This is a genomic window from Mesorhizobium sp. M7A.F.Ca.CA.001.04.2.1, assembly GCF_003998485.1.
Lineage (GTDB): Bacteria > Pseudomonadota > Alphaproteobacteria > Rhizobiales > Rhizobiaceae > Mesorhizobium > Mesorhizobium ciceri.
In genome coordinates this window covers 1-111092 of sequence record NZ_RZQT01000005.1, presented here as the reverse complement: position 1 = coordinate 111092, position 111092 = coordinate 1, and the positions used below count along the sequence as shown (strand labels likewise).

Sequence of the window (111092 nt, the reverse complement as noted above, 5' to 3'; positions counted from 1 at the left end):
GGGCCTGATATGGCCGGTTTCATAGGCCTTGTCGGCGATCGCCTGCTCGACCGTCTTGATGGCGACGGGAATGTCCTCGAGGTTCAGCGTGCAGGCTTCCTCGCAAGGCGCCGGGCAGATGCGGCCGGTGAACTCCGGGAAATTGTTGGTCGAATGCAGGTTGCGGATCGCGTTGTCCCAGTCGCCATTGTAGACGAGGTCGTTCCAGTCTGGAATCTGGTTGTGGATCGGGCAGCCGGTCGGCCCGTGGCAGAACGGAATGCCGCAATCCATGCAGCGCGCGGCCTGTTTCTCGACCTCCTTGTCAGACATCGGCAGCGTGAACTCGCGGAAATGCCGGATGCGGTCGGAGGCCGGCTGGTACTTGTGCACCTGCCGGTCGATTTCGAGAAAGCCTGTTACCTTGCCCATAGTCCAGTTCCTGCTGTCCAGATGGTGCGGTTTTCGCCGCACCCGTTAACCCCTTGAGGCAGCCATGGCAACCTTGCGCCGGAGGTCAAACTGTCGATGAAGATGGGCCGGGAAGCCTGGGCTCCCCGGCCATTGCAAAGCCTATTCCGCCGCAACGCCCATGCGCATGCGTTCCATCTCGATCAGGGCGCGGCGGTATTCGACCGGCATGATCTTGCGGAACTTCGGCCGGAACGTCGCCCAGTCGTCGAGAATCTCGCGACCACGCACCGACCCGGTGTAGTGCACATGGTTGGATATCAGCTGGTAGAGCCGCTCCTCGTCATGGCTGGTCATGTCGCCGGAGACGTCGACGCGACCCTTGTGGTCGAGGTCGCCGCCATGGTGCAGCAGCCTTTCCATCAGATCGTCTTCTTCCGGAACGGGCTCCAGCTCGACCATCGCCATGTTGCAGCGCTCGGCGAAATCGCCCGCCTCGTCGAGCACGTAGGCGACGCCGCCAGACATGCCGGCGGCGAAGTTGCGGCCGGTCTTGCCGATGACGACGACGATGCCGCCAGTCATGTACTCGCAGCCATGATCGCCCACGCCTTCGACGACGGCGGCGACGCCCGAATTGCGCACGCCGAAACGCTCGCCGGCGACGCCGGCGAAATAGGCTTCGCCCTCGGTTGCGCCATAGAGCACCGTGTTGCCGACGATGATGGATTCAGCCGCGACGATCTTGGCCTCTTCCGGCGGCCGAATGACGATGCGTCCGCCCGACAGGCCCTTGCCGACATAGTCGTTGCCGGCGCCGACAAGCTCGAACGAGATGCCGCGCGCCAGGAAGGCGCCAAAGGACTGGCCGGCAGTGCCGGTCAGCTTCACCTGGATCGTATCCTCGCGCAGGCCCTTGTGCTTGAAGCGCTTGGCCACTTCGCCCGACAGCATGGCGCCCGCGGAGCGGTCGACATTGCGGATATCGACCTCGATCTTGACCGGCAGCTTGCTCTCGAGCGCCGGCTTGGCCAGTTCGATCAGCTTGCGGTCGAGCACGTCGTCGATCGGGTGCTTCTGCCGCTCGGTCCAGTGCACCGCTTCATGCGGCGCATCCGGCTTGAAGAACATCTTCGAGAAATCGAGCCCGCGCGCCTTCCAGTGCACGATCAGGTCGCGCTTTTCCAGAAGATCGGTGTCGCCGATGATCTGGTCGAGATGGGTGTAGCCCATCTCGGCGAGCAGCTCCCTCACCTCTTCCGCGACGTAGAAGAAGAAGTTGATGACATGCTCGGGCGTGCCCTTGAAGCGCTTGCGCAGCACCGGATCCTGCGTCGCGACGCCGACCGGACAGGTGTTGAGATGGCATTTGCGCATCATGATGCAGCCGGCCGCGATCAGCGGTGCGGTCGAGAAGCCGAACTCGTCGGCGCCGAGCAGCGCGCCGATGATGACGTCGCGCCCTGTGCGCAAGCCACCATCGACCTGCAGCGCAACGCGCGACCGCAAGCCGTTCAGCACCAGCGTCTGGTGTGTCTCGGCAAGGCCCATTTCCCACGGGCTGCCGGCATGCTTGAGGGAGGTCAGCGGCGAGGCACCGGTGCCGCCGTCATAGCCAGAGATGGTGATGTGGTCGGCGCGCGCCTTGGCGACGCCCGCCGCGACCGTGCCGACGCCGACTTCCGACACCAGCTTGACCGACACGTCGGCCGCCGGATTGACGTTCTTCAGGTCGTAGATCAGCTGTGCCAGATCCTCGATCGAATAGATGTCGTGATGCGGCGGCGGCGAGATCAGGCCGACGCCCGGCGTCGAATGCCGGACCTTGGCGATGGTGGCGTCGACCTTGTGGCCGGGCAGCTGACCGCCCTCGCCGGGCTTGGCACCCTGCGCCACCTTGATCTGCATCATGTCGGAGTTGACGAGGTATTCGGCCGTGACGCCGAAACGTCCCGAGGCGATCTGCTTGATCGCCGAGCGTTCCGGGTTCTTGCCGCCGCCCGGCAGCGGCAGATAGCGGTCGGCCTCTTCGCCGCCCTCGCCGGTGTTCGACTTGCCGCCGATCTGGTTCATCGCGCGCGCCAGCGTCGTGTGCGCTTCGCGCGAGATCGAACCGAACGACATCGCTCCGGTCGAGAACCGCTTGACGATGTCGGCCGCCGGCATGACGTCGTCGAGCGCCACCTTCTTGCGGCCGGTTTCCCCGGCCAGCTTGAGCTTGAACAGGCCGCGAATGGTCTGGGCGCGGGCCGTCTCGCTGTCGATCTGGGCGGAATAGTCCTTGAAGGTTTCCCACGATCCCTGGCGCACGGCGTGCTGCAAGGTGGCGACAGCATCTGGCGACCAGATATGCGCCTCGCCGCGCATGCGGAACATGTATTCGCCGCCGACCTCGAGGCTGTTGCGCAGCACGGGGTCGTTGCCGAAACCGTCATTGTGGCGGCTGAGCGTCTCGGCCGCGATCTCGTCCAGGCCGACGCCTTCGATCAGCGTCGCGGTGCCGGTGAAGTATTGCTGCACGAAATCGGTCTTCAGGCCGATGGCGTCGAAAATCTGCGCGCCGCAATAGGACTGGTAGGTCGAGATGCCCATCTTGGACATCACCTTGAGGATGCCCTTGCCGATCGACTTGATGTAGCGCGAGACGACTTCGTAGGCGTCCACTTCCTTCGGCAGTTCGCCGCGCTTGTGCATGTCGAGCAGCGTGTCGAAGGCGAGGTAGGGATTGATCGCCTCGGCGCCATAGCCGGCGAGGCAGCAGAAATGATGCACTTCGCGCGGCTCGCCGGATTCGACGACGAGGCCGACCGAGGTGCGCAGCCCCTTGCGGATCAGGTGATGATGGACCGCCGCTGTCGCCAGCAGCGCCGGGATGGCGATGCGGTCGGGCCCGACCTGGCGGTCGGACAGGATGATGATGTTGTAGCCGCCGGCAACCGCCGCCTCCGCCCGCTCGCACAACCGATCGATGGCGCCCTGCATGCCCGCGGCGCCTTCGGCGGAGCCATAGGTGATGTCGATCGTCTTGGTGTCGAAACGGTCCTCGGTGTGGCCGATGGAGCGGATCTTCTCGAGATCGCCATTGGTCAGGATCGGCTGACGAACTTCGAGCCGCTTGCGGCGCGAATTGCCGACAAGGTCGAAGATGTTGGGCCGCGGCCCGATGAAGGACACCAGGCTCATCACCAGCTCCTCGCGGATCGGGTCGATCGGCGGGTTGGTGACCTGGGCGAAGTTCTGCTTGAAATAGGTGTAGAGCAGCTTCGACTTGTCCGACATCGCCGAGATCGGCGTGTCGGTGCCCATCGAGCCCACCGCTTCCTGGCCTGTCGTCGCCATCGGCGACATCAACAGCTTGGTGTCCTCCTGGCTGTAGCCGAATGCCTGCTGACGATCGAGCAGGCTGACATCCTTGCGCAACGCGCGCGGTTCGACCGGCTTCAGATCTTCGAGGATCAGCTGCGTGTTGGCGAGCCAGGTCTTGTAGGGATGCTTGGTCGCGATCTCCGACTTGAGCTCCTCGTCGGAGACGATGCGCCCCTTCTCCAGGTCGATCAGCAGCATGCGGCCGGGCTGCAGCCGCCACTTCTTGACGATCTTCTCCTCCGGCACCGGCAGCACGCCGGCTTCCGAGGCCATGATGACGCGGTCATCGTCGGTGACGATGTAGCGTGCCGGGCGCAAGCCATTGCGGTCGAGCGTGGCGCCGATCTGGCGGCCATCGGTGAAGACCACCGCCGCCGGTCCGTCCCACGGCTCCATCAATGCCGCATGGTATTCGTAGAAGGCCTTGCGATCGGCATCCATGAGCTTGTTGCCGGCCCAGGCTTCCGGGATCAGCATCATCATGGCATGGCTGAGCCTGTACCCGCCCTGGAACAGGAACTCGAGCGCATTGTCGAAGCAGGCGGTGTCGGATTGGCCATCATAGGAAATCGGCCACAGCTTCGAGATGTTGTTGCCGAACAGTTCGGAATCGACCGACGCCTGGCGCGCAGCCATCCAGTTGTTGTTGCCGCGCACGGTGTTGATCTCGCCATTGTGGGCGACCATGCGGTAGGGATGCGCCAGCTTCCATGACGGGAACGTGTTGGTCGAGAAGCGCTGGTGGACGAGGATCAGCGCGGTTTCGAAGCGCGGGTCCTTGAGGTCCTTGTAGTAGGCCCCGACCTGATAAGCCAGGAACATGCCCTTGTAGACGATGGTGCGCGCCGACAGCGACACGCAATAGGCGCCGATGTCCATGTTGTCGTTCTCGGCATAGATGCGGCCCGAGATGACCTTGCGCAGCAGATAGAGCCTGGCCTCGTATTCCTCGTCATCGGTAATGTCTGGCGTGCGGCCGATGAAGATCTGCCGATGGAACGGCTCGGATGCCACGATGTCGGGCGCCTTCGACAGCGACGAATTGTCGACGGGCACGTCACGGAAACCGATGAGCGGAAGTCCCTCGGATTGCGCCGATTCGGCAATGATGTCCTCGATATGGGCGCGAAGGGCCGCGTCCTGCGGCATGAACCAGTGTCCGACGCCGTACTGGCCCGCCGGCGGCAGCTCGATGCCCTGGGCTGCCATCTCGTCACGGAAGAACTGGTCGGGAAGCTGCACCAGCACGCCGGCGCCATCGCCGACCAGCGGATCGGCGCCGACGGCGCCGCGATGCGTCAGGTTTTCGAGCACAGCCAGCCCGTCCTCGACGATCTGATGCGACTTCACGCCCTTCATGTTGACGATGAAACCGACGCCGCAGGCGTCATGCTCGTTGCGTGGATCGTAGAGGCCCTGGGCGGAAAATCCGTTGGCGCTTCGGCCAATATTGGATCGCAAGGTGGTTTTGACGGTTGCCGCTTTCGTCTGCGCGGCCTGGCCGTTCGTCGCAGAGTGCGTCATGTCCGTCATCTCCTGTCCTCCTTCCCAGCCATTCAGGCGCTGGTTTGCCTCGGCAAGCGCTTGGCTCACCCTGATCCTTGTGGCACGTCTTGCGAAATCCTGTCGAACCAGGCGGCTTTCCGCATGGATCGCATCTGGTAATCGTACAGGCCAGAGTCTGGCTGTCCACCTGTCGCTCGCGGCAACAGCCGGAGAGGCCCAAATGATACGCCAATCCAGCTCGTTTTGTGCGACAAAATAAGACAGCACTACTGTCCTAAATTTTTATGGCAGAAATCCCGGACGCACACAAGACCGATTTGAAAAAAACTTGGGGCATTCGCGACAGAAAATGTCGCGAAGCTGAGGAAAAACGTAAGCTTCAGTCGTCGGCCTGGGCTTTGCCCGTTGGCTGGCTTTACTGTTTTTCCGGCGCCTGGCCCTTGCGATCAGCACGCGAAACCGGTCAACTTCAGTCTGATTTCCCAACCCCCCGTTCTCCCAAGACATAGGCAGATGCATGTTCTTCGCTTCCGACAATTGGGCAGGCGCCCACCCCAACATTGCCGCCGGCCTGTCGGCCAATGCCGGCGGCTTTTCCACCGCCTATGGCGACGGAGCGCTCGACCAGGCAGTCTACCAGCGCTTCAGCGAGATTTTCGAACGCGAGGTCGCGGTGTTCTTCGTCGCCACCGGCACGGCCGCCAACTCGCTGGCGCTGACCGCTTACAACAAGCCGGGCGGCATTTCCTTTGCTCATCGCGAATCGCATGTCATCGAGGACGAATGCGGCGCGCCGGTGTATTTTTCCGGCGGCTCACGCCTGCATGAGATCGATGGCGCGCTGGGCAAGATCGATCCGCACAATCTGGAAAGGACCATCGGCCGTTTCGCACCGGAAATCGTCCATTGGGGACGGCCGATGGCCGTTTCGATCACCCAGTCGACCGAGGTCGGCACCATCTACGGCCTGGATGAGATCGAGACGATCGCGGCGATCGCCAAACGATATTCGGTGCCCTTGCACATGGACGGCGCCCGCTTTGCCAATGCGCTGGTCGCGCTCGACACGTCGCCAGCCGAAATGACCTGGAAACGCGGCGTCGACATCCTGTCCTTCGGCGGCACCAAGAATGGCTGCTGGTGCGCCGAAGCGATCGTGCTGTTCGATCTTGATCGTGCCAGGGAATTGGCGTTCCTGCGCAAGCGCGCCGCCCAGCTGTTTTCGAAATCGCGCTTCGTCGCGGCGCAGTTCGAGGCCTATTTCAAAGACGGATTGTGGCTGGACACCGCCCGCCACGCCAACGCCATGGCCGCACGCCTTGCCGCCGCGATCGAGGATTCGGCCACGGCAAAGCTGGCATGGCTGCCGCAGGCAAACGAGGTTTTCGCAGTGATCAAGAAAGCCGAAGCTGAAAAGCTGCAGGCAGCGGGTGCGGCGTTCTATGATTGGCACAAGCCGCACGGCTTTGACGGCCACATCAGCGAGGACGAGTTGCTGTATCGCTTCGTCACCAGCTTCGCGACGACGGCCGATGAGGTCGACCGTTTTGGCCAGCTGATCGCCTGATACCGAAATCCCCGATAACAAAAAAGCGGCGCCTTTCGGCGCCGCTTCCGTCTCGGGAGGAGACTTCAAAGCAATTCCAGGAAAAGTGTTAGGCGGTTTTCCGTCCGGAATTGCGTCAGAACAGAGTTTAGGCAGCGGTCTTGGCCTCGATCTGCTTGGCCTTGGCCGAAGACGCCGTAATGGCGATCTTGCGCGGCTTCAGCTCCTCGGGGATGTTGCGCTTGAGGTCGACGAACAGCAGGCCGTTCTTCAGCGAAGCACCGACAACTTCGACGTGGTCGGCAAGCTGGAAGCGGCGTTCGAAGGCTCTCGAGGCAATGCCGCGATAGAGCAGTTCAGAGCCTTCGCCGGTGCCCTCGTCCTTGCGCTCACCCTTGACGGTCAGCACGTTGCGATGGGCTTCGATCGAGATTTCCTCGTCAGAGAAGCCGGCAACCGCCATCGAGATCCGGTAGGAATCCTCACCGGTGCGCTCGATGTTGTAGGGCGGGTAGGTCTGCGCGCCATCCGGCTGCGCAAGCGAATCGAGCATCGTGAACAGACGATCGAAGCCGACGGTCGAGCGATAAAGCGGGGAAAAATCAACGTGACGCATGAGGTGTTCTCCTGTTGAGCAACATGGTTTGCGTGTGGCCGGTGCGAAACCCTTGAGCGGCGTTTCGGGTGGGCCAGCGGCCCCGACATTGGCGACCGCACGAGACATTTGGGGAGCGCTGGAAAGCATTTCAAGATTTCACCTGGCGGCAAAAGCCACGGCGGCCGGACCCTTGATGAACGGCAGATGAACCGGCACTTCGGCGCGCGTTCAGGCAGCCGGCGCTAAAGTCCATTCCAGGATCAAGGACTGGCGGCGCCGATTGCACAACAGGCACCGCAACGAGGCCGACCGGGTGTAACGTCCCTTCCTCCCGGATCGACAGAGGCCGGAAGCACGCTTTCAAGCGGCTTCCGGCCTTCCCTGTTGCAGCCCAGTCAGTCACCGGGAATTCCTTGGCTTTTGGCGCATGGGCGTCTATCACCTTAGCGGAGCCGGCCAGCGCAGGCGGGCATGCGAGACGCCGAGCACGAAGCGCCGAATGACGGATCTTTTCACCGAAAACTCCCTTTTTCACGAAATCGAGGGCAATCCGCGGCCGGAAAACGCCGCCGGCGGCTTCTTCACCACGCGTGACCACAAGAATATCCGCTACGGCCTGTTCGGCGCGGTCGCTCGCCCGATGAAGGGCACCGTGGTCCTGCTCACCGGCCGCAACGAGTGCATCGAGAAATATTTCGAAACCATCCGCAACCTTGCCGATCGTGGCTTTGGCGTCGCCACGCTCGACTGGCGCGGCCAGGGCGATTCAGACCGGCTGATCCGCGATCGCCAGCGCGGCTACGTCAGCAGCTTCCGCGACTACACCGCCGACCTCGAACAGTTCTTCGAGGAGATCGTGCTGCCCGATTGCCGCGGACCCTACTACATCCTGGCCCATTCGGCAGGCGCATTGATCACCCTGCTGGCCGCGCCGTCGATGGTGAACCGCGTCCGGCGCATGGTGCTGATCGCGCCTTTCATGACGCTGCCCGACCTGCCGGTCTCGATCTCGACGGTTCGCCGCGTCTGTTCCCTGTTCTGCGCTCTCGGCCTCGGCCGGCTCTATGCCGCCTGGGGTCCGCGGCCGAGGGTAACGGCCCCTTTCGAGACCAACAAGCTGACATCGGACCCGGAACGCTATCGGCGCAACACACGGATCTATGAAGAATACCCGCAACTGGCGCTTGGCGGGCCGACGATCCGTTGGCTGCGGGCAGCCGCGAAAGCTTCGGAAGCCGTCAACGACCCCGACTTCATGGCCCGGATCCAGGTCCCGCTGCTGATCATCGCCGCCGGCGCCGACCAGGTCGTCTCGACCAGGGCTGTCGAAGCCTACGCCAGGCGTCTGCGGCTCGGTTCATTGCTGATGATCGACGGCTCCCGCCACGAAATCCTGCAGGAAGCCGACATCTACCGCGAGCAATTGCTCGCCGCCTTCGACGCCTTCATTCCCGGCAGCGACGACCCCACGGCCTGACGGCCGCCGGTCGCTGGTCAGCCGCGCAAGGCGGCCATGGCAGCTGCGTGGAGTTCCGGCGTTGCAGCCGCCAGGACATCGCCGCCCTTTTCCGCAGGCCCGCCATCGAATGTGGTGACCACACCGCCTGCCTTCTCGATGATCGGGATCAGCGCCACGATGTCGTATGGCTTCAAACCGGGATCGGCGACGATATCGACGCTTCCCGAAGCGATCATGGCGAAGGCATAGCAATCGGCGCCATAGCGGGCGAGTTGGATCTGTCTTTCGAATGCATCGTAACGGTTGCGCGCTTCGCCTTTGAATAGCGCCGGCGTGGTGGTGAACAGCGTCGCCTGGTCCAACTTCGTCGTCTTGCGGGTCGTCAGTTTTCGCGGCCCGCCCGGCCCCTCATAGTGCGAACCTGAGGCGTTGGCGTAGAACAGCTCGCCGGTGAAGGGTTGCGCCATCATGCCGGCAACGGCGTCACCGTCGACCGTCAGCCCGACCAGCGTGCCCCACACCGGCAGGCCGGAAATAAAGGCGCGCGTGCCGTCGATCGGGTCGATCACCCAGACATGCCGGCTCGAAATGTTCTCGCTGCCATGCTCCTCGCCGAGAATGCCATGGTCGGGATACTCGGCAGAGATCAGCGCCCGGATGGCGCGCTCGGCCTCGCGATCGGCCTCGGTGACCGGATCGAAACTGCCCTGTTCCTTGTTGGCGACCGCGCCTTGGGCACGAAAGCGCGGCAAGGTCTCCGCCGCTGCCACCTGCGCAATGCGGCGCATGAAATCGACACTGATGTCCAACTGATTCTCCCGCACTGCAGCATGTCCGAGCCGTGCTCTGCCGCCAATTTCGTACCAAAACAAGTGTGTTCGACGACTTCTCCGCCACGGCATCTGTTGCCCGGATGTCACATAAGCGTCGTCGAAACGCAATTTCCACATCAGAGTGAATTAAAAAAGCCTGAAGGTCGCTTGACATTTGTGCAACGCACAATACCCTTGACCTCGGACAGGGTTTCCTGTCCATGCCCTCCTTGGGCGTTTCCTCCCTAGACTTCGACCGTATCGTGCAAACGATGCGGTCTTTTTTTACGCCGCGATTTCACTCCGCGGCCAGCGGCAGGTCGATGAAATGATGGTCGGGCATCGACATCAGGTCGGCTGAGAACCGCGTCAGATCGTCGGCCAGCGCATCGAAGCCGGCGGCCTTCTCGAATGTCCGTTCGTTCATGTAGAGCCCGCGATTGACCTCGATCTGCAGCGCATGCAGATGGCGCGCCGGGCGGCCGTAATGCTCGGTGATGAAGCCGCCGGCATAGGGTTTGTTGTGGGCAACCGAATAGCCCATGGCGCTGAGCAGGCCGATCGCGGTCTCGGTCAGGGCGGCGGTTGCCGAGATGCCGAAACGGTCGCCGATGATGAAGTCGGGCCGCAGCCCGCTGTCGCCGACACGGATGCTCGCCGGCATCGAATGACAGTCGATCAGCACGGCAAAACCGAACCGCGCATGGGTCCGGGTCAAAAGCCGCTTCAGCGTCTCGTGATAGGGCTTGTAGACGGTTTCGATCCGGGCAACGGCTTCCGACAGCGGCAGGCGGCCGGAATAGATGTCGAGCCCCTCGCCGACCAGCTTCGGCACCGTGCCAAGCCCACCCGCCACCCGCGCCGAGCGGATGTTGCAGAAGGACGGCACTGGCTCGGCGAACATGCGAGGATCGAGCTCCCACGGCTCGCGATTGACGTCGAGATAGGCCCTCGGAAAATTCGCCGCCAGCAGCGGCGCGCCGAGCGCCACGGCACCGCCGAACAGCTCATCGACGTAACAGTCTTCCGACCGGCGGATGGCGTTGCGGTCCAGCCTTGCCATGGCCAGGAACCGTTCGGGATAGTAGCGGCCGCTATGCGGCGAATTGAAGAGGAAGGGGACGCGCTGCTCGGCGCCCGACCGGATTTCGAAGGGTGGAAAGACCGAAAAATCCTCGGCTGCCGTCTTCAATTTGAACGAACCCGAAAACACCAGTGCATCATGATGTGAAAGTGCCACCTTGCAGGCCGCGTGTCCAGCATTTCAGCGGCGGCACACCCCCGGCAAATATGGATCATCGTCGTCTGCGTTCACTTGATGTTTACCCTCACCTCCTCATATACAGGATGGTTAACGGGCTTGCCCAACGGCAATCTCGGGCGGGTGATTCGGACAGGATATCATGGCACGCATTCTTCTGGCGGAAGACGACGACGATATGCGTCGGTTCCTCGTCAAGGCGCTGGAGCGCGCCGGTTACCAGGTCAGCGATTTCGACAATGGCGCCAGCGCCTATGAGCGGCTGCGCGAAGAGCCGTTCTCGCTGCTGCTGACCGACATCGTCATGCCGGAGATGGACGGCATCGAGCTGGCGCGCCGCGCCACCGAGATCGATCCCGATCTGAAAGTCATGTTCATCACCGGTTTCGCCGCTGTTGCGTTGAACCCGGATTCCAAGGCGCCGAAAGACGCCAAGGTCCTGTCGAAGCCATTCCATCTGCGCGACCTCGTCAACGAGGTGGAGAAGATGCTGCAGGCGGCCTGAGCCGTTTTCTAGGCGAGGCGCCGCACCTCTTCGCCACTGCGGCGAGACGACGCCTTCTTTCCTTTTTCCTGCTATTGACGCGCTGGATCAAAAATGGTGTATGCGCGGCTTCGGATGGGCGTGTAGCTCAGCGGGAGAGCACTGCATTGACATTGCAGGGGTCACAGGTTCAATCCCTGTCACGCCCACCATCCAACCAGACAAATCAGACTTGGATCGACATGCTGGCCGGCTCGCCAGACAAAGCGCGTGGGCATGGCGCGCGGGATGAGCAGCGTCGAGGTGGTGGCGGAAGAACGCCTCACTTGGGATAAGCAGGGCACAGCGTGGCACAGGGCCGTCCAGGGCGCGCGTTACACAGAGGTGGACGGTTTCGGTGCCTCAAGGGGAGGCTGGACGTTGGCGAGCTTTCGAGCGCAACGCGCCCGTCCCAGCGCTGACCGGAACGGGCGACACGCAATCAGATCATTGCGGCGCTGGATCAGGCGTATTTCCCGGCCTGTCGCCGCCGCCCTTGCCTTCGCGGCAAGGCTCGCCGATGCCGCAGCATTTGCCGTTATAGGTGACGCCAGGCTTCAGCTTGTCGCATTCCCTGGGAGCGGTTGTCTTGCAGCCGGCCAGCACCGAAACGGCGATGGCGGCCAAAAAGACGTTTCTCGAGACAGTAAACATAAGAGTTCTCCTTGATGAACCATGTTTGGACACATCACTTGGTCGCGCCTCGGGTGAATTGGTTCACAAAAATAGTGATGGCGGCGAAAACAACCCTCACGGTTGTTCGACAGAGGACACTCCTGGGCAGGCGCAGCAATCGCGTGGCGACGTGTCGGCGACGGCGAACACGCCCACGATGACGATGGCGGCCGATGCGGCGTCCTAGATGAATTGTGTGGTCATCTGGTCTGGAATCCAGCCAAAGCCCTGGTGATGCCGACAAGATGGCAACGAAGATCACGGCGGCAATAAGCTGAGCACGGTGTTCCTGGACATGGGGCGGGAACGCCGCGCTGATTTGGGTTGAAGGTAAGCGGGCCTTGCGGCATGCGTTCCGGGACAAGGTGAAGTGAGGATTTTATGCGGGGCGTTGCGATTCTTACAGAGGGAAGAAGCGGTTCGAACTGGCTGGGAAGCCTGACGAACGCAACTGGCCTGATGGGACGGTCGGAGGAATGGCTTGATCCGGCCTATCTACGCTTCGATCCCCGCACCTATGATGATCTTGAAAAAGCGGTCATCGAGAAAGCGTCGACCGACAACGGGCGGTTTGCGATCAAGTTGTTTCCGCGCCATCTGGCCTGGTGTAAGGAGAAATTCGGAAAGGATTTTCTATTCGAGATTCGAAGAAAACACGGCTTGGAATTCATTTTGTTGGAACGTCGCGACCGAATTCAGCAAGCTATTTCGTTCTACCGAGCTAGGATGTCTGGAATGTGGACGAGCCGGCACGAAGGGAAAGTCAATCCGCGCTCTGTTCCTTATAGCTTCGCCGACATCAGCCAAGCGTATTTCCAGATTGATCGAAGCTATGCGTTCTGGAGGTCCTACCTACAACTTGCGGGGCTGGATTGTCGTCAATTCGTCTACGAAGATTTGCAGCAAGACCCACGGCCCTATCTGGAAGCTGTGGCGGATTATATGGGCGTCCAGGTCCCGGAAGACACCGCCAATTCGAGATTCACTATTCAACGGGACAGCCTCACGGAAGAATGGATAGTGCGCTTTCGTGAGGACGCAGCGGCCAAGGGCGCCATTGAGGGCATCGGGGAGATGGCGGTGCCAAGAACGCTCGACAATATCGCCCGCTTTGCCCTGAAACGGCCCCTGATCCGAAAGCGCTTCTAGAGGCAGGTACTTTCTTCGGGGGAATTCGATGATCGTTGCAGCTGGCTCGGTTCCAGCGCTCAATGCCCCGGCTCTTCCTCCAGAACACCTGGAGGATAGAAATGCTCTCTTCCGGGATATCCTGGCCGCCGTGCAGCTTGCTGGGAACGGCGGGCCAGGGGGCAGATAGTTTCGTCATGTCGCTCGAACCTGCCATTGCGGCAAAAAGTTCCGGAACCATCCTTCAAGCTGATGGAATCGCGGATCGCGTGTGCAGGATCGGCATTTCCCGGCTGTGCGCCAGAGGTAGAGCGGTTCGCATTTGGGTTGACTTCTAGCCTGCACCTGGCGCAACGCCGCATGTAGTGCTTGAAGTTGGCGGAGGGTTTCTCGATTGGGTTGAGGTCCGAACTATAGGGGGCAGGAAGGAGAGCCTCGCGGAGCCAGCCTACTGGTCATCGTCATCGTTATTGTCTGGATTGTCGACCAAACATCCCGCGCCGTGACACCCTTGGTAATTGCCTTGAGTGTCGAAATTCGGATTGCCATCCTTGTCGTAACTCGGCCTTGGATCGATGTAGCTGTCGTCCTTTCGACGCGCTTCCTTGCGATCCTTGTCTCTCTGTTCTTGCGCGGCCATGCGATCCAATGAGCGCTGCTCATCTTCTGAACGTTGTGAGGTCTGTTGCATCATGCAGTCGGCAAACCTGTTGGTTCCTGGCCTGTAGCCGTAAGACGCGCACTGTTGCTGATCCATTGCGCGCTGATCCTCAGCGCTGACGCAACCGGCAACCGCCAACGGCACAAGCGCGATCAGCACATATCTCATCTTGAAATTCGGCATTTTGTCACTCCAGATTATTCTGATGGCACCGGGCAAGAGAGGTCACCCTCCTGGCAGTTCAGGTAGGCCTTCAACTGCCTGGTGCGGGCCTTGGTCAGGTCAGCCTGACAAGCAGCGGCAACCATCGGCGCCGCGGAGCCACCATCGTCACCGCTGGATTGAAACGTGCATTCGGCGTTGCGGAACGCAATCCACGCTCTCTGCGCTTTCACGAACCGTGCCTTGCCGTCGGAATCATCCGTAAGCCGCTTCTGGATTTGCTTGAAGGTCTGGTTCAATGCCTGATCGGCTCTTTTGAAGTCCGAAGCTGGATCGGCCAGAGCCGCGGTGGCGGCGAACGACAGCATGGCGACCGCAGCAAGTAGAAAACGCATGATTGTATCCCCCTCATGAAAACAACCACAAGTAAGCACGCATAGGAGCAGCCGGCAAGGCCTGGAAAACCGTATAGTAAGCAAAGGGTTGTCGGGTTCAACAATGCAGGACGGACGAGGCTAGGGCCGTGAGGTGATTGCGGGGAGTGGCAGATAACTCATGCATTCGATGCAATGGCGGTCGAATGCGGCCGCCACAAGCTGACCATGTTTGGACACATCGCTTGGTCGCGCGCCGGGAGGATTGGTTCCAAGAAAATTGCGATCACCGGCGCATCTTTTGCGAGCTTGCCTTTGCGTGAAGGCGAATCGCCGATGCCGGGGCATTTGCCATGCTATGTGGTTTTCGGATTTGATTTATCGCATTGTCCTGTCGGCGTTGCCTGGCAACCTGCCGTCACTTATGCAGCAGAACGTAACAGGACATTCGCAACGTTACATGCGAGAGACGTTTTCCATGATTGATCGTGTCGCACAATTCAGGGCTTGGTCGCCTCACGCTCAGAAATGGTCCAGAGTCGAAGTCGGAATGATTGGCGAAACCGCGCGCATCCCCGAGGCGGTGATCGGGATCCGGTCTCCCTGCGTGCCGTCATGAGCTCACAGCCCGGTAGGACAAAACTATCGTCCTGGCCGAAGATATATCGCGAACTGAACCGTGTGCGCACGCAATTGCGGTCGCCGTGGTCGACATTGGGCAACGCGCTCATTTCCGCAAAGCAGAACGCTGAATACCGGCGCGAACTCGGCAAGCGGATCGAGGCCGCCCGCGAGACTTACACGGCGTCGCCGATCTCGCAGATTGCCGACAGCTTCATGCTCGTCCGGATCATCGGCAATGATCTGGAACCGCGACACCGCAAGGGCCAGTCATTCGACAACGTGCTGTTCATTCTGGACAACGAACCGGTCTTCGACGCCTGCGAAAAATTCTGGATCGTCAATCGAATAGTCGACACCGACGAGGAAGCCCGGATCATCGGCCTGCTCGAAAGCCGCCGCCAGAATTTTCATACAATCCCCTTCGAACTCGATCAGTACCGGAAGATATCCTGGGACGTCGAGCAGCTTGTTGCCGGCGACCTCCGATTCTCAGAGAAGGGCCGGGCGAGCGGACAGTCCGCGCGTTACGAAACGCACATCCGCCGCAGCAAGAACCTCTATGTGATGAACAACAATGGGGCTCGCAACGCCGCGCTCGCGATTGCCCGCGACAGGGCAAAATGGCTGATGCCCTGGGACGGGAACTGCTACCTGACAGACTCTGCGTTCCAGCGGATACGGTCCGCGATCGAGAAAAACCCGCACCTTCCCTACGCTGTGGTGCCCATGGCGCGCATTGTCGACAATGCGCTTCTGCTGGACCAGAGCTTCCAGCCGCCGGCCGAGGAGGAGCCGCAGATCATATTTCGAGCCGATACCACGCAACTGTTCGACGAAAACTATGGTTACGGAAGGCGGCCAAAAATCGAGATGCTGTGGCGGTTGGCAGTTCCTGGCCCCTGGGACCGCTACCGCGACGACGCCTGGGATTTTCCACGCCCGGTCCGGGCGGCGGATGCCGGGCTGCTCCAGAAAGCGGGCTGGGTGGCGCGCCTGGATTCAGGGCGTTCGCATCTGGAGATCGGCAAGGCCGGCTTCGTCGCGCGTCTGGTCAGCCGCGATCAGGCGATCGTCGATATGGTCGATCAATGTGACGCCAAGGCAGTCGCCGCTCGGCTTGATACCTCCCGCCTGGCCTTTTATGACGAAGACGCCCTGGCCCACGCGGTGAAGGACGGGCCCATCCTGCACCATCTCGAAACCGCGGCCGGACAGGCACTCGCCCGCGGTCCGTTCAGCGTGCTCGACAAGACTGGCCTAGCCCCCAGCGGGGATCCCCAGGACTATTTTCACCCCGCGCCTTACTGGTGGCCCGCCCCCGACAGACCCGACGGCCTGCCCTATATCCGGCGCGATGGCGAACGCGTGCCCGGCACGGCATTGTATGCAGCAGGAAGCGAAACCTACGATCGCACACGCTTACAGCGCGTCTTCGACGACACAACCGTGCTTGCGCTCGCCGCAACCGTGCTTGATGGGCATCATTATGCCGTCCACGCCGCCAGGCTCATTCGCGCATGGTTTATCGATCCCAGGACAAGAATGAACCCGCATTTGCGCTATGCGCAGGTGCGGTCGGGCCACGACAACAATGAAGGGTCCGGCCACGGCATCATCGAGCTGAAGGATTTCTATTTCTTCCTGGATGCCGTACGCCTGCTCGAGCGAACAGGAGTACTGGGCGACGAGGATCGCGAGGCGTTCAGAGCCTGGCTCGGTTCCTACTGCGAATGGCTGGACACCGCGCCGGCAGCCGCGACGGCCTTCTGCAGCAGCAGCAACCAAGGAACATATTACGATTTGCAGCGGGCATCGATCGCCACGTTTCTTGGCGATAGCGCCACCCTGGCCAAGATCAGCCTCTATGCTCGGGAGAGACTAGCAACCCAGATCGCAGCCGATGGCTCCTTGCCCAGGGAACTGTCCCGCACGCGCCCCAGGCACTACGCCATGTTTACCTTGCAAGGCTGGACGTCGCTGGCTCGTGTCCTGTCTTCGGTCGGTGACAATCTCTGGCAACACAAGACAGCCGAGGGACTGGGACTGGTCCAGGCGCTGCACTGGCTTGTTGCGCACGAGAACAAGCCACACACCATGTCGGCCGAAACTGTCGATCCGGATCGGCTTGGGCCGCTGCTTCTCGACCTGACGCACCATGATCCCGCAGGAATGCCACCTGCCGATCTGGGAAGGGCGACCAAGCCCATTTTTCATCCAGACGAGGCAATCGCGCCTTTTTGGCTGTGGCGGAGACGTTAGCGACGCCCGGCATTCCTGGCCTGTCACGTCGATGATGAGAACCACTTTCCGCGCTTCAAACGCCCGCGACGGTGCAAAGGCTCTTCATCCTGGTGACCGCCAGTTCCGGATCGGCCAGCAATCCGGCCTGGTCGGCAAGGCGGAACACGTCGGCATAGTGACGGATGCCGCGCGCCGACTGCATGCCGCCGACCATCGCAAAATGATCCTGATGGCCATTCAGCCAGGCCATGAAGACGAGGCCGGCCTTGTAATACTCGGTCGGCGCCTCGAAGATCTTTCGCGACAGCGGCACGGTTGGTGCCATCAACGCGTCAAAGCCGGCGCGGTCGCCTTCCGCCAGTTTCGCCAGCGCCGCGTTGGCGACCGGCGCGATGGCGTCGAAAATACCGAGCAATGCGTGCGAGTGCCTTTTCTCGTCGCCGGCGATCAGTTCGGGATAATTGAAATCGTCGCCGGTGAACATGACGACGCCGTCCGGCAGACGGTTCCTCAGCGCGACCTCCTTGCCGGCATCGAGCAGTGAGATTTTTATCCCCTCCACCTTGCCGACGTGGCGTTCGATGATGGCAACGACTGTATCGAGAGCGACCTCGAAATTCTCGCTGCCCCAATAGCCCCTGAGCGCCGGATCGAACATGTCGCCCAGCCAGTGCAGGATGACCTTGCCGGAGGACTGCGACAGGATGCGGTCATAGACGCTGACATAGTCGTCCGACCCTTTGGCAACTGCCGCCAACGCCCGGCTGGCCATCATGATCGCCTTGCCGCCGAGCCCTTCGATAAAAGCGAACTGCTCTTCATAGGCCTTGATGACGTCATCGATTGTTTTGGCGGCGGCGGGCGCCAGATGGTCGGTGCCGGCGCCCGAGGCGAGATCGGCGCCATCGACCGTGCGCGCCTCGGCGATCGAGCGGCGGATCAATTCCTGCGCGTTTGCCCAGTCGAAACCCATGCCGCGCTGCGACGTGTCCATCGCTTCGGCGATGCGGAAGCCCAGCCGCCACAGATGGTGACGGAACGCCATCGTCCTCTCCCAGTCGACCACCGGTCTGGACCACGGATCGGTCATGGCGAGCGGATCGGCAACGACGTGCGCGGCGGCATAGGCGATACGCGAAAATCGCGCGCCGATGTCAGGCTGCACGGGCTCGCCGACCAGCGTGTACCGGGTGCTGCCGACACCCTCACCAGGCAAGGAAATGTCCATCCATCGCTCCCTTCGCAACGTACTAAATGGAACGTTCCAATAAATCAAGGGCCTTTAAAATTCGAACTCCCTGCAGGATGAAATGCTGCATTGCAACAAGAAAGCCTTATGGAGCATGCCATTTGAGTACACACAATCGACGTTCGAGGCGCGGGAAAAATCCCGATTGACTCACGAGCGGAGCAGAGATTAGAACGTTCCAATAGCTTTGGGCCTGCAGTCGGGAGGATGCATCTGGATGGCCAACCGGGCCAAGGCGACGATATTCGACATCGCCCGCGAAGCGGGCGTGTCCAAATCGACGGTATCGCTCGTGCTCCAGGGCAGCGGACTGATCCGGCCCGAAACAGCGAGCAAGGTGCGCAAGGCGATCGAGGATGTCGGTTACGTCTACAACCGCGGCGCCGCCAATCTGCGCAAGGCGCACTCCAACGTCATCGGCATGGTCATCAACGATCTCACCAATCCTTTCTTCGCAGAGCTGGCGGTCGGCATGGAGCGGGTCTTCCAGTCGGCCGGCATCGTGCCGTTCATCGCCAACACGGCGGAAAATCCGGTGCGCCAGGAAGAAGTGCTGAAGTCGCTGATGGAGCAAGGCGTCGCCGGCCTCATCGTGTCGCCGGCTCGCGGCACGACGCCGGGCGCCTTCAGGCGGATCGAGACGGCAGGTCTGCCGGTGGTCTTCGCCATGCGCCGGCTTCCCGAGAGCCGCATTCCGGTCATCGCGCCCGACAATCATCGCGGCGCCTATCTCGCCACCGCTCATCTGATCGGCAAGGGACATCGCCGGCTGGTCTTCTTCGGCGGCTCGTCCGATCTCGTCGTCTATCACGAGCGGCTTGGCGGATTTCGCGAAGCCTGCGAGACGCAGGGCATCTCTGACCGCGACGCATTGGTCGTCGAGGGAGAGACCAGCCGCAGAGGTGGTATCGCATGCCTCGAAACTGCTCTCGCAATGGCTGAACCGCCGACCGCGGCACTCTGCTTCAACGACGCCGTCGCCTTTGGCGCCATGCTGGCGCTGCGCAAGCGCGGGCTTGAGCCGGGAGTTGATTTCGCCATCGTCGGCTTCGACGATGTGGCCGAGGCCGAGCATTACATGCCGGCTCTGACCAGCGTCGCGGTGGACTCGGCGGGTCTTGGCGAACGCGCCGCCCATGTCATGTTGAAAATGATCCAGTCACGCACAACACGGGCCGAAGACCATATCGGCGCGGTCAATCTGGTGGTCAGGGAAAGCTGCGGCCCGGATCGCCGCATTCGAAACAGGGCGGCCGGTTCGGGAGGCGCTGCATGAGCGTCAAATGGAGCTTGATCGGTGCCAGCACGATCGTCAGGCAGTTCATGATCAACGCCATCCGCGCGCAAGGCGAGGACAGCATCTGGTCATCGGCGTCAGTTGAAGCAGCATTGCAAACCGCGAAATCAGGCAAGGCGGTCGCAATCGAGCCTAAGCTCGGGAGTGTGAATTGAGCAAGGTGGTCTCCGCGGCGCAGGCAGCCGGCCTGGTCAAGGACGGCATGGTCGTGTCGGTGTCCTCGTCGAGCGGCCTCGGCTGCCCCGATGCGGTGCTCGCCGCGATCGGCGAACGCTTCGACGCAGAAGGCCATCCGAAGAACATCACCACGCTGCACCCGATCGCAGCCGGCGACATGTATGGCATCAAAGGCATCGACCATCTGGCCAAGCCGGGACTGCTGAAGCGTACCTTGTGCGGCTCCTACCCGTCCGGCCCCTCCTCTTCCGAACCGCCGCAGATCTGGAAGATGATCGGCGACAATTCGGTCGCCGCCTACAACGTGCCGTCCGGCATCCTGTTCGATATGCACCGCGAAGCCGCGGCCAAGCGGCCGGGCGTGCTGACCAAAGTCGGTCTCGACACCTTCGCCGACCCGCGCCACCAGGGCTGCGCCATGAACGCCGCCGCCAGCGAGCCGATCGTTTCGGTGCAGCAGTTCGACGGCGAGGAATGGCTCTATTTCCGCTCTATCGTGCCGCAGGTGTCGATCATCCGCGCCACGTCGGCCGACGAGCGCGGCAACCTCACCTACGAGCATGAGGGCGCCTATCTCGGCGGCCTGGAACAGGCGCTCGCCGCCCGCAACAATGGCGGCATCGTCATCGCGCAGGTCAAGCGCGTCGTCGAGAACGGCACGCTGAAACCGCATGACGTGCGCGTCCCCGGCGTTCTGGTCGACCATATCGTCGTCGCGCCCGACCAATTGCAGACGACGCTGACACCCTACGACCCGGCGATCTCCGGAGAAATCTTCCGGCCGCTGTCGAGCTTCCGCACGCCGGAGATGAACGTGCAGAAGGTGATCGCGCGCCGCGTCGCCATGGAGTTGCGCGACGGCATGGCCGTCAACATCGGGTTCGGCATTTCCGCCAATGTGCCGCGCATCCTTCTCGAGGAAGGCCAGCACGGCAAAATTACCTGGGTGATCGAACAGGGCGCGGTCGGCGGCGTGCCGCTGCTCGACTTCAAATTCGGCTGCTCATCGAACGCCGACGCCTTCATGCCCTCGCCGCACCAGTTCATCTATTTCCAGGCCGGCGGCTTCGACGCCTCGCTGCTGTCCTTCCTGCAGATCGATCGACACGGCTCTGTGAATGTTTCGAAGCTTTCGGCGCGGCCGCATGTCACCGCCGGCGCCGGCGGCTTTGTCGACATCACCGCACGGGCGAAGAAGATCGTCTTCTCCGGCTTCTTCAATGCCGGCGCCAAGCTGTCTCTGGCCGATGGCGGCATCCGCATCGACCACGAGGGCAAGGTCAAGAAGGTGGTCAACGAAGTCGAGCACATCTCGTTTTCGGGCAAGCGCGCGGTGGCGCAGGGACAGGACATCACCTATGTCACCGAACGCTGCGTGATGAAGCTGACGCCGGAGGGCTTGGTCGTCACAGAACTCGCACCCGGCATCGATCTGCAGCGTGATGTGCTGGCCCAGTCGGAAATTCCGTTGGCCGTTGCCAGGGACCTCAAGACGACACCGGCAGCCCTCTATCAGGAGCAACCGATAGGCCTGTCGCTGAATGGCGGCGCCTCGCTCGGAGGCGCGCGTGGCTGAGCCTCTCGTCACCTTCGAGCAGGATGGCGCCATCGGTACCATCACGCTGCGCCGGCCGGAGAAATTCAACGCACTGGACATTCCGATGCTGCGGGCGCTAGAGACGGCGCTCGACGCGGCCGAGATGGCCGAGGGCGTCCGCGTCGTGCTGCTGCGCGGCGAAGGCAAGGGCTTTTGCGCCGGTGGCGATGTCGAAGCCTGGGCGCAGATGAGTGCCGCCGATTTCCAGGTGCAGTGGGTGCGCTACGGCCACCGCGTCTTCGACCGCTTGGCGCGGCTGCGGCAGCCGACAATCGCCGTCCTGTCCGGCCATGCGCTGGGCGGCGGCCTGGAACTGGCTGCGGCTTGCGACTTCCGCGTGGCGGAAACACAAATGAAATTAGGCTTCCCGGAAACCTCGATTGGCGTCGTGCCCGGCTGGTCCGGTACGCAGCGCGCCGTGCGCCGCTTCGGCGCGCAGACGGTGCGCCGCATGGCGCTGGGCGGCGAGATCCTTCTCGCCCCCGAGGCACTCGCCCTGGGCATCGTCGACCGGGTGGTCGCAACTGGCAACGCACACGAAGAAGCAAAGGCGTGGGCGGAAAAGATCGCCGAGCGCGGCCCGCTGGCGACGGAAGCCGCCAAGCTGATGATCGCGGTCGCCGAAGGCGAGGAAAGTGCCGCCGCCACCGAAGCGCTGGCCAGCGGCTTCATCGCCCTGACCGGCGATCTGAAGGCCGGCGTCGATGCCTTCAAGGCCAAGCAGAAGCCGGCCTTTTCGAGATCCTAGAGCAAACATATGAACGCACCCCTGAAGATCGCCATGCCGGCCGAGGCGGCCGAAGCCCCGAAAGGCTACAAGCTGCTGATCGACGGTAAGCATGTCGATGCCCGCGACGGCCGTACGATTGCTCGAAACAGCCCCGGCCACGGCTTCACCGTCTCGCACTATGCGCAGGCCGGTGAGGCCGAAGTGGAAGCCGCTGTGCTTGCCGCCCACAGGGCTTTCGAAACGGGTCCATGGCCGCGCATGAAGGCGGCCGAACGTGCCACGATCCTGCTCAAGGCAGCTGATCTGATCGAGGGCCGACTGGAAGACATCGCCCGGCTCGACGCACTGGAATCGGGCAAACCGATCGCCCAGGCACGCGGCGAGATCGGCGGCGCCGTCGACATCTGGCGCTATGCCGCCTCGCTTGCCCGCACCCTGCATGGTGAAACCTACGCCAATCTCGGCGACGCCATGCTGGGTGTCGTCCTGCGCGAACCGATCGGCGTCGTCTCGATCATCACCCCGTGGAATTTCCCGTTCCTGATCGTCAGCCAGAAACTGCCCTTCGCGCTCGCCGCCGGCTGCACGGCGGTGGTCAAGCCGAGCGAAATGACCTCGGCCTCGACCTTCGTGCTCGGCGACATCCTGATGCAGGCCGGCCTGCCCGCCGGCGTCGTCAATATCCTGGCCGGACTTGGCGCCGATGTCGGTGCGCCGATGGTCAGCCACCCGCTGGTCGAAATGGTCTCGTTCACCGGCTCCACCCGCGTCGGCAAAATGACGATGGCATCCGCCGCGCAGTCGCTGAAGAAAGTCTCGATGGAGCTCGGCGGCAAGAACGGCCAGATCGTCTTCCAGGACGCCGACCTCGAAGCGGCCGCCGATGCGGCGGTGTTCGGCGGCTTCTTCAATGCCGGCGAGTGCTGCAATGCCGGCAGCCGGCTGATCGTGCACGAGGCGATCGCCGACGATTTTCTCAGCGCCGTCAAGGCGCTTGCCGCCAGGGTCACGGTCGGCGATCCGCTCGATGACCAAACCAAGGTCGGCGCGATGATCTCGTCCGACCATTTGGCCAAGGTTGCCGGTTACGTTGCGGCAGCCGCGACCGAGGGCAGCAGCATCTACAGCGGAGGCAAGCAATTGGCCTCCAATATCGGTCAATACCTCGATCCCACCATCATCCGCGGCGTCACCGAGGACATGGCCATAGCGCGCGAGGAAGTGTTCGGCCCGGTGCTCTCGGTGCTGACTTTTGAATCGATTGAAAAGGCGTTGCACATCGCCAACAACACGCCCTATGGTTTGTCGGCGGGCGTGTGGAGCGCCAGCATCGACACTTGCATGTCGGTCGCGCGCGGCGTGCGTTCGGGAACCGTTTGGGTGAACACATTCATGGAAGGTTATCCCGAGCTGCCTTTCGGAGGCTATAAGCAGTCCGGTCTCGGACGCGAACTCGGCAAACGCGCCGTCGAGGACTATACCGAGGAAAAGACAATCCAGTTTCATCGCGGCCAGCGCACCGGGTGGTGGGTCGGCTGAGTTGAGAAGAACCCGGCGGCATCCGCCGGTCGTGTAATGCAACAAGGGAGGAAGTACATGTTGCGCAAACTGCTTATCGGAACGGCTCTCGCGTCGGGCCTGGCTTTCGCGGCCCACGCCGAGGACGTCAAGGAAGTCCAGATGCTGCATTGGTGGACCTCGGGCGGCGAAGCGGCTGCTCTCAACGTCCTCAAGGGTGATCTGGCCAAGGAAGGCTATGCCTGGAAGGACGTGCCGGTGGCCGGCGGCGGCGGCGATGCCGCCATGACCGCGCTGAAGGCGATGGTCGCGGCCGGCAATTATCCGACCGCCTCGCAGATGCTCGGCTACACCGTGCTCGACTATGCAGCCGCCGGCGTCATGGGCGACCTGACCGAAACGGCGAAGAAGGAAGGCTGGGACAAGTCCGTTCCGGCAGCCCTGCAGAAGTTTTCGGTCTATGACGGCAAGTGGGTCGCGGCGCCGGTCAACGTTCACTCGGTCAACTGGCTGTGGATCAACAAGGCCGTCCTGGACAAGATCGGCGGCACCGAGCCGAAGACCTTCGACGACTTCGTTGCCCTGCTCGACAAGGCCAAGGCGGCAGGCGTGATCCCGCTCGCTCTCGGCGGCCAGAACTGGCAGGAAGCCACCATGTTCGACTCCGTCGTGCTGTCGACCGGCGGACCCGAGTTCTACAAGAAGGCCTTCAACGACCTCGATGACGAGTCCCTGAAGTCCGACACGATGAAGAAGTCGTTCGACAATCTGGCCAAGCTCGTCACCTATGTCGACCCCAACTTCTCGGGCCGCGACTGGAACCTTGCCACCGCCATGGTCATCAAGGGCGATGCCCTGGTGCAGGTCATGGGCGACTGGGCGAAGGGCGAGTTCCACGCCGCCAACAAGACCCCGGGCACCGACTTCCTGTGCTATCGCTTCCCGGGCACCGACGGCTCGGTGATCTACAACTCCGACATGTTCGGCATGTTCAATGTTCCCGACGACCGCAAGGCCGCCCAGGTCGCACTGGCCACCGCCACCCTGTCGAAGAGCTTCCAGTCGGCCTTCAACGTCGTCAAGGGTTCGGTTCCGGCCCGTACCGACGTTCCGGACACCGACTTCGACGCTTGCGGCAAGAAGGGCATCGCCGACCTGAAGGCAGCCAATGAAGGCGGCACGCTGTTCGGCTCGCTGGCCCAGGGCTATGGCGCGCCTCCGGCGGTCGCCAATGCCTATAAGGATGTCGTCTCCAAATTCGTCCATGGTCAGATCAAGACCTCGGACGAAGCCGTGACCGAGCTGGTCAAGGCGATCGACGACGCCAAGTAAGCACGCGCCAAAAACGCCTTCCCCGCTCCGGCGGGGAAGGCCCAGATCCGCGAACATAGATCCGCGAAGCTGGTTGGCCGCGAGTCGACGGGAGGAGCCCCATGAGCACGGTAGCGACAAGCCAGATCAAGCTGACGCCGGAGCATGCGCGGCCACGCGCCTCGGTGCGCTCGCGCCTGCAGGACGCATTGCCCAAGATCGTGCTGGCGCCGAGCTTCGCCATCACCATCGTCTTCGTCTATGGCTTCATCCTGTGGACGATTTATCTGTCCTTCACCAATTCCAAGACCTTCCCATCCTATGTCCTAACCGGCTCGCGCGCCTATCAGCGGCTGTGGGGCTGGACCTTCGACACCGACCCGCCATCGAGCTGGTACACGTCGATCACCAATATGGGTATTTTCGGTTTCCTCTACATCGCAATCTGCCTGGCGCTCGGCCTGTTCCTGGCCATCCTGCTCGACCAGAAGATCCGCGGCGAAGGCGTGTTGAGGCCGATCTATCTCTATCCGATGGCGCTGTCCTTCATCGTCACCGGCGTTGCCTGGAAATGGTTCCTGGATCCCGGCCTAGGTCTCGAGCAGACCTTGCATCAGTGGGGCTGGACGAGCTTCCATTTCGACTGGATCAAGAACAAGGATTTCGTCATCTACACGGTGGTCATTGCCGGCGTCTGGCAGGCCTCCGGCTTCATCATGGCGATGTTCCTGGCCGGCCTGCGCGGCATCGACGGCGAGATCATGAAGGCGGCGCAGATCGACGGCGCCACCACCTTCCAGCTCTATCGCCGCATCGTCATCCCGCTGCTGCGGCCGATCTTCCTGTCGGCATTCATCGTGCTCGCGCACCTCGCCATCAAGTCCTACGATCTCGTGGTCGCACTGACCAGCGGCGGGCCCGGCGGCTCGGCGTGGCTGCCGTCCAACTTCATGTATGAGTACACGTTCAAGCGCAACGAAATGGCCGTCGGCTCGGCCAGTGCGGTGATCATGCTGATGACCATCGTCGCCATCATCGTGCCCTATCTCTATTCGGAACTGCGGGAGAAGCCGCGATGAGCGCCGTCACCACTCCCGCCCGCCAGGCCTCCGGCGGCGTCAACGTCAAGGTCATCAACCGCATCGTCATCTACGGGCTGCTGGCGCTGTTTGCGCTGTTTTACCTGATGCCGCTGTTCGTCATGCTGGTGACTTCGTTCAAGACCATGGACGAGATCCAGAACGGCAACATGCTGGCGCTGCCCAAGGCGCCGACCTTCGACCCGTGGCTGAAGGCGTGGGGCGAGACCTGCGTCGGCCTCACCTGCGCCGGCATCAAGGGCTATTTCTGGAACTCCATCAAGATGGTGGTTCCGGCCGTTCTGATTTCGACCATGCTGGGCGCGCTGAACGGCTACGTTCTGACCAAATGGCGTTTTCGCGGCGCGACGCTGGTGTTCGGGCTGATGCTGTTTGCCTGCTTCATTCCGTTCCAGTCGGTGCTGCTGCCGATGGCGACCATCCTCGGCAGCCTCGGCCGCTTCGGCGTCACACTGCAGAACTCGGTCGGAACGAGCTTCGGTCTCGGCAACCCGACGGTCAACCTGGTCTTCGTCCACGTCGTCTACGGCATCGGCTTCACCACGCTGTTCTTCCGCAACTACTATGAGGCGTTTCCGACCGAACTGGTCAAGGCGGCACAGGTCGACGGCGCCTCCTTCTTCCAGATCTTCCGCCGCATCATGCTGCCGAACTCAATGCCGATCTTCGTCGTCACCGTCATCTACCAGTTCACCAACATCTGGAACGACTTCCTCTTCGCCTCGGCTTACGCCGGCACCGGCGACGCGATGCCGATGACGGTGGCGCTCAACAACGTCGTCAACACCTCGACCGGCGTCGTCGAATACAACGTCAACATGGCCGCCGCGATGATCGCGGCACTGCCCACCCTTCTCGTCTATGTGCTCGCCGGCCGCTACTTCGTGCGCGGTCTCATGGCTGGCGCCGTCAAAGGATGATCTGATGGCTTTTCTGGAAATTGATGGTCTGAGAAAGCGCTTCGGCCAGGTCGAGATCCTGAAAGGGATCGATGTCGAGCTCGAGAAAGGCGGTTTCCTGGTGCTGGTCGGCCCTTCCGGCTGCGGCAAGTCCACTTTGCTCAACACCATCGCCGGCCTGGAGACGATCACCTCGGGCGAAATCCGGGTCGACGGCCGCGCCATCAACGATCTGCACCCCTCCAAGCGCGACATCGCCATGGTGTTCCAGAGCTATGCGCTCTACCCGAACATGACGGTGGCCGGAAACATCTCCTTCGGCATGGAGATGCGCGGCGTGCCGGCGGCGGAGCGCCAGAAGGCGATCGACAAGGTGGCCAAGGTGCTGCAGATCGGCCACCTCTTGCAGCGCAAGCCGAGCCAGCTTTCGGGCGGCCAGCGCCAGCGCGTCGCCATGGGCCGGGCGCTGGTGCGCGACCCCAAACTGTTCCTTTTCGACGAGCCTTTGTCCAACCTCGACGCCAAGCTGCGCGTCGACATGCGCATCGAGATCAAGCGCCTGCATGCCACCACCGGCACCACCATCGTCTACGTCACCCACGACCAGATCGAGGCGATGACGCTGGCGACCAAGATCGCCGTGATGCGCGACGGCGAGGTGCAGCAGTTCGGCACGCCGGCCGAAATCTACAACAACCCGAGCAATCTCTTCGTCGCCGACTTCATGGGCTCGCCGGCGATGAACCTGATCCCGGCGACGATCGGTACGTCAGGCAATGCGTTGTCCGTCGTGCTGCAGCGCGAGGCGCGCGAGCCGATCAACCTGCCGATGGCCAATGCGCCGGCGGGCCTGTCGGCATTCCAGGGCAAGCCGATCATCTTCGGTGTCCGTCCCGAAGCCCTGACCGATCCGGAAGGTGCCGAGCGCAACGCCTCGCACATCGCAACCGCGGACTGTCACATCGAGGTCGTCGAGCCGGCAGGTTCGGACACCTTCGCCGTCACCAATCTCGGCGGCAAGGGCGTGGTGGCGCGGCTGCGCGCCGACGCCAACATTCAGCCGGGCACCAACACGCCGCTCGCCTTCAACCTGACAAAGGCGGTGTTCTTCGATCCGGCGACCGAGACCCGTATTCGCTGATGTATGTCGCCCAAAAGTGGATCCGGTTTTGGGGCAACGACATGCATCAAAACAAAAAACTAAAGCGCGTCGGGACGCGATTTAGGCCATGAGAAATCCGGACATCGTCATCATCGGCTCCGGCATCGGCGGCGCCACGATCGCTTCCGGCCTTGCCGGCAGCGGCGCCTCGATCTTGATGCTCGAGCGCGGCGAGCCGTTGCCGGCGACGCCGCACGCGCGCGACACGCGCTCGATCTTCGTCGACGGCCATTATAGGCCGAAGGAGATGTGGCGTGAGGCCGGCGGCGCCGCCTTCAACCCCGGCAATTATTATTATGTCGGCGGCAATTCGAAGTTCTATGGCGCGGTGCTGATCCGCTACCGCAAGGAAGATTTCGCCGCCATGGAGCACTTTGGCGGGGTCTCGCCGGCATGGCCGTTCTCCTATGAGGAATTCGAGCCCTGGTATTCGAAAGCCGAACAGCTGTTTCGCGTGCGCGGTGCACTGGGCGAGGATCCGACCGAGCCGTTCCATTCGATCCCCTACGCCTACAAGCCGGTGCCCGACGAGGCGCCGATCGCCCGCGCCCGCGCCGAGCTGAAAACCCTCGGCCTGCATCCGGCCTCGCTGCCGCTCGGCGTCGACATCGACACCTGGCTGAAAGAGGGCAAGACCGGCTGGGATGCGTTTCCCAACACCGGCCAGGGCAAGGTCGACGCGCAGACAGGACCGCTGACGGCGGCCCTGAAGGACACCAACATCCGGCTCGAGACCGGCTGTTATGTCGAGTACCTGGAGGCATCGACCGACGGCAAAACCATTGCTGCCATCCACTATCGGCAGAATGGTGAGCTGAAAAAGGTCGCGCCGAAACTGGTCATCCTCTCCGCTGGCGCGGTCAATTCCGCCGTCATCCTGCTGCGATCACCGTCTCCTGATGGCAAGGGCCTTGCCAACCGCTCCGATCAGGTCGGGCGCAATTTCATGAACCACAATTCCAGCGCCATGCTGGCGATCGATCCGCGCCGCCGCAACGATGCCGTCTACCAGAAGACGCTGATGCTCAACGACTACTATCTGTCCGACGGCAAGGGCGGTAAGCCGCTGGGGAACGTCCAACTGCTCGGCAAGATCGACGGCAACATGCTGCGGGCCAATGTCAAGTACACGCCGGGATTCGCGCTCGACTTCATGGCCGGCCACGCCGTCGACTGGTACCTTATGTGCGAAGACCTGCCCGACCCGGAAAGCCGCATCATGGTCGACGGCAAGGACATCATCATGCAGTGGCGGCGCTCCAACATGCAGTCGCTCGACGGGCTGAACAAGGTAATGCGCGAAAACTTCCGCGCCTGCGGCTATCCCATCGTGCTGTCGCGCCCCTTCGACAAGCGCACGCCGTCGCATCAATGCGGCACGGTCAAGATGGGCGACGGTCCGTCGACGGCGGCGCTCGACCCCTACTGCCGCTCCTTCGACCACCGGAACCTGTTCGTCGTCGACGCCGGTTTCCTGCCGAACTCGGCGGCGGTCAACCCAGCGCTGTCGATTGCAGCCCAAGCGCTGCGCGTTGCTGACCACATCCGCAAGACGGACCTCGCCGCATGACCCGCCCCGCCGCCATCGTCACCGGCGGCGCGCGCGGCATCGGCCTCGCCTGCGCCCAGGCACTGGCGGATGCCGGCTTCGATATTCTGGTCGCCGACCTTGCCGAAACAGCCGCCGACGGACTTGCCCCCGACATCGCCAAGCGTGGCGCAAAATTCGCCTATGTCAGGTGCGACATCGCGGACCTCGACACCCATACAGCACTTGTCGATGCCACGATGCGCGCCTTCGGCCGCATCGACTGCCTGGTCAACAATGCCGGCGTCGGCGCCGTGGTGCGCGGTGACCTCTTGGACCTCAAGCCGGAGAATTTCGACCGCACGCTGGGCATCAACCTGCGCGGCACCGTCTTCCTCAGCCAGGCTGTCGCCAAGGCGATGCTGGCTGCGCCAGGCGATCAGAGATCCATCATCACCATCACCTCGGTCAGTGCTGAAATGGCGTCGCCGGAACGGCCGGACTACTGCATCTCGAAGGCCGGGCTTTCGATGTGGGTGAAGAACCTGGCGTTGCGGCTTGCGCCTGAAAACATCGGCGTCTTCGAAGTCCGGCCCGGCATCATCCGCACCGACATGACCTCAGGCGTGACCGCCAAATATGACGCCCTTATCGACGGCGGCCTGGTTCCGGCCAAACGCTGGGGCGAAGCATCGGACATCGGCGCGGTGGTGGCGACGCTCGCCGGCGGCAAGCTCGGCTTTTCGACCGGCTCGATCATCAATGTCGACGGCGCGCTCTCGGTGCCACGGCTATGAATGGATCAGGAAATGACTGACTATATCATCGTGGGCGCCGGTCCTGCCGGCTGCGTTATGGCCAACCGGCTGAGCGAAGATCCCAGCAATTCGGTCCTGCTGCTGGAAGCCGGCGGCAAGGACTGGCACCCCTACATCCACATGCCGGCGGGCTTCGCCAAGATGACCAAAGGCATTGCTTCCTGGGGTTGGTCGACCGTGCCGCAAAAGCACATGAAGGACCGCGTCTTCTGGTACACGCAGGCCAAGGTCGTCGGCGGCGGCTCGTCCATCAACGCCCAGATCTACACGCGCGGCAATGCCCGCGACTACGACGCCTGGGAGAAGGAAGAAGGCCTCGCCGGCTGGGGCTATCGCGACGTGCTGCCCTATTTCAAGCGCGCCGAAAACAACCAGCGCTACGCCAACGACTTTCATGGCGACCAGGGCCCGCTCGGCGTGTCCAACCCGATTTCGCCGCTGCCTATCTGCGAGGCCTATTTCCGTGCCGGCCAGGAGATGGGCATCCCCTTCAACCCGGACTTCAACGGCGCTGCCCAGGAAGGCGTCGGCTACTACCAGCTGACCCAGAAGGATGCCCGGCGCTCGTCCGCTTCAGTCGCCTATTTGAAGCCGATCCGCGCCCGCAAGAATCTGACCGTCCGAACCGATGTGCTGGTGACGCGCATCGTCGTCGAGAACGGTCGCGCTATCGGCGTCGAGGTGGTCGACAGGCCGGGCGGCGAGAAGAAAATCCTGCGCGCCGAACGCGAGGTGATCGTCTCGTCCGGCGCCATCGGCTCGCCGAAGCTCCTGATGCAGTCGGGGATCGGCCCCGCAGACCATCTGAAGTCGGTCGGCGTGACGCCGGTGCATGACCTGCCCGGCGTCGGCTCCAACATGCAGGACCATCTCGATTTGTTCGTCATCGCCGAATGCACCGGCGATCACACCTATGACAACTACGCCAAGCTGCACCGCACGGCCTGGGCCGGTCTGCAATATCTGCTGCTGAAGAAAGGCCCGGTGGCCTCCAGCCTGTTCGAGACCGGCGGCTTCTGGTACGCCGACCCGACCGCCGCCTCGCCCGACATTCAGTTCCATCTCGGCTTGGGATCCGGCATCGAGGCCGGCGTCGAGAAGCTGAACAATCCAGGTGTCACCCTGAACTCGGCCTTCCTGCGGCCGCGCTCACGCGGCACGGTGCGGCTGAAGAGTGCCGACCCGTCCGACCACCCGCTGATCGATCCGAACTACTGGTCCGATCCCTATGACCGCGCCATGTCGATCAAGGGGCTGCGACTGGCGCGCCAGATCATGCGACAGAAGGCGCTTGCCCCTTACGTGCTGCGCGAAGTGCTGCCCGGGCCGTCGCTCGCCAGCGACGACGAGCTGTTCGACTATGCCTGCCGCACCTCCAAAACCGACCATCACCCGGTTGGCACCTGCCGCATGGGCCATGACGACATGGCCGTGGTGACACCGGATCTGCGGTTGCGCGGCATCGAGGGCCTGCGCGTTTGCGACGCCTCGGTGATGCCGTGCGTGCCTTCATCCAACACCAATGCGCCGACAATAATGGTCGGTGAAAAAGGAGCCGATCTGGTCCTCGGCCGCGAGCCGCTGCCGCCGGCGGTGTTTTCCGGAAACCGGGCTGCTTAGCCGCTGAGGAGCAAGACATGATCAGGCACTGTGTTTTCGCTAGATTTCGCAATGATGTCGCCGCTACCGAGCGCACGGCGGTCCATGCCGATCTCGAGGCGCTGCGACAGCTGATCGACGGCATGGACGCCGTAAAATTCAGCGCCAATGTCAGCCCGGAGCCGTTCGCACGCGGCTTCACCCATGGCTTCACCATCGACTTCCGCGATGCTGCCGCGCGCGATGCCTATCTTGTGCATGAAGCGCACCAGCGCGCCGGCGCACGCCTGGTCGCTGCCCTGGAAGGCGGCACGGACGGGCTGATGGTGTTTGATCTCGAAATCTAGACTCACCATCAAGCCACGATCGAGTTCATCGACAGATGGCACCGGTCGCTCCTCATTGCACCTCAGCGGGCGTTCGATCAAATGAGCCGCGCGAAAAAGTGACCACCGGTCTTCCCTGAACTGGCTGATAATTCCTCACATCGATGATAGTGGAGGAGGAAGATTTGCCCCTTAATTCGCAGCAGAAGAAGACCGTCCTCGCCTCGTTCCTGGGCTGGACGCTCGATGCTTTCGATTTCTTCCTTCTGACATTCCTGCTCACCGATATCGCGACCGAATTCCACGCCGACGTGCCCGCGGTCTCCAAGGCGCTGTTCCTGACCTTGGCCACACGCTTCATCGGCGCGTTCTTCTTCGGCATGCTTGCCGACAAATACGGGCGCAAGCCGATCCTCATGCTCAACATCGTGAGCTATTCGGTGATCGGCGCGCTGGCCGCCTTCTCGCCCAATCTCGGCATCTTCCTCGCCCTGCGTGCGCTGTTCGGCATCGCCATGGGCGGCGAATGGGGGCTTGGCAGTTCGCTGGCCATGGAATCCATTCCGCCGAGCGCACGCGGCATGGTCTCCGGCATCCTGCAATGCGGCTATCCGGCCGGCTATCTGCTGGCGGCGGTGGTCTATGGCCTGCTCTATCAGCAGACGATCGGCGGCTACACGATCGGCTGGCGCGCCATGTTCCTGCTCAGCTTCGTGCCGGCGCTGATTGTGCTGTTCATCCGCTCGCATGTGCCGGAATCGCCGGCCTTCGTCGAAGCGCAGAAGACGGCTCGACCGGGCATGTGGGAAACCCTGCAGAAACACTGGGGCGTCGCGCTCTATGCCGTCGTGCTGATGATGTTCTTCAATTTCTTCAGTCATGGCACGCAGGACCTCTACCCGACCTTCCTGAAGAAGCAGCACGGCTTCGATCCGCATACGGTGAGCTGGATCACCATCGTCGCCAATATCGGCGCCATCGTCGGCGGCCTGGCGTTCGGCGCGCTGTCCGAAAAGATCGGCCGCGTCAACGCCATCACGCTGGCCTGCCTGATCGCCTTGCCGTCGATCCCGCTATGGGCCTACTCGACCACGCCGTTCATGCTCGCCATCGGCGCCTTCGTCATGCAGGTCGCGGTCCAGGGCGCCTGGGGCGTCATCCCCGTGCACCTCAACGAGCTTTCGCCCGGGGCGGTGCGGGCGACCTTGCCCGGCTTTATCTATCAGGCGGGCAATCTCGCCGCGTCCTATGGCGGCCCCTATCAGGCAGGAATCGCGGAAAGCGCCGGAGGCAGCTATGGCTATGCCCTGGCGCTGTTCGCAGGCGTGGTCGCCATCTGCATCATCGTCGTCATACGTTTCAGTCCGGAACGACGTGGCCAGTTGATGACCGTACTCAATTAGGGTCGAAATCAGCCGAGCCTGAGCGCAACGACACCGGCGACGATGCTGAGCGCGGCGGCACCGCGCCAGCCGGTCATTTTTTCGCCGAGAGCGAAGACCGAGATCATCATGGCAAACAGGATCGAGGTTTCGCGCAGCGAGGCCACGGAGGCGATCGGCGCCTTGGTCATCGCCCACATGACGATCCAGTAGGCGGCGCCGCTGAGCACGCCCGTGAACAGCCCTGCCTTCCAGTCGCGCGCCAACACCGGCAGCGCCTTCGGCCCGCGGAAGATGAGGCACAGCACCAAGGCGCCAAAAGCATCGCAGATGAACAGCCAGGCTGCATAGCTCTGCGCGGTTGCCGCCAGCCGTGCGCCGCTGCCGTCGGACAGCGTGTAACTGGCAATGAAGATGGAAGTGCCCAGTGCGAAGCCAACCGCGCGCAGATTGAGTTTTTCCAGATGTGCGCCGCCACGAAACGACATCACCAGCGTGCCGGCCGACAACAGGAAGATGCCGAGCATGGCGAACGGGCCGGGAATCTCGGCAACGACGAACATGCCGCCAAAGGCCGAGAGCAGAGGTGCGGTGCCCCGCGCCAGCGGATAGGTCTGGGCGAAATCGCCGGCCTTGTAGGCGCCGATCAGGAAGGTGCGGTAGCCCATGTGGAAAATGACGGAGGCGATGATGTAGGGCCACACCTCCGCCTTCGGCACTTCGACGAAGGGCAGCACCACGAGTGCCGCCGCGCCCATGCCGAGCGTCATCAGCGTGATCGACAGGAAGCGGTCGAGATGAACCTTGACCAGCGCATTCCAGATCGCGTGCATGGCAGCGGCGGCAAGCACTGCGAAAAAAACGAAAAGCGTCATGTGGCAATGCCGGGCGTTTCCAGGTCGATGTCGACCCGCAACGGAAAATGATCCGACGCAACCTCGCCGATATCGGCACCGATCGAACGCACCCGCCCGGCGAACATGCCGCCGACGAAGCAATGGTCGAGCCGGCGCTTTGCCAATCTGCCGTCGATGGTCTTCACATGGGTATGGAAGTCCGGAACCGGCTCCCCGGCAACGGCGGCGGCATCGACGAAACCGCTGAGATAGGCGGCACCCCGATGGTAGGGCGTGCTGCCGACGATGTGGCGATATTCGACGCTGCCCGGCTCCATGTTGAAATCGCCCATCCAGATCGCCGCCAGCGGGTTTTCCGGCTCCGCTTCGCCGCTGGTCCAGTTGCGCGTGGGCTCGTCGTCGACGCCGCTCCACGGCCCGCCGTCGGACGGTGCCCGGCGATGCTCGGCCAGGAGATAGTCGATCTGCTCCAGCCGCTCCTCGGCCGCGATATGGGCGAGATGCAGCGACAACACCCGCACCGGCCCTGCCGGCGTGCGGATCATGCATTCAAGTGCTGCATTGCGGGTGTTGAGCGGCCGCAGCGTGCGGCGCATCGGCAGCGCATGCAGCCGCGACCAGACGATCGGCAGTTTCGACAGCACCATGGTGCCGAACTGGCGGCGCCGGTTGACCAGGCGGCCGTCGCGCCTTTCGCTGGCATCCATGTCGAAGGCCGGGCCATAGACCCAGTGATAGTCGGGTAGCAGGCTGGAAAGCAGTTCCGGCTGATCGTCGAAATTGCTGCGTTGCCAGTGACGCTCGACTTCCTGCAGTGCAATGATGTCGGCGCCGGCAACGATGCGCGCGGCGCGCGAAAGATCGTAGCGCCCGTCGCTGCCGAACCCGTACTGGATGTTGTAGCTGACCAGCTTCATTGCTTATCCGGCTCAATTTCGTGTTGGCAGTAGCGGTTCGATGCCACGGTTGCAATGTGCAGGAGAATGGACGTGGCTTGGACCAGCCTTGCCCCTGACCGGGATCATGCACCGATCCCGAAGCACTTCGGTATCTTCCGTGCGCCGGAAAACGGCGTGCGATGCCTCAAGTATTCAGCGGCTGGAACCGGCCGGGTGGCGACGCGGCCAGTTCGGTCCAGTCGATCTCTTCCTCAAGGCGATGATAGGCTTCGTCGCCAATCGTCTCGTTGCGGCGCAATTCCTCCAGCGCGTCGCGCTGGCTCTTGATCGCATAAAGACGCAAGCGGTCATATTCGGTCGCCGCCTGGGCATCGTCGGGGTTTTTGGCGATCTTGCGTTGAGCGGCATATTGCTCGCGCACCGCAGCCGCAGCGTCCGATGTCTTGCCGCTCAATATGTCGAGCGCCGCCTGCATGACCACAACGCGCGCCTGCGCAACCTCGCGGTCGACCGTTTCGTCAGGGTTGAGGTTCAAAAGGCGCAGCAGCGGCTTCAGGCTCATGCCTTGCAGCACCAGCGTGCCGAGGACGACCGTGAAGGCAGCGAGCACGATCGGGTCGCGGGCCGGGAATTCAGCCGGCAGGGCGAATGCCGCCGCAAGCGTCACCAAACCGCGCATCCCGCACCAGCCGATCAGCACGCCGCCACGAAACGACGGAGCGTCACGCTGACGATCAGCCACGCCGAAACGGTCAAACCACCTGATGATCGCGCCGCACCCCAGAACCCAGACGAAGCGTGAGACGATGACGATGGCGAGCACTGTCCCGGCCAGGACGAACGCATCGGTCTGCCCCTGCCCGGCAAGCCGGCCGACGATCGTACGCGCCTGCAGGCCCATCAGCACGAAAGCCAGAACATTGAGCACGAAGACCGCCGTTTCCCAGACGGAATAAGAGCTGATGCGGTTTCTGGCCGGCATGCGGCGCGGCGCGGTGCGGGCGATCGTCATGGCATAGACGACTATGGTGATGATGGCCGACAGTCCGATCCTGTCGGCCAGGATCCAGACCCCGAACGTGCCGGCAAATTGCACCACAGTGCCGCTCGCCGGGTCCTCGATCCGGCCCAGCGTCATCAGAGACAACCGGCCAAGCAGATAGCCGGCCGCAAGACTGCCGAGCGTGGACAGCAGGATCATCGGAACGGCGCTGCTCAGCAGAATGGAGCCTGCTGCCGCAGAAATCGCCATTCGGTAAATCAGCAGCGCGGTGGCGTCGTTAAGCAGGCTCTCGCCTTGCAGAATGGCAGTGATGCGATGCGGCACCTTGAACTGGCCAAGCACGGCCGATGCCGCAACCGCATCGGGCGGCGCCACGATGGCGCCAAGCGCTATGGCCGCGGCAATCGGCAGACCTGCCATCGCCCAGCCGGCCAGCGCCACCGTCGCTGTCGTGAAAAGGACGGCACCAAGCGCCAGCAGCACAAGCGGCACCTTGTAGCGGTTGAGATCGCGCAGCGACGTGTCATAGGCGGCGTCGAGCAGTACCGGCGCGATGAACAGGGCAAGCGCCAGTTCCGGGTCGATCTCGATGGTCGGCACGCCAGGCACGAAGGCGATGGCCACCCCTGCCAGCGCCAGCAAAGAGGGATAAGGAACCTGCACGCGCCGCGACAGCGCCGTCAGCGCAACGGCGATCAACAGCAGAACGAGTGTCAGTTCGAAAAGAACCATGGCCTCTTATAGCCGGGAAGCGAGATTCTGGCAGCGGCAAAGCGGCTGGAAATTGTTGATTGCCCGGCAAGCTCGAGCCGGCAGAAAATACCTCGAATTGCTTCCTGACAAATCGCCGTCCACACCGACATTGAAATCATCTGATATGGGGCTCGCTTAAACGCGGACTTCCCTGCACTGCAGCCCATGCCACGCGGGCGGAAGCATCCTTCCCCCTTCGCTAACCGGGATACAGCCATTCATTCCAAACAAGCGCAGCAGCCTAGTGCAGCACGAGCATATCGCTCGAAGAAAACGAGATCTCGGCCTTCTCACCAACTGCGGGGGGCGGCGTTGCCGGGCTGTTGAACGTGTCGAGCGAGACCGTGTTGCCGCCGATGCCGACACGAACCCGGATGACCGATCCGAGGAAATGCACTTCGGAGATTTCTCCGGATAGGCTGGAGTCACGGCCAGGCTGGCGGCCCAGCGAAATAGCTTCCGGACGCAGCGCCAGGGACAGCGTGTCGCCCGACTTGGAACCGTTGAGCTTGCCCTTGAGCGAGACCTGTTCGGAATTGACCCGCACCGTGCCCGCGGCGGCATCGGTGACGGTGCCTTCCAGCACATTCAGCGTGCCGACGAAATTGGCGACGAACTTGGTTGCCGGCCGGTTGTAGATCTCGAATGGCGTGCCGACCTGCTCGGCCTTGCCGCCATACATGACGGCGATGCGGTCCGAGATCGACAGCGCCTCTTCCTGGTCGTGCGTGACGAAGATGGTGGTGATGCCGAGCTTCTTCTGGATCGACCGGATTTCCTCGCGCAGCGACACGCGCACCTTGGCGTCGAGCGCCGACAGCGGCTCGTCGAGCAGCAGCAGCTTTGGCTTCGGCGCGATGGCGCGGGCTAGCGCGATGCGCTGCTGCTGGCCGCCCGAGAGCTGGTAGGGATAGCGATCCGCCATCTGCGGCAGCTTGATGATGCCGAGCATCTCGGCGACGCGGGCATCGATGTCCGCCCTCGGCATGCCGGCGACCTTCAAGCCGAAGCCGATATTCTGCGCCACGGTCAGGTTCGGGAACAGCGCATAGGCCTGGAACACCATGCCGACATTGCGCTGGTTGGGCTTCAGTCTCGTAATGTCCTTGCCGCTGACGACGATCGTGCCCGCGCTCGGCTCCTCGAAACCGGCAACCATGCGCAACACCGTCGTCTTGCCGCAGCCGGATGGCCCGAGGAAGGAGACGAATTCGCCGCGCTCTACGTCGAGATTGAAATCCTCCACCACCGTGGTGGCGCCGAAAGATTTTCGAACGTGCTGGATGGAGAGGAATGGGTCGGCCATGGCGTGGTTCTCTCGATCAATTTGGGCGGTTCGCCGATTTCGGCGCGAAGCGGGACAGGATCTGGATCAGCGACATGCAGCCCCAGGTGATGGCGAAGGCGATCACTGCAAGGGCTGCGGGCTCGTATGCACGGTTGGCGCCGATGTTCTGCAGATACGGGCCGAAAGCCGGACGGCTGAGCAGGCTGGCCATTGTAAACTCGCCAATGACGATGGCGAAAGTCAGGAATGCGCCGGACAGCACCGCGATCAGCACATTGGGCAGGATGACGCGGGTGATGATGGTGCCCCAGCCCGCACCCAGAATTTGCGCGGCTTCGGTCAGCGTACGCACATCGATGGTGCGCAGACCGGTGTCAACGGCCCGATACATGTAAGGCAGAGACAGCGTCGTATAGCCAATGACAAGCAACGCGTTCGCACCCCAATTGCTTGCCAAGAATGGCAGCGGCGAGTTCGAGCCGTACATCCTGATATAGCCGAAGACGATGACGATTGCCGGAATGACCAGCGGCAAAAGGGTGATGAATTCGACGATTGGCCTGAGCTGAGGCAGACGCAGCCGGATCCAGTATGCCGCCGGCACCACGATCAGCACCCCCAGGATAATGGTGCAGAGGGCAGCGATGACTGAAAAAAGGAAAGTTGACTGGAAGCGCGCGTCTCCCAGCACGACTTGATAGGCGTCGAAGGAGTGGACGCCGCGCCGCATGCGCAGCGAGAACTCGACCGTCGCCATCAACGGAATAAAGAAATAGGCAGCCCCGACAACAAAGACGACCCAGGCCCAGAACTTACCCGACTTCATTTGAGCCACCTTTCGGACCGAGTCCGAAACCAGATGTAGAAGACATTCGCAAGACCGGTGATGACGATCATGCCAAAGGCTATGGCATAAGCGAGTTGCGGGTTGTGCAGCACGTCGCCGTTCATCTGCGAGTAGAGCTTGATCGGAACGATATTAAGCGTCGGACCGGCAAACGCATAAGCGGTGGCGATGGCGCCGAAGGCGTTCGCAAACAACAGGATGACCGTACCGAGAAAACTCGGCCATATCACAGGGATGACAACCATGCGCCAGTACTGCGCCTGCGTGGCACCGAGCGTGGCCGCAGCCTCGCCCCACTCCTTCTTCAAGCCGTCGATGGCTGGCACGATGATGACCACCATCAGGGGAATCTGAAAGAACAGATAGACCGCGATCAGGCCCGTTGTGGTGAGAAAATTGAAGCCCATCGCGTAAATGTTGATGTTGAGCACGTCACGCAGAAGCGTCGTGACGATACCGACGCGGCCGAGCGTAGCCAGGAACGCGAAGGCGAGCGGCAAGCCGGCAAAATTCGAGGCGACGCCCGAAAACGTCAGGGTCGCGGAGCGCGTCCAGCTTGGCAGTCCGCCGCGCACGATCGCGATCGCGATGGCGAGCCCGGCAAACGCCCCGATGATGGCCGACCAGAAACTGATCTTGATCGAAGACCAGTAGGAATTGCTGATCGACGGATCGCTGACCAGCTGCAGAATATTGTCGAGCGTGAACCCGCCTTCACCGTTCCGGAAGGCTCCCACGACGAGATAGAGCGTGGGCAGGATCAAGAACATTAGGGCAAAGATGAAGAACGGCGCCACGCCGATCCATTGCGTTGGCAAGCGGAAGGCGGTCGCCTCCTTCGGCGGCACCGGCTTGGTGGCGAATGCCTGATTTGAAAGCGAGAGATCGGTCATGCGCCGGCTACCGTCTTCGAGGAAGGACCGGGCGGCCTCGCGGCCGCCCGGTGGATTTCAAGTCTTACTTGACGTTGGCGCCGACAGTGGCGTCCCAGTTCTTGCTGATAGCTTCCTTGGCCTTAGCCTGCTCGTCGAGCGACGGGAACGCGGCCGAGGCATAGGATTCCGCCGGCGGCAGCTTGGCCAGCACGTCCGCCGGGATCTTGCCGTTCTTGGCGAGATCGTTGAAGCGGATCGGGTGGCAATAGCCCTTCAGCCAGCCGATCTGGCCTTCGTCGGAGTAGAGGTATTCCATCCACAGCTTGGCTGCATTCGGATGCGGCGCGTAGGCGCTGATCGCCTGCACGTAGACGCCGGCTACGACGCCGGTCTTCGGCACGATGACGTCGACGGGCGGGTTGCCCTTCAACGTGTCGCGGCCGGCGAGCGCGTTGTAGTCCCAGTTGATCAGGATCGGGGTCTGACCCTGGGCAAGCGTTGCCGGCTTGCCTACGACCGGAACGAAATTGCCGGCGGCGTTGAGCTTCTTGAAGAAGTCTAGGCCAGCAGTGCCGGCAGCTTCACCGGCTGCGGCGCCACCGGAAAGGCCGGCGGCGTAGACAGCCTGGATGGCCTGGTTTGAAACGCGCGGATCGCCGGCAAGAGCGACCGCGTTGGCGAATTCCGGCTTCAAGAGGTCGGCCCAGTCGGTGGGCGACTCCTTGATCAGGTCCTTGTTCACCATGAACGACAGAACGCCGTAATAGTCGCCGTACCAGAAGCCGTCGGCATCCTTGGCGCTGTCGGGGATCGAGTCCCAGGTCGACACCTTGTAAGGCTGGATCAGGCCATCGGCCTTGGCGGTCGGGCCGAAGGACAGGCCGACGTCGATGACGTCGGGCGCCTGCGGGCCCTTGTTGTCCTTGTTGGCCTTGATCGCCTCGACCTCGTCGCCGGAGCCGGCGTCGGGGTTGAGTTCGTTGACGGTGATTTCCGGATACTTCGCCTTGAAACCTGCGATGACATCGCCATAGCCGCACCAGTCATGCGGCAGCGCGATGGTGGTGAGCTGGCCTTCCGCCTTGGCAGCCTTGACGAGATCGTCCAGCGAATCCGCGGACGAAATCACCGTCGACGCGAAAAGCGCCGCGGCCGAAAGGGAAAGCACTTTCCCCGTGAACTTGAACATGTGTTCTCTCCGTTGAACTGACGCCGTTGGACGCCTGCGATGCGGTATCGTTTTCATGTGACAGCCAGATGAAAGCTTTGTGAAAGCGGCTGCTCGCAGTGCGAAAAAGTAAACTCTTTTTAACCTGATGTAGCAATCGCTCCGCGATTCTTTTTCCGGCTAACTAGTTTGTGCCTTGCCCGTCATCCTCCCCCTTGTTTTCATAGCCCCTTTTCAGATCACTTTGCGGCGCGGAAAACGCCTCAGACCGTGCCGGCAATGGCGTTTTCGAGCAAGGTCAGCGCCGCCTTCTTGGTCAGCTTGACCGGGTTACCGCCGGCGGTCGGATCGACCACCGCCATGTCGGCGATCAGCGCCTTGCGTTTCTTGTCCATGTCGAGCCCCTTGATAAGGCCCGGCAGCGCATGCGGCACCTTCAATTCCTTGCGCAGCTTGATAATCGCCTTGGCGAACCCGTCGAAGCCGCCCTTGACGCCGCAATAGGCGGCGAGCCGGCCGATACGCTCCTCGATGGAGTCACGGTTGAAGGCGAGCACATAGGGCATGAACACCGCATTGGTCATGCCGTGATGGGTGTCATAGAGCGCACCGACCGGATGCGACAGCGAATGGATGGCGCCGAGCCCCTTCTGGAAGGCAGTGGCGCCCATGGCGGCGGCGCTCATCATGTGGGCGCGCGCGACGAGATCCTTGCCGTTGGCATAGGCCTTCGGCAGGTTCTCGAAGACCAGCCTCACACCTTCGACGGCGATGCCGTCGGCCATCGGATGATAGCCCGGCGCGCAATAGGCCTCGAGACAGTGGGCGAGCGCATCCATGCCGGTGCCGGCGGTGATGAAGCCGGGCATGCCGACCGACAGCTCCGGATCGGCAATAACGATTGCTGGCAAAAGTTTCGGATGGAAGATGACCTTCTTGGTGTGCGTCGCCTCATTGGTGATAACGCCGGCGCGGCCAACTTCCGATCCGGTCCCGGCGGTGGTCGGCACGGCGATGATCGGCGCGATGGCGTCCGAATTGGCGCGCGTCCACCAGTCGTCGACATCCTCGAAATCCCATACCGGCCTGACCTGCCCGGCCTGGAAGGCGATCAGCTTGCCGAGATCGAGCGCCGAACCGCCGCCGAAGGCGATGACGCCGTCATGTTTGCCCTTCTTGAACACGGCGATGCCGGCGGTCAGATTGGACTCGACCGGGTTAGGCCTGACCTCGGAGAAGACGCCGTAAGGAACCTTGGCGTCGTCGAGTATCTTCAGCGTCGAGGCGACGACCGGCAGTTTCGCCAGTCCAGGGTCGGTGACGAACAACGGCCGCTTGATGCCGGTGGCCGCCAGCACCTCAGGCAATTCCTTGATGCGGCCGGCGCCGAAGCGGACGGTGGTGGGGTAGTTCCATTTGGAGATCAGCTTGGACATTTTTGTCTTTCAATAAATCAGATGGCTTCGCGCAGATGGAATGATTTCGGCCGGGTCAGATTGTCGTAGCCGATGGCCGACAAGCCCGCACCCTTGCCGGTGTCCTTGACGCCGGTCCAGACCAAGGCCGGGTCGAGGTAGTCGCAGCGGTTCATGAACACCGTGCCGGTCTCGACGCGGTTGCCGATCGCCACGGCATGCTCGGTATCGCGCGTCCAGATCGAAGCGGTCAGCCCGTAGGGACTGTCGTTCATCAGCGCGATCGCCTCTTCGTCGTTGCGCACCTTCATGATGCCGACGATCGGGCCAAAGCTTTCCTCGCGCATGACGCTCATCTGATGATCGACTTCTGTCAGCACCTCAGGTGCCAGATAAGGCGAACCAGCCTTGTCGTTAGCCACCTTCATGTTGATGTGCGCCTTGGCACCCTTGCGCAGCGCTTCCGCCTTCTGTTCACGGATCAGGTCAGCAAAGCGCGCCTGCGCCATCGGTCCCATCGTCGTCGCCTGGTCGAGCGGATTGCCGACGACATAGTTCTTGGTCTCGGCGATGAAGCCTTCGACGAATTCGTCATAGACCTTCTCGTGCACATAAACGCGTTCGATGCCGCAGCAGCACTGGCCGGAATTGTAGAAGGCGCCGTCGACCAGATTGGCGACCGCATGGTCCATTTTGGCGTCGGGCAGCACATAGGCCGGATCCTTGCCGCCAAGCTCGAGGCCGAGCGTCATGAAGGTGCCCGCCGCCGCCTTTTCGATGGCGCGGCCGCCGCCGACCGAACCGGTGAAATTGACGTGGTCGATCTTGCCCGAGCCGAGCAGCCTTTCGGTCTGGGCGTGGTTCAGCACGACATTCTGGAACACGCCCTTGGGCAGGCCGATCTTGTCGAAAGCCTGCTGAAAGCGCTCGCCGACCAGCAGCGTCTGCGCCGCATGCTTCAGGATCACGGTGTTGCCGGCCATCAGCGCCGGCACGATGGTGTTGACGGCGGTCAGATAGGGATAATTCCACGGCGCGATCACCATGACGACGCCGAGCGGGTCTTTCTTCACATAGCGGCGGAAACCGTCCTTGGGGTTGGAGGCCGGCACCGATTTGAGCGCCTGCTCGGCGATCTCGACCATGTAGTTGGTGCGTTCCTTGACGCCGCCGAATTCGCCGCCATAGCGCACGGGGCGCCCCATCTGCCAGGCGATCTCCGGCACGATCTCGTCGGTCATCGCGACCAGCGCTTCCAGCATAGCCAACATGTACTTGCCGCGCTCGACGATAGGTTTCTCAGCCCACTTCTCTTGCGCCGCCTTGGCGCGTTCCACTGCGGCGTTGATCGCCTGGTCTGTAGCAATCGGCCGCTCGGCATAGATCGAGCCATCGACGGGGGTAATGAGTTTGACCGTCTCGGTCATTTTGTAAGTCCTCGTATTCTACAACAAAATCGTATGGCCTGGCGCTGCCCCTCGTCTGCCTGCCGGCAGCCTCCCCCACGGGGAAAGGCTAAGAGTGAAGGGGTGGCGCCGACGAACCGCCGATACCTAATACCGCTCGAAACCTCTGTGCAGTTCCCAATCCGTAATCCGGCGGTCGTATTCGAACTGCTCCCACTTTGCGGTGTGGACATAGTGTTCGAGCACATCCTCGCCGAGCGCCTGCTTGAGCATCTTCGACTTCGCCAGCGTGTCGGTGGCATCGCGCAGCGTCTTCGGAATCTCCGGCAGGCGAGATGCCTGATAGGCATCGCCGACGAACGGCTTCTGCAATTCCAGCTTTTCGTCGATGCCGGCAAGGCCGGCGGCGATCAGGGCTGCGAAAGCAAGATACGGGTTGAGGTCGGCGCCACCGATGCGGCATTCCATGCGGATGCCCTTGGTGCCCTCGCCGCACAGGCGGAAGCCTGCGGTGCGGTTGTCTTCGCTCCACATGATCTTGGTCGGCGCGAAGGTGCCGGCCTGGAAGCGCTTGTAGGAGTTGATATAGGGCGCCAGGAACCAGGTGAATTCCTTGGCGTATTTGAGCTGGCCGGCAGCCCATTGCTGGCCGAGTGTCGACAGCGTCCAGTCGGCCTTTTTGTCGAAGAACAGCGGTGTCTTGCCGTCGGCGCTCCACAGCGAATTGTGGATGTGGCTGGAATTGCCGGCGAGCCCGTAATTATACTTGGACATGAACGAAATCGCCTTGCCCTCGGACTCGGCGATTTCCTTGGCGCCGTTCTTCAGGATGACGTGGCGGTCGGCCATGTCGAGCGCCTCGGCATAGCGCACATTGATCTCTTCCTGGCCCGGCCCCCACTCGCCCTTGGAATTCTCGATCGGAATGCCGGCCGCTTCCATTTCGTTGCGAAGCCGGCGCATGACGCCTTCTTCCTTGGTGGTGATGCCGATCTGGTAGTCGCCGATATAGGGCGATGCGGTGTCGAGACTTTGCCAGTGCTTCTTGCGGGCCGAATCGTAGGTCTCGTTGAACAGATAGAATTCGAGCTCGGATGCGAAATAGCCGATATAGCCGCGCTCGCTCAGCCGCTTGACCTGCTTCTTCAAGATGGCGCGCGGCGAATGCGGCAGGTCGTCATGCGTGTGGTGGTCGAGCACGTCGCAGATCACGAGCGCGGTCTTTTCCAGCCAGGGAATGCGCCGCAGCGTGGCGAGATCCGGCTTCATGACGAAATCGCCATAGCCCTTCGACCAGCTCGCCGCCTTGTAGCCCGGCACCGGCTCCATATCGATGTCGGCCGCCAGCAGATAGTTGCATCCATGCGTTTCGTCATGCGCGGAATCGACGAAGTACTGCGCCAGGAAGCGTTTTCCCGCCAGCCGTCCCTGCATGTCGACGATGCAGGCCAGCACGGTGTCGATCTCACCGCTGGAGACCGCTTTCTTCAACTGATCGAACGAGAAATTTCCGGCCATTCCTTTGGCACTCCAGCGCTTGGGCTTTGAATGAGTTGAACGAAACCATGGCCGGCACGATGCCGGCCATGGCCATGATGGTCGAGGTCAGTGGCCGGTTTCGCCGACTGCCTGTTCGGCCGCCTTGATGGCCGCCTGACGCGCCGCAATGATGTCGCCGAGCGGCGGCCCCTGGAAGCGGCGCTTCTCGAAGCCGAACCAGACGACTGCCGTCAGGATGAAGAAGCCGACGGTGATGTAGAGCGCCCAATCGTTCGGCGGCTGGATGCCGATGATGAAGATCAGGATCATTGAGACGATCGACAGGAAGGCGAACAGCATGAACACGCCGCGCCCCATGTTCCAGGGACCCATCTTGTCCCACTTCGGCGTGCCCCAGGCGAGCATGCCGAGCACGATCGGCACGGTGAAGGAGAGGAACAGGAAGATGACGGTGCAGGAAACCACGATGGTATAGGCCGAAGTGCCTGCGACCGAAACCAGCGTCGAACCCCAGACGAACAGCACCGACAGGATCGAAGCCGTCCAGATCGCCGCCACCGGCGTGCGGTAGGTCGGGCTGACCTTGGCGAGTGCCGCCGAACCCGGCAGGCCGCCGTCACGCGAGAAGGCGAAGATCATGCGCGAGGCAGACGTCACCGTGGCAAGGCCGCACAGCAGCTGTGCGACGAACACGACGAGGTAGACGAACTCCTTGATGCCGGGGCTTACGCGCTGGTCGAAGGCCCAGAAGAACACGTTCCAGCCCTGCTTGGCGGCATCGTCCATGTTCGGGATCATCAGCACGAAGGCGGCCAGGAACAGATAGCCGAAAACGGCCGACCAGATCACCGACATGACCATGGCGCGCGGCACGGAAGAAGCCGCCTTGATGGTTTCCTCCGAGGTGTGCGCGGAAGCGTCATAACCGGTGATCGTGTAGATCGGCAGCAACAGTCCGAGCGCGAACACCCAGGCATTCGAGACGGATGGCCACACGCCGGCGCCTGCGTCCCCGGAATAGTTCTTGAAGGTGAAGAGACGGCTGAAATCCCAGGTCTCAGCGGAAGCCAGGCAGACGATGGCGATCAGGATCGAGCCGAAGAAGATGAGATAGCCCGAGAAATCGGTCAGCTTCGCCGTCAGCTTGATGCCGAGATGGTTGATCAGCGCCTGCGCGCCGGTGATGATGATCAGAAAGATCATCTGGTTTGTCAGCGTGCCTTCGATTCCGAGCGTCGGGCCGAAAGCGCCGATGAAAAACGTCCAGGTGCCGACATTGATGGCGCCGAGCACGGTGATCAGGCCGAGCAGATTGAGCCATGCGGTGACCCAGCCGGTGCCGCGGTTGCCGAGGATCGAACCCCAGTGATAGAGGCCGCCGGCCGTCGGATAGGCCGAGCTGATCTGCGACATGGCGACCGCGAAGGTCAGCGAAACGAAGCAGCCGACCAGCCAGCCGATGCCGATGCCGATGCCGCCGGCGCCGGAGGTGGCCTGGGCCAGCGAATTGATGCCGCCCGACAGGATGCAGATGATGGAGAAGGAAACGGCGAAGTTCGAAAAGCGACTGAGGCGCCGCTCCAATTCCTGGGCATAGCCCATGCTGTGGAGGTGCTTTACGTCCTCCGCCTTGTCAACTTCAGTATAACCCGGTGCTGCCATTTTAGTGTCCCCTGTTGGTTTTCGGGTCGGGATGAGATCCCGCCCTAGCTAGCCGATTGAACTGACTTTCCGACTGAATGCGATCTGGTGTGTCCGGCCTCCTCTGGCTCCAGATCCGAAAAAATGCCCGTGAGCAGATCCGCCCATTTCCGCTGCCCGGTCTCGCCGGCGATTTCGTCATTGCGGATTTCGATCATCGCGCAGGGCAGTCCGCGCGAGCGCGCATGCCGTTCCAGCGTGAAATAGACGCGGTCATCAGGTGAATACGGCTCGTTGACCCCGACGGTGACACCGGAAAGCCGCTTCAGCGCCGATATCAGCGGCGCCGCCAGCCGGCGATCCTCGTCATGGATGATGCCGATATGCCAGGGCCGGTTGCGGCCCTTGTATACCGGCGTGAAGGAATGGACTGAAACCAGCCGCGTTTCCTGACCGTGTGACAGCCTGTGGCTGATGATATCCGCAATCGTATCGTGGAAAGGGCGCCACGAAAGCGCGACACGCGCGGCACGCTCACTTTCCGACAGGCCGGCATTGCCCGGTATGGCCGTTGTCTCACTGACCGGCGGCACCAGGTCGGGCGCGTCAAGCGGCCGGTTGCAGTCGATGACAAGGCGCGAAATGCGGGTTTCGACCAGCGTCGCGTCGAGCGCCTGCGCCATGCGGCGGGCAACCGGCAGCGCGCCGGGATCCCAGGCGATGTGGCGCGACAGGTCCTCGACAGCAAGGCCGAGCGTGCCGAATTCGGCGGGCAGGAAGTTCGAGGCGTGATCGCAGGTCAGCACGAAAGGGCTTGATCCGCCGGGGTTCGTCACCCTTACGGTATCAGACGATGCAAGGCTGGCGGGCCGTGCTTTCTCCATACTCTGCCGTCCCCGGGGAGCGCTGTATCGTATGTTACGTATTTTGCCTCATTGCGTCCCTGTGGATGATTTCATACAGTTTGTCCGGCTTTGTCAAATGCGATTTCGGAAAAGACCATCGACCGAGCCAGGGGTGGGGAAAAGATGATTTCCAACATTGCCGAACTGATCGCCGACCGCATCGGCACGATGCCGGCCAGCGAACGGCGCGCGGCCCAGACACTGATTGCCTTCTACCCGATGATCGGCTTGAAAACGGTCGCTGAATTCTCGGCCGCAGCCGGCGTTTCCTCGCCGACGATCCTGCGTTTCGTCGCCCGGTTGGGCTTTCAGAACTATCCGGAATTCCAGTCGAGCCTGCAGGACGAACTGGCGGCGCAACTGCAATCGCCGGCGACAAGGACGCTCAATCCGCCCTCGCCCGGCGGCGGGACCGTGTCGCCGATGCTGGAAGCGACGCTCGACAATATGCGCGAGACATTCAGGCACCTGTCCGACAAGCAGCTTGCCGATATCGCCGCCCGGCTGGCGGACCGGCGCGGCAAGACCTTCCTGATCGGCGGCCGCTTCACCGATCCGCTGGCGCGCTACATGGCCGCCCACCTCGCCATCATCCAGCCGGATGTCTTTCACCTCGCCGGGCAGGAAAGCATGTGGCGTGACCGGCTGATCGACATGGGCAAGCGCGACGTGCTGGTCATCTTCGACATCAGGCGCTACCAGGACAGCCTCCTCCGCTTCGCCGAGAAGGCGCATCAGCGTGGCGTGCAGATCGTGCTGTTCACCGACCAGTGGCTGTCGCCGATCGCCCGCCTTGCTCGCCATGTCATCGCCGGACGAACTGCGGTGCCGTCGGCATGGGATTCATCGGCGGCCCTTTTCGTCGTCGCCGAAACGCTGATCGTTGCCGTCACCAGGCAACTGGAAGCAGAAGGCGCCAAACGCATTCGCGAGATGGAAAGTCTGCGTTAGTGCATATGCGATGATCCGAAGCGTTACGCATATTTTCTCAAACGTTACATATATTTAATGTGCGCAGCACCCGGAGAATTGTCATAAAGACGCGATATCGAGACGGCTTCTTTGCCTTACAATAGCCTCGCTGCGTCTGCTTCATTTCCGGGAAACCGGTAGACGGAAGGATTGTTTTACCAACCGGAGTGCTGATGGCCGCCTGGAAACAGATACTTTTTGCACTCATGGTGCTGGTGGTGGCGGCAGCCGCCTGGCTGCGCTTTTATCCCGGCGCACCGGACGTGCTGGCACGTTGGGGCATCGACTGGGCTTACGCGGCAACGCCCCCGGCTGAAACCGGTGCCGCCAACGCGAGGCAGGCAAACGGCCGCAACGGCAATCAGCGGGTGAACGTGGTCGCCTTGGCGGCCACTTCGGCTGTTATCAACGACCGCCTACAGGCGATCGGCACCGGCCGTGCCAACGCCTCGGTGACCGTCAATCCTTACAGCTCCGGCCGCCTCGCCGAACTGCTGGTCGAGTCCGGCAGCCATGTCGAAAAGGGACAGATCCTCGCCACCCTCGATTCCGAGACCGAAGTGATCTCTCAGGACCGTGCCAAGCTCGCCTTGCAGGACGCTCAGTCCAAGCTCGACCGCGTCAAGTCGCTGCGTGCCTCCAATGCCGCGACCCCGGTAGCCGTGGCTGACGCCGAGGTGGTGCTGGCGGGCGCCAAGCTGGCGCTTCAGGACACGGAACTTGCACTGCAGCGCCGGTCGATCCTGGCGCCGATCGCCGGCACCGTCGGCATCCTGCCGATCTCGGCCGGCAATTACGTCACCAACCAGTCGGCTATCGCCACGCTCGACGACCGGTCCTCGATCCTGGTCGATTTCCTGGTGCCCGAGCGCTTCGCCGCCGCCGTCAAGGTCGGTGCGCAATTGACGGCGACGCCGATCGCCAATCCCAGCAACGCCTATAGCGGCACCGTTTCGGCCATCGACAACCACATCGATGAAAAGAGCCGCACCCTGCTGGTCAAGGCCAAGATCGCCAACCCGGCCGATTCGCTGCGCGCCGGCATGTCGTTCGGCATCACCATGAAATTTCCGGGGCAAACCTATCCGGCCGTCAGCCCGCTGGCGATCCTGTGGGGGTCGGACGGCGCCTATGTCTGGCAGATCGAGGATGGCAAGGCCAGGCGGGTCCCGGTGCGCATCATCCAGCGCAACACCGAGACCGTGCTGATCGACGCCGAGATCGACAATGGCGACATGGTGGTCACAGAAGGCACCCAGAGCGTCAGCGAGGGCGGCGCGGTTCGCCTTGCCGGCGAAGAGCAGCGCGCCGCGGACGCCGCCGCAGGCTCATGACCGGAACCATCAACACCGCCAGCGAGACCGGCTTCACCGCCCTGTTCATCCGCAGGCCGGTCATGGCCTTCGTGCTCAACACACTGATTGCGGTCGCCGGCCTGGCCGCTTTCTACGGCGTCGAGATCCGCGAACTGCCTGATGTCGACCGCGCGGTCGTCACTGTTTCCACCACCTTCGAGGGCGCGGCGGCCGAGACCGTCGACCGCGAACTGACCGACACGATCGAGGGCGCCGTCGCCCGCGTCTCAGGCGTCAAGTCGATCTCGTCGTCTTCCTCGTTCGGCTCGAGCCGCGTCACCATCGAGTTCAACGACGGCGTCGATCTGAATGTCGCCGCCTCGGACGTGCGTGATGCTGTCGGCCGCGTCGCCAATCAGATGCCCGACGCCGCCGATCCGCCGCGCATCGTCAAGGCCGACGCCAATTCCGACGCGGTGATGCGACTGGCGGTGACCTCGGACAACATGTCGATCCAGGACATGACCGTGGTGGTCCAGGACCAGATCGAGGACGAGCTTGCCGCCGTGCCCGGCGTTGCCGACGTCCAGGTCTATGGCGACCGCGACAAGATCTTTCGCATCGATGTCGACCAGAACAAGCTGGCCAGCCTCGGCTTCACGGTTGCCGATCTCAGGGCCGCCCTTGCCTCGGTCGCTTTCGATTCCCCTGCCGGTTCGATCACCACGACCAACCAGGACCTGATCGTCCGCACGACTGCCGACGTGACCACGCCGGAAGAGTTCGAAAACATCATTGTCGGCGGCACGACGCGCATCCGCGACGTCGCCACCGTCACGCTCGGTCCCGACGTCGGCCAGACCACGCTGCGCTCGGACGGCAAGACCGGCATCGGCATCGGCATCATCCGCCAGGCGGAATCGAACACGCTGGACATCTCGACCGGTGTCCAGGCCGCCGTCGCCAAGCTGCAGGAAAACCTGCCCAAGGGCATGTCGATCAAGATCACCAGCGACGACGCCGTCTTCGTCAAGGGCGCGGTGCACGAGGTCGAGATCGCACTCGGCCTGTCCGTGACTATGGTGCTGATCGTCATCTATGTGTTTCTCCTCGACTGGCGCGCGACGCTGATCCCCGGCCTGTCGATGCCGGTCGCCATGATCGGCACCATCGCTGCCATCTATCTGGCCGGCTTCTCGGTCAACATCCTGACCCTGCTCGCTCTGGTGCTGGCGACGGGACTGGTCGTCGACGACGCCATCGTCGTGCTCGAAAACATCGTGCGACGACGCAATGAAGGCATGGGGCCCCGCGCCGCCGCCGTGCTTGGCGCGCAGGAAGTGTTTTTCGCCGTCATTGCCACCACCTTGACGCTGGTCGCCGTCTTCGTGCCGATTTCGTTCCTGCCCGGCCAGACCGGCGGCCTGTTCCGCGAATTCGGCTTCGTGCTTGCCATGTCGGTGCTATTGTCCTGCGTTGTGGCGCTGACGCTGTGCCCGATGCTCGCCTCGCGCATGCTGACCAGCGCATCGCTCCACCACGAAGGGGGCCATGGCATCGGCGCCCGCATCGGCGGCGCGCTCAGTACGGCCTACAAGCGCGGCCTACACGCCTGCCTCGACGCGCCATGGATCGTGCTTCTGGTCGCGGTGCTGTTTGCCGGCACCGCCTTCACGCTGTTCGGCACCATCCGCCAGGAGCTGACGCCGACCGAGGACCGCGCCGCCGTGCTTCTGCGCATCAGCGCCCCGCAAGGCGTCAGCCTCGACTATACGACGCAGCAGATGCAGAAGATCGAGAGACTGATCCAGCCGATGCGCGATTCCGGCGAGATCCGCTCGACCTTCGAGAATGCCGGCCAGAACGGCTCCTACAATTCCGGCTTCATGGTGATGACGTTGGCGCCGTGGAACGAGCGCAGCCGCAGCCAGCAGGAGATCATGGCCGAGATCAGCCAGTTGACCAGGCAGGTGCCGAGCGTGCGCATCTTCCCGGTACAGCCCAACAGCCTCGGCATCCGTGGCGCCGGCAACGGCCTGCAGTTCGCGCTGGTCGGCAACGACCGCAAGGCGCTCGGCGACGCAGCCGTGAAGATCATCGCCGAGATGCAGAAGGACGCGCGCTTCCAGACACCGCGCCTGTCGATCGACCCGACGCAACCGCAGCTCGCCGTGGCCATCGACCGCGAGCGCGCCTCCGACCTCGGCATCGACATATCGGGACTGGCCAACACCTTGCAGGCCATGCTCGACGGCAACGATGTCGTCGACGTCTATATCGCCGACCGCAGCTACGGCGTGAAGCTGGTCTCGACCACCAATCCGATCAACGATCCGACCGATCTGGAAAACATCTTCCTGAAGACGGCAGACGGCCGTTTCGTGCCGATGTCGACCATCGCCACCCTGACCGAGCGTGCCGTACCGCCATCACTGTCGCGCGAACAGCAGCAGCCCTCGGTGGCCATCACCTCCAACCTCAGTGGCGACTTCGCACTTGGCGACGCGCTCACCCGCGCCGAGGAGATCGCCACGCCGCTGCTGCCTGCGGGCAGCCGCATCCTGCCTCTGGCCGAGGCGGCGACGCTGGGCGAGACCAACAGCGCCATGGTCACCATTTTCGGCTTCGCGCTGGTCATCATCCTTTTGGTGCTGGCCGCCCAGTTCGAAAGTTTCGTCAGTGCCGTCATCATCATGGCGACGGTGCCGCTCGGACTGGCCTGCGCGATTTTCGCGCTTCTGCTCTCGGGCACCAGTCTCAACGCCTACAGCCAGATCGGCCTGGTGCTTTTGGTTGGCGTCATGGCCAAGAACGGCATCCTGATCGTCGAATTCGCCAACCAGCTGCGCGATCGCGGGCTTGGCGTGCGCGAAGCGATCGAGCAGGCCTCGATCATCCGCGTGCGGCCGGTGATGATGACGATGATCTGCACCGTGCTCGGCGGCTTGCCGCTGGTGCTGGCGAGCGGCGCCGGTGCCGAGGCGCGCGTCGCGCTCGGCTGGGTCATCGTCGGCGGCCTGGGGCTGGCCACCGTCTCGACGCTGTTCCTGACGCCGGTCGCCTATCTCTTGCTTGGCCGCTTCGTCACGCCGAAGACCCATGAGGAAGCGCGACTGAAGCGCGAGTTGGAGGAAGCCGCCTACACCAATGTGGAACCGGCGGAGTAAAGAAATCCAGGGAAAAGTGTGTAGCGGTTTTCCGTCCGGAATTTCGTAAGAAAAATAGTTCCGCCTATCTCAAGAACCGGCCTTCGATCGACCAGCGCGCGGCGAGGAAATTCAGCACCGCCGCCACTACGACACCGGCGATCTTTGCCGGCCACACTCCGGCGATGCCGGCAAACAGCGCGATGGAGAGGCTGGAGAAGCCGAGCGAAATCAGCCCTCCAAGCGAGGCGAAGCGAAGGAATGCGTCACGCAGTCGGATGGCTCGATTGCGCTCGAACGACCAGAAGCCGTTCGCCGCGAAGGAAAAGGTGACGGCGATGAACCAGGCAGCAACGTTGGCCGGCAGCGGCGAAGCACCGAGCTTGAGCAGCAGGAAGAAGCTGGCAAGGTCGATGGCTGTGTTGGCCAGTCCGACAATGGCAAAGCGGACGATCTTGTTGCCGGTCGAACGCGGGGGCCGCTCGGCGTCGTTCATCCCCTGCCATCCATGATTGCGACATTGGCGCGGGCCAGGCTGGCTCCGAACGCGTCCGATGCCAGGGCCGCGAATTCGACCTCGCGCACAGCTTGCATCGTGTCGCGCGCGCGCAGCGTCTCGTCGACATGGCCGGGATGGCACATGAACAGCCCTTGTTCCGGCAACCCTTCGACGGCGGCCTGCAGAACCGCAGTGAATTTTTCGGGCTGCCGCCAGTCATAGATGCCGGCGAGCGGCTGGAAAACGATGAAGCCGGCGCGCTGCATCGAACGGTTGAACCCGGCAGCGAGCGCGGCAATCGCGGCGACCTTCGACCCTGCGGCCAGCGCCGGGCCGCCGCGTAGGGCCGGCCTGTCGGCGCCTTCTGGAAACCGCGCGCGCAGCCATGTGCGCACGACGGGAAGGAAATGCACATGCTGATGCCCGTCGACGAAATCGGGGCGGCGGCCAAGCGCCTCGACGAAGCGGCTGTACTGGGCGTCAAGCTCGGCATGAACATGGCGCTCGTCGATGCGGCCGCGCAGAACAGGCAAGGCCAGTGCGCGGAGCGGTGGCAGCCGGCCTTCCGGCGCCAGGCTCGACCGGCCGGTAATGGTCAACTGGTCGGTCAAGGTGAGATGCAGCCCGACCGCGGCCCGGCCGCACAGCGGTTTTATGCGCTCTGCCTCCGCTTCCCATTCCGGAAAGCCGGTCATGCAGCTGGTGCCGGTCAGGCGGCCGCGATCGAGCAGGTCGAGAATCGCGGCGGAAACGCCGGGCGCCAGGCCGTAATCGTCGGCGATCAGGCGGATGCGCCGCGTCATCTGTTCGAAGTGCCCGGCTCCGGTCGATCGGCGGGGGCCACGCTGCGCACGATGTCGCGCACGAGATAGACCGGGCGATCCTTGCTCTCGCTGAGCGTGACCCAGACGTATTCGCCGATCAGGCCAAGCAAGGTCAGGTTGAGGCCGCCGAGCAGGACGACGGCAACCAGCAGGCTGGGGTAGCCCGGAACGGCAATGCCGTAGAAGATCACCTCGAAGAGCACCTTGGCGCCATAGAGCGCACCGGCCAACGCCGCGAGCAGCCCACTGAGGCTGATGAGACGCAAGGGAATGACGGAAAAGGAAGTAAAACCTTCGAGCGAGAAGGCGATCAGGTTGAGCCGGCTCCATTTCGACGTGCCGCTGGCGCGGCCTTCCGGCGAATAGGGCAACGCCTTCTGGCGAAAGCCGGCCCAGGCAAACAGGCCCTTGTTGAAGCGCCGCTTGTCGCGCAGGCTGGTCAGCGCACGCGCCACGGCGCCGCGCATGACGCGAAAGTCGCCGGCATTTTCGGGAATATCGAAACGCTGGCTCGAGTTGATCAGGCTGTAGAAAAGCCGTGCAAGCTGGCTGCGCCGCCAGCTCGCCTCGCGGCGGTCGTTCTGCGCATAGACGACGTCGATGTCCGGATGGTCCACCAGCTCGGCGATCAGCTTCAGGCTGATGTCCAGGGAATGCTGGAGGTCGGCGTCCATGATCAGCACCATGTCGCCGCGCGACTGGTCGAGGCCGGCGAGCACCGCGACTTCCTTGCCGAAATTGCGGCTGAGGCGCACGATCTCCCACGACCCCGTCAGCGCTTGCGAAAACCGCACGGCGCCATCGTCACGACTGCCGTCATCGACGAGGATCTTGTGTACGGTCATGCCGAAGCGTTGTGCCACGGCCACTTCGAGCTCGCCCAGCAGGCGCGCGAAGGCCGATGCCGATGCCGCCTCGTTGAAGAACGGTGCGACGATATCGAGGCTCGGCCGCAACTCAACCATTGGCGACTCCCGCATTCACCACCTTTTCCCGTGCCTTGGCCCAGAACCACCAGATCAGCGAACCGGCGATGAAAGTGACGGCGACCGGCCGGAACCAGGGGAAGAGGAAATCGTGCACATGGCGCTCGACGCCGCTCAACCCGGTCACGAACAGCGTCGTCGACAGCACTGAGGCAAGGACGCCGCCCCGTTCTTCACGCCACAACAGGGCGATGGCAAGACCGGCTGGTACCGCGATCATGGCAAAGGTGTTTGGCTCGACGCGCGGGTTGAAGACGCACATGTAGAAAGTGGCTGTCAGGAAGATCGCCAGCGCCGCCTTTCCCTGTTCGAGCCTGCGGTCGAACCAGATGACGGCAGAAAGCGTAAACAGGGCCATGACCATGCGCACGATCGTTGCGCCGAATTCCGGTATTGGCAGTCCTATCGTGGTGAACGGTGCCGTGAAATCGGTGGGCACGAAATGGCTGGTGTTATCGACGGCCATGGAGGTCAGCATCTGGGCGAAGACACGATACTGATCGTTGAGATAGCCGGCGGGAGCAAAAGCGTAAGGCAGTGCCAGCACGAACAGCAGCGCCAGCACCAGCACCGGTATCAACCGGAGCCGAAGGGCTCCTACCAACAACAGCATTATGATCGCGGTCGGCTTGGCGATGATGGCAAGCGAAGCCCAGAAGAACGTCTCCGCCCGCCGCCCTTCCAGCGCCGACAGGGTGAGAAGCCAGCAAGCGCCGGTCAAAAGGATCGTCGCCTGGCCGTTGCGGATCGCCCCCACCGCCATCGGCAAAGCGAGGAAAAGACCGAAAGAAAGCAGCCATGTCAGTTCGCCGCCGCCGAGCTTGCGCACCTGCCGCATCGCGGCGTAGGTCAGCACCGCAAAGCCAATGGAATGCCAAACCAAGCCGCCCAGATGCGGACCGAGCTTGACTATTGGAGCGTAGAGCGCGGCAAAGGCCGGCGCGTAGAGATACCCCATCTCGGACTGGGTGTCGTAGAGCGGCAGACCGGCCTGAAGCGCCTCGCTGCCGTCGATATAGGCCTGCCATACCGTCCGCGTGTGCGGCGACCACAGGACCAGGGCAAGAACGACCAGGAACGCTCCGATCCACAGGCCAAACCCCAAACGGTCGAAAACCGGCTTGGAAATCGTCATCAAGGCGCTCCACACAATCCCGGAACTGGATCAGTCCAGCCTGTCCCGGCATTCGATGGCGGCGGCATATCACGGACGAAGTGGCGTGGCATAGGGGGCTGACGAACGTCAGGGCCGCACCTCCTTCGCCTCGAATATGCGTTCCCACCTTCATGGCTGCCGTCCGAGGCTGGCGACCTGACTAATCGCCAGTGAATTCGGGCAAACGAAAATAGGGGTTGCGCGGATCAAAGGGATATTTCGGCTCGCCCTTACCAGCAAGAACAGCCCCCGGGATCAGCACGCCTTTCGACCCGAACTGATAGTCGATGCCGGCACAGAGGTGAGCGAGATCCTGGTAGTTGAAACTGCGCAACGCACTACCACCTTCAAATGCAGCTGTTTTGAGTTGCTCAGGCGTGAGCGGCCCGATCATCCTGTCGCGATAGGCTTTGATCTTGGCCTTGTTGAGTCTGGAGGCCTGACATTCGGCGCCGACGACCCGCGCCAGCATGATATTCCTGACCGCGGTCCCGGCAGGATCATCCAGCGGGGCCGAATATTTCTTGAGAAAGTAATTCGTACTGGGATCGTTCGTCATCGCCTTGCGCCAAAACGGCGGGAACTTTTCGGCAGCCTGTGCACCAATGGTACTGGCCATCGACATGAGGACAATCGGGACAAACCACCATTTTCTCACAAGCAGCCCCTTTTTTGCAGTAACTGGACTTCGCTCGCCAGCCATTTTCGTTCAAGGCCGGATGAACACCTTGCCGTTGGGCTTGGCCAGTTCGGCTGGCAGCCGCGCCATCGCCTCGGCGAGCGGCACTACCGCCGTCACGTCGGTCGACCAGCGCCCATCGGAAAAACGCTTCTGCGCTTCCAGGATCGCCGGGCCGCGGCGATCGCGGAACTGGCGCATCCACTCGCTCAGCCAAAACCCTTCGATATGCTTGTGCTGGAAGATCAGTTGGCCGGGCTCGCGGATAACGGTGGCTTCGGGATCGAGCCGCCCATAGATGATCCAGCGCGACCGCTTCGGCATGACGTTGAAGATGGCGGAGGCAAGCGGCCCGGTTACCGCGTCAAGGAAGATGCGCGGCTGTTCGGCCTTCATCACCTCGCGCAGCGCCGCCTTGAAATCCGGCGCCCTTTCATTGAGCACGTGCGCCGCGCCAAGCGCATTCAGAGCCGCGATCTGGTCGTCACGGCGCACGGTGACGATCGGCCGGAAACCCTCTTCGCTGGCCAGGCCGATGATCAGCTTGCAGAGCTGGCTGGCGCCGGCGGTCATGACGAAGGCCTTCTCGCCTTCCTCCTTGACGATGTCGAACATGGCGAGCGCCGTGAGCGGGTTGACGATCATCGCCGCACCGTCCTCGTCGCGAACGGTGTCGAGCAGCGGGATGCAGGCAGCCGCCTCGGCGACGGCATAGTCGGCCCACGAGCCCCAGTTGGTGACGCCGGTGGCAAAAGCCACGCGCTTGCCGATCAGGCTTTTGGGATAGGGCTCGTCCCCGCTAGCGACGACAATGCCGACACCCTCGAAGCCGGCCGGCTGGCCCTTGGCACGCGGCTGGCCGTACTGGCCCTTGACGAAGGCGACATCGGACGGATTGATCGAGGCGAGGCTGACCTTGATCAGCACCTGGCTGGGGCCCGGTGTCGGCACCGCGATGCTGCCCGGCTCGAGATAGGGCTCCATCGCCTCCAGCACACTGCCGCTCGGTGTCCTGGTGTAGCCATCGCCGACAAGCAGCAGCGCCTTCATTTCGGATGGGACGGTCATCGGAACACTCCTCGCTCGAGCCTCGGGTCGCGCCCGCATGACGATGCCGGCGCTCAGACCTTCTCCTGCGTGTATTTCCTCAACTCCGTCCGCGCCACCTGACGGCGATGCACGGCGTCCGGCCCGTCGGCAAGGCGCAAGGTCCGCAGATGCGTCCACGACCGCGCCAGCGGTGTGTCCTGGCTGATGCCTTGCGCGCCGAACATCTGCACCGCCTCGTCGGTGACCTTGAGCGCGACGCGCGGTGCGACCACCTTGATCTGGCTGATCCAGGGAGCAGCGGCCCGCGCATCGCCCTGGTCGATCATCCACGCCGCCTTAAGGCAGAGCAGCCGCGCCATCTCGATCTCCATGCGGCATTCGGCGATGATGTCGAAATTGGCGCCGAGCTTTGCCAGCTTCTGGCCGAAGGCCTCGCGGCGCACGGAACGCTGGCACAGCATCTCGAGCGCCATCTCGGCCTGTCCGATGGCGCGCATGCAGTGGTGGATGCGGCCGGGACCGAGCCGCCCTTGCGCGATCTCGAACCCCCTGCCCTCGCCGAGGATCAGGTTCGACGCCGGTACGCGCACATTGTCGAAGCGAAGATGCATGTGGCCATGCGGCGCGTCGTCATCGCCATAGACCTGCATGGCCCGCACCTTGGTCACGCCTTTGGTGTCTGATGGCACCAGGATCATCGAATGGCGGCGGTGCTGCGGCTCGTCATCGCCCCCGGTCCTGACCATGACGATGTAGATGGCGCAGCGCGGATCGCCGGCGCCCGAAGCCCACCATTTCTCGCCATTGAGCACATAGTCGCCGCCGTGGCGTTCACAACGCATGGCAATGTTGGTGGCATCGGATGAAGCGACATCCGGCTCGGTCATCAGATAGGCCGAGCGGATCTTGCCGTCGAGCAGCGGTTCCAGCCATGCTTTCTTGTGGTCGGCCGAGCCGTATCGCTCCAGCACCTCCATGTTTCCGGTGTCGGGCGCCGAGCAGTTGAAGGTCTCGGCGCCGAGATGCGCCTTGCCCATCTCTTCGGCCAGATAGGCGTATTCGACGGTGGAAAGGCCATAGCCGCGTTCCGAGCCGGTCAGCCAGAAATTCCACAGGCCGCGCTCTCTTGCGGTCTTCTTCAGCCCTTCGAGGATCTCGCTCTGACGCGCACTGTAGACCCAGCGGTTGCCTGCCTTGCCCACTTCGCTGAGGAATTCATGGTCGAGCGGCATGATCTCGTCGCGCACCATGGCCGCGACGCGCGCGTGGATTGGCTTCAGCCGCTCGGTCATGCCGAGATTCATCTCCGTCATCGGTCGCTAACCCTTCATACACGCCAGGCATTTTGTCAGTGGCAAGGATGACCGTACTTCGGATAGCCTTGTCAACGAACTGTTTGCCCGCATGCCGAGCGCGGAGAATTGTGATGAGCTATCTGGACGAACTGTTTTCGGTGGCCGGCAAGACCGCGCTGGTGACGGGTGCGGCGACCGGCATCGGCCGCATGGCGGCGACCGCGCTGGTCAGGGCCGGCGCCAGCGTGATGATCGCGTCGCGCAAGGGCGAGGATTGTATCAAGGTCGCCGAAGAGTTGAACCAGCTTGGTGCACCGGGCCGGGCCGACGGCTTCGTCGGCGACGTTTCCAGCGAAGCCGGCATCGCCGCACTCGTCGCCGAGGTCAAATCGCGCACCGAACGGCTGAACATTCTGATCAACAACGCCGGCGTCTCCTGGGGCGCGCCGCTGGAAAGCTTCCCCTATTCGGCATGGGCCAAGGTGTTTGGCGTCAACGTCACCGCGGTCTTCCATCTGACGCGCGAATTGCTGCCGCTGCTCGATGCCGCCGCCAGCGACGCCGATCCGGCCAGGGTGATCAACCTCGGTTCGGTAATGGGCACGCAGCCGCTGGCCGACGACGCCTATTCCTACACCGCCTCGAAGGCTGCGGTTCATCATCTGACGCGCACACTGGCGCTCGAGTTCGCCGCCCGCCGCATCACCGTTAACGCCTTTGCCCCCGGCCCCTTCCAGAGCCGGATGACGGCATTCGCCACCGGTACGGATGAGCAGGCCAGGCACGTCGGCAGCCATGTTCCGATCGGCCGTATCGGCGCACCGGATGACATTGCCGGCGCAACGCTCTATTTGTGCAGCCGTGCAGGCAGCTATGTCACTGGCGCCATCCTGCCGATCGATGGCGGACAGTCGGTGCAGCATGGGCTGACCTTGTTCAAGGAATGACATTTTCCGGCCATAGAAGCCGGGGGTGAACTGGAGGACATGAGCGTGGAACCGATCAGTCTCGATGTGCTTCTGGCCAGTGTCGGCAAGGAGGTCGGCGTGTCGCCGTGGCGGGTGGTCACGCAACGCATGATCGACCAGTTCGCCGACGCCACGGACGACCATCAGTTCATCCACTGCGATCCGGAGCGGGCGATGCGTGAAACGCCGTTCGGCGGCACCATCGCGCACGGCTTCCTGTCGCTGTCGCTGTTGTCGGCGATGACCTTCGAGACCATGCCGCCGCTGGAAAACGGCAAGATGGGCGTCAACCACGGCTTCGATTCGCTGCGCTTCCTGGCGCCGGTGAAAACCGGTGCGCGCATCCGCACCCGTTTCGTGCTGGCCGACGTCAAGGTCAGGCCGTCGGGCTGGGTGCAGACCGCGCATGACGTGACGATCGAGATCGAGGGTTCGAAGAAGCCGGCACTGACCGCGCGCTGGCTGACGCTGACCTTGATCGAACGCCAGCCCGAGACGGCATGAGTGATCCCGTTCTCGACCAGGCAGCGCTTGCGCCTTACCTCGAGGCGAGCATACCGGGCTTTTCCGGGCTTGCTGCAGTCGAGAAGTTCAAATCCGGCCAATCGAACCCGACCTACCTTTTGACGGCGGCAAGCGGCCGTTACGTGCTGCGCGCCAAGCCGCCGGGGCAATTGCTGAAATCGGCGCACCAGGTCGACCGCGAATTCAGGGTGATGAGCGCGCTTGCCGGCACCGCCGTGCCTGTGCCGGCCATGCTGCATCTGTCGGCGGAAGGCTCGCCCATCGGCCGCATGTTCTACGTGATGGATTTCCTCGACGGCCGCATTTTCTGGGATCCGGCTCTGCCGGAGGCTGGCGACAATGATGAACGCGCCGCCATCTACGATGCCATGAACGACACCCTCGCCGCCCTGCACGAGGTCGATGTCGAAACAGTGGGACTCGGCGATTTCGGCCGGCCGGGCAATTATTTCGAGCGCCAACTGGCGCGCTGGACGAGCCAGTACCGTGCCTCGGAAACCGGCACCGTCGCCGACATGGACCGGCTGATTGCCTGGTTGGAAACGCATATGCCCGTAGATGACGGCCGGATCTCACTGGTCCATGGCGACTACCGGCTGGACAATCTGATCTTCGCGCCGGACCGGCCAACGGTTCTGGCAGTGCTCGACTGGGAACTTTCGACATCAGGCCACCCCTTCGCCGATATCGCCTATCAATGCATGCAATGGCGGCTGCCGCACGCTTCCGGCTTTCGCGGCCTGGGCGGTATCGATCGTTCCGCACTCGGCCTGCCTTCCGAAGAGGACTACGTCGCCGCCTACTGCCGGCGGCGCGGGCTCACCGGTATCGGCAACTGGACGTTCTTCCTCGCCTTTTCCTTCTTCAGGCTGGCTGCCATCTGCCAGGGCGTCTTCAAGCGGGCGCTGGACGGCAACGCCTCCAATCCCGAGAAGGCGAAAACCTATGGCGAGGCGGTGAAACTGCTTTCGTGTCTTGCCGCAGAACTGATCGACAGGGAGGCGTGATGGGCCATTTCGACAGAGGAACGGTGCTGATCACGGGGCTGCCAAATTACGACAAGCGTCGGCACGATCCGAAGCATACCGTTTGGGAACTTCCCGTGCCCTTGTCCGTTTCCGTACAGCGTATATAATTTAGCCAGCCACCAACCCAACCGAAGGCACCAGATCTTGCCGCAGAGCGTCCAGACACGCCGCGAGAAACAAAAAGCAGAACTGCGCTCCGAATTGCTCGAGGCCGCGCATAAGCTTGTCCAGGAAGAGGGCTATGAGGGCCTGACCATCCGCAAGCTGGCCAAGCGGGTCGGCTACGCCCCGATGTCCGTTTATTCCTACTTCGCCGACAAGCAGGACATCCTGTTCGCTCTGGCCGAGGACGCATTCGAGACGCTTGCTCGCCGCATCGAGGAGCATCCGTCCGATGATCCGATCGCAGCCTTGCAGGCGGTGATGACGGAATATGCCGCCTTCGGGCTCGGCAATCCCAACGAATACCGCACCGTATTCATGACCGAAAAGACCAAGCTGCCGGAAGGCAGGAGCTACGACGACATGGAAGAGAGCAACCCGGCGATGAAGGCGCTGATCAGCCGGGTCGAGGCCTGCGTTGCCGCCGGAAAATTGCAGGGCGATCCGCGCGCCATCGCCACCATGCTGTGGGCGGTCGGCCACGGCACGATCTCGCTGCTCATCACCTTTCCATTCTACCCCTTCGGCGACCCGCAGGCCTTCGTGAAGCGGATGTGCGATTTCACGCTCGCCACGCTCAGCACGCAAAACGTCCCGCCGTTGACCGAGACACCGGTCAACTGCTGAACGCCGTTCCCTTTCATTTCCATATTTTCTCTCCGCCCCAGCCAAACCCTGGGGGGATTTCTTGGTTAACGAAAAATTTATCGTACGCGTACGGTTTTCCCTTGAATTCCCAATCCACGGCGTATATGTACAGTCTATCGTACATGTACGAGAAAAATTCACCCGTCGTTACGAATTGAATTCGACCCGGAAACCGGAGACTGACAATGAAAAAGACACTCCTCACCCTCGCCGCCGTGCTGGCACTTTCGGGCTCGGCTTTCGCCGCCAACACCACCCATCCGGTCAAGCATGCGCCGGTGGCGGCCTGCGTTGACACCAAGACCAACCTGAAGCTCGATTGCGCTTCGACCGGTTCGGTCGAGAAGAAGGGTGCCACGGAAAACACCGCTGAAGGCAAGGGCCCGCGGCTCGGCATCAGCATCAATCCGTGGATTGTGCCGAGCGCATTCTGATATCAGCAAAGATCGCGTCTGGCCGGCACAAGCCGGCCAGCTTCAAGCGACCGAAATCGGCAGCTTCGCTGCTGAACTCTCAAAGGCTGCGTCGATCAGCTTCTGCATGTCGGCGGCGCGCCGGAACGACGGATCGCCATTCCGGCCTGCATCCAGCGCATCGGCAAAGCGTCGCGCATTGCGCTTGACACTGGGCAGATCCAAAGTCCGCCAGCGCTGAAGATCGACATCCCCGCCGAGGCAGGCCGACAGGCTCGATGCCTTGCCGTCGGTCTCGACCTTGATGGCGCCCTGGGTGCCGTGCAGGGCCAGCGACAGATCGTTGGCGTGGCCGGTCATATAGCGGCTCGCCACGATCGTGGCGAGCGCGCCGCAATCGAGCCGCGCCGTCATTGCCACGCTGTCATTGGCGTCCAGCACATAGTCGCCGATGCGCTCGCCCTCGGCCTTCGGAAACGTCACCAGATCGGCATGCAGGCTGACGATATCCTGGCCGGCGCCATAGGTGGCGAAATCCAGGATATGGATGCCGACATCGCCCAGCACGCCGGTCGAACCGTGCCGGCTGGACAAGCGCCACAGCCATTTGTCCTCGACCCGCCAGTCACCCCATGATTTGCTGACCAGCCAGCTTTGCCGGTAGCTCGCCTCGACATGGCGCAACGCGCCGATCTCGCCGGCCTGAACCATGCGCCGCGCCTCGTGGATCGCCGGTGAGTTGCGATAGGTGAGGTTGACCATGTTGATCACCCCGGCAGCCTCGGCCGCTTGCGTCATATCAAACGCGTCGGCGTAGTTCGGCGCCAGCGGCTTTTCGCAAAACACATGTTTTCCCACGCCGAGCAGCGCCAGCGTCGTCGCCCTATGCGCACCATCCGGCGTCGCGTTGATGGCGGCATCGAACTCGCCCCAGGCGATCGCCGCCTCCAGGCTCTCGAAAGAATCGCCGATCTTGCTGGCCGCGGCGAACGCCGCAGCGCGGCCGGGCACCTGGTCGACACAGGCGACGATGCTGCAGCCGGGAATCCCGGCAAACTCCTCGACATGATGCCCGGCGATACCGCCGGTGCCGAGCAGAAGAATTCGATGCATTAGCCCCAAGCCCCCAAAATCAACTCACGCCTTGGGCAACTCAGGCCCGATCAGCTCAGGCCGCCCCAATCAGCTCAGGCCCTTGTCGCCATCGGCATGCAGGCGCAGCCCCTTCTGCACGATCTTCTCCTTGGCCGCATCCGTCGGCACGTTCGGCGCATTGGTGATGCCGGACCATGCCGGCGCCGGGTTGTGCGCCCAATGGACGGCGTTGCGCAGCACCTGCTGCACGCCCTCATTGTGATAGATCGGATAGGTCTCGTGGCCGGGCGAGAAGTAGAAGATCCGTCCCGCGCCGCGCTGGTAGGTCAGCCCGGACCGGAACACCTCGCCGCCCTCGTACCAGGAGACGAACACCGTCTCCAGCGGCTCCGGCACCGCGAACGGCTCGCCATACATTTCGGTCTCGCCGATCTCCAGGCACTCGCCGATGCCTTGCGCGATCGGGTGGCCGCGGTTGATCGCCCAGACGCGCTCGCGCTCGCCCGCCTCGCGCCATTTCAGCGAACAGGGCGTGCCCATCAGCCGCTTGAAGATCTTCGAGTAGTGGCCGGAATGGAGCACGATCAGGCCCATCCCTTCCCACACTCGCTTCTGCACCCGCTCGACGATCTCGTCCTTGACCTCGCCATGCGCCGCGTGGCCCCACCACAAAAGCACGTCGGTGGCCGCCAGGCGCTTTTCGCTCAGGCCGTGCTCGGGCTCCTGCAAGGTTGCGGTGGTCGCCTCGATGCCCATGTCCTGGTTGAGGGCGGCGGCGATGGTGCCGTGCATCCCCAAGGGATAGAGTTCGCGCACGGCTTCATTGGTCTGCTCGTGGACATTCTCGCCCCAAACGATCGCTTTTGTCGGCATTTTCATCTCCCAAAGCGCTTTAAATAGCACGCCCAAGGAGATTGAGAAGGTCCGATGCGATCTGGCCCGATGGAATACTAGGTCTTGCGCTTCTTGCGCCCCGGCACGGTCTTGGCCTTGCCCGGTTTCGCCGGTGCGCCGGGGATGGCGGTTCCGGTAATGGATACCGGATCGCTGGCCGGGAACGTGTCTTCAAGGCCTTCCTCGAGTTCCTCTTCGGCGCTCGGGGCTTCATGTCGCTCATGTTCGAGCGAGCGGACGGCCGATGTCTTTTTGACCGGCGACTTCGGCGCGGAATTCGACGGCATCGGCATTTCTCCCTCGGCGTGCGGATGCAGAACGAGCGTGCCCTGCAAAACGTTCCGAGTTCAGACCGCCGCGTCGCGCGATCCCTCGGACAGGAAAGTAAAGACATAGTCCGAGAAGGAACGCCAGCATTCGACCCGGAAGGCATCGGCGGCTGTGCGCAACAGCACGATCTCGGTCTTGCCCAGGATGGTGCGCGACGCCGCTCCAACCGGGAACGCGTCGAGCGACAGGTCTTGCGGGCAGCCCGCATTGATCGTCGCCGCTGCCCCAGTGCCCGTCACTGATATCGCGATGTTGCGATGCGAGACGCCAACCGCCGAATGCGGCGCGGATACTTTGGCGCAATCGGCGAGCGGATCGTTGCCGGCCTCATCGATGACAAGCCATTCGTCGGGGCCGAGCCACAGAGCGATGCGCCCACCCCTTGAGGCGGATGTCTTCGGCTTTTTCGGCAAGGTCACGCCGAGCGCCTTCGAAAGCGCTGCGGCCGAAGCCTCCGGCGCACGCAGCGAAATGCGCTTGGCCGGCGGCAGCACCTCGACCTTGACGGCGGCAGCAGTGGTGCTGCGTCCAGCCAGCGCCGGACGGCGCTCGACCGAAGGCGATGCAGCCGGAGCCGTCTTCCTTGCAGCGGCCTTAGCCATTGAGGCGCCCTCCCGTCTCGTCGAAGAACACCATGCCGGTAACCTCCACTTCGATCACCCCGTTCGGCATCGGCACGTAGAGCGTGTCGCCCATCCGGTCGCGGCCGCCGGCGACCAGCGCCAGCGCGATCGAGCGGCCGCAATTTTCCGACCAGTAGCTCGAAGTGACATGGCCGATCATCTTCATCGGGATCGCCTGCTTCGGATCCTCGACGATCTGCGCGCCTTCTTCGAGCACCACCTTGGGATCTTTGGTCTTGAGGCCCACCAACTGCTTGCGGCCCTTGGCGACAAGGTCCGGCCGAGTCAGGCCGCGGATGCCGACGAAATCGGTCTTCTTCTTGCCGACCGCCCAGTCGAGGCCGGCGTCGTTCGGCGTTACCGTGCCATCGGTGTCCTGGCCGACGATGATGTAGCCCTTTTCGGCGCGCAGCACGTGCATCGCCTCGGTGCCATAAGCAGCCGCACCATGCTTCTGGCCTTCGGCCCACAGCGCTTCCCAGACCGTCTGGCCATAATCGGCCGGCACATTGACCTCGAACCCGCGCTCGCCGGTGAACGACATGCGGAACAGCCGCGTCGGCACGCCGCAGATCTTGCCTTCGCGCACCGACATGTGCGGCAGCGCCTCGTCCGACATGTCGATGCCTTCGACCAGCGGCGCGATGATGTCGCGCGACTTGGGTCCCTGCACGGCGATGACCGCCCACTGCTCGGTGATCGAGGTCAGCCAGACATTGAGATGCGGGAACTCGGTCTGGAGATAGTCCTCCATATGGTTCATGACGCGCGGCGCACCGCCGGTCGTCGTCGTCACATGGAAGCGGTCGGGCGCCAGCCTGCCGACGACGCCGTCATCATAGATGAAGCCATCCTCGCGCAGCATGATGCCGTAGCGGCAGCGGCCGGGTTCCAGCTTCTCCCATGGGTTGGTGTAGAGCAGTTCCATGAACTTGGCCGCATCCGGCCCGACCACTTCGATCTTGCCGAGCGTCGAGGCATCGAACAGGCCGGCCGTCTTGCGCACGGCGACGCATTCGCGGTCGACCGCGGCGTGCATGTCCTCGCCCGCCTTGGGGAAATACCAGGCGCGCTTCCACTGGCCGACGTCCTCGAACACCGCGCCTTGCGCCTCGGCCCAGGGATGGATCGCCGTTTTACGCGTCGGATCGAACAGCGGCCCGCGCGCATGGCTGACGATCGCGCCGAAGGTCACCGGCGTATAGGGCGCCCGGAACGTGGTCAGGCCGACCTCCGGGATTGGCTTTCCCAGCATCTCGGCGGCAATCGCCAGGCCGTGCATGTTGGAGGTCTTGCCCTGATCGGTGGCCATGCCGTTGGTGGTGAAGCGCTTGACGTGCTCGATCGAGCGCATGCCTTCGTGCACCGCCTGGCGGATATCCTTGGCGGTGACGTCGTTCTGGAAGTCGACAAACGCCTTCACCGTGGTGTCCGGCCCGGCGCCAGGAGCCGCACCCAGCATGCCGCGCGACCAGCTCTCGGAGGTGTCGACCTTCGGCTTCGTACCCTTGGCGGTTTTCGCGCCCGCATCCCTGGCCGCTTTGGCGCCCGCGGCATAGGCCTCGTCGACCGTCGCCGATAGGCCGTCGGCACCATTGCAGGCGCCGACAGAGACGCAATCCTGCGCATAGGTGCCCGGCACGAAGCGCTTGGTCTCGTCGTTGAAGGCGACCTTGCCGCGCGACTGCGAGAACAGATGCACCGACGGCGTCCAGCCGGCCGACATCAGGATCGCGTCGACTGGAATGGTGCGTTCGCCGCCGCCATTCTTCGGCTGCACCGTCATCGAGGAAACGCGCAGCTTGCCGCCGGCGCGGATCACCGCGCGGCCGAAATTGACCTCGATGCCGAGCGCCCTCGCCTCGTCGATCACCGGTCCGGTCGGATTGTCGCGCAAATCGACGATCGCCGCCACGTTGACGCCGGCCTTCTTCAGGTCGATCGCCGCTGCATAGGCGGAATCATTGGCGGTGTAGACGCCGACATTCCTGCCGACCGCGACGCCATAGTGGTTGAGATAGGTGCGCGCGGCACCCGCCAGCATGATGCCCGGGCGGTCGTTGTCGGCGAACACCATGTGGCGCTCGATGGCGCCCGAGGCCAGCACCACGCGCTTGGCCCTGACCTGCCACAGCCGCTCGCGCGCCAGATCGTGGCCGGGAGCCTTCAGATGATCGCTGACACGCTCGACCAGGCCGACGAAATTCTGCGCGTAATAACCGAACGCCGTCGTGCGTGACAGCACGCGGACATTGTCCATCGCGGCGAGCTTCGCCACCGCAGCTTGCGCCCAGGCAAAGCCGTCCTGGCCGTCGATTTTCGCGCCGCTCTCGAAACGCAGGCTGCCGCCGAACTCGGCCTGCTCGTCGGCGAGGATGACGCGCACGCCGGTCTCCGCCGCTGCCAATGCCGCAGCGATGCCCGCCGCACCGCCGCCCAGCACCAGCACGTCGCAATGCGCATAGCGTGACGAATAATGGTCGGGATCGGGCTGGTCCGGGGAAACGCCAAGACCGGCCGCGGCGCGGATCTTGGGCTCGTACAGGCTCTTCCATGCCGCCTTCGGCCACATGAAGGTCTTGTAGTAGAAGCCGGCCGAAAACATCGGCGACGCGATGTCGTTGACCGCACCGACGTCGAAGGACAGCGACGGCCAGCGGTTCTGCGACTGCGCCTCGAGCCCGTCATAAAGCTCCTGCACAGTCGCGCGCACGTTCGGCGTCTTGCGTGCCGCGTCGCGCCTGATTTCGACCAGCGCGTTCGGCTCCTCGGCGCCCGCCGACAGGATGCCGCGCGGACGGTGGTACTTGAACGAACGGCCGACCAGATGGACGCCATTGGCGAGCAGCGCCGAGGCCAGCGTGTCGCCCTCGATGCCGGCATAGGACTGGCCATCGAAGCTGAAACGCGCGGTCTTGGCTTGGCTGAAGCGGCCGGCGCCGGAAATGCGGTACGACGCGCCGCTCATTTGCCAACTCCCGGCAGCTTGGAGGGTTTGGGTTCGCCGGCCTTGTAGGTCATGACGAACCTGTCGGTGACGGTGTCGCGCACGGCGTTGAAGAAGCGCGCGCAGCCATGCATGTGCCGCCACCGCTCATAGATGATGCCCTTGGGGTTGGAGCGGATGAAGAAGAACTTTTCGAAATCGTCGTCGCTCTCGCCGGCCATATTGGCCGAGCGCGCAATATGCGCCTCGCCGGCGTTGCGGAACTCGAGTTCCGGACGCTCTTCCTCGCAATAGGGGCAGCGGATGAGAAGCATTTGTTCGTTCCTACAATTCGCCGTGGCCGACGCGGGCGCCCGCCGGTTGATCGCAAAGCTTCTGTCCCAGGGTCGCGAACGGCGCGACGAGCCGGATGCGTTCCTCCACGCTTGCAGCGGGACGAAACAGATCGCGCGACGCCATGTTGCCGAGAGTGAGTTGCATCGGATCGGTGGTGACGATGACTTGACGCGGCTGGAATGTCTCGTCTTCGTCAAGCCCTTCGGGACGTCCCTCGAAGAACATCACCACCCGCTGGCCGCCGCTCCAGACGCAGGCCAGCGTGCCGTCGTCGACCGAAAACGGCCAGACGGTCTCGTTGCCGGTGCGGCTGATCGGTTGCGTGCGCACTTCGTCAGCCGACGGAAAATGGAACATGCCCCGTTCCCCCGCCAGCACGTGTTCCCCCGCCAGCATCAGCGGCATCGCGACAGCCATCCCAGCCATCATCAGTGCGCCACCGCCGCCGCCGCCGCCTCGTCGATGAGCCGGCCGGTGCGGAAGCGCTCGATGGTGAAGGGCGCGTTGATCGGATGCGGATCGTCTTTGGCGATGGTGTGAGCAAAGACATGGCCCGAGCCCGGCGTCGCCTTGAAGCCGCCGGTGCCCCAGCCGCAATTGACATAAAGGCCGGGCACCGGCGTCTTGGCCAGGATCGGCGAGCGGTCGGGCGTGACGTCGACGATGCCGCCCCACGAGCGCAGCATCTTCATGCGCGTGAAGATCGGGAACATCTCGCAGATGGCGTCCAGCGTGTGCTGCAATATGTGCAGGCCGCCGGTCTGCGAATAGGAGACGTACTGGTCGGTGCCGGCGCCGATCACCAGCTCGCCCTTGTCGGACTGCGAGATATAGGCGTGCACCGTGTTCGACATGACCACGCAGGGCACCACCGGCTTGACCGGTTCCGACACCAGCGCCTGCAGCGGATAGCTTTCCAGCGGCATGCGCACGCCGGCCATATTCATGATGACGGAGGAATGGCCGGCGGCAACGACGCCGACCTTCTTGGCACCGATGAAGCCGCGCGTCGTGTCGACGCCCAAAACCGCGCCATTGGCCGCCCGCTTGACCCCGGTGACCTCGCAATTCTGAATGATATGGACGCCGCGCGCCGAGGCGCCGCGCGCATAGCCCCAGGCAACCGCATCGTGGCGCGCCGTGCCGCCGCGCCGCTGCAGCGCCGCACCGACCACCGGATAGCGCGCATCCCTGGAGGTGTTGAGCGGCGGGCAGAATTCCTTCGCCTGCTCCGGCGTCAGCCACTCATTGTCGATACCGTTCAGCCGGTTGGCGTGCACGTGGCGCTTCAGCACCTGCACGTCGTGCACATTGTGCGCGAGCATCATGACGCCGCGCGCCGAATACATGACGTTGTAGTTGAGCTCCTGGCTCAGCCCATCCCACAGCTTCAGTGCATGGTCGTAGATGCCGGCGCTCTCGTCATAGAGATAGTTGGAGCGGATGATGGTGGTGTTGCGGCCTGTGTTGCCGCCGCCGAGCCAGCCCTTTTCCAGCACCGCGACATTGGTGATGCCGTGAACCGTGGCGAGGTAATAGGCGGTGGCCAGGCCATGGCCGCCGGCGCCGACGATGATGACGTCGTATTCTTTCCTGGGCTCAGGCGAGGACCACTGTTCTTCCCAGCCCTTGTGGCCGCGCATGGCTTCACGGGCGATGGCGAATACCGAATATTTCTTCAACGTCCCAACCTCGCCCCAAAAAGGCTTCGCGAATGGCGGCCGGCGTTCAGTCGGTCCCGGCGCGCGAGGTGTATCACTAGCGAAACAGCGCTTCCACCCTTGCGCTGTTTGCGACGGCGCTTGCCGTTTTGCGCCGTGGTGAAAAAGACGCATCCGGCGCGTCGGCGCTTTCCAGCATCTTGGCGGGTATCGGGTGGCTCGCTTTGCCTCGATCTGCGACCAAGCATCCCAACTGCCGGTCAAGCCGGCGCGAAGAAAAGGATGCAAAAATGTTCGCACTCGCCAACAAGGTCGCCATCGTCACCGGCGCCAGTTCCGGCATCGGCCGCGCCACGGCAAAACTCTTTGCCGAGGAAGGCGCCAAGGTCATCGTCGCCGCCCGCCGCCAGGCCGAGCTCGACGCGCTTGTCGCCGAAATCGCGGATGCCGATGGCATCGCCATCGCGCTTGCGGGCGATGTCCGCGACGAAGCCTACGCAAAGGCCCTTGTCGATCTGGCGGTCGAAAAATTCGGCGGGCTCGACATCGCCTTCAACAATGCCGGCGCTGTCGGCCTGATGGGACCGATAGCCGAACTGCCGCTGGAAGGCTGGCGCGAGACGCTCGACACCAATCTCACCAGCGCGTTTCTCGGCGCCAAATACCAGGTGCCGGCAATGGTCGAGCGTGGCGGTGGTTCGCTGATCTTCACCTCCACCTTCGTCGGCCACACAGTCGGCATGCCAGGCATGACCAGTTATGCCGCGAGCAAGGCCGGCCTGATCGGACTGACACAGGTGCTTGCCGCCGAATACGGCCCGAAAGGCGTGCGGGTCAACGCGCTGCTGCCCGGCGGCACAGACACGCCGGCGGCAACCTTCAAGACTCCGGAATCACGGGCCTTCGTCGAAGGCCTGCATGCGCTCAAGCGTGTCGCGATGCCGGAGGAGATCGCCCGCTCGGCGCTCTATCTCGCCTCCGATGCCTCGAGCTTCACCACCGGAGCGGCTCTGTTTGCCGATGGCGGCGTGTCGATCAACCGGACGTGAGCAATTCCAGCGGCGGGATGCATGTTCACGGACAAGACTGGCGGCTGGCGCTTGCTGCCGCCGAGCCAGCCCTCTGCAGCACGGCGACGAAAGGGCGGAGGCGACAACGAGCGTCACCCGTCTCTTCCTTCTTCTACACCCCTGCCGCGATGATCCGACCAATGGCCTGGACGAATTTCTGCGTGAAATCTCAGTCTCCAGGGATGCCGGAGCCAAATTCCATCTCGCTATTTTTGCCGCGATCTGACCGCCAGAGAGGCGATGAAAACCACTGCAAAAAATATAGACGTAAAGCCAAACCAGTACAGTCGCACAATATTCTGCGGCCACATCTGAGACATCGGTTCAGAACTCGAATAGACAAAATCCACCGTTTGAAACACTATCGACACTATAGTAAGTAGCGTAATGAACGTCAGCAGAATCTGGATGATACCTTCGTATTTCGACGTTCTTTCGTCATATCGTCTTGAGACAGACGACTTGACGTCCTCGATGTAGCCGGACGTCGCGCCGACGAGCTCATCGCCCTTCCACCCATTCCAAAGCGATTGATAGAGGTTGCGCTCCTCTGCCCATTCGCAGACCGAAATGCTGTCGGCCTCATAGGTCAGCGCGCGGATCAGGTCGCTTTGCCTGTCGATTTCCTTGATGGTCTTGGCAAGCACGCTCGCCTTGGCCTCGTCGGCGATCAGGTTCAGGAACCTTTGCTGTACCCCGTCACGAAGGTCACGGATGAGGTTCCAGTGGTAATTCACATGGAAAACCATCTCCTTGAAAATCTTGTACGCCTCGTCCGGATCATCGGTTATGAGCCCGAAGATGGAATAGCCCGATATCACCCGTGAATTTTTCCCACTGGCGTATTCTATGTCGATGAATTGCTGATCGTCCTTTACCTTGTAATGTTTCCCGGCATCGACAGGGCAATCCGCAGATTGCCCCTCCGGGAAGATGGCGAAGAACTCCGCATAGCTGCCGCACAGGGAGACTTTCGAAATTTGCGCATCTTCGGGTGAAACCCCGGCAAAGCGGGCTATTTTGTCGAGCGCCGATTGATCCAGGATGGAAATGCCTTCAGGGATTTTTCCCCTGCTGAAAAGCCGCGGAAAAAATTCCTGGTACATATCAATGATATTGTCCAACGTCTTGGCGTCACAGCCTTTAAATTCTACAATCGTAAATATGTTACAAAGAAATACGCCATAATCTCTGGATTCATATTCGACACTGGTTGCGACCGACACAACCGTTTTAGCGGAAGAAAGGCCGTTTCTTGCTATTTCTTCTATGTATTCACTTCTTGAATTTACGACAAAGTAGCTATTCTTTCTTCGCGCAATTCGGTCCACGGCTATCGGCCTGAGATATGCTCCTTCGAAGGCGGGATTGTCCTCCAGCGCAATTTTCTGCTGCCTGAGCGTGTTGTTCGTCGACGAAATCTCATGTCCAAAAAACATCGGCACTGACGTGCAAAATTCGACCTTCAAATCGGCCCCCTCTTCGGATCATCCTCCAACGCCAGGAGGCTGCCCGAGTAATCCCACCCCAATTGCCGCAAGCTTGATTTTAATTGAACCGATGAGCAAGCATTTTCCCGCCTTGATAACTAATTAAACAGCAGCTTAAACAGCAGCCGCTACCGCGAGATGCGGGATTTCCGCCAACGCCGCCGGGATGCGCTAGGCCAGCCGCTGACGTCTGCGGGCATCAATACCTTTTGCCCAGAGCGATTCCGCTGTGGACAGCGCGGCATGATTCTGCTATCAGCCGCCACAATTCGTGGTGTAAACCGCCGCGGAGGCTAGCGGCTATGACCGCTTGCCTGTTGATATCAAACCCGAAAGACAGGATTGCCCGTGCAGGTACTCGTCCGCGACAATAACGTTGATCAGGCGCTTCGCGCTCTCAAGAAGAAGATGCAGCGCGAAGGCATTTTCCGCGAAATGAAGATGCGCGGTCACTACGAGAAGCCGTCCGAGAAGCGCGCCCGCGAAAAGGCTGAAGCCGTTCGCCGCGCCCGCAAGCTGGCCCGCAAGCGCGCCCAGCGCGAAGGCCTGCTGCCGATGACGCCGCGCCCTGTTGCTGCCGGCGCCGCTGGTGGTGCAGCTGGCGCTCCGCGTCCGCCGCGGTTCTAACGCCAATTTTTCGTCCTTTTCGAAGGATATCAGAGGTGGCGCGATGTGGAATCGCCGCCACCTTTTTGTTTTGATGTGACCGGTCCGGAGGGGGAGCCGGATCTGAACGACGCGGCTTGAAGTGAGGACAGGGCAGACATGAACGCAACGAGCGTGGAGCGCGGGACCGCATTGCGTGGTTTCGCCCTGACAGCGGCCCTGCTCTCCGGACTGGCGCTTGCCGGCTGCCAAACGGCGGGCCCGACCGGTGAATTCAACAACATCGACAAGGCGCAAGGCTCGAGCGAGAACATTTCCTCGCTGTCGGCGGTCATCCAGCGCAATCCCCAGGATCCCGAAGGCTACAATGTGCGCGGCTCGGCCTATGGCCGTGGCGGCCAATACCAGGCGGCGCTCAAGGATTTCAATCAAGCCATCCAGCTCAATCCGAATTTCTTCCAGGCCTATTCGAATCGTGCGCTCATCCAGCGCTTCCTCGGCAACCAGGAAGCCGCACTCGCGGACTACAACCGTTCGATCCAGATCAACTCGAACTATGACGCCGCCTATATCGGCCGCGGCAATCTCTACCGCAAGGCGGGTCGCACCCAGGACGCCTTCAACGACTTTCAGAAGGCGATCCAACTCGATACGACCGACGCGCGCGCCTACCACAATCGAGGCCTGATCTATCAGAGCCAGGGCCAGCACAAATTCGCCATCGAGGATTTCTCGACCGCCATCTCGCTGGCGCCGGACGCCGCCGAGCCCTACAACGGCCGCGGCCTCTCCTATCTGGCAACCAATGACGAGGACAACGCCTTCTCCGATTTCAACATGGCGATCAAGCTCGACGGCAAGAACGCCGAGGCCTGGGCCAACCAGGCGCTGATCTACGAGCGGCGCGGTGACAAGGCCAAAGCCGCGAAATCCTATAAGGAAGCCGTTCGCCTCGACCCGACCTACCAGCCGGCCAAGGATGGCCTCGCCCGCGTCAGCTGATCTCGGTTTCGGCAAACGCTTCCCATACAAAGCCGCGTGACATCCAAGTGCCGCGGGATCCTTGGCGTGTCCGAAAAGACGCACTTCGCAACTGCGCATTAACCCCGGCAGGAGGCTTTCGGCCCCTGCCTTGATCGCGCCAAGTTTTCAGCGGAACGGTCTGGCCTCCCAAGCCGTTATCGAAAAGCAATTTGCGAAAGGACCCTCCCATGATCAAGAAACTCGCCTGCGCCGCTGCCCTCGCCACGACGATGTTCGCGGTGGCTCCAGCCAGCGCCGGCAAGCTGCAACTCGGCACGCTCGATTGCACCATCGACGGCGGCACCGCTTATATCGTCGCTTCCAACAAGGGCGTGTCCTGTGTCTTCCGGCCTCATCATCACGGGCCGTCCGAGGTTTACACAGGCGTCATCTCCAAGATCGGCCTCGATGTCGGCCAGACACATCAGGGCCAGCTCGTCTGGGCCGTGCTGGCTGCGACCCGGGACCGTGACGGAGGCGATCTCGCCGGCAGCTATTACGGCGTCAACGCCGAGGCGAGCGTGGTGACCGGCGGCGGCGCCAATCTGCTGGTTGGCGGCCTGGACAGCGCCTTCATGCTGGAGCCGCTCAGCGTCCAGGCGCAGACCGGCGTCAACCTTGCCGTGGCCGTGACCTCGCTCCAGCTGATCCATTCATTCAAGTGATCGCATGGAGCCGTGCGCTCCATGACCCCTCACCCCGCGGCGCGGAACCAGATAGGATGGTTCCGCGCCGTTGATTTTTGAGGGACCATCATGCTGAAGACAGCCATTGCTGCTGCCATATTCGCTACCGTGTTTGTCGGAGCAGCGCAGGCGCAGGACGGTGGCGTAGAACTCGGCACGCTTGACTGTGCCATTGGCGGCGGCACCGGCTTCATCTTCGGCTCGAGCAAGGATCTGAGCTGCACCTTCAACCCCGCCGACAAGAGCTTCGCGCCGGAAGCCTATTTCGGCGCCGTCAACAAATACGGCCTAGACATCGGCACGACGAAGCAGACGGTCATGCAGTGGATCGTGCTGACGCCGCTGAAGAACATCTACGCGCCGGGTGCGCTGGCCGGCGACTACATCGGCGCCAGCGCCGAGGTGACGGCCGCCGTCGGCGCCGGCGCCAATCTCCTGGTCGGCGGCTCCGCTCAGGCCTTCACCTTGCAGCCGCTCAGCTTGCAGACGCAGACCGGCATGAACCTCGCGATCGGCGTCAGCCAGTTCCAGCTGCGCAGCACCGAGAACTGATCGCGCAACGAACCCGCCAATCGGAAAGGCTGCCGCGCGAACGGTCCTCAAAAAACCGCTTGAGCTCAACCCCGGTTGAGGTTTTACAAGCCTGCCCCGAACGCAACAACGCCTCGATGCGGCGCCCGATCCGGCGCTGTCGAACCGCATGGTCCTGCCGGAAAGCCGCACTGGCTTCTGGCGTCCTGCGCTGGCGTCGAGATATGCAAGACAGGGGTGGAAATGACCGAGATCAGCACAAACAAGGTCGACTGGCGCGGATTATGGGCAAGCGGCGACCTGGCGCGCTTCTGCTTCATCAGCCTCGGCATCCTGTTGCACGCCACCAACGAGACGATGGTGGCAACGGTGATGCCGGCCATGGTCGGCGAACTGGCGGGCGTGCAGCTCGTCGGCTGGTCGCTGGCGATCTACGAACTCGGTGCCATCGTTGCCGGCGCGGCCGCCGGACGGCTGGTGAGTTATGTCCCCTTGCGCACCAACATGGTGGTCGCAGCCCTGCTCTACGCAGCAGGCGCCCTGATCTGCGCCACCTCGCCTTCCATGCAACTGTTCCTCGCCGGCCGCCTGATCGAAGGACTTGGCGGCGGTGCGCTGGTGTCGCTGGCCTTCGTCTCGGTCGAACGACTGTTCTCGCGCGCCATCTGGCCGCAGCTTTTCGGCATCATGTCGGCGATCTGGGGCGTCGCCGCCTTCAGCGGACCATTGCTCGGCGCGATCATGACCGAGCTTTTGTCATGGCGCTGGGCCTTCGGCATCTTCACCCTCGGCGGCGCAGCCATGGCGCTGGCAAGTTTCATCGTGCTCGACACGCCGGAGGCGACGAGGCCGAAGGCGAGCGCAGGCGGGGCGCCGCCCTTCCCGTTCGCGGCCCTTGCCTGCCTTACAGTTGCCGTGGTGTTGATCGCCTCGGCCGGCGTCGACATCGCCTTGCTGCGCTCTTCGCTGCTGATGGCCTTCGGCCTCATCGGCCTGCTGCTGTTCTTCACCATCGACGCGCTGAAGCCGCTTTCGCGGCTGTTCCCGGCGCGGCTGTTCTCATGGCGCACGCCGGTCGGCGCCGGCATGACCATGGTTGCCGCCTTTTCGGTGGCCACCTGTTCCTTCGGCGTCTACGGGCCGCTGCTGCTGACCAGCCTTCACGACATTCCGCTGCTGACCACCGGCTACATCATCGCCGCCGAATCGATCGCCTGGTCGATCCTGTCGATCCTGGTCGCCAACGCGCCGCCGCGGCGCGAGCGGCTGATTATCATCGGCGGCGCGGTGATGATCGCGGCCGGCATCGCCGGCTTTGCCTACACGATACCCCTGGGTTCCATCCCGCTCATCCTGATCTGCGCCCTGTTGCAAGGCGGCGGCTTCGGCATCGCCTGGCCGTTCCTGACACGCGTCATCGTCGCCTCCGCCCCGGAGAGCGAGCAGACCATCGCCTCGGCGGCGGTGCCGACCATGCAGCGCATCGGCTACGCCGTGGGTGCAGCCCTTGCCGGCATCGTCGCCAATGCCAGCGGCTTTTCGCAAGGTTTGAACCACGACGCGGCGGCGAATGTCGCGTCCTGGCTGTTTCTTGCCTTCGTCCCGCTCGGTATTGTCGGCTGCCTGGCGGCCTTGCGGGTTTCCAGGCCGCTTGGCCAGCAGCTGGAAGCTACTGGCTAGAAGCGCCCAACCCGCTCATTCGACCTCGCGCAGGCGGTAGCCGACGCCGGTCTCGGTGGTGATGTAGCGCGGCTGATCGGGGCTCTTCTCGATCTTCTGCCTGAGCTGCCGCACATAGACCCTGAGATACTGCACGTCGGTCGAGTCGCCCCAGACCTGCTTCAACAGGAAATGATGGGTCAGCACCTTGCCGGCGTGCTGCACCAGCATGCGCAGGATGTCGTATTCCTTCGGCGACAGCTTTACCTCCTTGCCCTCGACCTTGACGATGCGCTTGACCAGATCGACGCTGAGATCGCCGGTCTGGAAAATCGGCTTCTCGCCCTGCTGCTGGAACTTGTGGCGGAGCGCCACGCGGATGCGTGCGACCAGTTCGTTCATGCCGAAGGGTTTGGTGACATAGTCGTCGGCGCCGAGTTCCAGGGCCTGGACGATACCGGCCTCGTCGGTCCGGCTGGACAGGATGACCACCGGAATGTCGAGGCCGTCGTCGCGCCATTTGCGCAGCAACTCATGGCCGCTCATGCCGGGCAGGCCAAGGTCGAGCAAGACGAGGTCCGGCTTCTCCGCCTCCATCAGCTCGATGGCCGCCCTGGCATTCGGCGCCTCGCTGATCGCGTAGCCCTGGCTGCCGAGGCCGACGCGCAGCAGCTTGCGGATCGGCGGCTCGTCATCGACGACCAGTATCCTGACGTTCGAGTTTGTCATGCCAGGTCACCCACATCGTCGGTATTCGAAGCGTCGAAATTGGGCGGATTTGCCGGCTTGGGCATTTTGATGGTGAAGACCGCGCCCGAACCGTCGGTCCGGTTTGCCGCCGTGATCGTGCCACCCATCGCCTCTATGAAGCCGCGGCAGATCGACAGGCCGAGCCCGGTGCCGGCGCGGATCTGGTCGCGCTTGCGCACCCGGTAGAAGGTGTCGAAAATCCGTTCCAGATCGCCGGGAGGAATGCCCGGCCCTTCATCCATGATCTGCAGCAGGACGGAGCCATTGTCGGTCCAGCCTTGGACGCGGATCGTCGAGCCGGCCGGGGCATATTTCGCCGCATTGTCGAGAAGATTGAACAACGCTTGCTCGAACAGCACCGGGTCGACCTTCAACATCGGCAAATCCCTGGGAATGTCCGTCTCGATCTTGTGCTCGCCGATGATTTTCCTGGCCCTTTGCAGGGCGGAGCCGACGATGTCGCCGACATAGTGAAAGGCGTAGTTCGGCTCCATCGCGCCGGACTCGATCTTGGTCATGTCGAGCAGATTGGCGATGAAGCGGTTCAACCGCTCGGATTCGTCGAGCACCGTCGACAGCAGTTCGGCCCGGTCCGGTTCGGGAAGTGCTGCTGAAAAATCCCGCAGCGTGCCAGCGGCGCCCATGATGGCGGCGAGCGGCGTCTTCAGATCATGGGAAATGGAGGTGAGCAGCGCCGAGCGCAGCCTGTCCGCCTCGGCGGCGAGCTTGGCCCGGTCGACGTCGGCGACCAGTTGGATACGCTCGATAGCGACCGCCGCCTGGTCGGCCAATGCGTCGAGAAGCCGCTGCTGCTCGGGCGTCAGCAGCGGCCCCTGCTTGTCGTTGTCGAGGCCGACGACCCCGATGGCCGTGCGTCCTGTCCGCAAGGGCAGATAGAGGCGCTTGGCGCCCGGAAGCGTGTCGGCGCCGCGACCCGCGGCACGATTATGCTCCCAGGCCCAGCGGGCGGCGGCGATGTCGGCTTCGGCCAGCGTGTCGTCAGGCGGATAGCCGGCCTTGACGGTGATCGTCCCGTCTTCCGGCAAAAGCAGCACCACGCGCAGCTTCAGCATCGAGGCGATCTGGAAGGCGGTGGCCCAGAGAACGTCGTCCAGCGTCCCGGCGCCGGCGAGCTTCTTCGAAAAGAGGTAGATATCCTCGGTCGCCCGCGCCCGCGAGCGGGCGGCGACCGCCTGGCGCTGCACGCGCGCCGTCAGATTGCTGGCAATGACCGCAACGACGAGAAAGACGCCAAGCGCGACGATGCTCTCCGGATCCCTGATCGTCAGCGTATAGCGCGGCTCCAGGAAGAAATAATTGAAAGCAAGGGCGCTGACGAAACAAGCATACAGAGCCGGCCACAGGCCGCCGGTCACCGCCGATGCCAGCACCCCGATGAGCAGAATGATCGCCAGATTGCGAACGTCGAGAAACTGATCGAGAAGGACGGCGAAGGCGAGCGAGCCGATGACAAAGGCCGTCGCCTTGAGATAGGGCCGGATTTCGAACTGCCGCTGCTCGTCGGCCGCCTTGACGCTCCGCGACGCCGCCTCGGTGCCGCGTTCGCTTCCCGAAATGACATGGACGCTGATATCGCCGGCATTGCGGATGAGATCGTAGGTGAGCGAGCCTTCGATCAATTCGCGCCAGCGCGACCGGGTCGGCCTGCCCACGACGATATGGGTAAAATTGTTCGCCGTCGCATAACGCACGATGTCCTGCGCCACATTCTGACCCGGAATGGTCGTCACCTCGGCGCCAAGCTGCTGGGCAAGGCGCAGGTTCGTCGCCAGCCGGTCCTTGTCATCCTCGGGCATGCTGGCCGAGCGCGTGCTGTCGACGTGCAGCGCCGTCCAAGGAGCACGCAGCCGGTCGGCCAGCCTGCGTGCATAGCGCACGCGGGCCGCTCCTCCAGGTCGCGCGTCGAGGCAGACGAGGACCCTTTCGCCTGCCGCCCACGGTCCGGGAATGGCGTGCGCCTGCATATGGATGAGCAACTGGTCGTCGACACGCTGCGCGGTGCGGCGCAGCGCCAGTTCCCTGAGCGCCGTCAGATTGCCCGGTGAGAAATAGTTCTCGATCGCGCGCTGCGCGGTGTTGGGGAAATAGACCTTGCCTTCCTCGAGCCGCTTGATCAGGTCGTCGGGGGTGAGATCGATGATCTCGACATCGTCGGCCTGGTCGATGATGGAATCGGGAACCGTCTCGCGGACCCTGACCTTGGTGATCTGGGCGACGACGTCGTTCAGGCTTTCGACATGCTGGATGTTGAGCGTCGTATAGACGTCGATGCCGTGCGTCAGGATCTCCTGGACGTCGAGGTAGCGCTTGGGATGGCGGCTGCCGGGCGCATTGGTGTGGGCGAGTTCGTCGACAAGAACCAGCGCCGGGCGCCGGGCGAGGATGGCATCGATATCCATCTCGTCGAGGATGCGCCCCTTGTAGTCGACCTTGCGGCGGGGAATGACCTCATAGCCCTCGACCAGGGCCAGCGTCTCCTTGCGGCCATGCGTCTCGACGACGCCGATCACCACATCCACGCCGTCGGCCAGCCTGGCGCGGCCCGACATCAGCATCTCATAGGTTTTGCCGACGCCGGGTGCCGCGCCGAGGAAAATTCTCAGGCGGCCGCGACCCTCCCGCTCGGCATGGTCAAGCAGTGCGTCGGGCGAGGGTCTGGTGTCGCTGCTTCTGTCGTCAGGCATCGGGATCGATCATGGATGGCGCCGGGGGTACTGTCGATCCCCGGCCGCCGCCATTCACTCTTTCGCTACGTCCAGCGCAAGGTTGAGACCGAGCACATTGACCACAGGCTCGCCCATGAAGCCGAGTTCCCTGCCCTCGACTTGGGCATCGACAACCGCCTTGACCCTGGCCTCCTCGATGCCCCTGGCCTTGGCCACCCGGGCGACCTGGAAGTAGGCGGCTTCCGGGCTGATGTCGGGATCGAGGCCACTGCCGGACGTCGTCACCAGATCCATCGGAACAGGCTGGTTCGGGTTTTCCGCTTTCAACTTCTCGGCGTCGCCCTTGATGCGGTCGATCAGCTTGGGACTGGTCGGGCCGAGATTGCTGCCGCTCGAGGCGGCTGCATTGTAGCCGTCGCCGGCAGCCGAGGGGCGGCCGTGGAAATACTTGTCGCTGGCAAACCCCTGGCCGATCAATTCGGAGCCGATGATCTTGCCGTCCCTCTCGACCAGGCTGCCATTGGCCTGCCGCGGAAACAGCGCCTGGGCGATGCCGGTCATGCCCAGGGGATAGATCAGGCCGGTCAGGACCGTGAAGAAGACGATCATGATGATCGCGGGTCTTATCTGGGTGAGCATGGAGATGTTCCTCAAAGCAATTCCAGGAAAAGTGTGAAGCGGTTTTCCCTAGGGAATTGCGTTAAAACAAAGAGTTAAGCGAGGCCAAGCGCGGTGACGATCATGTCGATCGCCTTGATGCCGACGAAAGGCACGATGAGGCCGCCGAGGCCGTAGACGAGAAGATTGCGGCTGAGCAGCGCGCCGGCGCCGATGGCCCGATATTTGACGCCCTTCAGCGACAGCGGGATCAGCGCGATGATGATCAGCGCGTTGAAGATGATGGCCGACAGGATGGCACTCTGCGGCGTCGCCAGATGCATGACGTTGAGTGCCTGCAGCGGGCCGGTCGTCTGTCCCGGTGCGACGTAGAAGACGGCGAACATCGCCGGGATGATGGCGAAATACTTGGCGACGTCATTGGCGATCGAGAAGGTCGTCAGCGAGCCCCGCGTCATCAAGAGCGCCTTGCCGATCTCGACGATCTCGATGAGCTTGGTCGGATCGCTGTCGAGATCGATCATGTTGCCGGCCTCGCGGGCGGCGACCGTGCCGGTGTTCATGGCGACACCGACATCGGCTTGCGCGAGGGCCGGCGCATCGTTGGTGCCGTCGCCGCACATGGCAACCAGCTTGCCCTTGGCCTGTTCGTCGCGGATCAGCTTCAGCTTGTCCTCCGGTGTGGCCTGGGCGAGGAAGTCGTCGACGCCGGCTTCCGCAGCGATGGCCGCCGCCGTCATCGGGTTGTCGCCGGTGATCATCACCGTGCGGATTCCCATGCGGCGCAGTTCGGTGAAGCGCTCCCTGATACCGCCCTTGACGATGTCCTTGAGGTGGATGACGCCGAGCAGGCGGCCGTCGCGTTCGACCGCCAGCGGCGTGCCGCCGGACTTGGCGATCTCGTCGGCGATGGCCTGGAGATCCCTGACGGTATCGCTGCCGGGCCGCGTGGCATGGGCTGCGACCGTCGATTGGTTGACATGAGCAAGCACGGAATCCACGGCGCCCTTGCGCACCGACGAACCATCGATGTCGACGCCGCTCATACGGGTCTGTGCTGTGAAGGGCACGAAGGTGGCGTGCAGCGTTGCCATGTCGCGGGCGCGGATGGCGTATTTCTCCTTGGCCAGCACGACGATGGAACGGCCTTCCGGCGTTTCGTCGGCGAGCGAGGCAAGCTGGGCCGCGTCGGCCAGTTCCTGTTCGGTGACGCCCTTGACCGGGCGGAACTGCGTCGCCTGGCGGTTGCCGAGCGTGATCGTGCCGGTCTTGTCGAGCAGCAGCGTGTCGACGTCGCCTGCGGCTTCCACGGCGCGACCCGACATGGCCAGCACGTTGAATCGCACCAGACGGTCCATGCCGGCGATGCCGATGGCCGAAAGCAGCGCCCCGATCGTGGTCGGGATCAAGGTGACGAACAGCGCCACCAGAACGGTCACCGAAATATAGCCGCCCGAATAGGAAGCAAAACTCGGGATCGTCGCGGTGGCCAGCACGAAGATCAGCGTCATGCCGACGAGCAGGATGTTGAGCGCGATCTCGTTCGGCGTCTTCTGGCGCTCCGCACCTTCGACCAGCGAGATCATGCGGTCGAGGAAGGTGTGGCCGGAAGCCGCCGTGATGCGCACGCGAACCCAGTCGGACAGCACCTGCGTGCCGCCGGTGACCGCCGAACGATCGCCGCCGGATTCGCGGATCACCGGCGCGGATTCGCCCGTGATCGCGGCCTCGTTGACCGAAGCGACGCCTTCGATCACTTCGCCGTCGGACGGGATGATGTCGCCGGCCTCGACCAGCACGGCATCGCCGACCTTGAGGCTGGTGCCGGGCACAAGTTTGTATTTGGTGCGGTCTTCACCGGTCAAAAGCTTGGCCTTGGTCTCGGTGCGTGCCTTGCGCAGCGAATCCGCCTGCGCCTTGCCGCGGCCTTCTGCGACCGCTTCGGCGAAGTTGGCGAACAGCACGGTGAACCAAAGCCAGATGATGATCTGCAGCGTGAAGCCGAGATTGCCGCCGCCGGAGACCAGGTCCTTGACGAACAGCACAGTGGTGAGCGCCGAGACGACGGCAACGACGAACATCACCGGGTTCCTGGCCAGCGTGCGCGGGTCGAGCTTGCGGAAGGCGCCGCCGATGGCGGGAAGCAGGATGCCGGCATCCATGATGCTGGCTGATTTCGAGTTGCTCATTTTGAAGCTCCGGCTTCGGTGTTGTTGGACGGCACCGGATGATCGGATGCCGAAAAGAGATGGGGCGGCCCGTAGGCCAGCAGCCAGAGGACGAGCATGACTGCCGCAAGGCCGAGAAACGTCGATAGGGTCGGGAAAGGAGGAGGTCCCTCCTCCTTTCCGTGATCGTCCCTGTGGGCGACCTTGCGGCGCATGGCATTGAACCACGACATGGCGGCCTCAGAAGGTCTGCCCGTGAGCCATCGCCAGGTGCTCGATGATCGGTCCGACGGCGAGCGCGGGGAAGAAGGTGAGGCCACCGACGATCAGGATGACGCCGACCAGCAGCCCGACGAACAGCGGGCCATCGGTCGGGAAGGTGCCGGCGGAGGCCGGAACCGTTTTCTTCGCCACCAGCGAGCCGGCAATGGCCAGTGCCGGGATGATGACCAGGAAGCGGCCCATCAGCATGCCGATGCCGATGGTGATGTTGTACCAGGGCGTGTTGCCGCTGAGGCCGCCAAAGGCCGAACCGTTGTTGGCCGCCGCCGACGTGTAGGCATAGAGGACCTCCGAGAAGCCGTGCGGGCCGGCATTGCCCATCGACGCCACGCCGGTCGGCAGCACGACGGCGATGGCCGTGAAGATCAGCATCGCCAGCGGCAGGCACAATATGGCCAGCATCGCCATCTTGACCTCCTTGGCCTCGATCTTCTTGCCGAGATATTCGGGCGTGCGACCGACCATCAGGCCGGCGACGAAGACGGCGACGACGATGTACATCAGGATGCCATAGAGGCCCGCGCCCACACCGCCGACGATGACTTCGCCAAGCTGCATGTTGATGATCGGGATCATGCCGCCGAGCGCCGTGAACGAGCCGTGCATGGCGTTGACAGCGCCGCAGGAAGCGGCCGTGGTGATGACGGCAAACAGCGCCGACAAGGCGATGCCGAAACGTGTCTCCTTGCCCTCCATGTTGCCGCCGTCGATGCCCAGCGCATGCACCAGCGGGTTGCCGGCGGCTTCCGCCCAGTAGCAGATGGCGACACCGGCGATGAACATGACGCCCATGGCCGAGAGGATCGCCCAGCCCTGGCGCTGGTTGCCGATCATGCGGCCGAAGACATTGGTCAAGGCGGCGCCGATGGCGAAGATCGACACCATCTGGATCAGGTTGGAGATCGCGTCGGGGTTCTCGAACGGGTGCGCGGCATTGGCGTTGAAGAAGCCGCCGCCATTGGTGCCGAGCATCTTGATGGCCACCTGCGAAGCGACCGGGCCGACGGCGATGGTCTGCTGCGCGCCTTCGAGCGTCGTGGCGTTGACATAGGCGCCCAGCGTCTGCGGCATGCCGAGCCAGACATAGGCCAGCGTCAGCACGACGCAGAACGGCAGCAGCAGATAGAGTGTGGAGCGGGTCATATCGACCCAGAAATTGCCGATCGACTTGCCCGATGCGCGGGCAAAGCCGCGGATCAGCGCAATGGCGATGGCAATGCCGGTGGCCGCCGAAACGAAATTCTGCACCGTCAGCCCGGCCATCTGCACGAGATAGGACATCGTGCTCTCGCCACCATAGTTCTGCCAGTTGGTGTTGGTCATGAAGCTGGCGGCGGTGTTGAAGGCGAGCCCAGGCTCGACCGCTGTCATGCCGGCCGGGTTGTAGGGCAGGCTGCCCTGCAGGCGCTGCAGGGCGTAGAGCACCAGGAAGCCGGCAAGGTTGAAGAGCAGCAGGGCGACCGCATAGGTGGTCCAGTGCTGTTCCTCGCGTTCGCTGGTTCCGCAAACACGGTACAGCCCGCGCTCGAGCGGGCCAAAGACGGGCGAGAGCAGCGTCCGGTCGCCGTTGAAGACGCGGTGCATGTAGCCGCCGAGCGGCTTCACCAGCAATATGACGATCCCGCAATAGACCAGGATCTGTATCCAACCGTTCAGTGTCATGGCTGTGGCTTTCCGTGCCTTCAGAAGCGTTCTGGACGAACGAGGGCGTATGTCAGGTAGGCGAGCAGGAACAGCGTAACGCCGCCACCAAGAATATAGTCGACGATCATTTTTTCAGCCTCGCTCTAGAGCGCGTCGCAAGCTTTTATGTAGACGAAGCAAAGGGCAAAGAACAAAATTCCGATTCCGATAACGGCCATATCCATTGTTTTTATTCCCTTTGTTCTTTTGTACTTTGCGAACTTGACAGGAGAGTTCGCAATATATCGAAAGTGTCCCGTCGCATCTTTGGCGACGAAACCGAATGTGTTTTCTGAAGGGAATATGGACCCGATCGCCATAAAGGTTCGAGACGGGGCGCAGTGGAAAGAAATAGGAATTTCATAAAGATTTTTGCGCGGGCTCTTCCCAACACTCCACGCAGGGATTGTCGCGCAAGACACGCGGCCAGCCACAGGATTGCGATTTGCTTGCGAACTGCCGGAAACGGGAAAGCCCGGCTGGGGGTCAGCCGGGCCTTCTATGGTGGTGTGGCTTTAGCCGCCACGGAGGGTATCGATCTTCAGGCGGCGTAGCCGCCATAGCCACGCGCAACGGCGTGCACGCCCGCCACCGGCTCGAGGTCCGGCCACAGGATACAAGAAGCTTGCGCAAACTGGACGAGCGCGTGGCGGGCCTGCTCGATGGTCACATAGCCTGGGATGGCGAGTTCACATGCTTCCACCGCGTTGCGGTAGAGCGGGCCGCGGCGGGAGGTCGTCCAATTGGTGAGGAAGTCGTGCATTTCGGCCAGCGACGCAATCTCGCGCTTGAAGCCAAGGCCGACCGAGAGTGCGACCGGGGAATGAAACAGCTTGTCGTGCATGAAGCGGGCTCCTGGTTTTTTTGCGCGCTTGGAGAGATATCCGGGCGGATCCGCGAACGGGACGCCGTGAAACGCGCAATGAGGCCGGAGGTTCCAGGTTTGGGTCTTGGCGGTTTTTTGATTGTGCCTGGTCGGCGAAATTATCAATTTCGCAGCGCAACGATCGCGTGCCGGACGCTCAACGGCTCCGCAGTCCACTTGGCGACGGCAGGCTCTCCAAAATCCCGAGGGAGCCATCGAGATCGCTTGCCGCCCTGACGCTCACGCCTTCTTCACGAACTCGGTCTTGAGCACCAGGCCTTTCACTTGCTTGGTGTTGCATTCAATCTCGCCGGGATTGCCGTTCAGGCGGATAGCCTTCACCAACGTGCCGCGCTTGATCGTTTCCGAAGTGCCTTTGACTTTGAGGTCCTTGATCAGCGTGACGGAATCGCCGTCATTCAATTGAGCGCCATTGCTGTCGCGCACGATTACATCGTTCGGCATGCCATCTCCTGTGATTGGCAGGTTTTTAGGGCAGAGCGCGGCGGGATGTTTACCGCCCTGCTTCGCGCAAAGGCTCGGGCTTGTCCTGCGAAGCTCGTAGAGCGAAGCAGGATGGCGGAGAGAGCGGGATTCGAACCCGCGTTACGGTCTCCCGTAAACACACTTTCCAGGCGTGCGCCTTCAACCACTCGGCCACCTCTCCGTCCATGCATGTCGCGTCGGCCGGTTTTGCCGCGCGGGTTGGGGAGATGCACCTCCCTTGGGGAAAGACGGAACTTTCGCCATCGGCGTCGCCAACCAGCAAACGCCTTCCCCTGCACCTGAGCCGTCGAAGCAACAGGCGCGGGGCTCATCTAGTCGATCCGACGGCGAATGCCAAGCCATAACGGCAGTCTATTCGCTTTGCCGGCCACACAGTGTTTCACGAGGCCGCCGGCATGCCCGTTTTTGCGGGCGCCGCCGCTGCAATGGTGTGCACAGGCAGGACCGCAGGGACGGCCGCCCTTGACTTCCCCCGGAGTTGCCTGTCGGGTGCCGAGGCTTTGCGGGGGCATTGTGCGGACATGACATCGAGCAATGGACAGACGCCAGTCAGGCGGCCGGACAGCGGGCTGTCCTTCGTGCCGGTGGGCTGGCTTGTCTTCGTCATGGCGTGGTCGGTCTACGGCCTGATCTCCGTCTGGCCCGCGGTCGGCGCCACCGGCCTGCCAGACAGCGTGCTTTACCTTATCTATGGCGGGCTCGTCGTCGACATCGTCACCATCCTGTGGGGGCTTTACCTGCTCGGCCTCGCCTTCGGCCGCTCGGCCCGCTTCCCGCGCCAGTTCACGATCTGGCAGATTGCCATAATCGTCGGGCTGCTGGTCATCCATGCCTATGCCCCTACGGTGCCGGGATTCGTCTTCTCGGGCCAGGCGCTTGTCGTCACCGGCGCCGAAATCGCCATCGGCGCGCTCTGCATCTATCTGCTGCGCCATGGATCCGAAGCCGATGCCGTTTATGTCAATCCGAAAACCGAGAGCCCATCGGCCTTCGTCTCGGTCATCGCCGCGCTGCTCGGCATCGTCCTGGGCGCGGTCATCGGCGCCGTGGGCGGATTCGCCATCGGCTCGGTGATCGCCGATGCCACCGAGATGAGCTGTTTCGAGGGCGCCTGCGGCTATTTCGCCGTGTTCACCGGCCTGGCCGGTCTGGTGATCGGCGCCATCGGCGGCGGCGTTTTTGCTGTCTGGCGTGTCCACCGGCACAAAAGGAAGCCGGCCGCATAATTCGCGCGGGCAACAAATCCGGGTTCACACGGTCTTTGAAGACTTCGCCGGCAAGTCGGTTTGCGGCCACCAAACGCAAAAACCCGCCTGTGCGGCGGGTCATCGGCGCAAGTCAACGCCATACCGGAATTATTAGCATAGCTGCCCTCACATGTCAATGAAAAGCGACCCGACTGACTGTCGTCCGGCCCTCCGTTGACCTGAGTTTGGAGTCTGCAAATTCGCGTATGGCGATTGCGATCCAGCCATGCGCATTCTATCTCTGAAAAGCCCCTCGGGAGAGGACCAGCCCGGAGGAGGGTTCTGATGTTTCGCTTCGTCTTTCGTCTTGCCGCAATGATCGCGCTGTCGATTTCCGTCATCATGGCGGTGCTCGACGCGACACGCACAGTGGCGGCCTCCGTGCTGGTGCTGACCCCGCTCAACAGCAGTTGGCTGGCGGTCTCGCCCGACACGCGGGCCGCCTTCGAGACCTTCATCCGAACCAAGACCAGCCCGCTGCTGTGGGATGGCGCCATCGCCTGGGTGCTGAACCAGCCGGGCTTCGCCGTGTTCGCGGTGCTGGCTTTCCTGCTCTATGCGATAGGCTACAGGCGGCAACGTCGCGCCGGACAGTTCGTCGCAAACTGATCCGCTTTCCGCGAAGAGAGGGAAACCCGCGCATGTTCTTTCTCAGCGATATGCTGAACAAGAAGCTCAATCTGCCGAAGCCCTCCGAGGCCCTGCCGGGCCGCGCCAGGGCGATCCCGACCGCATCCAGGCACAAGGTCTTGAAAAGACCGCTCAAGGGTCCTTATCCCGAGGGGCTGGAGACGGCCATGTTCGGGCTCGGCTGCTTCTGGGCTGCGGAGCGGCTGTTCTGGCAGATCGAAGGCGTCTGGGTCACCGCGGCCGGCTATGCCGGCGGCTTCACGCCCAATCCGACCTATCAGGAGACCTGCACCGGGCTAACCGGTCATGCCGAAGCGGTGCTGGTGGTCCATGACCCCGGGATCGTCTCCTATGCTGGGCTTCTGAAGCTGTTCTGGGAAAGCCACGATCCCACGCAGGGCATGCGCCAGGGCAATGATGTCGGCACCGCCTATCGTTCAGCGATCTACACGAGCGACGAGGCGCAACTGTTGGCGGCGAGCGCCTCGCGCGATGCGTATGAGACCTCGCTGCGCGGTGCCGGCCACGGCAGGATCACCACCGAGATCGCCCCGGCGGCCGAATTCTACTTCGCCGAAGCCGATCACCAGCAATATCTGGCAAAGAACCCTTACGGCACGTGCAACCTCAAAGGCACCGGTGTCGATTGCGCCATCCCTGCCGCCGCCTCCGCCTGACACTTGGCGCAAGGACAAGCTGCGGTGCGGCTTGCCTGCACCAAGCTTTTCCAAAAGGTCAAAATTCCGCGTGAATTTTGTTTCGGGCCATGCCAGATTGCCGCCGAGCGGGAGGGAATACACTCCTGGCTGACGTCGCATGCCTGCCGGAGAACCGGGCCGGCATGCGGTGCGTAACGGAAAAAATAACCGACAGGGTGTGGATCACATGAAACGTATCGTTCTCGGCCTCCTGGCCGCAACCGCAATGGTTCTTCCGGCTTTCGCCGCGGATGTCCAGCCGGCCATCCTCTATGATCTCGGCGGCAAATTCGATAAATCCTTCAACGAGGCTGCCTATCACGGCGCCGAGAAATTCAAGACGGAAACCGGCACGGCCTACGTCGAATTCGAGGTCTCCAACGCCTCACAGCGTGAGCAGGCGCTGCGCCGCTTCGCCGAGGACGGCCACAACCCGATCGTCATGGCCGGCTTCGCCTGGGAGGATGCACTGAAGAAGGTCGCGGCCGAATATCCCGATCTCAACTTCGCCATCATCGACGACGCCGTCGACATGCCCAATGTCCGCTCGCTGGTATTCAAGGAAAACGAAGGCTCCTATCTCGTCGGCATCATGGCGGCGATGGCCTCGAAGTCGAAGAAGGTCTCCTTCGTCGGCGGCATGGACATCCCGCTGATCCGCAAGTTCGAATGCGGCTATGTCGGCGGTGCCAAATCGGCCGGCGCGACCGATGTCATCCAGAACATGACGGGTGACACGCCGGCTGCCTGGAACGATCCGGCCAAGGGCGGCGAGATCGCCAAGACGCAGATCGACCAGGGCTCCGACGTGGTCTATGCCGCGGCAGGCGGCACCGGCGTCGGCGTGCTGCAGGCGGCGGCAGATGCCGGCAAGCTCGGCATCGGCGTCGATTCCAACCAGAACGGCCTGCAGCCCGGCAAGGTGCTGACCTCGATGCTGAAGCGCGTCGACGTCGCCGTCTACACCGCCTTCATGGACGGCAAGAACGGCACCTTCAAGGGCGGCGTCGAGAATCTCGGCCTCAAGGAAGGCGGCGTCGACTACGCCATGGACGACAACAACAAGGCGCTGGTGACGGACGAGATGAAGGCGGCCGTCGAAAAGGCCAAGGCCGACATCATTGCCGGCAAGGTCGAAGTACACGACTATACGACTGACAACGCCTGCCCCTATTGAGCGGCACGAACATACAGCCATGATCTGCAAACCGCCGGGCGCCAGCCCGGCGGTTTTGCCTTTACCGGATCGAGCGAAACCTTCGCTCCGTGCCGGACACCGTTTCGAGATACAGATGCAGCCGACGATCGGACCCATGGGCGAGCACGACGTAGCAGCGGTCGCGCAACTGCGCCTGTCTGCCTTTTTCGAGGGAACCGGAAGGACTCTCGGGGAAGATGCGGCAGGGCTTCGCGACTTGATCGCCGGTGACGGTTTCGAGGCGGCATTCGTGGCCCGGATCGGCGACACCCCGGTCGGGACATGCCTGCTGGTCCGCCACGAACTGGAGCCCGCGCATGATCTGACGCCATGGCTGGCCGGGTTGGTTGTCGATGCAAGGTATCGACGCCAAGGCATCGCCACCGCGCTGGTCAAGGCAACGGAAGCCCATGCGGCGTCACGGGGCGTCGAGATGCTCTATCTCTACACATGGGATGCGCGTGGTTTCTACGCGGCCCTCGGCTGGAACATCGTTGAGATATGCAGTTCGGACGGCGAGACGATGGCTCTGATGTCTCGCCGGCCTCGCCTATAGCAGCTTCGCGACGAGACAACCGAGCGCGAACGCCACCATCAGTCCGGCGGCAACCACAAATCCACGCCGGCCGCCCAGCGCGTGGACGCCGACGCCGTATGGCCGCTGCGACAGGCTTCGGATCACGGTTGGCGGCCTGGCGTCGCTCAGGCCAGAACTACGCATCTGCGGCAGCTCGCCAATGCGCTGCGTGATCTGCTTCCAGCGCTCCTCGCCATCCCCCGGTTCGGCACGGTCGAAGACGTGCATGCGCTCGGCAAGTCGCACGACCTCGTCGCGGAAGGCCGGGTCGATCTCCAGATCACGTTCGGCCCGTTCGCGCTCCGCATCGTTCATCAGGCCACGCACATAGTCGCTGGCCCGTGCAATGCGATCGCTTTCACTGGCCATGGCGTGCGCCCTTCCCTTTTTCCTCACCAGTGCGGCGGCTTGGTTACAGGCACTTCATCTCCCGTCTGCTCCTCCAGCGCCAGGAAACGATCCGTCAGCGCGTCGAGCTTGCGCTGCATGCGCTCGATCACTTTCCACTGCTCGGCGATCTGGCCGGACAGTTCCTCGATGGTCTTCTCCTGCTCGGCGGCGCGGATTTCCAGCGTCGTCAGCCGGTCGGCGGGTATGGTCATGTGAATTCCCCAGTCTTCACCGCGATGTCTTGCGCCGCGATGTCTTGCGCCGCAATGCGAATTTCGGCTTCGTCATACTAGCGAATGTGAAGGCCCCGGCCACGTTGCAAATTGACAAGCGCACCGGGATTTGTCGAGAGTGAACCTGCTCCGCCAATTGGCACGGGCGGAGCGTCATGCTAGGCGTTTTGACCAAGCGATAAAAAAATAAGAGTGGGACAGGCTGCATGGCGCAAGCCGCAATCGAGTTGATCGGCATCAACAAGAGTTTTGGTGCGGTGCGCGCCAACCGGGACATCAATCTTGAGATCGGTCGCGGCACGATCCACGGCATTGTCGGCGAGAACGGCGCTGGCAAGTCGACGCTGATGTCGATCCTCTACGGCTTCTACCAGGCCGACAGCGGCGAGATCCGCGTTGGCGGCCAGCCGGCTTCGATCAAGACCCCCAATGACGCCATCGCGCTCGGCATCGGCATGGTGCATCAGCACTTCATGCTGGTCGACAATTTCACGGTGCTGGAGAACGTCATCCTCGGCGCCGAAAGCGATGCGCTCTTGAAGAAGAGCATCGCCAAGGCGCGCTCCGAACTGGAGCGGCTGGAGCGTGAATACGGGCTGGAAGTCGATCCCGATGCAATCATCGAGGAACTGCCGGTCGGCCTGCAGCAGCGTGTCGAAATCCTGAAGGCGCTCTATCGCGGCGCCGAGATCCTGATCCTCGACGAACCGACGGGCGTTTTGACGCCGGCCGAGGCCGACCATCTGTTCCGCATCCTTCGGCAGTTGAAGGACCAGGGCAAGACGGTGGTGCTGATCACCCACAAACTGCGCGAGATCATGGCCATCACCGACACGGTGTCGGTCATGCGCCAGGGCACGATGGTGGCAACCCGCGAGACCAGGAAAACGACTGTCGAGGAACTGGCCGAGCTGATGGTCGGCCGGCGCGTGCTCTTGCGGGTCGAGAAGGGCGAGGCAGAGGCCGGCGCCGTCAAGCTCGCAGTCAAGAACCTGACGGTCAGGGATACGCGCGGCGTCACCATGGTCGACGACATCTCCTTCGATATCAGGGCCGGCGAGATCGTCGGCATCGCCGGTGTCGCCGGCAACGGACAATCCGAACTGCTCGAGGCGATTTCCGGCATCAGGCGTGCCGTTTCCGGCTCGGTCATGCTGGATGGCAAGCCGATCGACCTGACCGGTGCCGCCGACCCCGGAGAGTTGCGCGACCGTGGCCTGGCGCATGTGCCGGAGGACCGCCATCACGTCGGGCTGGTGCTGGCCTTCGAGGAGAACGAGAATTCGATCCTCGGCTATCACGATGATCCCCGCTATTTGAAGGGGCCGTTCCTCAACATCGATGCCATCCGCAACGATGCCAGGGACAAGATCGCCAAATACGACATCCGCCCGGCCGACTGCCGGCTGAAGACCGCCAATTTCTCCGGCGGCAACCAGCAGAAGATCGTGCTGGCACGGGAGATGGAACAGGACCCGGGCGTGCTGATCGTCGGCCAGCCGACACGCGGCGTCGATGTCGGCGCCATCGAGTTCATCCACAAGCGCCTGATCGCCATGCGCGACCAGGGCAAGGCGGTGCTGGTGGTGTCGGTCGAGCTGGACGAGATCCGTTCGCTGTCCGACCGTATCCTGGTGATGTTTGCCGGCCGCATCGTCGGCGAGCGCGGTCCGGAAGCGACCGAGGGCGAGCTCGGCCTGCTGATGGCCGGCATCGAGCACCAGGAGGCCGCGCAATGAGCACGCCTTACGCCAAACTGCCGGCCTGGGCCGACTATGGCCTGATCCCGCTGATCAATCTGTTCGTCGCCTTCGTCGTCGCCGGCTTCGTCGTGCTTCTGGTCGGTGAGAATCCGTTGCGCGCCGCCGTCATCCTGGTCGAAGGCGCCTTCGGCAAAGGCACAGGCATCGCCTTCACCCTGTTTTATGCCACCACCTTCATCTTCACCGGGCTTTCGGTGGCGGTGGCGGCGCATTGCGGCCTGTTCAACATCGGCACCGAGGGGCAGGCCTACATCGCCGGCCTTGGCATCGCCATCGTCTGCCTGAGCTTCGACAGTACACTGCCATGGTGGCTGACCTTCCCGCTGGCGATCATTGCTGCGGCGGCGGTGGGCGCATTGTGGGCGCTTATCCCGGCCTATCTGCAGGCCAAGCGCGGCTCGCACATCGTCATCACCACCATCATGTTCAACTTCATCGCCGCCTCGATCATGGTTTACCTGCTGGTCGGCCCGTTGAAGCCAGCCGCCTCGCAAGCGCCGCAGACGCGCAACTTCCTCGCCGGCGCGGAACTGCCCAAACTCAACTGGATCATCGAGCTGTTCGGCGCCAAGATCCGTTCGGCGCCGCTCAACGTCACCTTCCTGCTGGCGCTGGTCATGGCCTTCCTGGTCTGGCTGCTGATCTGGCGCACCAAGCTCGGCTACGAGATGCGCACCTACGGTCACAGCCCGAAGGCGGCACGCTATGCCGGCATTTCCGAAACCCGCATCATCATCACCGCCATGATGATCTCGGGCGCACTGGCCGGCATGATGGCGCTCAATCCGGTGATGGGCGATCAGCACAATGTCGCCATCGACTTCGTTTCCGGCGCCGGCTTCGTCGGCATCGCCGTGGCGCTGATGGGCCGCCTGCACCCTGTCGGCATCGTATTGGCGGCGGTCCTGTTCGGCATGCTCTACCAGGGCGGCGCCGAACTCGCCTTCGAGATGCCGGCAATCAGCCGCGACATGATCGTCATCATTCAAGGCCTGGTGATCCTGTTTGCCGGTGCCCTCGAGCACATGTTCCGGCCCTACATCCAGGCGCTGTTTGCCTCGTTCAGTCCGCGATCGGTCGGCATGGAAGCGGTCAAGGGGAAAGGTGCCTGAGATGGATGTGTTCAACGCGATCATCCAGACACTGGACTCCACCATCCGCCTCTCGGTGCCGCTGCTGCTTGCTTGCCTCGCCGGGCTCTATTCGGAACGCGCCGGCATCTTCGACATCGGCCTCGAAGGCAAGATGCTTGTCGGCGCCTTCGCCGGAGCGGCCGCAGCTTCCGTGTTCCATTCGGCCTTTCTCGGCCTCGGCATGGCGGTCGTGATCTCGGTCGCCTTCGCCATGATCCACGGCTTTGCCTCGATCACTCATCGCGGCAACCAGATCGTCTCCGGCGTGGCGATTAATTTCATCGCCGCCGGCTCGACCATCATCCTCGGCCAGGCCTGGTTCCAGCAGGGCGGGCGCACGCCGGCGCTGCAACCGGGCGAGCGCTTCGAGGCCATCACCTTGCCGGGCGCCGAGGCCATCCGCGACGTGCCGATCATCGGACCGGTCTATGCCGAACTCCTGTCGGGCCACTCGATCCTGGTCTATCTTGCCTTCCTGATGGTGCCGTTCACCTGGTGGGTGCTGTTTCGCACCCGCTTCGGCCTGCGCCTTCGCGCCGTCGGCGAGAACCCGGCCGCCGTCGACACCGCCGGCATCTCGGTCGCCTGGCTGCGCTACCGGGCGCTGATCTGCACCGGCATCCTCACCGGCATTGCCGGCGCCTACCTGTCGATGGTGCAAAATGGCGGCTTCGTGAAGGACATGACTGCCGGCAAGGGCTATATCGCGCTGGCAGCCTTGATCTTCGCCAAGTGGAAGCCGGTCAACGCCATGTTCGCCTGCCTGCTGTTTGGCTTCCTGGACGCTGCGTCGATCCGCCTGCAGGGATCCCCGCTGCCCATCATCGGCAAGGTGCCGGCGCAGTTCATGCAGGCGTTGCCCTACATCCTCACCGTCATCCTGCTCGCCGGCTTCATCGGCAAGGCCATTCCGCCACGCGCCGGCGGCGTGCCTTACGTCAAGGAACGTTGAGCGACGGGTCGGCTTTGCGCCGGGTTTTGAACACGATCATCGGAGAGAACGCTGAATGTCGCATGATCTGTTCGAGGCCGCCAAGGCCGCCATGGCCAAGGCCTACGCGCCCTATTCTAAGTTTCCGGTCGGCGCTGCCCTGCGCACCGAGGACGGTCGCGTCTTTACCGGCGCCAACATCGAAGTCGCCTCCTATCCGGAAGGCTGGTGCGCCGAGACCACGGCGCTCGGCCACTACATTATGGGCGGCGGCGGCAAGATCGTGGAAATCGCCGTCCTAGCCGAACGCATGGCCAAATGCTCGCCTTGCGGCGGCTGCCGCCAGCGGCTTGCCGAATTCTGCCGGCCGGAAACAAAGCTCTATCTCTGCGACAATGCGGGTGTGGCCGAAACCGTGACCATGGGCGACATGCTGCCTTACGGCTTCCGCGGCGATATTTTGAAATGAGCAACAGGCTCAAATGAACAGCTGGCAACGATGACGGAAAAAGCCCTGGATCATCTCGTCGAAAGGCTGGACGGCCTGGCGCCGGCCACGGCACTGGTGCTCGGCTCGGGCCTCGGCGGTCTGGTCGACCAGATCGAGGACCCGATCCGCATCTCCTATGCCGACCTGCCCGGCTTTCCCAGAAGCGGTGTCACCGGGCACGCCGGCGAAGTGGTGGCAGGGCTGTTTGCCGGCGTGCCGGTGCTGCTGCTGTCGGGCCGTGCCCATTACTATGAGCACGGCAACGCCGCGGCGATGCGGCCGGTGCTGGAAGTGCTTGCCGGCATCGGCATCACGAAACTGATCCTCACCAATGCCGCCGGCTCGGTCGATCCGGACATGCCGCCGGGCTCGGTGATGCTGATATCGGACCACATCAATTTCTCGGGCACCAACCCGCTGATCGGCGAACCAAGCGACCGGCGTTTCGTCGGCCTGACCGAAGCCTATGATGCCGGCATCCGCCAGGCCATCGAACGGGCGGCAAAAGCGACCGGCACCACCCTGCATAAGGGCGTCTATATGTGGTTCTCCGGCCCATGCTTCGAAACGCCGGCCGAAATCCGCATGGCGCGCATCATGGGCGCCAATGCGGTCGGCATGTCGACCGTACCGGAGGTCATTCTCGCCCGCTTCCTCGGACTGCGCGTCGCCGCCTGTTCGGTCATCACCAATCTGGCGGCCGGCATGACCGGGGCCGAGCTTTCGCACCAGGAGACCAAGGACATGGCGCCGGTCGGCGGCGCGCGGCTGGCGACGATCCTGCAGCGCGTGTTCCGCGACGGGCTGCTGGAGATCTGATGCTTCCCCAGGAAATCATCCGCCGCAAGCGCGATGGCCTCAGGCTGTCGGAGGAGGAGATCGCCGGCTTCGTCGCGGGCGTGACGTCAGGCGCCGTTACCGACGGCCAGGCCGGCGCCTTCGCCATGGCGGTGTTCTTCAACGGCATGAACCGCGACGAGGCCGTGGCGCTGACGCGGGCGATGCGCGATTCCGGCGATGTGCTCGACTGGTCGGACCTGCCAGGCCCGGTCACCGACAAGCATTCGACCGGCGGCGTCGGTGACAATGTCTCGCTGATGCTGGCGCCGATCGTCGCCGCCTGCGGCGCCTATGTGCCGATGATCTCGGGCCGTGGCCTTGGCCACACCGGCGGTACGCTGGACAAGATGGATGCCATTCCCGGCTACGTCAGCCAGCCCGATGTCGCGCTGTTTCGCAAGGCGGTGCTCGAAACAGGCTGTGCCATCATCGGCCAGACCGCCGACCTCGCACCCGCCGATCGACGACTCTATGCGATCCGCGACATCTCCGGCACGGTCGAATCGGTGCCACTGATCACCGCTTCGATCCTGTCGAAGAAGCTGGCGGCCGGGCTGCAATCGCTGGTGCTCGACGTCAAGGTCGGCAACGGCGCCTTCATGGAAAAATCGCGCGACGCCACCGCACTAGCCAACAGCCTGGTTGAGATCGCCAACGGCGCCGGACTGAAGGCCTCGGCGTTGATCACCGGCATGAACGAGCCGCTGGCGTCGGCCGCCGGCAACGCAGTCGAGGTGCGCAACGCCGTCGATTTCCTCACCGGCCGGTATCGTGACCGTCGGCTTGAAGATGTGACGCTGGCGCTGGCCGCCGAAATGCTGCAGTCGGCCGGGCTGGTGTCGTCCAATCAGGATGGCATGCGGCGCGCCACCGAGACGCTCGCCAGCGGCCGCGCCGCCGCCACTTTCGCACGCATGGTGGCCGCGCTTGGCGGCCCCGCCGATTTCATCGAGAAACCGGAAAAATATCTGCCTGCGGCGACGATCGAACTTGCCGTCAAGGCGACCGCAAATGGCTTCGTCACCGGCATCGCCACCCGCGATATCGGGCTCGCCGTGGTCGGCCTGGGAGGTGGACGCACGCGGCCGGACGGCCAGATCGACCCTGCGGTCGGCATCACCAGACTATTGCCGGTCGGTGCGGAGGTTGGGATCGGCGAGCCGCTGGCGCTGATCCATGCCCGCTCATCGGCCGATGCCGAGGCCGCCGCGGCAACCGTGCTTTCGGCCTATATGGTCGGCGCCTCGAAGCCGCCCGCCGACAAGTCGGTCATCCGGCGGATTCTGCCGCGCGGCTAGAGCAATTCCAGGAAAAGTGTGAAACGGTTCTCCCCGGGAAAAAGCGCATAGCGCTTTCCCTTGGGAATTTGGGAAAACGAATAGCCTTACTGGACGAGCAGCAGCGTGCCGTTCTCGACCTGGTATTTGTCGAGCCGGTTGAGGAAGCTCATGCCGATCAGATTGGTGCGCAGCGCCCTGTCGTCGAGCACGATGGTCTGGACGTCATTGACGGTGATGCTGCCGATCTGCAGGCGGTCGATCATGGCCACGGCCGCCTTGATGGTGCCGTTGGCGGTGTTGACCTCGCGGTTGAAGTCGGAAGCGTTCAGCGACAGGCCGATCCTGCGTGCCGTCGAAATGTTGATGGCGACCAATGTGGCGCCGGTGTCGATCATGCCGTCGACCTGACGTCCGTTGAGCTTGAAGGGTGACGAGAAATGCCCGCGTTCGTCTGCCGCGACGAGGACCTTGCGGCCCATCGGCAGCGGTGCCGCGGGCTTGTTGGGCACCGATGCCAGATTGACGTTCGGCTGGGCTTCGACCGCTTGTTTGCCCGGCACCGCCGACCTCAGCAGGTTTTCGACGAGTTGCGGATTCGACTGATACACAATCGGTATCGATGCCGATGTACCGGCGAAAACGGCGAGGATCAGAAGTTTGCGCAGCATGGATCGGCCTCGCCGCATGACCCCGAAAATCGGGAACGATTTTCGGAAAGGCTCATGCACAAAATCAAGGTGCTACAGCGTCCTTTGCGCGTCCGAAACGGACGCGCGGCGCTGTAGTGACAGCCGATCGTTAAGCCCGGATGGTGTTTGCCGCTTTAACGCGCGCCAAAACCGCGCCTTTGCGTAAATATTTGGTAAATCGTACCAGGCGACTTCGTCTGGTATTACTTGGTCCCGTACATGCGGTCGCCGGCGTCGCCGAGGCCGGGCATGATGTAGCCCTTCTCGTTGAGCTGGCGGTCGATCGAAGCGGTGAAGACGGGAACGTCCGGATGCGCCTTGATGAAGCGCTCGATGCCTTCGGGCGCCGCCAGCAGGCAAAGGAAACGGATGTTGGTGGCGCCACGCTCTTTCAGCTTGTCGATCGCCGCGATCGCCGAATTGGCGGTGGCCAGCATCGGATCGACGACGATCACCAGCCGGTCGGCGAGGTCGCTCGGCGCCTTGAAGAAATATTCGACCGCCTCCAGCGTTTCGTGATCGCGGTAGAGACCGACATGGGCGACGCGCGCCGCCGGCACCAGGTCGAGCAGGCCTTCCAGCAAGCCGTTGCCGGCGCGCAGCACCGAGGCAAAGACCAGTTTCTTGCCCTCGAGCGTCGGCGCTTCCATCGTTTCCATCGGCGTTTCGATGGTCGTCGTCGTCAGTTCGAGATTGCGGGTGACCTCGTAGCCGAGCAGCAGCGAGATTTCGCGCAGCAGCCGGCGAAAGCCCGCCGTCGAGGTTTCCTTCTTGCGCATGATGGTCAGCTTGTGCTGGACAAGCGGGTGGTCGACGACGGTGACGCCCTGCATGGTGTTCTCCTGATGCCTGCGCCCGAAAATGCGCGCATCGCCCTTTCGGACGCGCCGCGCTTCAAGCTGCCTGGGCGAACCCTAGCGGCAATGCGCCGGCCAAGGAACCGCTTGGCCCGCACCGACCACAGCTTTGTCGGCGGAAATCAGCGTGCCGCGCTGTTCAACCGGGCAAGAAGTGCCGTCTTTGTCTTTCTATCGACGAAAGCGGCCTCGATGGCCGTTCTGGTGACGGCGGTCAGCGCCTTGTCGTTCATCGAGAAATGCTCGGCAGCGATATCGTATTCACGCTTGAGCGAGGTCCAGAAATAGGGCGGATCGTCGGAATTGAGCGTCACCTTGCAGCCTGCCGCCTGCAGGGCCGGAAACGGATGATCGGCGAAACTGTCGAACACCTTGAGCGCGATGTTGGAACCGGGGCAGCATTCCAGCACGACACCCTGGTCGGCGATGCGCCGGACGAGGTCCGGGTTCTCGATGGCGCGAACGCCATGGCCGATGCGAGACGGGCGGATGTGATCCAGCGCCGCCTGGACGGTCTCCCAGCCCGTCAGTTCGCCGGCATGGATGGTGATGCCGAGCCCGGCTTCGCGAGCGATCTCGAAAGCCCTGACATAGTCCTCCATATCACCGATCCGCTCATCGCCGGCAACGCCGAAACCGGTGACCAGCGGATGCCCGCAGCGCGCCGCGAAGCGCGCCGCCTGCTCGATCGACTCGACGCCGACATGGCGCACGCCGGTGACGATCATGCGGCCCTCGATGCCGGTCTTGGCCTTGGCGCGGGCCATGCCTTCGCCGAGCGCGTCGGTATAGGCCTTGGGCGACAAGCCGGCTTTTTTAGCGTGGTCCGGCGAGGTGAACACCTCGGAATAGATGGCGCCATCGCGGGCAAGGCTGGTCAGATAGTGGTCGGCCAGCCGCGCATAGTCCTCCTCGGTCCGGAACAGATCGGCGGAAAAATCATAAGCCGCCAGGAAGGAGGTGAAATCGTGCCAGACGAAGGAACCGTTCTGGATATAGGGCGAGGTGTCCTTGCCGTATTTCTGCGCCTGGCGGATGACGAGTTCGGGCGCCGCTGCCCCTTCGATGTGGCAGTGCAGTTCCGCTTTCAAAGGCATTCAATCATCCCGTCGGTCCGTCCAGGTCTCGAAAACCCGCCACCTGGAAGCGCGGCTGAACACCGCGCCTTAAACAATAGCGCCCGCACCATCGATCGGCTATGGTCCCGCCGGTTTTATGACGGATCAAAAAAATGTCAGTTGAGAGAACCACGGCCGCGGGCGGCATGGAAACCTCCTATGGTTTCAAGCGTGTAGGGGCTGGCGACAAGCAGTCCCTGGTCAACGATGTTTTCCACAAGGTCGCCAACCGCTACGACCTGATGAACGATCTGATGTCGGCCGGCCTGCACCGGCTGTGGAAGGACGCCATGGTCACCTGGCTCAATCCGCCTAAACGGGCGGGCTGGAAGGTGCTCGACGTTGCCGGAGGCACCGGCGACATTGCCTTTCGCATCGTCGATGCCAGCCACGGCAATGCCCATGCCACCGTGCTCGACATCAATGGCTCGATGCTGGCTGTCGGCCGCGACCGGGCCGAAAAGAAGGGCCTGTCCGGCAACACCGATTTCGTCGAGGCCAATGCCGAGGAACTGCCCTTCCCTGATGCCACATTCGATGCCTATACCATCGCTTTCGGCATCCGCAACGTACCGCGCATCGAGGTGGCCTTGGGCGAAGCGTTTCGCGTGCTGAAGCCCGGTGGGCGCTTCCTGTGCCTGGAATTTTCCGAGGTCGAGATGCCGCTGCTCGACAAGGCCTATGAAGCCTGGTCGTTCAACGCCATTCCAAAGATCGGCAAGATGGTCACCGGCGACGGCGAGCCCTATTCCTATCTGGTCGAATCGATCGCCAGGTTTCCCAACCAGCAGAATTTCACGACGATGATTTCCCGCGCCGGCTTCGACCGCGTTTCCTTCCGCAACTATTCCGGCGGTATTGCAGCACTTCATTCGGGCTGGAAGCTTTGAGGCCGGACCGCATTTCTCACAATCGACGCGTGCTATGCCGGTTCAAAGAGCCGGCAGGGTTGGCGCTGCCATGAGCAATGTCAGTGCAGGATTCCGGCTCGTAAGGGCCGGCTGGGTGCTGGTCCGCGAGGGTGTCGTCGCCGCTCTGCCGGGTGAGGAACTGTCCGGCCTGCCGAAGTTCGGCTGGCGGATGGCACGGCTGTTCACGCGCCGCCGCGCGCTGGCCTATGAGCGCAGCGACCGGCTGGCCAAGGCGGTCGTCCGGCTCGGTCCCTCCTATGTAAAGCTCGGCCAGTTCCTGGCGACGCGGCCCGACGTCGTCGGCAACGACATGGCGCTCGATCTCGCCATGTTGCAGGACAAGATGCACACCTTTCCGAAGGCCGAAGCCATAGCGGCCATCGAAGCCTCGCTCGGGCGCAAAGTCGGCGATCTCTACGCTCAATTCGGCGATCCGGTCGCCGCCGCCTCCATCGCCCAGGTCCATGCCGCCGATGCCATGCATGACGGCGTTGCCACCAAGGTGGCGGTCAAGGTGATCCGGCCCGGCGTGCGCCGCCGCTTCTTCCAGGATCTTGAAAGCTATTTCCTTGCCGCTCGCCTGCAGGAGAAATACATCCCCTCGTCCCGCCGGCTGCGGCCGGTCGAGGTCACCCAGACGCTGGCTCAGACCACCAAGATCGAGATGGATCTTCGCCTCGAGGCGGCGGCCCTCTCGGAGCTCGGTGAAAGCACCAGGCACGACCCCGGCTTTCGCGTGCCGTCCGTCGACTGGGAGCGTACCGGCCGCGACGTGTTGACCATGGAGTGGGTCGACGGCGTCAAGATGAACGACATTGCCGGACTGGTCGCGGCGGGCCACGATCTGAAAACCATCGCCACAAACCTGATCCAGTCGTTCCTGCGCCACACGCTGCGCGACGGATTTTTCCACGCCGACATGCATCCGGGCAATTTGTTCGTCGAGGCGAACGGCACCATCGTTGCCGTCGATCTCGGCATTGCCGGCCGGCTCGGCAAGAAGGAGCGCCGCTTCCTCGCCGAAATCCTCTACGGCTTCATCACGCGCGACTATCTGCGCGTCGCTGAGGTCCATTTCGAGGCCGGCTATGTGCCGCGCCAGCACAATGTCGCGGCCTTCGCGCAGGCGATCCGGGCGATCGGCGAGCCGATCCATGGCCAGCCGGCCGAGACCATCTCGATGGCCAAGCTTCTGACGCTGCTGTTCGAGGTTACCGAGCTCTTCGACATGGCGACGCGGCCCGAACTGATCCTGCTGCAGAAGACCATGGTGGTGGTCGAGGGCGTGGCGCGCACGCTCGACCCGGCCTTCAACATGTGGAAGACTGCCGAGCCGGTGGTCGGCGACTGGATATCAGGCAATCTTGGGCCGCGTGGTATGATGATGGATGCGCGCGATGGCGCCAAGGCGCTGCTGACGCTGGCCCGCCAGGTGCCCGAGCTTGCGGCGCGCACTGACCGGCTGTCGCGCGAGATCGACCTGATGGCCGAGCATGGCCTGCGCTTCGACGAGACCACTGCCCACGCCATCGGCAAGGCCGAAGCGCGCTACAGCCGCTCCGGCCGCTGGGCACTCTGGGTGATCGCGCTGACGCTGGTCTATATCGCCTGGAAGATGATCTGAGTTCTCGGTGACAGCAGTGCCGGCATTGCTATCATTGAAAGCAACGCTTTCATGGACTACGTTGAGGTAAGGAGCAAAAACATGAGCACACTTACCATCCGCAATCTCGACACCAACGTGAAGCAGAAACTGCGTGAGCGAGCTGCCGTGAGGGGAGTCTCAATGGAAGAGGAAGCGCGTAGCGTTCTTGCCAAGAGTGTTCTTTCGGACGGTGTGGACCAAGACCCTCGGGGAGAGTCACTCTATGCCGCGATTCGTAGGCTGGTTGAGCCCCATGGCGGTTTCGATGTCGAGTTGCCGGAGCGCGGCCCTACGCGCGAGCCACTGAAATTTGACTAACCATGTTCGTGCTGGATACGAATGTTATCTCGGAAACCTTCAAACCACGGCCGGATGCAGGGGTGGCTACCTGGATGGATAGCTCGCTCGCAACCCGCTCATATGTCACGGCGATGACCAAGGCAGAGCTGCTCGTTGGGCTTGCGAACATGCCGGACGGAACGCGTAAGGCTGCACTGGGTAGTGTCATCGGGGCCTTTTTCACCAAATGGCTCAAGACCCCAGTGCTCGCGTTCGGTGACCGCGAAGCCGAAGCATACGCGGAGATTGTTTCGAACAGACGATTTCTGGGACGTCCTATACGCGAATTTGACGCACAGATCGCCTCGGTTGCTCGCTCGCGGGGCTTTGCGGTGGTGACTAGAAATGTTGCTGACTTTTCCGATTGCGGTATCAGCATAGTCAATCCTTGGGAGGGTGCATGAGCCTCTCCGGCAAGCGCATCCTGCTCATCATCGGCGGCGGCATCGCCGCCTACAAAGCGCTGGATCTGATCCGCCGGCTGCGCGAGCGCGGGGCTGCGGTTCGGGTGGTCATGACATCGGCCGCGCAGGAATTCGTCACCACGCTGTCGGTCGGCGCGCTCTCCGCCGACCATGTTTTCACCGAGCTGTTCGACCGCAATGACGAACACGATGTCGGCCATATCAGGCTGTCGCGCGAGGCCGATCTGCTGGTGGTGGCGCCCGCCACGGCCGACCTGATGGCGAAGCTCGCAAACGGCCACGCCAACGATCTGGCCTCCACCGTGCTTGTCGCCACCGACAAGCCGGTGCTGATGGCGCCGGCCATGAACCCCAGAATGTGGGCGCATCCGCCCACCCGCCGCAACCGCGCGACGCTGCAGAAGGACGGCGTCACCTTCGTCGGCCCGGCCAGGGGCGAGATGGCCGAAAGCAATGAGACGGGCGAAGGCCGCATGGCCGAACCGCTGGAGATCGTTGCCGCGGTCGAGGCGCTGCTCGATGTCGGCCCCAGGCCGCTGTCGGGGCGCAAGATCATCGTCACCTCCGGCCCGACCCATGAGCCGATCGACCCGGTGCGCTACATCGCCAACCGCTCGTCCGGCAAGCAGGGCCATGCGATCGCGGCAGCACTGGCCAGGCTCGGCGCCGATGTGCGCCTCGTCTCCGGCCCTGTCGGCATCGCCGATCCCCCCGGAGTGAAGACCATTCACGTCGAGCGGGCGCAGGAGATGCGCGACGCGGTGGAACGGCTCTTGCCCGCAGATGCGGCGGTGTTCGTCGCCGCCGTGGCCGACTGGCGCACCGAGAACTCGGCCGGTGAGAAGATCAAGAAGGTCGCGGGCGAAGGGCCGCCGGTGCTGCGCATGGTCGAGAATCCCGACATTCTCGCCGGCGTCGGCCATCACAGCCAGCGACCCGGCCTGGTTATCGGCTTCGCCGCCGAGACACAGGATCTCCTGCGCAACGCCGAGGCCAAGCTCAAGAAGAAAGGCGCCGATCTCATCGTTGCCAACGACGTGTCGCAGGGAAGCGGCGTCGGCTCTTCGGGCGTGATGGGCGGCGATCGCAACCGGGTGCGGATCGTGTCAAAGGCCGGTGTCGAGGAATGGCCGGAGATGAGCAAGGACGAAGTGGCGGCTCGGCTTGCCGCCCTGATCGCCGAACGGCTTAAAACAATCGTCGTTTGACTGAAAAATGTTCTGCTGCAGTGACGCACCGCCCTGCCGCGAGACTGCGTTCAGGCGGCGCGCGCTTTAAGTCCTGCGGCTCACATCAATTGGTCAAAAGCTCCGCGGTTCGGGCAAGTGCGCCGGCGAAGCCGTTGAGCGGAATGGAAAAGCTCACCGCTTGTCCGGTGTCTGCCGCGAAAGCGTCGATCTTCAGCGTGGTGCCTGATTTCAGCAGCGGCGTGACAGTCGCATCGAACACCACCGGCACCAGACAGCCGACGACCTGGCAGGTGTTGAACGCCAGGCTGCCGTCCAGCTTCTGATCGTCGATGGTCAGGCTCACCCCCTTGGCCAGCGCCAGGCCGAACGGCAGCGCAAGCGTTCCCGTGGCATCCTCGCCGGTCTTGCTCGACAGCTCGATCGCCAGCAGGCGCTGATTGTTTTGCTTGTTGAATTGCTGATGCGACAGGCTGCAGGTTTTGGTCGCGCCTGATATCTGGCAATTGACCGTCCAGTCGCCGTGGGTTTCGGACAGTGCCGACGCGCCACCGGGCAACTGCGGCGCATCGGCGGCAGCCGGTGCCGCGACCGCCTTGTCGCTCTTGGTTTGCGCTGCCACGGCCGGCACACCGACGGTGCAGGCAACACCCAGCATCGCCACGAAATACGCGAACTTCCTCATCAAGACCCCTCCCGCCCGGCTCCGCCTCGGGCCAGCTAGAAGCTGACCTTGAGAGACGCGCTGATCGCGTTCTGTTTAACCGTTTCGCCGAAGGCGCCATTATATCTGACGGACATGCCGACGCCATTGACGCCATTCAGTTCAAGGCCGGCGCCGACCCGATAGAGCGGCGAATCGACGGCCTCCGTCAAGTGCAATGCGGGGTTGCCAGGCAGATTCTCCGCCGCCGCGAAGCGACCTTCGATTTCCCACTCCTTGTTGGAAAACTCCGCCCCGGCCTTGCCGTAGACGCGAAGGCTGGCAATGTCGCTGAGCGCGATGTCGGTGCCGATCTCGATTGCAGGGGTTGCAGAATAGTAGGTGTTGGCCGAGCCATCGAAGTTGAAGGCGGCGACCGAACCCTCCTCCGTGCCTGAGACACGCAGCCAGCGCGCGTCGAACTGCACTGTCGGCTGCAGATAGAAGGCGCCCATCTCCCGGGTGAAACCCAACCGCGCCGAGCCGCCGAACATCGCGGTCTTCTGTGTGTAGGTGACGCTGCTGCCGATGCCAGGCAGCATTACCTCGTCGAGATAATCACCCGCCAACGTTTCGCCCGGAATGTAGAATGCCGGGTCGATATGGGTGTCGCGTTCGCCCTTGAACGAGCCCGTGCCGCCACCGAGTGCAAAGTCCACGAAGTAATTCTTGTTGGTATATTTGGCCAGCGCATAGGCCTGCCAGGCCTCGCCGGTGGTCTCCGACAGCAGGTCGCCATCAAAGCCGATCTTGGAATCGAACTCTGTGCGGCCGATGGTGGCGCCAAGCGACCAGTTCTGGCCAATCTCGCCAATGCCGCCAAGCGACATCGTCTTCAGGACGTCGTCGCGGCTTGTAGTGCCAGCACCCGCGTCGCGGCCGTACTCGGCCTGCGGGCTGATCGTTGCCCAGACGCAGCGGCCGTCGGGATTCTTGTAGGCAGGCACGCCAGTACACTCACGCGCCGCTTCCAGCATCATGTCGGCTTCGCGGTTGATCATGTCGAACGTATGCACGGCATAATGCGGTGTGAGCCGGGTCAATGCTGCACCCAGTTCCTCTTCATTGGGCAGGAAGCGCAGCATGTTGATCAGCCTGGCCATCGGGTTGTCCGGGGTCGATGCTGCCTCGACATCGTCAAGGTACTGCGCCATCTGGAACACGCCGGGATCGGTGGTGCCGGACCCCGGATCCTGCGCCAGTTCCAGGAATGTCGGGTTGTCGGCGTAAAGAACGAGATCGGTGCCGCCATCCACCCGGAACTGGAAGTTGAAGCCCACTGCCGGATGCAAGGTCTTCGCTGCTATGCCGGAGTCGGTCATCCCCGAGCCATTGGCGACCACATATTCCGTGAACAGCTTATCGATCGACAGGAAATTCAGCGGCGCTTCGCCGTTGAAGTCACCGGCCGCCGTTAGTGCCAGGGCATCCGTGATCTGGTTGTTGAGATCCACATCGGTGACGAAATCGCCGGAGAGGTTTTGTTTGAAGCCGCCGCCGACATCCACCTTCGCCACCACGCCGATGCCCTGGTTGGTATAGAGCCCGTCATTGGTGAACAGCCCGCCGCCGAGATCGATGGTTTTCAGTCCGACCATCGAGGCATCCGCAAAATTGTGGAAGCTGTTGTTGCCGCCGCCGAGATCGATGTTGCCGATGACGCGTCCCAGCGTGTCGCCCAGCGGCGAATTGTCGACATGGTCATCACCCGACGTGCCGGTAATGGCCAGCGGACTGAAATCGTCGAGCAGCGATTCCAGGATCGCATTGGTCGGCACGACGGGACCGGGCGCCAACAGGAAGGTCTGGAATGCCTGGATATCCGCTGCCTGGATCTCGAATGTCGGCGTCGCTCCCATTGCGTAGAGCAGGCTGTGGTTGGTCAGCGCGTTGTTGGCGCCGCCGACGAGCATGGCGGCAACGCCGGTTCCGGCGCCGCCAATCGTGTAGTGACCGTTGAGATTGATGGTGATATTGCCTTTCGCGCCGTTGGCTGTGCTTTCGCCGTAGGCGGCCACGGAACCAGCACCCTGCGCGAACAGGCTGTCGCCCGCGGTCAGCGTAACCGCGTGCGCGTCGCCGATGCCGGTCGCGCTCTGTCCAAACATGGCATACGAGCTCGCACCCTTGACCCAGACCTGGCTCATGGCCGTCGCCGTCGCCGCCGCGGCATCGCCGATGCCGCCGCCGGAACCGGCAGCGCCGGCGGAGAGCGTGCCGGCCAGGCCGCCGCCGCCGCCCACCGCCTGGGCCACGATGCCGTGCGCCCGCTCGCCATCGGTGACGATCTCGCCGTCCTGCTGGATGGTCACCGTGCCGCCATTGCCCTTGGCACCCGCAAATGTGTTGAAGCCGATGGTGTTGTTGTCGATGCCGCTGCCGCCATCGGCCGTGGCGCCGAAGCGCCCGAAGCCGGCGCCGCCGATGCCGCCGCCGCCGCCAACCGACTGGGCGATGATGGCGACCGCATCGACACCATGCGTGGTGATGGTGCCGGTGCGGATCACGGTCACGTTGCCACCATCGCCGCCATTGCCGCCAAGGCCGCCGATGCCGAGCGCGTTCGAGGTTTTGCCTTTTGCGTCGCCGCCGACACCGCCGCCGCCGCCGACCGACTGCGCCACGACGCCATGCGCGCGGGCACCGAAGGTTTCGATCGATCCGGAAACCTCAACCCTCACATCTCCGCCATCGCCGCCGTTGCCGCCCTTGCCGCCCAGGCTGAGAGCAAAGGAATCGGACCCGGCGAAGTCGGACGAAACCGTGCCGCCATATCCGCCACCGCCGCCGATGGACTGGGCGAAGATGCCGTATGACCCATCCTTGTGTGTGATGATCTCGCCATCGTTGGTGACGGTGACCTTGCCACCATCGGCCTCGTTGTCGGGGTCGTTGGGGTCGCCGACCACCGGGATCGGAATCCCGTTGGGTATGCTGGCACCGCCACCGATTGTCATGTCTGCTTCCGATGCGCCGGTCGCGGCACCCGAGGCACCACCGCCACCGCCGATCGACTGCGCAAAAATGCCGTGCGAGATATAGCCCAGTGTTTCAATCTTGCCGAAGTTGTTGACC

General features: G+C 62.9%; 102 protein-coding genes, 2 tRNA genes and 1 pseudogene. 51 read left to right on the top strand and 54 right to left on the bottom strand.

The features are described 5' to 3' along the window. Both gltD and gltB read right to left on the bottom strand, forming a co-directional pair. A pseudogene (gene gltD / locus EN955_RS03375) lies at positions 1 to 411 on the bottom strand (glutamate synthase); the annotation flags it as partial. Positions 412 to 552: 141 nt separating this feature from the next. Next, positions 553 to 5289 carry a glutamate synthase large subunit gene (gltB, locus tag EN955_RS03370; protein ID WP_024502737.1) on the bottom strand — a complete coding sequence of 1579 codons (4737 nt, stop codon included), beginning with the start codon at positions 5287 to 5289 and terminating at the stop codon, positions 553 to 555. A 490-nt stretch (positions 5290 to 5779) separates the two neighbouring features. Here gltB and EN955_RS03365 point away from each other — a divergent pair, with 490 nt between their 5' ends. Further along, positions 5780 to 6829, top strand: coding sequence for a low specificity L-threonine aldolase (locus tag EN955_RS03365; protein ID WP_013529717.1), 1050 nt, complete (start codon positions 5780 to 5782; stop codon positions 6827 to 6829). Between the two features lie 127 nt (positions 6830 to 6956). Here EN955_RS03365 and EN955_RS03360 read toward each other — a convergent pair whose 3' ends face one another. Then, positions 6957 to 7424: an Hsp20 family protein gene (locus tag EN955_RS03360; protein WP_013529716.1), complete on the bottom strand. Its 468-nt coding sequence runs from the start codon at positions 7422 to 7424 to the stop codon at positions 6957 to 6959. A 481-nt stretch (positions 7425 to 7905) separates the two neighbouring features. Here EN955_RS03360 and EN955_RS03355 point away from each other — a divergent pair, with 481 nt between their 5' ends. Further along, entirely contained in the window at positions 7906 to 8883 is a 978-nt protein-coding gene (locus EN955_RS03355; RefSeq protein ID WP_024502738.1) for an alpha/beta hydrolase, read from the top strand. A 17-nt stretch (positions 8884 to 8900) separates the two neighbouring features. On the opposite strand, the gene hisN is transcribed toward EN955_RS03355, so the two are convergent. Further along, entirely contained in the window at positions 8901 to 9674 is a 774-nt protein-coding gene (hisN, locus tag EN955_RS03350; protein ID WP_024502739.1) for a histidinol-phosphatase, read from the bottom strand. Positions 9675 to 9975: 301 nt separating this feature from the next. Continuing rightward, positions 9976 to 10917, bottom strand: coding sequence for an N-formylglutamate amidohydrolase (locus tag EN955_RS03345; protein WP_013529713.1), 942 nt, complete (start codon positions 10915 to 10917; stop codon positions 9976 to 9978). Positions 10918 to 11080: 163 nt separating this feature from the next. On the opposite strand from EN955_RS03345, the gene EN955_RS03340 reads away from it, so the two are divergent. Both EN955_RS03340 and EN955_RS03335 read left to right on the top strand, forming a co-directional pair. Further along, positions 11081 to 11443: a response regulator gene (locus EN955_RS03340; protein WP_006199474.1), complete on the top strand. Its 363-nt coding sequence runs from the start codon at positions 11081 to 11083 to the stop codon at positions 11441 to 11443. 116 nt (positions 11444 to 11559) lie between these two features. Then, a tRNA-Val gene (locus tag EN955_RS03335) sits at positions 11560 to 11634 on the top strand. Positions 11635 to 11908: 274 nt separating this feature from the next. On the opposite strand, the gene EN955_RS03330 is transcribed toward EN955_RS03335, so the two are convergent. Then, positions 11909 to 12115, bottom strand: a complete 207-nt coding sequence (locus EN955_RS03330) for a hypothetical protein (RefSeq protein WP_013529712.1) — start codon at positions 12113 to 12115, stop codon at positions 11909 to 11911. Positions 12116 to 12517: 402 nt separating this feature from the next. Here EN955_RS03330 and EN955_RS03325 point away from each other — a divergent pair, with 402 nt between their 5' ends. Continuing rightward, complete coding sequence (locus EN955_RS03325) at positions 12518 to 13285, top strand: Stf0 family sulfotransferase (RefSeq protein ID WP_024502740.1); 768 nt, start codon at positions 12518 to 12520, stop codon at positions 13283 to 13285. Positions 13286 to 13712: 427 nt separating this feature from the next. Here the strand turns inward: EN955_RS03325 and EN955_RS03320 are convergent, their stop codons facing one another. Both EN955_RS03320 and EN955_RS03315 read right to left on the bottom strand, forming a co-directional pair. Next, positions 13713 to 14108: a hypothetical protein gene (locus EN955_RS03320; protein WP_013529710.1), complete on the bottom strand. Its 396-nt coding sequence runs from the start codon at positions 14106 to 14108 to the stop codon at positions 13713 to 13715. A 14-nt stretch (positions 14109 to 14122) separates the two neighbouring features. Beyond that, complete coding sequence (locus EN955_RS03315) at positions 14123 to 14455, bottom strand: lysozyme inhibitor LprI family protein (RefSeq protein ID WP_224621359.1); 333 nt, start codon at positions 14453 to 14455, stop codon at positions 14123 to 14125. A 201-nt stretch (positions 14456 to 14656) separates the two neighbouring features. Here EN955_RS03315 and EN955_RS03310 point away from each other — a divergent pair, with 201 nt between their 5' ends. Then, positions 14657 to 14947 carry a hypothetical protein gene (locus tag EN955_RS03310; RefSeq protein ID WP_127219021.1) on the top strand — a complete coding sequence of 97 codons (291 nt, stop codon included), beginning with the start codon at positions 14657 to 14659 and terminating at the stop codon, positions 14945 to 14947. A 228-nt stretch (positions 14948 to 15175) separates the two neighbouring features. Continuing rightward, entirely contained in the window at positions 15176 to 17344 is a 2169-nt protein-coding gene (locus EN955_RS03305; RefSeq protein ID WP_245265319.1) for an alginate lyase family protein, read from the top strand. 55 nt (positions 17345 to 17399) lie between these two features. Here the strand turns inward: EN955_RS03305 and EN955_RS03300 are convergent, their stop codons facing one another. Then, complete coding sequence (locus tag EN955_RS03300; protein ID WP_024502744.1) at positions 17400 to 18554, bottom strand: dihydrodipicolinate synthase family protein; 1155 nt, start codon at positions 18552 to 18554, stop codon at positions 17400 to 17402. Positions 18555 to 18792: 238 nt separating this feature from the next. Between EN955_RS03300 and EN955_RS03295 the strand changes: the two genes are divergently transcribed. The 14 genes from EN955_RS03295 (at position 18793) to EN955_RS03225 (ending at position 34040) form a co-directional block, all read left to right on the top strand. Beyond that, the gene (locus tag EN955_RS03295; RefSeq protein WP_024502745.1) at positions 18793 to 19851 is read left to right on the top strand and encodes a LacI family DNA-binding transcriptional regulator; all 1059 of its coding nucleotides are present in this window, start codon (positions 18793 to 18795) and stop codon (positions 19849 to 19851) included. Continuing rightward, positions 19848 to 20027: a hypothetical protein gene (locus EN955_RS03290; protein ID WP_013529705.1), complete on the top strand. Its 180-nt coding sequence runs from the start codon at positions 19848 to 19850 to the stop codon at positions 20025 to 20027. Before EN955_RS03295 ends, EN955_RS03290 begins: the two co-directional genes overlap by 4 nt. Continuing rightward, positions 20024 to 21625 carry an acyl CoA:acetate/3-ketoacid CoA transferase gene (locus EN955_RS03285; RefSeq protein ID WP_024502746.1) on the top strand — a complete coding sequence of 534 codons (1602 nt, stop codon included), beginning with the start codon at positions 20024 to 20026 and terminating at the stop codon, positions 21623 to 21625. Before EN955_RS03290 ends, EN955_RS03285 begins: the two co-directional genes overlap by 4 nt. Further along, positions 21618 to 22394, top strand: a complete 777-nt coding sequence (locus EN955_RS03280; RefSeq protein ID WP_024502747.1) for an enoyl-CoA hydratase/isomerase family protein — start codon at positions 21618 to 21620, stop codon at positions 22392 to 22394. Before EN955_RS03285 ends, EN955_RS03280 begins: the two co-directional genes overlap by 8 nt. A 9-nt stretch (positions 22395 to 22403) precedes the next feature. After that, positions 22404 to 23915, top strand: coding sequence for an aldehyde dehydrogenase family protein (locus tag EN955_RS03275; protein WP_024502748.1), 1512 nt, complete (start codon positions 22404 to 22406; stop codon positions 23913 to 23915). 57 nt (positions 23916 to 23972) lie between these two features. Further along, entirely contained in the window at positions 23973 to 25226 is a 1254-nt protein-coding gene (locus tag EN955_RS03270; protein WP_013529701.1) for an ABC transporter substrate-binding protein, read from the top strand. Positions 25227 to 25327: 101 nt separating this feature from the next. After that, positions 25328 to 26284 carry a sugar ABC transporter permease gene (locus tag EN955_RS03265; protein ID WP_024502750.1) on the top strand — a complete coding sequence of 319 codons (957 nt, stop codon included), beginning with the start codon at positions 25328 to 25330 and terminating at the stop codon, positions 26282 to 26284. Then, positions 26281 to 27225: a carbohydrate ABC transporter permease gene (locus tag EN955_RS03260; RefSeq protein WP_024502751.1), complete on the top strand. Its 945-nt coding sequence runs from the start codon at positions 26281 to 26283 to the stop codon at positions 27223 to 27225. Before EN955_RS03265 ends, EN955_RS03260 begins: the two co-directional genes overlap by 4 nt. A gap of 4 nt (positions 27226 to 27229) precedes the next feature. Beyond that, entirely contained in the window at positions 27230 to 28345 is a 1116-nt protein-coding gene (locus EN955_RS03255; protein WP_013529698.1) for an ABC transporter ATP-binding protein, read from the top strand. A gap of 88 nt (positions 28346 to 28433) precedes the next feature. After that, the gene (locus tag EN955_RS03245) at positions 28434 to 29936 is read left to right on the top strand and encodes a GMC family oxidoreductase (protein WP_024502752.1); all 1503 of its coding nucleotides are present in this window, start codon (positions 28434 to 28436) and stop codon (positions 29934 to 29936) included. Then, positions 29933 to 30691: a 3-ketoacyl-ACP reductase gene (locus EN955_RS03240; protein ID WP_024502753.1), complete on the top strand. Its 759-nt coding sequence runs from the start codon at positions 29933 to 29935 to the stop codon at positions 30689 to 30691. The genes EN955_RS03245 and EN955_RS03240 overlap by 4 nt, the downstream gene beginning before the upstream one ends. A 12-nt stretch (positions 30692 to 30703) precedes the next feature. After that, positions 30704 to 32332: a GMC family oxidoreductase N-terminal domain-containing protein gene (locus EN955_RS03235; RefSeq protein ID WP_024502754.1), complete on the top strand. Its 1629-nt coding sequence runs from the start codon at positions 30704 to 30706 to the stop codon at positions 32330 to 32332. Positions 32333 to 32349: 17 nt separating this feature from the next. After that, complete coding sequence (locus tag EN955_RS03230) at positions 32350 to 32658, top strand: Dabb family protein (protein ID WP_013529693.1); 309 nt, start codon at positions 32350 to 32352, stop codon at positions 32656 to 32658. Between the two features lie 164 nt (positions 32659 to 32822). Then, positions 32823 to 34040, top strand: a complete 1218-nt coding sequence (locus EN955_RS03225; RefSeq protein ID WP_024502755.1) for an MFS transporter — start codon at positions 32823 to 32825, stop codon at positions 34038 to 34040. 8 nt (positions 34041 to 34048) lie between these two features. Here the strand turns inward: EN955_RS03225 and EN955_RS03220 are convergent, their stop codons facing one another. The 12 genes from EN955_RS03220 to EN955_RS03165 form a co-directional block, all read right to left on the bottom strand. After that, complete coding sequence (locus EN955_RS03220) at positions 34049 to 34894, bottom strand: EamA family transporter (RefSeq protein WP_013529691.1); 846 nt, start codon at positions 34892 to 34894, stop codon at positions 34049 to 34051. Beyond that, on the bottom strand, positions 34891 to 35793 hold the full coding sequence (locus EN955_RS03215) for an endonuclease/exonuclease/phosphatase family protein (protein WP_024502756.1): 903 nt from the start codon (positions 35791 to 35793) through the stop codon (positions 34891 to 34893). Before EN955_RS03215 ends, EN955_RS03220 begins: the two co-directional genes overlap by 4 nt. Positions 35794 to 35959: 166 nt before the next feature. Then, positions 35960 to 37510: a sodium:proton antiporter gene (locus EN955_RS03210; protein WP_013529689.1), complete on the bottom strand. Its 1551-nt coding sequence runs from the start codon at positions 37508 to 37510 to the stop codon at positions 35960 to 35962. Between the two features lie 262 nt (positions 37511 to 37772). Next, positions 37773 to 38837 carry an ABC transporter ATP-binding protein gene (locus EN955_RS03205; RefSeq protein ID WP_013529688.1) on the bottom strand — a complete coding sequence of 355 codons (1065 nt, stop codon included), beginning with the start codon at positions 38835 to 38837 and terminating at the stop codon, positions 37773 to 37775. A gap of 16 nt (positions 38838 to 38853) precedes the next feature. Next, entirely contained in the window at positions 38854 to 39645 is a 792-nt protein-coding gene (locus EN955_RS03200; RefSeq protein ID WP_013529687.1) for an ABC transporter permease, read from the bottom strand. Further along, positions 39642 to 40436, bottom strand: coding sequence for an ABC transporter permease subunit (locus tag EN955_RS03195; protein ID WP_224621361.1), 795 nt, complete (start codon positions 40434 to 40436; stop codon positions 39642 to 39644). Before EN955_RS03195 ends, EN955_RS03200 begins: the two co-directional genes overlap by 4 nt. A gap of 187 nt (positions 40437 to 40623) precedes the next feature. Beyond that, entirely contained in the window at positions 40624 to 41730 is a 1107-nt protein-coding gene (locus EN955_RS03190; protein WP_013529685.1) for an ABC transporter substrate-binding protein, read from the bottom strand. Between the two features lie 242 nt (positions 41731 to 41972). Further along, positions 41973 to 43145 carry an iron-containing alcohol dehydrogenase gene (locus tag EN955_RS03185; RefSeq protein WP_024502757.1) on the bottom strand — a complete coding sequence of 391 codons (1173 nt, stop codon included), beginning with the start codon at positions 43143 to 43145 and terminating at the stop codon, positions 41973 to 41975. 17 nt (positions 43146 to 43162) lie between these two features. Continuing rightward, on the bottom strand, positions 43163 to 44551 hold the full coding sequence (locus tag EN955_RS03180; protein WP_024502758.1) for an aldehyde dehydrogenase family protein: 1389 nt from the start codon (positions 44549 to 44551) through the stop codon (positions 43163 to 43165). Between the two features lie 126 nt (positions 44552 to 44677). Next, positions 44678 to 46048, bottom strand: coding sequence for a glutamine synthetase family protein (locus EN955_RS03175; RefSeq protein ID WP_024502759.1), 1371 nt, complete (start codon positions 46046 to 46048; stop codon positions 44678 to 44680). 87 nt (positions 46049 to 46135) lie between these two features. Beyond that, positions 46136 to 47692 carry an amino acid permease gene (locus EN955_RS03170; protein ID WP_013529681.1) on the bottom strand — a complete coding sequence of 519 codons (1557 nt, stop codon included), beginning with the start codon at positions 47690 to 47692 and terminating at the stop codon, positions 46136 to 46138. A 44-nt stretch (positions 47693 to 47736) separates the two neighbouring features. Further along, a complete protein-coding gene (locus EN955_RS03165) occupies positions 47737 to 48555 on the bottom strand; it encodes an N-formylglutamate amidohydrolase (RefSeq protein WP_024502760.1) in 819 nt (272 codons plus the stop codon). Between the two features lie 144 nt (positions 48556 to 48699). Here EN955_RS03165 and EN955_RS03160 point away from each other — a divergent pair, with 144 nt between their 5' ends. From EN955_RS03160 to EN955_RS03150, 3 genes are all read left to right on the top strand, one after another. Next, positions 48700 to 49527 (top strand): MurR/RpiR family transcriptional regulator, encoded by an 828-nt coding sequence (locus EN955_RS03160; protein ID WP_024502761.1) that lies wholly within the window; start codon positions 48700 to 48702, stop codon positions 49525 to 49527. A gap of 194 nt (positions 49528 to 49721) precedes the next feature. Then, positions 49722 to 50882 (top strand): efflux RND transporter periplasmic adaptor subunit, encoded by a 1161-nt coding sequence (locus tag EN955_RS03155; RefSeq protein ID WP_024502762.1) that lies wholly within the window; start codon positions 49722 to 49724, stop codon positions 50880 to 50882. Then, positions 50879 to 54010 (top strand): efflux RND transporter permease subunit, encoded by a 3132-nt coding sequence (locus EN955_RS03150; RefSeq protein ID WP_024502763.1) that lies wholly within the window; start codon positions 50879 to 50881, stop codon positions 54008 to 54010. The genes EN955_RS03155 and EN955_RS03150 overlap by 4 nt, the downstream gene beginning before the upstream one ends. 64 nt (positions 54011 to 54074) lie before the next feature. Here EN955_RS03150 and EN955_RS03145 read toward each other — a convergent pair whose 3' ends face one another. From EN955_RS03145 to EN955_RS03115, 7 genes are all read right to left on the bottom strand, one after another. After that, positions 54075 to 54485, bottom strand: coding sequence for a GtrA family protein (locus tag EN955_RS03145; protein ID WP_024502764.1), 411 nt, complete (start codon positions 54483 to 54485; stop codon positions 54075 to 54077). Then, positions 54482 to 55291 carry a ChbG/HpnK family deacetylase gene (locus EN955_RS03140; protein ID WP_024502765.1) on the bottom strand — a complete coding sequence of 270 codons (810 nt, stop codon included), beginning with the start codon at positions 55289 to 55291 and terminating at the stop codon, positions 54482 to 54484. Before EN955_RS03140 ends, EN955_RS03145 begins: the two co-directional genes overlap by 4 nt. Beyond that, complete coding sequence (locus EN955_RS03135) at positions 55288 to 56277, bottom strand: glycosyltransferase family 2 protein (RefSeq protein ID WP_024502766.1); 990 nt, start codon at positions 56275 to 56277, stop codon at positions 55288 to 55290. Before EN955_RS03135 ends, EN955_RS03140 begins: the two co-directional genes overlap by 4 nt. Then, positions 56270 to 57433, bottom strand: coding sequence for a glycosyltransferase 87 family protein (locus EN955_RS03130; protein WP_024502767.1), 1164 nt, complete (start codon positions 57431 to 57433; stop codon positions 56270 to 56272). The genes EN955_RS03135 and EN955_RS03130 overlap by 8 nt, the downstream gene beginning before the upstream one ends. 181 nt (positions 57434 to 57614) lie before the next feature. After that, the gene (locus tag EN955_RS03125; RefSeq protein WP_164752766.1) at positions 57615 to 58157 is read right to left on the bottom strand and encodes a hypothetical protein; all 543 of its coding nucleotides are present in this window, start codon (positions 58155 to 58157) and stop codon (positions 57615 to 57617) included. Positions 58158 to 58163: 6 nt separating this feature from the next. After that, positions 58164 to 59201 carry a zinc-binding dehydrogenase gene (locus tag EN955_RS03120; protein WP_024502769.1) on the bottom strand — a complete coding sequence of 346 codons (1038 nt, stop codon included), beginning with the start codon at positions 59199 to 59201 and terminating at the stop codon, positions 58164 to 58166. Between the two features lie 53 nt (positions 59202 to 59254). Beyond that, the gene (locus tag EN955_RS03115) at positions 59255 to 60496 is read right to left on the bottom strand and encodes an acyl-CoA dehydrogenase family protein (protein ID WP_024502770.1); all 1242 of its coding nucleotides are present in this window, start codon (positions 60494 to 60496) and stop codon (positions 59255 to 59257) included. A 113-nt stretch (positions 60497 to 60609) separates the two neighbouring features. Between EN955_RS03115 and EN955_RS03110 the strand changes: the two genes are divergently transcribed. From EN955_RS03110 to EN955_RS03085, 5 genes are all read left to right on the top strand, one after another. Continuing rightward, positions 60610 to 61425, top strand: a complete 816-nt coding sequence (locus EN955_RS03110; RefSeq protein WP_024502771.1) for an SDR family oxidoreductase — start codon at positions 60610 to 60612, stop codon at positions 61423 to 61425. Positions 61426 to 61464: 39 nt separating this feature from the next. Further along, on the top strand, positions 61465 to 61950 hold the full coding sequence (locus EN955_RS03105; protein WP_263484965.1) for a MaoC family dehydratase: 486 nt from the start codon (positions 61465 to 61467) through the stop codon (positions 61948 to 61950). Then, positions 61947 to 62978: a phosphotransferase family protein gene (locus EN955_RS03100; protein WP_024502772.1), complete on the top strand. Its 1032-nt coding sequence runs from the start codon at positions 61947 to 61949 to the stop codon at positions 62976 to 62978. The genes EN955_RS03105 and EN955_RS03100 overlap by 4 nt, the downstream gene beginning before the upstream one ends. A gap of 165 nt (positions 62979 to 63143) precedes the next feature. Then, positions 63144 to 63788 (top strand): TetR/AcrR family transcriptional regulator, encoded by a 645-nt coding sequence (locus tag EN955_RS03090; RefSeq protein ID WP_013529665.1) that lies wholly within the window; start codon positions 63144 to 63146, stop codon positions 63786 to 63788. A gap of 206 nt (positions 63789 to 63994) precedes the next feature. Then, complete coding sequence (locus EN955_RS03085; RefSeq protein WP_013529664.1) at positions 63995 to 64243, top strand: DUF680 domain-containing protein; 249 nt, start codon at positions 63995 to 63997, stop codon at positions 64241 to 64243. 42 nt (positions 64244 to 64285) lie between these two features. Here EN955_RS03085 and EN955_RS03080 read toward each other — a convergent pair whose 3' ends face one another. The 8 genes from EN955_RS03080 to EN955_RS03045 all read right to left on the bottom strand — a co-directional run bounded on the left by EN955_RS03080 (position 64286) and on the right by EN955_RS03045 (position 72129). Then, on the bottom strand, positions 64286 to 65335 hold the full coding sequence (locus tag EN955_RS03080; RefSeq protein WP_024502773.1) for a Gfo/Idh/MocA family oxidoreductase: 1050 nt from the start codon (positions 65333 to 65335) through the stop codon (positions 64286 to 64288). 69 nt (positions 65336 to 65404) lie between these two features. Further along, complete coding sequence (locus EN955_RS03075; protein ID WP_024502774.1) at positions 65405 to 66190, bottom strand: ThuA domain-containing protein; 786 nt, start codon at positions 66188 to 66190, stop codon at positions 65405 to 65407. Between the two features lie 77 nt (positions 66191 to 66267). Further along, positions 66268 to 66498 carry a hypothetical protein gene (locus tag EN955_RS03070; protein WP_024502775.1) on the bottom strand — a complete coding sequence of 77 codons (231 nt, stop codon included), beginning with the start codon at positions 66496 to 66498 and terminating at the stop codon, positions 66268 to 66270. 60 nt (positions 66499 to 66558) lie between these two features. Continuing rightward, positions 66559 to 67143: a sarcosine oxidase subunit gamma gene (locus EN955_RS03065; RefSeq protein ID WP_024502776.1), complete on the bottom strand. Its 585-nt coding sequence runs from the start codon at positions 67141 to 67143 to the stop codon at positions 66559 to 66561. After that, the gene (locus EN955_RS03060; protein ID WP_024502777.1) at positions 67136 to 70132 is read right to left on the bottom strand and encodes a sarcosine oxidase subunit alpha; all 2997 of its coding nucleotides are present in this window, start codon (positions 70130 to 70132) and stop codon (positions 67136 to 67138) included. The genes EN955_RS03065 and EN955_RS03060 overlap by 8 nt, the downstream gene beginning before the upstream one ends. Then, positions 70129 to 70425, bottom strand: coding sequence for a sarcosine oxidase subunit delta (locus EN955_RS03055; RefSeq protein ID WP_013529658.1), 297 nt, complete (start codon positions 70423 to 70425; stop codon positions 70129 to 70131). Before EN955_RS03055 ends, EN955_RS03060 begins: the two co-directional genes overlap by 4 nt. 10 nt (positions 70426 to 70435) lie before the next feature. Beyond that, positions 70436 to 70876 carry a hypothetical protein gene (locus EN955_RS03050; protein WP_024502778.1) on the bottom strand — a complete coding sequence of 147 codons (441 nt, stop codon included), beginning with the start codon at positions 70874 to 70876 and terminating at the stop codon, positions 70436 to 70438. Then, positions 70876 to 72129 carry a sarcosine oxidase subunit beta gene (locus EN955_RS03045; protein ID WP_013529656.1) on the bottom strand — a complete coding sequence of 418 codons (1254 nt, stop codon included), beginning with the start codon at positions 72127 to 72129 and terminating at the stop codon, positions 70876 to 70878. Before EN955_RS03045 ends, EN955_RS03050 begins: the two co-directional genes overlap by 1 nt. A 269-nt stretch (positions 72130 to 72398) precedes the next feature. Between EN955_RS03045 and EN955_RS03040 the strand changes: the two genes are divergently transcribed. Then, positions 72399 to 73157 (top strand): SDR family oxidoreductase, encoded by a 759-nt coding sequence (locus EN955_RS03040; RefSeq protein ID WP_024502779.1) that lies wholly within the window; start codon positions 72399 to 72401, stop codon positions 73155 to 73157. A 227-nt stretch (positions 73158 to 73384) separates the two neighbouring features. On the opposite strand, the gene EN955_RS03035 is transcribed toward EN955_RS03040, so the two are convergent. Next, positions 73385 to 74647, bottom strand: a complete 1263-nt coding sequence (locus EN955_RS03035) for a hypothetical protein (protein WP_127218786.1) — start codon at positions 74645 to 74647, stop codon at positions 73385 to 73387. 369 nt (positions 74648 to 75016) lie between these two features. On the opposite strand from EN955_RS03035, the gene rpsU reads away from it, so the two are divergent. The 5 genes from rpsU to EN955_RS03010 all read left to right on the top strand — a co-directional run bounded on the left by rpsU (position 75017) and on the right by EN955_RS03010 (position 79194). After that, positions 75017 to 75295: a 30S ribosomal protein S21 gene (gene rpsU / locus EN955_RS03030; RefSeq protein WP_013529653.1), complete on the top strand. Its 279-nt coding sequence runs from the start codon at positions 75017 to 75019 to the stop codon at positions 75293 to 75295. 138 nt (positions 75296 to 75433) lie between these two features. Then, positions 75434 to 76276: a tetratricopeptide repeat protein gene (locus EN955_RS03025; protein ID WP_013529652.1), complete on the top strand. Its 843-nt coding sequence runs from the start codon at positions 75434 to 75436 to the stop codon at positions 76274 to 76276. Positions 76277 to 76485: 209 nt separating this feature from the next. Further along, complete coding sequence (locus tag EN955_RS03020) at positions 76486 to 76962, top strand: DUF992 domain-containing protein (protein WP_024502781.1); 477 nt, start codon at positions 76486 to 76488, stop codon at positions 76960 to 76962. Positions 76963 to 77052: 90 nt separating this feature from the next. Further along, a complete protein-coding gene (locus EN955_RS03015) occupies positions 77053 to 77535 on the top strand; it encodes a DUF992 domain-containing protein (protein ID WP_024502782.1) in 483 nt (160 codons plus the stop codon). Positions 77536 to 77757: 222 nt separating this feature from the next. Beyond that, a complete protein-coding gene (locus EN955_RS03010) occupies positions 77758 to 79194 on the top strand; it encodes an MFS transporter (RefSeq protein WP_024502783.1) in 1437 nt (478 codons plus the stop codon). Between the two features lie 15 nt (positions 79195 to 79209). Here EN955_RS03010 and EN955_RS03005 read toward each other — a convergent pair whose 3' ends face one another. The 10 genes from EN955_RS03005 to EN955_RS02955 all read right to left on the bottom strand — a co-directional run bounded on the left by EN955_RS03005 (position 79210) and on the right by EN955_RS02955 (position 88893). Then, on the bottom strand, positions 79210 to 79902 hold the full coding sequence (locus EN955_RS03005) for a response regulator transcription factor (protein ID WP_013529648.1): 693 nt from the start codon (positions 79900 to 79902) through the stop codon (positions 79210 to 79212). Then, the gene (locus tag EN955_RS03000; protein ID WP_013529647.1) at positions 79899 to 82628 is read right to left on the bottom strand and encodes a sensor histidine kinase KdpD; all 2730 of its coding nucleotides are present in this window, start codon (positions 82626 to 82628) and stop codon (positions 79899 to 79901) included. Before EN955_RS03000 ends, EN955_RS03005 begins: the two co-directional genes overlap by 4 nt. Before the next feature lie 54 nt (positions 82629 to 82682). Then, positions 82683 to 83249 (bottom strand): potassium-transporting ATPase subunit KdpC, encoded by a 567-nt coding sequence (kdpC, locus tag EN955_RS02995; protein ID WP_024502784.1) that lies wholly within the window; start codon positions 83247 to 83249, stop codon positions 82683 to 82685. Positions 83250 to 83323: 74 nt separating this feature from the next. Further along, entirely contained in the window at positions 83324 to 85417 is a 2094-nt protein-coding gene (gene kdpB / locus EN955_RS02990; protein WP_024502785.1) for a potassium-transporting ATPase subunit KdpB, read from the bottom strand. Next, a complete protein-coding gene (locus EN955_RS02985; RefSeq protein ID WP_224621338.1) occupies positions 85414 to 85611 on the bottom strand; it encodes a hypothetical protein in 198 nt (65 codons plus the stop codon). The genes kdpB and EN955_RS02985 overlap by 4 nt, the downstream gene beginning before the upstream one ends. 25 nt (positions 85612 to 85636) lie before the next feature. Then, a complete protein-coding gene (gene kdpA / locus EN955_RS02980; protein ID WP_024502786.1) occupies positions 85637 to 87340 on the bottom strand; it encodes a potassium-transporting ATPase subunit KdpA in 1704 nt (567 codons plus the stop codon). A 20-nt stretch (positions 87341 to 87360) separates the two neighbouring features. Next, positions 87361 to 87450, bottom strand: a complete 90-nt coding sequence (locus tag EN955_RS02975; protein ID WP_032808122.1) for a K(+)-transporting ATPase subunit F — start codon at positions 87448 to 87450, stop codon at positions 87361 to 87363. Between the two features lie 452 nt (positions 87451 to 87902). Then, positions 87903 to 88205, bottom strand: coding sequence for a DUF982 domain-containing protein (locus EN955_RS02965; protein WP_013529642.1), 303 nt, complete (start codon positions 88203 to 88205; stop codon positions 87903 to 87905). 261 nt (positions 88206 to 88466) lie between these two features. Then, complete coding sequence (locus EN955_RS02960) at positions 88467 to 88691, bottom strand: alkylphosphonate utilization protein (protein WP_013529641.1); 225 nt, start codon at positions 88689 to 88691, stop codon at positions 88467 to 88469. Between the two features lie 112 nt (positions 88692 to 88803). After that, positions 88804 to 88893, bottom strand: a tRNA-Ser gene (locus tag EN955_RS02955). Between the two features lie 361 nt (positions 88894 to 89254). On the opposite strand from EN955_RS02955, the gene EN955_RS02950 reads away from it, so the two are divergent. The 5 genes from EN955_RS02950 (at position 89255) to EN955_RS02930 (ending at position 93062) form a co-directional block, all read left to right on the top strand. Beyond that, the gene (locus EN955_RS02950; RefSeq protein WP_024502788.1) at positions 89255 to 89959 is read left to right on the top strand and encodes a hypothetical protein; all 705 of its coding nucleotides are present in this window, start codon (positions 89255 to 89257) and stop codon (positions 89957 to 89959) included. Between the two features lie 306 nt (positions 89960 to 90265). Beyond that, positions 90266 to 90589, top strand: coding sequence for a hypothetical protein (locus EN955_RS02945; protein ID WP_024502789.1), 324 nt, complete (start codon positions 90266 to 90268; stop codon positions 90587 to 90589). A 32-nt stretch (positions 90590 to 90621) separates the two neighbouring features. Next, the gene (msrA, locus tag EN955_RS02940; RefSeq protein ID WP_024502790.1) at positions 90622 to 91287 is read left to right on the top strand and encodes a peptide-methionine (S)-S-oxide reductase MsrA; all 666 of its coding nucleotides are present in this window, start codon (positions 90622 to 90624) and stop codon (positions 91285 to 91287) included. A gap of 208 nt (positions 91288 to 91495) precedes the next feature. Next, entirely contained in the window at positions 91496 to 92485 is a 990-nt protein-coding gene (locus tag EN955_RS02935; RefSeq protein WP_024502791.1) for a BMP family ABC transporter substrate-binding protein, read from the top strand. 115 nt (positions 92486 to 92600) lie between these two features. After that, positions 92601 to 93062 carry a GNAT family N-acetyltransferase gene (locus tag EN955_RS02930; RefSeq protein WP_013529636.1) on the top strand — a complete coding sequence of 154 codons (462 nt, stop codon included), beginning with the start codon at positions 92601 to 92603 and terminating at the stop codon, positions 93060 to 93062. Here EN955_RS02930 and EN955_RS02925 read toward each other — a convergent pair. After that, positions 93057 to 93452, bottom strand: coding sequence for a hypothetical protein (locus tag EN955_RS02925; RefSeq protein ID WP_013529635.1), 396 nt, complete (start codon positions 93450 to 93452; stop codon positions 93057 to 93059). The genes EN955_RS02930 and EN955_RS02925 overlap by 6 nt on opposite strands. 23 nt (positions 93453 to 93475) lie before the next feature. Continuing rightward, the gene (locus tag EN955_RS02920; protein ID WP_013529634.1) at positions 93476 to 93685 is read right to left on the bottom strand and encodes a SlyX family protein; all 210 of its coding nucleotides are present in this window, start codon (positions 93683 to 93685) and stop codon (positions 93476 to 93478) included. Between the two features lie 227 nt (positions 93686 to 93912). On the opposite strand from EN955_RS02920, the gene EN955_RS02915 reads away from it, so the two are divergent. The 6 genes from EN955_RS02915 to deoA are packed head-to-tail and all read left to right on the top strand — an operon-like array spanning position 93913 to position 100161. After that, positions 93913 to 95445, top strand: coding sequence for an ABC transporter ATP-binding protein (locus EN955_RS02915; RefSeq protein WP_024502792.1), 1533 nt, complete (start codon positions 93913 to 93915; stop codon positions 95443 to 95445). Next, entirely contained in the window at positions 95442 to 96581 is a 1140-nt protein-coding gene (locus EN955_RS02910) for an ABC transporter permease (RefSeq protein ID WP_024502793.1), read from the top strand. The genes EN955_RS02915 and EN955_RS02910 overlap by 4 nt, the downstream gene beginning before the upstream one ends. Position 96582: 1 nt before the next feature. Beyond that, positions 96583 to 97554: an ABC transporter permease gene (locus EN955_RS02905; protein WP_024502794.1), complete on the top strand. Its 972-nt coding sequence runs from the start codon at positions 96583 to 96585 to the stop codon at positions 97552 to 97554. A gap of 55 nt (positions 97555 to 97609) precedes the next feature. Then, positions 97610 to 98002 carry a cytidine deaminase gene (gene cdd, locus EN955_RS02900; protein WP_013529630.1) on the top strand — a complete coding sequence of 131 codons (393 nt, stop codon included), beginning with the start codon at positions 97610 to 97612 and terminating at the stop codon, positions 98000 to 98002. 30 nt (positions 98003 to 98032) lie between these two features. Beyond that, the gene (locus tag EN955_RS02895; protein WP_024502795.1) at positions 98033 to 98842 is read left to right on the top strand and encodes a purine-nucleoside phosphorylase; all 810 of its coding nucleotides are present in this window, start codon (positions 98033 to 98035) and stop codon (positions 98840 to 98842) included. After that, positions 98842 to 100161, top strand: coding sequence for a thymidine phosphorylase (gene deoA, locus EN955_RS02890; protein WP_024502796.1), 1320 nt, complete (start codon positions 98842 to 98844; stop codon positions 100159 to 100161). Before EN955_RS02895 ends, deoA begins: the two co-directional genes overlap by 1 nt. An 86-nt stretch (positions 100162 to 100247) precedes the next feature. Here deoA and EN955_RS02885 read toward each other — a convergent pair whose 3' ends face one another. The 3 genes from EN955_RS02885 to EN955_RS02870 all read right to left on the bottom strand — a co-directional run bounded on the left by EN955_RS02885 (position 100248) and on the right by EN955_RS02870 (position 102786). Beyond that, positions 100248 to 100811 carry a TIGR02281 family clan AA aspartic protease gene (locus EN955_RS02885; protein ID WP_024502797.1) on the bottom strand — a complete coding sequence of 188 codons (564 nt, stop codon included), beginning with the start codon at positions 100809 to 100811 and terminating at the stop codon, positions 100248 to 100250. Positions 100812 to 101035: 224 nt separating this feature from the next. After that, entirely contained in the window at positions 101036 to 101665 is a 630-nt protein-coding gene (gene upp / locus EN955_RS02875; protein ID WP_013529626.1) for a uracil phosphoribosyltransferase, read from the bottom strand. Positions 101666 to 101811: 146 nt separating this feature from the next. Further along, the gene (locus tag EN955_RS02870; RefSeq protein WP_024502798.1) at positions 101812 to 102786 is read right to left on the bottom strand and encodes an adenosine deaminase; all 975 of its coding nucleotides are present in this window, start codon (positions 102784 to 102786) and stop codon (positions 101812 to 101814) included. 134 nt (positions 102787 to 102920) lie between these two features. On the opposite strand from EN955_RS02870, the gene ubiE reads away from it, so the two are divergent. The 5 genes from ubiE (at position 102921) to coaBC (ending at position 107335) form a co-directional block, all read left to right on the top strand. Further along, the gene (gene ubiE, locus EN955_RS02865; RefSeq protein ID WP_024502799.1) at positions 102921 to 103697 is read left to right on the top strand and encodes a bifunctional demethylmenaquinone methyltransferase/2-methoxy-6-polyprenyl-1,4-benzoquinol methylase UbiE; all 777 of its coding nucleotides are present in this window, start codon (positions 102921 to 102923) and stop codon (positions 103695 to 103697) included. Positions 103698 to 103767: 70 nt separating this feature from the next. After that, the gene (ubiB, locus tag EN955_RS02860) at positions 103768 to 105342 is read left to right on the top strand and encodes a 2-polyprenylphenol 6-hydroxylase (protein WP_024502800.1); all 1575 of its coding nucleotides are present in this window, start codon (positions 103768 to 103770) and stop codon (positions 105340 to 105342) included. Positions 105343 to 105423: 81 nt separating this feature from the next. Next, complete coding sequence (locus EN955_RS02855) at positions 105424 to 105681, top strand: plasmid stability protein (RefSeq protein ID WP_013529622.1); 258 nt, start codon at positions 105424 to 105426, stop codon at positions 105679 to 105681. A 2-nt stretch (positions 105682 to 105683) separates the two neighbouring features. Beyond that, on the top strand, positions 105684 to 106106 hold the full coding sequence (locus tag EN955_RS02850) for a type II toxin-antitoxin system VapC family toxin (RefSeq protein ID WP_024502801.1): 423 nt from the start codon (positions 105684 to 105686) through the stop codon (positions 106104 to 106106). Beyond that, entirely contained in the window at positions 106103 to 107335 is a 1233-nt protein-coding gene (gene coaBC / locus EN955_RS02845; protein WP_127223394.1) for a bifunctional phosphopantothenoylcysteine decarboxylase/phosphopantothenate--cysteine ligase CoaBC, read from the top strand. The genes EN955_RS02850 and coaBC overlap by 4 nt, the downstream gene beginning before the upstream one ends. A gap of 85 nt (positions 107336 to 107420) precedes the next feature. Here coaBC and EN955_RS02840 read toward each other — a convergent pair whose 3' ends face one another. Together EN955_RS02840 and EN955_RS02835 are read right to left on the bottom strand one after the other, a co-directional pair. Then, positions 107421 to 107999: an invasion associated locus B family protein gene (locus tag EN955_RS02840; RefSeq protein ID WP_024502803.1), complete on the bottom strand. Its 579-nt coding sequence runs from the start codon at positions 107997 to 107999 to the stop codon at positions 107421 to 107423. 35 nt (positions 108000 to 108034) lie between these two features. Continuing rightward, a partial coding sequence (locus EN955_RS02835; RefSeq protein WP_164769868.1) for an autotransporter outer membrane beta-barrel domain-containing protein occupies positions 108035 to 111092 on the bottom strand: 3058 nt, incomplete at its 5' end.

Bases quoted from the DNA above. Each gene is read 5' to 3' on its own strand.
- EN955_RS03055 (WP_013529658.1), bottom strand. From the start codon at position 70,425: ATGCTTCTCATCCGCTGCCCCTATTGCGAGGAAGAGCGTCCGGAACTC.
- EN955_RS03265 (WP_024502750.1), top strand. From the start codon at position 25,328: ATGAGCACGGTAGCGACAAGCCAGATCAAGCTGACGCCGGAGCATGCG.
- EN955_RS03255 (WP_013529698.1), top strand. From the start codon at position 27,230: ATGGCTTTTCTGGAAATTGATGGTCTGAGAAAGCGCTTCGGCCAGGTC.
- EN955_RS03235 (WP_024502754.1), top strand. From the start codon at position 30,704: ATGACTGACTATATCATCGTGGGCGCCGGTCCTGCCGGCTGCGTTATG.
- EN955_RS03060 (WP_024502777.1), bottom strand. From the start codon at position 70,132: ATGAGCGGCGCGTCGTACCGCATTTCCGGCGCCGGCCGCTTCAGCCAA.
- EN955_RS03020 (WP_024502781.1), top strand. From the start codon at position 76,486: ATGATCAAGAAACTCGCCTGCGCCGCTGCCCTCGCCACGACGATGTTC.
- EN955_RS02910 (WP_024502793.1), top strand. From the start codon at position 95,442: ATGAGCACGCCTTACGCCAAACTGCCGGCCTGGGCCGACTATGGCCTG.
- EN955_RS03120 (WP_024502769.1), bottom strand. From the start codon at position 59,201: ATGACCGTCCCATCCGAAATGAAGGCGCTGCTGCTTGTCGGCGATGGC.
- ubiB (WP_024502800.1), top strand. From the start codon at position 103,768: ATGAGCAATGTCAGTGCAGGATTCCGGCTCGTAAGGGCCGGCTGGGTG.
- EN955_RS02915 (WP_024502792.1), top strand. From the start codon at position 93,913: ATGGCGCAAGCCGCAATCGAGTTGATCGGCATCAACAAGAGTTTTGGT.
- EN955_RS03100 (WP_024502772.1), top strand. From the start codon at position 61,947: ATGAGTGATCCCGTTCTCGACCAGGCAGCGCTTGCGCCTTACCTCGAG.
- EN955_RS03275 (WP_024502748.1), top strand. From the start codon at position 22,404: ATGAACGCACCCCTGAAGATCGCCATGCCGGCCGAGGCGGCCGAAGCC.
- EN955_RS02870 (WP_024502798.1), bottom strand. From the start codon at position 102,786: ATGCCTTTGAAAGCGGAACTGCACTGCCACATCGAAGGGGCAGCGGCG.
- EN955_RS03245 (WP_024502752.1), top strand. From the start codon at position 28,434: ATGAGAAATCCGGACATCGTCATCATCGGCTCCGGCATCGGCGGCGCC.
- EN955_RS02850 (WP_024502801.1), top strand. From the start codon at position 105,684: ATGTTCGTGCTGGATACGAATGTTATCTCGGAAACCTTCAAACCACGG.
- EN955_RS02855 (WP_013529622.1), top strand. From the start codon at position 105,424: ATGAGCACACTTACCATCCGCAATCTCGACACCAACGTGAAGCAGAAA.
- EN955_RS03290 (WP_013529705.1), top strand. From the start codon at position 19,848: ATGAGCGTCAAATGGAGCTTGATCGGTGCCAGCACGATCGTCAGGCAG.
- EN955_RS02985 (WP_224621338.1), bottom strand. From the start codon at position 85,611: ATGCGCCGCAAGGTCGCCCACAGGGACGATCACGGAAAGGAGGAGGGA.
- EN955_RS03160 (WP_024502761.1), top strand. From the start codon at position 48,700: ATGATTTCCAACATTGCCGAACTGATCGCCGACCGCATCGGCACGATG.
- EN955_RS03110 (WP_024502771.1), top strand. From the start codon at position 60,610: ATGAGCTATCTGGACGAACTGTTTTCGGTGGCCGGCAAGACCGCGCTG.
- EN955_RS02895 (WP_024502795.1), top strand. From the start codon at position 98,033: ATGACGGAAAAAGCCCTGGATCATCTCGTCGAAAGGCTGGACGGCCTG.
- EN955_RS03355 (WP_024502738.1), top strand. From the start codon at position 7,906: ATGACGGATCTTTTCACCGAAAACTCCCTTTTTCACGAAATCGAGGGC.
- coaBC (WP_127223394.1), top strand. From the start codon at position 106,103: ATGAGCCTCTCCGGCAAGCGCATCCTGCTCATCATCGGCGGCGGCATC.
- EN955_RS03270 (WP_013529701.1), top strand. From the start codon at position 23,973: ATGTTGCGCAAACTGCTTATCGGAACGGCTCTCGCGTCGGGCCTGGCT.
- deoA (WP_024502796.1), top strand. From the start codon at position 98,842: ATGCTTCCCCAGGAAATCATCCGCCGCAAGCGCGATGGCCTCAGGCTG.
- EN955_RS03065 (WP_024502776.1), bottom strand. From the start codon at position 67,143: ATGGCTAAGGCCGCTGCAAGGAAGACGGCTCCGGCTGCATCGCCTTCG.
- kdpA (WP_024502786.1), bottom strand. From the start codon at position 87,340: ATGACACTGAACGGTTGGATACAGATCCTGGTCTATTGCGGGATCGTC.
- EN955_RS03070 (WP_024502775.1), bottom strand. From the start codon at position 66,498: ATGCCGTCGAATTCCGCGCCGAAGTCGCCGGTCAAAAAGACATCGGCC.
- EN955_RS03015 (WP_024502782.1), top strand. From the start codon at position 77,053: ATGCTGAAGACAGCCATTGCTGCTGCCATATTCGCTACCGTGTTTGTC.
- EN955_RS03125 (WP_164752766.1), bottom strand. From the start codon at position 58,157: ATGGCTGGCGAGCGAAGTCCAGTTACTGCAAAAAAGGGGCTGCTTGTG.
- EN955_RS03210 (WP_013529689.1), bottom strand. From the start codon at position 37,510: ATGGTTCTTTTCGAACTGACACTCGTTCTGCTGTTGATCGCCGTTGCG.
- EN955_RS03005 (WP_013529648.1), bottom strand. From the start codon at position 79,902: ATGACAAACTCGAACGTCAGGATACTGGTCGTCGATGACGAGCCGCCG.
- EN955_RS03050 (WP_024502778.1), bottom strand. From the start codon at position 70,876: ATGATGGCTGGGATGGCTGTCGCGATGCCGCTGATGCTGGCGGGGGAA.
- EN955_RS03205 (WP_013529688.1), bottom strand. From the start codon at position 38,837: ATGGCCGACCCATTCCTCTCCATCCAGCACGTTCGAAAATCTTTCGGC.
- EN955_RS03105 (WP_263484965.1), top strand. From the start codon at position 61,465: ATGAGCGTGGAACCGATCAGTCTCGATGTGCTTCTGGCCAGTGTCGGC.
- EN955_RS03190 (WP_013529685.1), bottom strand. From the start codon at position 41,730: ATGTTCAAGTTCACGGGGAAAGTGCTTTCCCTTTCGGCCGCGGCGCTT.
- EN955_RS03340 (WP_006199474.1), top strand. From the start codon at position 11,081: ATGGCACGCATTCTTCTGGCGGAAGACGACGACGATATGCGTCGGTTC.
- EN955_RS03185 (WP_024502757.1), bottom strand. From the start codon at position 43,145: ATGTCCAAGCTGATCTCCAAATGGAACTACCCCACCACCGTCCGCTTC.
- EN955_RS03315 (WP_224621359.1), bottom strand. From the start codon at position 14,455: ATGCTGTCGTTCGCCGCCACCGCGGCTCTGGCCGATCCAGCTTCGGAC.
- EN955_RS03145 (WP_024502764.1), bottom strand. From the start codon at position 54,485: ATGAACGACGCCGAGCGGCCCCCGCGTTCGACCGGCAACAAGATCGTC.
- EN955_RS03330 (WP_013529712.1), bottom strand. From the start codon at position 12,115: ATGTTTACTGTCTCGAGAAACGTCTTTTTGGCCGCCATCGCCGTTTCG.
- EN955_RS02905 (WP_024502794.1), top strand. From the start codon at position 96,583: ATGGATGTGTTCAACGCGATCATCCAGACACTGGACTCCACCATCCGC.
- EN955_RS02885 (WP_024502797.1), bottom strand. From the start codon at position 100,811: ATGCTGCGCAAACTTCTGATCCTCGCCGTTTTCGCCGGTACATCGGCA.
- gltB (WP_024502737.1), bottom strand. From the start codon at position 5,289: ATGACGGACATGACGCACTCTGCGACGAACGGCCAGGCCGCGCAGACG.
- EN955_RS03075 (WP_024502774.1), bottom strand. From the start codon at position 66,190: ATGCCGACAAAAGCGATCGTTTGGGGCGAGAATGTCCACGAGCAGACC.
- EN955_RS03000 (WP_013529647.1), bottom strand. From the start codon at position 82,628: ATGCCTGACGACAGAAGCAGCGACACCAGACCCTCGCCCGACGCACTG.
- EN955_RS02975 (WP_032808122.1), bottom strand. From the start codon at position 87,450: ATGATCGTCGACTATATTCTTGGTGGCGGCGTTACGCTGTTCCTGCTC.
- EN955_RS03155 (WP_024502762.1), top strand. From the start codon at position 49,722: ATGGCCGCCTGGAAACAGATACTTTTTGCACTCATGGTGCTGGTGGTG.
- EN955_RS03180 (WP_024502758.1), bottom strand. From the start codon at position 44,551: ATGACCGAGACGGTCAAACTCATTACCCCCGTCGATGGCTCGATCTAT.
- EN955_RS03310 (WP_127219021.1), top strand. From the start codon at position 14,657: ATGGCGGTCGAATGCGGCCGCCACAAGCTGACCATGTTTGGACACATC.
- cdd (WP_013529630.1), top strand. From the start codon at position 97,610: ATGTCGCATGATCTGTTCGAGGCCGCCAAGGCCGCCATGGCCAAGGCC.
- EN955_RS03080 (WP_024502773.1), bottom strand. From the start codon at position 65,335: ATGCATCGAATTCTTCTGCTCGGCACCGGCGGTATCGCCGGGCATCAT.
- EN955_RS03320 (WP_013529710.1), bottom strand. From the start codon at position 14,108: ATGCCGAATTTCAAGATGAGATATGTGCTGATCGCGCTTGTGCCGTTG.
- EN955_RS03130 (WP_024502767.1), bottom strand. From the start codon at position 57,433: ATGACGATTTCCAAGCCGGTTTTCGACCGTTTGGGGTTTGGCCTGTGG.
- EN955_RS03295 (WP_024502745.1), top strand. From the start codon at position 18,793: ATGGCCAACCGGGCCAAGGCGACGATATTCGACATCGCCCGCGAAGCG.
- EN955_RS03175 (WP_024502759.1), bottom strand. From the start codon at position 46,048: ATGGCCGGAAATTTCTCGTTCGATCAGTTGAAGAAAGCGGTCTCCAGC.
- EN955_RS03115 (WP_024502770.1), bottom strand. From the start codon at position 60,496: ATGACGGAGATGAATCTCGGCATGACCGAGCGGCTGAAGCCAATCCAC.
- EN955_RS02935 (WP_024502791.1), top strand. From the start codon at position 91,496: ATGAAACGTATCGTTCTCGGCCTCCTGGCCGCAACCGCAATGGTTCTT.
- EN955_RS03170 (WP_013529681.1), bottom strand. From the start codon at position 47,692: ATGGCAGCACCGGGTTATACTGAAGTTGACAAGGCGGAGGACGTAAAG.
- EN955_RS03220 (WP_013529691.1), bottom strand. From the start codon at position 34,894: ATGACGCTTTTCGTTTTTTTCGCAGTGCTTGCCGCCGCTGCCATGCAC.
- EN955_RS03240 (WP_024502753.1), top strand. From the start codon at position 29,933: ATGACCCGCCCCGCCGCCATCGTCACCGGCGGCGCGCGCGGCATCGGC.
- EN955_RS03195 (WP_224621361.1), bottom strand. From the start codon at position 40,436: ATGTTCTTGATCCTGCCCACGCTCTATCTCGTCGTGGGAGCCTTCCGG.
- EN955_RS03300 (WP_024502744.1), bottom strand. From the start codon at position 18,554: ATGGACATTTCCTTGCCTGGTGAGGGTGTCGGCAGCACCCGGTACACG.
- EN955_RS03365 (WP_013529717.1), top strand. From the start codon at position 5,780: ATGTTCTTCGCTTCCGACAATTGGGCAGGCGCCCACCCCAACATTGCC.
- EN955_RS03085 (WP_013529664.1), top strand. From the start codon at position 63,995: ATGAAAAAGACACTCCTCACCCTCGCCGCCGTGCTGGCACTTTCGGGC.
- EN955_RS03135 (WP_024502766.1), bottom strand. From the start codon at position 56,277: ATGGTTGAGTTGCGGCCGAGCCTCGATATCGTCGCACCGTTCTTCAAC.
- EN955_RS02930 (WP_013529636.1), top strand. From the start codon at position 92,601: ATGCAGCCGACGATCGGACCCATGGGCGAGCACGACGTAGCAGCGGTC.
- EN955_RS02945 (WP_024502789.1), top strand. From the start codon at position 90,266: ATGTTTCGCTTCGTCTTTCGTCTTGCCGCAATGATCGCGCTGTCGATT.
- EN955_RS02920 (WP_013529634.1), bottom strand. From the start codon at position 93,685: ATGACCATACCCGCCGACCGGCTGACGACGCTGGAAATCCGCGCCGCC.
- EN955_RS03040 (WP_024502779.1), top strand. From the start codon at position 72,399: ATGTTCGCACTCGCCAACAAGGTCGCCATCGTCACCGGCGCCAGTTCC.
- kdpC (WP_024502784.1), bottom strand. From the start codon at position 83,249: ATGCTCACCCAGATAAGACCCGCGATCATCATGATCGTCTTCTTCACG.
- EN955_RS03010 (WP_024502783.1), top strand. From the start codon at position 77,758: ATGACCGAGATCAGCACAAACAAGGTCGACTGGCGCGGATTATGGGCA.
- EN955_RS03215 (WP_024502756.1), bottom strand. From the start codon at position 35,793: ATGAAGCTGGTCAGCTACAACATCCAGTACGGGTTCGGCAGCGACGGG.
- ubiE (WP_024502799.1), top strand. From the start codon at position 102,921: ATGTCAGTTGAGAGAACCACGGCCGCGGGCGGCATGGAAACCTCCTAT.
- EN955_RS03140 (WP_024502765.1), bottom strand. From the start codon at position 55,291: ATGACGCGGCGCATCCGCCTGATCGCCGACGATTACGGCCTGGCGCCC.
- EN955_RS02965 (WP_013529642.1), bottom strand. From the start codon at position 88,205: ATGCACGACAAGCTGTTTCATTCCCCGGTCGCACTCTCGGTCGGCCTT.
- EN955_RS02950 (WP_024502788.1), top strand. From the start codon at position 89,255: ATGACATCGAGCAATGGACAGACGCCAGTCAGGCGGCCGGACAGCGGG.
- EN955_RS02960 (WP_013529641.1), bottom strand. From the start codon at position 88,691: ATGCCGAACGATGTAATCGTGCGCGACAGCAATGGCGCTCAATTGAAT.
- msrA (WP_024502790.1), top strand. From the start codon at position 90,622: ATGTTCTTTCTCAGCGATATGCTGAACAAGAAGCTCAATCTGCCGAAG.
- EN955_RS03325 (WP_024502740.1), top strand. From the start codon at position 12,518: ATGCGGGGCGTTGCGATTCTTACAGAGGGAAGAAGCGGTTCGAACTGG.
- EN955_RS03165 (WP_024502760.1), bottom strand. From the start codon at position 48,555: ATGGAGAAAGCACGGCCCGCCAGCCTTGCATCGTCTGATACCGTAAGG.
- EN955_RS03360 (WP_013529716.1), bottom strand. From the start codon at position 7,424: ATGCGTCACGTTGATTTTTCCCCGCTTTATCGCTCGACCGTCGGCTTC.
- EN955_RS03025 (WP_013529652.1), top strand. From the start codon at position 75,434: ATGAACGCAACGAGCGTGGAGCGCGGGACCGCATTGCGTGGTTTCGCC.
- EN955_RS03150 (WP_024502763.1), top strand. From the start codon at position 50,879: ATGACCGGAACCATCAACACCGCCAGCGAGACCGGCTTCACCGCCCTG.
- EN955_RS03200 (WP_013529687.1), bottom strand. From the start codon at position 39,645: ATGAAGTCGGGTAAGTTCTGGGCCTGGGTCGTCTTTGTTGTCGGGGCT.
- EN955_RS03260 (WP_024502751.1), top strand. From the start codon at position 26,281: ATGAGCGCCGTCACCACTCCCGCCCGCCAGGCCTCCGGCGGCGTCAAC.
- kdpB (WP_024502785.1), bottom strand. From the start codon at position 85,417: ATGAGCAACTCGAAATCAGCCAGCATCATGGATGCCGGCATCCTGCTT.
- EN955_RS02840 (WP_024502803.1), bottom strand. From the start codon at position 107,999: ATGAGGAAGTTCGCGTATTTCGTGGCGATGCTGGGTGTTGCCTGCACC.
- upp (WP_013529626.1), bottom strand. From the start codon at position 101,665: ATGCAGGGCGTCACCGTCGTCGACCACCCGCTTGTCCAGCACAAGCTG.
- EN955_RS02925 (WP_013529635.1), bottom strand. From the start codon at position 93,452: ATGGCCAGTGAAAGCGATCGCATTGCACGGGCCAGCGACTATGTGCGT.
- EN955_RS03230 (WP_013529693.1), top strand. From the start codon at position 32,350: ATGATCAGGCACTGTGTTTTCGCTAGATTTCGCAATGATGTCGCCGCT.